Origin of the sequence: Streptomyces sp. NPDC088745 (assembly GCF_044751045.1) — a bacterium.
GTDB classification, from domain to species: domain Bacteria; phylum Actinomycetota; class Actinomycetes; order Streptomycetales; family Streptomycetaceae; genus Streptomyces; species Streptomyces cremeus.
In genome coordinates this window covers 1-94,716 of record NZ_JBIVLB010000024.1, presented here as the reverse complement: position 1 = coordinate 94,716, position 94,716 = coordinate 1, and the positions used below count along the sequence as shown (strand labels likewise).

The 94,716-nt window shown below is 72.8% G+C and carries 87 protein-coding genes and 1 pseudogene; 37 read left to right on the top strand and 51 right to left on the bottom strand.

The features are described from left to right. Window positions 1-617 precede the first annotated feature (617 nt). Complete coding sequence (gene trpS, locus ACIP93_RS36395) at window positions 618-1,625, top strand: tryptophan--tRNA ligase (protein WP_401766462.1); 1,008 nt, start codon at window positions 618-620, stop codon at window positions 1,623-1,625. A gap of 53 nt (window positions 1,626-1,678) precedes the next feature. Here the strand turns inward: trpS and proC are convergent, their stop codons facing one another. From proC to ACIP93_RS36380, 3 genes and pseudogenes are all read right to left on the bottom strand, one after another. Next, window positions 1,679-2,530 (bottom strand): pyrroline-5-carboxylate reductase, encoded by an 852-nt coding sequence (gene proC / locus ACIP93_RS36390; RefSeq protein ID WP_401766459.1) that lies wholly within the window; start codon window positions 2,528-2,530, stop codon window positions 1,679-1,681. Between the two features lie 322 nt (window positions 2,531-2,852). Further along, window positions 2,853-3,641: pseudogene (locus ACIP93_RS36385) on the bottom strand (class I SAM-dependent methyltransferase); the annotation flags it as partial. Window positions 3,642-3,681: 40 nt separating this feature from the next. Continuing rightward, window positions 3,682-4,200, bottom strand: coding sequence for a hypothetical protein (locus ACIP93_RS36380; RefSeq protein ID WP_401766457.1), 519 nt, complete (start codon window positions 4,198-4,200; stop codon window positions 3,682-3,684). A gap of 185 nt (window positions 4,201-4,385) precedes the next feature. Here ACIP93_RS36380 and ACIP93_RS36375 point away from each other — a divergent pair, with 185 nt between their 5' ends. After that, window positions 4,386-6,719, top strand: a complete 2,334-nt coding sequence (locus tag ACIP93_RS36375; protein ID WP_401766454.1) for a PQQ-binding-like beta-propeller repeat protein — start codon at window positions 4,386-4,388, stop codon at window positions 6,717-6,719. A gap of 108 nt (window positions 6,720-6,827) precedes the next feature. Here the strand turns inward: ACIP93_RS36375 and ilvD are convergent, their stop codons facing one another. The 3 genes from ilvD to ACIP93_RS36360 all read right to left on the bottom strand — a co-directional run bounded on the left by ilvD (window position 6,828) and on the right by ACIP93_RS36360 (window position 11,122). Beyond that, window positions 6,828-8,678, bottom strand: a complete 1,851-nt coding sequence (ilvD, locus tag ACIP93_RS36370) for a dihydroxy-acid dehydratase (protein ID WP_345220162.1) — start codon at window positions 8,676-8,678, stop codon at window positions 6,828-6,830. Window positions 8,679-9,275: 597 nt separating this feature from the next. After that, window positions 9,276-10,127: a sugar phosphate isomerase/epimerase family protein gene (locus ACIP93_RS36365; RefSeq protein ID WP_401766476.1), complete on the bottom strand. Its 852-nt coding sequence runs from the start codon at window positions 10,125-10,127 to the stop codon at window positions 9,276-9,278. Window positions 10,128-10,189: 62 nt separating this feature from the next. Continuing rightward, a complete protein-coding gene (locus tag ACIP93_RS36360) occupies window positions 10,190-11,122 on the bottom strand; it encodes a Ppx/GppA phosphatase family protein (protein WP_345220163.1) in 933 nt (310 codons plus the stop codon). Between the two features lie 54 nt (window positions 11,123-11,176). On the opposite strand from ACIP93_RS36360, the gene ACIP93_RS36355 reads away from it, so the two are divergent. Beyond that, window positions 11,177-12,025, top strand: a complete 849-nt coding sequence (locus tag ACIP93_RS36355; protein ID WP_380837393.1) for a hypothetical protein — start codon at window positions 11,177-11,179, stop codon at window positions 12,023-12,025. 344 nt (window positions 12,026-12,369) lie between these two features. Here ACIP93_RS36355 and ACIP93_RS36350 read toward each other — a convergent pair whose 3' ends face one another. Then, the gene (locus ACIP93_RS36350) at window positions 12,370-14,175 is read right to left on the bottom strand and encodes a hypothetical protein (protein WP_401766450.1); all 1,806 of its coding nucleotides are present in this window, start codon (window positions 14,173-14,175) and stop codon (window positions 12,370-12,372) included. Window positions 14,176-14,407: 232 nt separating this feature from the next. On the opposite strand from ACIP93_RS36350, the gene radA reads away from it, so the two are divergent. Next, the gene (gene radA / locus ACIP93_RS36345) at window positions 14,408-15,820 is read left to right on the top strand and encodes a DNA repair protein RadA (RefSeq protein ID WP_345220165.1); all 1,413 of its coding nucleotides are present in this window, start codon (window positions 14,408-14,410) and stop codon (window positions 15,818-15,820) included. Between the two features lie 102 nt (window positions 15,821-15,922). Beyond that, on the top strand, window positions 15,923-17,062 hold the full coding sequence (gene disA, locus ACIP93_RS36340) for a DNA integrity scanning diadenylate cyclase DisA (protein ID WP_345220166.1): 1,140 nt from the start codon (window positions 15,923-15,925) through the stop codon (window positions 17,060-17,062). Window positions 17,063-17,259: 197 nt separating this feature from the next. On the opposite strand, the gene ACIP93_RS36335 is transcribed toward disA, so the two are convergent. Next, window positions 17,260-18,102, bottom strand: a complete 843-nt coding sequence (locus tag ACIP93_RS36335; protein WP_401766447.1) for a hypothetical protein — start codon at window positions 18,100-18,102, stop codon at window positions 17,260-17,262. 184 nt (window positions 18,103-18,286) lie between these two features. On the opposite strand from ACIP93_RS36335, the gene ACIP93_RS36330 reads away from it, so the two are divergent. The 6 genes from ACIP93_RS36330 (at window position 18,287) to cseC (ending at window position 23,687) form a co-directional block, all read left to right on the top strand. After that, window positions 18,287-18,913 carry a phosphatase PAP2 family protein gene (locus ACIP93_RS36330; protein ID WP_345220168.1) on the top strand — a complete coding sequence of 209 codons (627 nt, stop codon included), beginning with the start codon at window positions 18,287-18,289 and terminating at the stop codon, window positions 18,911-18,913. A gap of 78 nt (window positions 18,914-18,991) precedes the next feature. Then, window positions 18,992-19,975, top strand: coding sequence for an A/G-specific adenine glycosylase (locus ACIP93_RS36325; protein ID WP_401766444.1), 984 nt, complete (start codon window positions 18,992-18,994; stop codon window positions 19,973-19,975). A gap of 166 nt (window positions 19,976-20,141) precedes the next feature. Continuing rightward, entirely contained in the window at window positions 20,142-20,711 is a 570-nt protein-coding gene (locus tag ACIP93_RS36320; RefSeq protein ID WP_345220170.1) for a SigE family RNA polymerase sigma factor, read from the top strand. A gap of 122 nt (window positions 20,712-20,833) precedes the next feature. Further along, window positions 20,834-21,556: a hypothetical protein gene (locus ACIP93_RS36315; RefSeq protein WP_380837425.1), complete on the top strand. Its 723-nt coding sequence runs from the start codon at window positions 20,834-20,836 to the stop codon at window positions 21,554-21,556. Window positions 21,557-21,651: 95 nt separating this feature from the next. After that, window positions 21,652-22,359, top strand: coding sequence for a two-component system response regulator CseB (gene cseB / locus ACIP93_RS36310; protein ID WP_345220172.1), 708 nt, complete (start codon window positions 21,652-21,654; stop codon window positions 22,357-22,359). 23 nt (window positions 22,360-22,382) lie between these two features. Next, entirely contained in the window at window positions 22,383-23,687 is a 1,305-nt protein-coding gene (cseC, locus tag ACIP93_RS36305) for a two-component system sensor histidine kinase CseC (RefSeq protein WP_345220173.1), read from the top strand. Window positions 23,688-23,795: 108 nt separating this feature from the next. Here the strand turns inward: cseC and ACIP93_RS36300 are convergent, their stop codons facing one another. After that, complete coding sequence (locus ACIP93_RS36300) at window positions 23,796-25,394, bottom strand: MDR family MFS transporter (protein ID WP_401766440.1); 1,599 nt, start codon at window positions 25,392-25,394, stop codon at window positions 23,796-23,798. A gap of 125 nt (window positions 25,395-25,519) precedes the next feature. Here ACIP93_RS36300 and ACIP93_RS36295 point away from each other — a divergent pair, with 125 nt between their 5' ends. Further along, window positions 25,520-26,104 (top strand): helix-turn-helix domain-containing protein, encoded by a 585-nt coding sequence (locus ACIP93_RS36295; RefSeq protein ID WP_345220175.1) that lies wholly within the window; start codon window positions 25,520-25,522, stop codon window positions 26,102-26,104. 69 nt (window positions 26,105-26,173) lie between these two features. Here ACIP93_RS36295 and ACIP93_RS36290 read toward each other — a convergent pair whose 3' ends face one another. Then, window positions 26,174-26,794, bottom strand: a complete 621-nt coding sequence (locus ACIP93_RS36290) for a M23 family metallopeptidase (RefSeq protein ID WP_401766437.1) — start codon at window positions 26,792-26,794, stop codon at window positions 26,174-26,176. Window positions 26,795-27,348: 554 nt separating this feature from the next. Here ACIP93_RS36290 and ACIP93_RS36285 point away from each other — a divergent pair. Further along, window positions 27,349-27,648 (top strand): hypothetical protein, encoded by a 300-nt coding sequence (locus tag ACIP93_RS36285; protein ID WP_401766435.1) that lies wholly within the window; start codon window positions 27,349-27,351, stop codon window positions 27,646-27,648. Next, entirely contained in the window at window positions 27,645-27,890 is a 246-nt protein-coding gene (locus tag ACIP93_RS36280; protein ID WP_345220178.1) for a hypothetical protein, read from the top strand. Before ACIP93_RS36285 ends, ACIP93_RS36280 begins: the two co-directional genes overlap by 4 nt. Window positions 27,891-28,062: 172 nt before the next feature. On the opposite strand, the gene ACIP93_RS36275 is transcribed toward ACIP93_RS36280, so the two are convergent. After that, the gene (locus ACIP93_RS36275; RefSeq protein WP_345220179.1) at window positions 28,063-30,588 is read right to left on the bottom strand and encodes an ATP-dependent Clp protease ATP-binding subunit; all 2,526 of its coding nucleotides are present in this window, start codon (window positions 30,586-30,588) and stop codon (window positions 28,063-28,065) included. A 430-nt stretch (window positions 30,589-31,018) separates the two neighbouring features. Here ACIP93_RS36275 and ACIP93_RS36270 point away from each other — a divergent pair, with 430 nt between their 5' ends. Then, a complete protein-coding gene (locus ACIP93_RS36270) occupies window positions 31,019-31,669 on the top strand; it encodes an SCO3374 family protein (RefSeq protein WP_401766430.1) in 651 nt (216 codons plus the stop codon). On the opposite strand, the gene ACIP93_RS36265 is transcribed toward ACIP93_RS36270, so the two are convergent. From ACIP93_RS36265 to ACIP93_RS36220, 10 genes are all read right to left on the bottom strand, one after another. Continuing rightward, window positions 31,648-31,980 carry an Lsr2 family protein gene (locus ACIP93_RS36265; protein WP_345220181.1) on the bottom strand — a complete coding sequence of 111 codons (333 nt, stop codon included), beginning with the start codon at window positions 31,978-31,980 and terminating at the stop codon, window positions 31,648-31,650. The two genes, ACIP93_RS36270 and ACIP93_RS36265, sit on opposite strands and share 22 nt — an antisense overlap. 145 nt (window positions 31,981-32,125) lie before the next feature. Beyond that, entirely contained in the window at window positions 32,126-32,725 is a 600-nt protein-coding gene (locus tag ACIP93_RS36260) for an amino-acid N-acetyltransferase (RefSeq protein WP_345220182.1), read from the bottom strand. A gap of 9 nt (window positions 32,726-32,734) precedes the next feature. Continuing rightward, a complete protein-coding gene (locus ACIP93_RS36255) occupies window positions 32,735-33,205 on the bottom strand; it encodes a BlaI/MecI/CopY family transcriptional regulator (RefSeq protein ID WP_345220183.1) in 471 nt (156 codons plus the stop codon). Between the two features lie 137 nt (window positions 33,206-33,342). Continuing rightward, window positions 33,343-33,537, bottom strand: coding sequence for a hypothetical protein (locus ACIP93_RS36250; RefSeq protein ID WP_345220184.1), 195 nt, complete (start codon window positions 33,535-33,537; stop codon window positions 33,343-33,345). Window positions 33,538-33,550: 13 nt separating this feature from the next. Continuing rightward, window positions 33,551-34,135: a hypothetical protein gene (locus ACIP93_RS36245; RefSeq protein ID WP_401766473.1), complete on the bottom strand. Its 585-nt coding sequence runs from the start codon at window positions 34,133-34,135 to the stop codon at window positions 33,551-33,553. A gap of 275 nt (window positions 34,136-34,410) precedes the next feature. Beyond that, window positions 34,411-35,211 carry a type III pantothenate kinase gene (locus ACIP93_RS36240; protein ID WP_345220185.1) on the bottom strand — a complete coding sequence of 267 codons (801 nt, stop codon included), beginning with the start codon at window positions 35,209-35,211 and terminating at the stop codon, window positions 34,411-34,413. Between the two features lie 3 nt (window positions 35,212-35,214). Further along, a complete protein-coding gene (nadC, locus tag ACIP93_RS36235) occupies window positions 35,215-36,237 on the bottom strand; it encodes a carboxylating nicotinate-nucleotide diphosphorylase (protein WP_401766425.1) in 1,023 nt (340 codons plus the stop codon). Then, window positions 36,234-37,934 (bottom strand): L-aspartate oxidase, encoded by a 1,701-nt coding sequence (locus ACIP93_RS36230; protein ID WP_401766422.1) that lies wholly within the window; start codon window positions 37,932-37,934, stop codon window positions 36,234-36,236. Before ACIP93_RS36230 ends, nadC begins: the two co-directional genes overlap by 4 nt. Then, entirely contained in the window at window positions 37,931-38,908 is a 978-nt protein-coding gene (gene panC, locus ACIP93_RS36225; protein WP_401766420.1) for a pantoate--beta-alanine ligase, read from the bottom strand. Before panC ends, ACIP93_RS36230 begins: the two co-directional genes overlap by 4 nt. Continuing rightward, window positions 38,905-39,825, bottom strand: a complete 921-nt coding sequence (locus tag ACIP93_RS36220) for a DUF2520 domain-containing protein (protein WP_345220189.1) — start codon at window positions 39,823-39,825, stop codon at window positions 38,905-38,907. Before ACIP93_RS36220 ends, panC begins: the two co-directional genes overlap by 4 nt. A 157-nt stretch (window positions 39,826-39,982) precedes the next feature. Here ACIP93_RS36220 and ACIP93_RS36215 point away from each other — a divergent pair, with 157 nt between their 5' ends. Beyond that, on the top strand, window positions 39,983-41,137 hold the full coding sequence (locus ACIP93_RS36215) for a threonine aldolase family protein (RefSeq protein WP_401766417.1): 1,155 nt from the start codon (window positions 39,983-39,985) through the stop codon (window positions 41,135-41,137). On the opposite strand, the gene ACIP93_RS36210 is transcribed toward ACIP93_RS36215, so the two are convergent. Further along, a complete protein-coding gene (locus tag ACIP93_RS36210; protein ID WP_401766416.1) occupies window positions 41,134-41,481 on the bottom strand; it encodes a hypothetical protein in 348 nt (115 codons plus the stop codon). The genes ACIP93_RS36215 and ACIP93_RS36210 overlap by 4 nt on opposite strands. Before the next feature lie 132 nt (window positions 41,482-41,613). Here ACIP93_RS36210 and ACIP93_RS36205 point away from each other — a divergent pair, with 132 nt between their 5' ends. Continuing rightward, window positions 41,614-42,732: a DUF5937 family protein gene (locus ACIP93_RS36205; protein WP_345220192.1), complete on the top strand. Its 1,119-nt coding sequence runs from the start codon at window positions 41,614-41,616 to the stop codon at window positions 42,730-42,732. A 15-nt stretch (window positions 42,733-42,747) separates the two neighbouring features. On the opposite strand, the gene ACIP93_RS36200 is transcribed toward ACIP93_RS36205, so the two are convergent. Together ACIP93_RS36200 and ACIP93_RS36195 are read right to left on the bottom strand one after the other, a co-directional pair. Continuing rightward, window positions 42,748-43,428, bottom strand: coding sequence for a response regulator transcription factor (locus ACIP93_RS36200; RefSeq protein WP_345220193.1), 681 nt, complete (start codon window positions 43,426-43,428; stop codon window positions 42,748-42,750). Between the two features lie 23 nt (window positions 43,429-43,451). Next, on the bottom strand, window positions 43,452-44,645 hold the full coding sequence (locus ACIP93_RS36195) for a sensor histidine kinase (protein ID WP_345220194.1): 1,194 nt from the start codon (window positions 44,643-44,645) through the stop codon (window positions 43,452-43,454). Window positions 44,646-44,814: 169 nt separating this feature from the next. On the opposite strand from ACIP93_RS36195, the gene ACIP93_RS36190 reads away from it, so the two are divergent. Further along, on the top strand, window positions 44,815-45,909 hold the full coding sequence (locus ACIP93_RS36190; protein WP_401766470.1) for an SAM-dependent methyltransferase: 1,095 nt from the start codon (window positions 44,815-44,817) through the stop codon (window positions 45,907-45,909). A 43-nt stretch (window positions 45,910-45,952) separates the two neighbouring features. Further along, window positions 45,953-47,113, top strand: coding sequence for an NADH-quinone oxidoreductase subunit D (locus tag ACIP93_RS36185; protein ID WP_401766412.1), 1,161 nt, complete (start codon window positions 45,953-45,955; stop codon window positions 47,111-47,113). An 18-nt stretch (window positions 47,114-47,131) separates the two neighbouring features. On the opposite strand, the gene ACIP93_RS36180 is transcribed toward ACIP93_RS36185, so the two are convergent. The 4 genes from ACIP93_RS36180 to ACIP93_RS36165 all read right to left on the bottom strand — a co-directional run bounded on the left by ACIP93_RS36180 (window position 47,132) and on the right by ACIP93_RS36165 (window position 50,881). Beyond that, window positions 47,132-48,277, bottom strand: coding sequence for a hypothetical protein (locus ACIP93_RS36180; RefSeq protein WP_401766411.1), 1,146 nt, complete (start codon window positions 48,275-48,277; stop codon window positions 47,132-47,134). A gap of 107 nt (window positions 48,278-48,384) precedes the next feature. Further along, window positions 48,385-49,371, bottom strand: a complete 987-nt coding sequence (locus tag ACIP93_RS36175) for an ABC transporter substrate-binding protein (protein WP_401766408.1) — start codon at window positions 49,369-49,371, stop codon at window positions 48,385-48,387. A gap of 103 nt (window positions 49,372-49,474) precedes the next feature. Continuing rightward, complete coding sequence (locus ACIP93_RS36170) at window positions 49,475-50,143, bottom strand: ABC transporter permease (protein WP_401766406.1); 669 nt, start codon at window positions 50,141-50,143, stop codon at window positions 49,475-49,477. A gap of 6 nt (window positions 50,144-50,149) precedes the next feature. Then, entirely contained in the window at window positions 50,150-50,881 is a 732-nt protein-coding gene (locus tag ACIP93_RS36165; protein ID WP_345220200.1) for an ABC transporter permease, read from the bottom strand. A 176-nt stretch (window positions 50,882-51,057) separates the two neighbouring features. On the opposite strand from ACIP93_RS36165, the gene ACIP93_RS36160 reads away from it, so the two are divergent. After that, on the top strand, window positions 51,058-52,215 hold the full coding sequence (locus tag ACIP93_RS36160; RefSeq protein WP_401766403.1) for an ABC transporter ATP-binding protein: 1,158 nt from the start codon (window positions 51,058-51,060) through the stop codon (window positions 52,213-52,215). Window positions 52,216-52,229: 14 nt separating this feature from the next. Here ACIP93_RS36160 and ACIP93_RS36155 read toward each other — a convergent pair whose 3' ends face one another. Continuing rightward, window positions 52,230-53,345, bottom strand: a complete 1,116-nt coding sequence (locus ACIP93_RS36155) for an alpha/beta hydrolase (RefSeq protein WP_401766400.1) — start codon at window positions 53,343-53,345, stop codon at window positions 52,230-52,232. Between the two features lie 148 nt (window positions 53,346-53,493). Between ACIP93_RS36155 and ACIP93_RS36150 the strand changes: the two genes are divergently transcribed. Next, window positions 53,494-55,341 (top strand): phosphatidylglycerol lysyltransferase domain-containing protein, encoded by a 1,848-nt coding sequence (locus ACIP93_RS36150; RefSeq protein ID WP_401766397.1) that lies wholly within the window; start codon window positions 53,494-53,496, stop codon window positions 55,339-55,341. Between the two features lie 161 nt (window positions 55,342-55,502). Here the strand turns inward: ACIP93_RS36150 and ACIP93_RS36145 are convergent, their stop codons facing one another. Continuing rightward, window positions 55,503-56,429 (bottom strand): NADP-dependent oxidoreductase, encoded by a 927-nt coding sequence (locus ACIP93_RS36145; protein ID WP_401766395.1) that lies wholly within the window; start codon window positions 56,427-56,429, stop codon window positions 55,503-55,505. Between the two features lie 125 nt (window positions 56,430-56,554). Between ACIP93_RS36145 and ACIP93_RS36140 the strand changes: the two genes are divergently transcribed. The 6 genes from ACIP93_RS36140 (at window position 56,555) to ACIP93_RS36115 (ending at window position 60,195) form a co-directional block, all read left to right on the top strand. After that, entirely contained in the window at window positions 56,555-57,040 is a 486-nt protein-coding gene (locus ACIP93_RS36140) for a MarR family winged helix-turn-helix transcriptional regulator (protein ID WP_401766393.1), read from the top strand. A gap of 16 nt (window positions 57,041-57,056) precedes the next feature. After that, window positions 57,057-58,010 carry a dihydropteroate synthase gene (folP, locus tag ACIP93_RS36135; protein WP_345220206.1) on the top strand — a complete coding sequence of 318 codons (954 nt, stop codon included), beginning with the start codon at window positions 57,057-57,059 and terminating at the stop codon, window positions 58,008-58,010. Continuing rightward, a complete protein-coding gene (locus tag ACIP93_RS36130) occupies window positions 58,007-58,450 on the top strand; it encodes a nuclear transport factor 2 family protein (protein ID WP_345220207.1) in 444 nt (147 codons plus the stop codon). The genes folP and ACIP93_RS36130 overlap by 4 nt, the downstream gene beginning before the upstream one ends. A 213-nt stretch (window positions 58,451-58,663) precedes the next feature. Continuing rightward, entirely contained in the window at window positions 58,664-59,023 is a 360-nt protein-coding gene (gene folB / locus ACIP93_RS36125; RefSeq protein WP_380837403.1) for a dihydroneopterin aldolase, read from the top strand. Next, window positions 59,020-59,619, top strand: coding sequence for a 2-amino-4-hydroxy-6-hydroxymethyldihydropteridine diphosphokinase (gene folK, locus ACIP93_RS36120; protein ID WP_401766389.1), 600 nt, complete (start codon window positions 59,020-59,022; stop codon window positions 59,617-59,619). The genes folB and folK overlap by 4 nt, the downstream gene beginning before the upstream one ends. Before the next feature lie 87 nt (window positions 59,620-59,706). Further along, a complete protein-coding gene (locus ACIP93_RS36115; protein WP_401766386.1) occupies window positions 59,707-60,195 on the top strand; it encodes a DUF3180 domain-containing protein in 489 nt (162 codons plus the stop codon). Between the two features lie 21 nt (window positions 60,196-60,216). On the opposite strand, the gene ACIP93_RS36110 is transcribed toward ACIP93_RS36115, so the two are convergent. From ACIP93_RS36110 to dacB, 7 genes are all read right to left on the bottom strand, one after another. Then, window positions 60,217-61,080, bottom strand: coding sequence for a hypothetical protein (locus tag ACIP93_RS36110; RefSeq protein WP_401766383.1), 864 nt, complete (start codon window positions 61,078-61,080; stop codon window positions 60,217-60,219). A 188-nt stretch (window positions 61,081-61,268) separates the two neighbouring features. Then, the gene (folE, locus tag ACIP93_RS36105; protein WP_345226284.1) at window positions 61,269-61,874 is read right to left on the bottom strand and encodes a GTP cyclohydrolase I FolE; all 606 of its coding nucleotides are present in this window, start codon (window positions 61,872-61,874) and stop codon (window positions 61,269-61,271) included. Between the two features lie 119 nt (window positions 61,875-61,993). Beyond that, the gene (ftsH, locus tag ACIP93_RS36100) at window positions 61,994-64,027 is read right to left on the bottom strand and encodes an ATP-dependent zinc metalloprotease FtsH (protein ID WP_345220212.1); all 2,034 of its coding nucleotides are present in this window, start codon (window positions 64,025-64,027) and stop codon (window positions 61,994-61,996) included. Window positions 64,028-64,235: 208 nt separating this feature from the next. Beyond that, entirely contained in the window at window positions 64,236-64,796 is a 561-nt protein-coding gene (gene hpt, locus ACIP93_RS36095; protein WP_189826931.1) for a hypoxanthine phosphoribosyltransferase, read from the bottom strand. A gap of 29 nt (window positions 64,797-64,825) precedes the next feature. Continuing rightward, window positions 64,826-65,845 carry a tRNA lysidine(34) synthetase TilS gene (gene tilS / locus ACIP93_RS36090; RefSeq protein ID WP_345220213.1) on the bottom strand — a complete coding sequence of 340 codons (1,020 nt, stop codon included), beginning with the start codon at window positions 65,843-65,845 and terminating at the stop codon, window positions 64,826-64,828. A gap of 187 nt (window positions 65,846-66,032) precedes the next feature. Next, window positions 66,033-67,172 carry a zinc-dependent metalloprotease gene (locus ACIP93_RS36085; protein WP_345220214.1) on the bottom strand — a complete coding sequence of 380 codons (1,140 nt, stop codon included), beginning with the start codon at window positions 67,170-67,172 and terminating at the stop codon, window positions 66,033-66,035. Between the two features lie 87 nt (window positions 67,173-67,259). After that, on the bottom strand, window positions 67,260-68,666 hold the full coding sequence (dacB, locus tag ACIP93_RS36080) for a D-alanyl-D-alanine carboxypeptidase/D-alanyl-D-alanine-endopeptidase (RefSeq protein ID WP_401766378.1): 1,407 nt from the start codon (window positions 68,664-68,666) through the stop codon (window positions 67,260-67,262). A 180-nt stretch (window positions 68,667-68,846) separates the two neighbouring features. Between dacB and ACIP93_RS36075 the strand changes: the two genes are divergently transcribed. Continuing rightward, the gene (locus ACIP93_RS36075) at window positions 68,847-69,341 is read left to right on the top strand and encodes an inorganic diphosphatase (protein WP_185034151.1); all 495 of its coding nucleotides are present in this window, start codon (window positions 68,847-68,849) and stop codon (window positions 69,339-69,341) included. 308 nt (window positions 69,342-69,649) lie between these two features. Then, on the top strand, window positions 69,650-71,584 hold the full coding sequence (locus ACIP93_RS36070; protein WP_401766465.1) for a threonine/serine exporter ThrE family protein: 1,935 nt from the start codon (window positions 69,650-69,652) through the stop codon (window positions 71,582-71,584). A gap of 68 nt (window positions 71,585-71,652) precedes the next feature. Here ACIP93_RS36070 and ACIP93_RS36065 read toward each other — a convergent pair whose 3' ends face one another. The 5 genes from ACIP93_RS36065 to ACIP93_RS36045 all read right to left on the bottom strand — a co-directional run bounded on the left by ACIP93_RS36065 (window position 71,653) and on the right by ACIP93_RS36045 (window position 76,808). Further along, the gene (locus ACIP93_RS36065) at window positions 71,653-72,609 is read right to left on the bottom strand and encodes a VTT domain-containing protein (RefSeq protein WP_401766375.1); all 957 of its coding nucleotides are present in this window, start codon (window positions 72,607-72,609) and stop codon (window positions 71,653-71,655) included. Window positions 72,610-72,796: 187 nt separating this feature from the next. Next, window positions 72,797-73,555: a MerR family transcriptional regulator gene (locus tag ACIP93_RS36060; protein ID WP_345220217.1), complete on the bottom strand. Its 759-nt coding sequence runs from the start codon at window positions 73,553-73,555 to the stop codon at window positions 72,797-72,799. Between the two features lie 131 nt (window positions 73,556-73,686). Then, the gene (locus ACIP93_RS36055; RefSeq protein ID WP_345220219.1) at window positions 73,687-74,211 is read right to left on the bottom strand and encodes a DinB family protein; all 525 of its coding nucleotides are present in this window, start codon (window positions 74,209-74,211) and stop codon (window positions 73,687-73,689) included. A gap of 121 nt (window positions 74,212-74,332) precedes the next feature. Continuing rightward, entirely contained in the window at window positions 74,333-75,790 is a 1,458-nt protein-coding gene (locus tag ACIP93_RS36050; protein WP_345220221.1) for an aldehyde dehydrogenase family protein, read from the bottom strand. Window positions 75,791-75,944: 154 nt separating this feature from the next. Beyond that, entirely contained in the window at window positions 75,945-76,808 is an 864-nt protein-coding gene (locus tag ACIP93_RS36045; protein ID WP_345220224.1) for a helix-turn-helix transcriptional regulator, read from the bottom strand. 351 nt (window positions 76,809-77,159) lie between these two features. Between ACIP93_RS36045 and ACIP93_RS36040 the strand changes: the two genes are divergently transcribed. Further along, on the top strand, window positions 77,160-77,651 hold the full coding sequence (locus tag ACIP93_RS36040) for an ATP-binding protein (protein WP_345220227.1): 492 nt from the start codon (window positions 77,160-77,162) through the stop codon (window positions 77,649-77,651). A gap of 127 nt (window positions 77,652-77,778) precedes the next feature. Here ACIP93_RS36040 and ACIP93_RS36035 read toward each other — a convergent pair whose 3' ends face one another. Beyond that, the gene (locus ACIP93_RS36035) at window positions 77,779-78,018 is read right to left on the bottom strand and encodes a DUF397 domain-containing protein (protein ID WP_189826919.1); all 240 of its coding nucleotides are present in this window, start codon (window positions 78,016-78,018) and stop codon (window positions 77,779-77,781) included. A gap of 248 nt (window positions 78,019-78,266) precedes the next feature. Between ACIP93_RS36035 and ACIP93_RS36030 the strand changes: the two genes are divergently transcribed. Further along, the gene (locus ACIP93_RS36030; RefSeq protein ID WP_401766371.1) at window positions 78,267-78,803 is read left to right on the top strand and encodes a hypothetical protein; all 537 of its coding nucleotides are present in this window, start codon (window positions 78,267-78,269) and stop codon (window positions 78,801-78,803) included. Window positions 78,804-78,821: 18 nt separating this feature from the next. Here the strand turns inward: ACIP93_RS36030 and ACIP93_RS36025 are convergent, their stop codons facing one another. The 5 genes from ACIP93_RS36025 to ACIP93_RS36005 all read right to left on the bottom strand — a co-directional run bounded on the left by ACIP93_RS36025 (window position 78,822) and on the right by ACIP93_RS36005 (window position 84,919). After that, window positions 78,822-81,038 (bottom strand): FUSC family protein, encoded by a 2,217-nt coding sequence (locus ACIP93_RS36025; RefSeq protein ID WP_401766368.1) that lies wholly within the window; start codon window positions 81,036-81,038, stop codon window positions 78,822-78,824. A 191-nt stretch (window positions 81,039-81,229) separates the two neighbouring features. Then, entirely contained in the window at window positions 81,230-82,429 is a 1,200-nt protein-coding gene (locus ACIP93_RS36020) for an ABC transporter permease (protein WP_401766365.1), read from the bottom strand. Beyond that, window positions 82,426-83,208 carry an ABC transporter ATP-binding protein gene (locus ACIP93_RS36015; RefSeq protein WP_401766362.1) on the bottom strand — a complete coding sequence of 261 codons (783 nt, stop codon included), beginning with the start codon at window positions 83,206-83,208 and terminating at the stop codon, window positions 82,426-82,428. Before ACIP93_RS36015 ends, ACIP93_RS36020 begins: the two co-directional genes overlap by 4 nt. After that, window positions 83,205-84,278, bottom strand: coding sequence for a peptidoglycan-binding protein (locus tag ACIP93_RS36010; RefSeq protein WP_345220239.1), 1,074 nt, complete (start codon window positions 84,276-84,278; stop codon window positions 83,205-83,207). The genes ACIP93_RS36015 and ACIP93_RS36010 overlap by 4 nt, the downstream gene beginning before the upstream one ends. After that, window positions 84,278-84,919, bottom strand: a complete 642-nt coding sequence (locus tag ACIP93_RS36005) for a hypothetical protein (protein ID WP_401766358.1) — start codon at window positions 84,917-84,919, stop codon at window positions 84,278-84,280. The genes ACIP93_RS36010 and ACIP93_RS36005 overlap by 1 nt, the downstream gene beginning before the upstream one ends. A gap of 133 nt (window positions 84,920-85,052) precedes the next feature. Between ACIP93_RS36005 and ACIP93_RS36000 the strand changes: the two genes are divergently transcribed. From ACIP93_RS36000 to ACIP93_RS35990, 3 genes are read left to right on the top strand one after another with little or no spacing between them, the layout of a single operon-like run. Continuing rightward, complete coding sequence (locus ACIP93_RS36000; RefSeq protein WP_345226291.1) at window positions 85,053-85,745, top strand: response regulator transcription factor; 693 nt, start codon at window positions 85,053-85,055, stop codon at window positions 85,743-85,745. After that, entirely contained in the window at window positions 85,742-87,262 is a 1,521-nt protein-coding gene (locus ACIP93_RS35995; RefSeq protein ID WP_401766356.1) for an ATP-binding protein, read from the top strand. Before ACIP93_RS36000 ends, ACIP93_RS35995 begins: the two co-directional genes overlap by 4 nt. Then, complete coding sequence (locus tag ACIP93_RS35990) at window positions 87,259-87,819, top strand: hypothetical protein (protein WP_401766353.1); 561 nt, start codon at window positions 87,259-87,261, stop codon at window positions 87,817-87,819. Before ACIP93_RS35995 ends, ACIP93_RS35990 begins: the two co-directional genes overlap by 4 nt. 45 nt (window positions 87,820-87,864) lie before the next feature. Here ACIP93_RS35990 and ACIP93_RS35985 read toward each other — a convergent pair whose 3' ends face one another. Then, entirely contained in the window at window positions 87,865-89,091 is a 1,227-nt protein-coding gene (locus tag ACIP93_RS35985; protein ID WP_401766350.1) for a DUF2786 domain-containing protein, read from the bottom strand. Between the two features lie 620 nt (window positions 89,092-89,711). Between ACIP93_RS35985 and ACIP93_RS35980 the strand changes: the two genes are divergently transcribed. Continuing rightward, window positions 89,712-91,409 carry a bifunctional 3'-5' exonuclease/DNA polymerase gene (locus tag ACIP93_RS35980; RefSeq protein WP_401766347.1) on the top strand — a complete coding sequence of 566 codons (1,698 nt, stop codon included), beginning with the start codon at window positions 89,712-89,714 and terminating at the stop codon, window positions 91,407-91,409. Between the two features lie 106 nt (window positions 91,410-91,515). On the opposite strand, the gene ACIP93_RS35975 is transcribed toward ACIP93_RS35980, so the two are convergent. Both ACIP93_RS35975 and ACIP93_RS35970 read right to left on the bottom strand, forming a co-directional pair. After that, window positions 91,516-92,868, bottom strand: a complete 1,353-nt coding sequence (locus ACIP93_RS35975) for a hypothetical protein (RefSeq protein ID WP_401766344.1) — start codon at window positions 92,866-92,868, stop codon at window positions 91,516-91,518. 73 nt (window positions 92,869-92,941) lie between these two features. After that, window positions 92,942-93,454 (bottom strand): SigE family RNA polymerase sigma factor, encoded by a 513-nt coding sequence (locus ACIP93_RS35970; protein WP_345220247.1) that lies wholly within the window; start codon window positions 93,452-93,454, stop codon window positions 92,942-92,944. A gap of 107 nt (window positions 93,455-93,561) precedes the next feature. On the opposite strand from ACIP93_RS35970, the gene ACIP93_RS35965 reads away from it, so the two are divergent. Both ACIP93_RS35965 and ACIP93_RS35960 read left to right on the top strand, forming a co-directional pair. Then, window positions 93,562-93,879 (top strand): DUF6479 family protein, encoded by a 318-nt coding sequence (locus ACIP93_RS35965; RefSeq protein ID WP_401766341.1) that lies wholly within the window; start codon window positions 93,562-93,564, stop codon window positions 93,877-93,879. A 114-nt stretch (window positions 93,880-93,993) separates the two neighbouring features. Next, window positions 93,994-94,485 (top strand): Dps family protein, encoded by a 492-nt coding sequence (locus ACIP93_RS35960; protein WP_401766338.1) that lies wholly within the window; start codon window positions 93,994-93,996, stop codon window positions 94,483-94,485. The last annotated feature ends 231 nt before the right edge of the window (window positions 94,486-94,716 follow it).

Below are 94,716 nucleotides of genomic sequence, written 5' to 3'. Positions count from 1 at the left end.
CTTTCCTCCGGACGTTTTCGTTCGGTGTTTCTGTTGTTCTTGCGTCTCCGACTCTATCAGACTGTTTCCAGTGCCGATTTCCTCGGTTTCCGCTCACCGCTTTCCAGGTTCTTCGCTTTCGCGTTTTCCCTTTCCGGCGGCTCCGACTCTATCAGATCCTTTCGGGCCTGATTCCCAGTCAGTGGGGGGTTGTCTTTGCGGCTGTTGGGCCGTTTCGACGAGTGAGACATTAGCGGATTCCTGGGCCCCGATGCCAATCGGGGGCGCTCTTTCGAACGCGGATTCCTCATTTCGCAAAAAGAGCACACGAAGACGATGCGACGTCGAGTCGCCTGCTTGAGTGGTTGGTGCGGAATGACTGTCCGGGGACCGGCCGGGGCCAGGTCTCACAGTCGGACAGCTCGGAGTACATTACGTAGCGGTTAATCGCGTGTCAACCCCGGGGGCTGGGGCTACGGTGTTCGGCATGACGACGCGTACGTGCACCTGCTGGTGGGCCGCCTGACGGCGGCCCCGCACACGTATGCACCCACGGCCGCCGCTTCGGCGGCCGTTCGCGTTTCCCCCTCCGGGAGGCAGGCCGCCAGCGGTGGTCTCGACCAGGAGGATGAGGACGGATGACGCGGATCTTCAGTGGGATCAAGCCGACCGGGCACATGACGCTCGGGAACTACCTCGGGGCCGTGCGCCAGTGGGCGGCGGTGGACCAGTACCGGGGCGAGGCGCTGTTCTCGGTGGTGGACCTGCACGCGCTGACCGTGGAGCACGATCCGGCGCGGGTGCTGCGGCTCAGCCGGGAGATCGCGGCCCTGTTGCTGGCGGTCGGACTGGACCCCGCCGTGTGCACGGTGTTCGTGCAGAGCCAGGTGGATGAGCACGCCCGGTTGTCGTACGTACTGGAATGCACGGCGTCCGACGGGGAGATGCGGCGGATGATCCAGTACCGGGAGAAGAGTGCGCAGGCGCAGGCCGCGGGGGACGGGGTGCGGCTGTCGTTGCTGACGTACCCCGTGCTGATGGCGGCGGACATCCTGGCATACGGGGCGGACGAGGTGCCGGTCGGGGACGACCAGACGCAGCACGTGGAGCTGACGCGGGACCTGGCGGTCCGGTTCAACCAGCGGTACGGGGAGACCTTCGTGGTGCCGCGGGCGACGAAGCCGGTGGTCGCGGCCAGAGTCATGGACCTTCAGGAGCCGACGTCGAAGATGGGGAAGACGACGGCGGGGACCGGTGGGGTCGTGTTCGTGCTGGACGAGCCCGGTGTCGTACGGAAGAAGGTCATGCGGGCGGTGACGGACAGCGGCAGCGGGGGTGTCGAGTACGACAGGGAGAAGCGGCCCGGGGTGGCGAATCTGCTGGATCTGCTGGCGGCGTGCGCGGGTGGGGAGCCGGAGGAGCTGGCCGGTGCGTACGCGTCGTACGGGGCGCTCAAGAAGGACGTGGCGGAGGCGGTGGTGGAGATGCTGAGGCCGGTGCGGGAGCGGTATGCGGAGCTGGCGGCGGATGCGGAACATGTGGAGGGGGTGTTGCGGGAGGGCGCGGAGCGGGCGCGGGCGATGGCCCGGCCCACCGTTGATGCGGCGTACCGGGCCATTGGGTTGCTGCCCGCGGTCGGGGGGTGACGGACCGCGGGCCGTGGGGCCGTAGGCGGTGGGCTGGTCGCCCTTGATCCGGGTCAACCCGTGCCGGAGGCGAGTTCGCGGCTGCGGTTGCGGGCGGCTTCCAGGGCGGAAATGAGGGCGGCCCGTACGCCGTGGTTCTCGAGCTCGCGGATGGCGTTGATGGTGGTGCCGGCCGGGGACGTGACCGCTTCGCGGAGCTTGACCGGGTGTTCGCCGCTGTCGCGGAGCATGACCGCTGCTCCTATGGCGGCCTGCACGATCAGGTCGTGGGCCTGGGCGCGGGGCAGGCCCAGGAGGATTCCGGCGTCGGTCATCGCCTCGACGAGGAAGTAGAAGTAGGCCGGGCCCGAGCCGGAGAGAGCGGTGGCGGCGTCCTGCTGGGACTCCGGGACGCGGAGGGTCTTGCCGACGCCGCCGAAGATCTCCTCGGCGTGGGCCAGGTCGGCGGGGGTGGCGTGGCTGCCGGCCGAGATGACGGACATGGCCTCGTCGACGAGGGCCGGGGTGTTCGTCATGACGCGGACGACGGGGGTGTGAGGGGCGAGGCGTTCCTCGAAGAAGGAGGTGGGGATGCCGGCGGCGCCGCTGATGATCAGGGGGCTGGTGCCGACGTCGGAGTTGGTGGGGAGGTGGGGGGTGAGCTCTTCGAGGAGCTTGGCCATGTCCTGGGGCTTGACCGTGAGGATCAGGGTGTCGGCGCGCTTGGCGGCTTCGGCGTTGGTGACGGATTCGACGCCGTAGCGGGTGCGGAGCTCCTCGGCGCGGTCGGCGCGGCGGGCGGTGACGAGGAGGTCGGCGGGGCGGCGGCCGCCGCGGATCATGCCGCTGAGGAGGGCTTCGCCGATTTTGCCGGTGCCGAGGACGGCGATGGTCTTGGGGGTGGGGGGGGCTTGGTGGTCGGTCATTTTCGGTCACCCTCCGGGCGGTGGGGCTGGGGTACGGGGACATCCTTGCATCGGGGGTGGTGGGGGGAGGTGGGCGTCCGGAGGGTGGGCTTCGGGGGCCGTGGGGGGGCTCTCGGCCTGGGCGGGTACGCGCGGCCGGTGCAGGCGCTTGGACAGGGGCGGCACCCGGTGGGCCGGGAGCGGGAAGGGCCGCCCCCTTGCCCGCCGTCGCCCAAGGGGGCGAGGGGAAGAGGTGGGGTGGCCCGGTGGGAAAGGGGGCGGGAGGCCCGGTGGGGTCAGGGGGTGAGGGCGAGGTGGAGTTCGGTGGTGGAGGGCTCGGGAAGGTGGGGGTGGAGAAGGTCGCGAGGAGGTGGGCTCGTTCTTCGGCGAGGAAGCAGGCGGTGGCTTCCTCGGGCTGGATGAGGAAGGCCGAGTGGGTGGCGAGGTTGGCCAGGTGGTCGTCAACGGAGACGTGACGGGTCCAGGCAATCTCGCGGGTGGCGAAGCGCAGGCCATGTGGGTGGTGTCCTACGCGGTTCTTCATGTCGCCGTGGGCGCCCATGGTTCCGGTGGCGGGGGTTCGGCCGTCCGCGAAGAACGCGCGGAGGCGGGCGTCCTGAGCGGCGACCCAGTCGACGGTGTCGTCGAGGACGTTCCACCAGGTGGCGAGCGCGCCGCCGGGGCGCAGGGCGCGTTGGGCCTCCGGTGCGGAGCGGGCGGCGTCGGTCCAGTGCCGGGCCTGGGCGTACGTGATGAAGTCGGTGGAGGGCGTGGCGAGGGGGAGCTGGTTGCCGTTGCCCCGGACGAGCGGGACGTCGGGGAGCCGGCGGCGGAATTCGGCGGCCGTTCCGGCACCGGGTTCCACGGCGGTCACGCGGGCGCCCCGGGCGTGCAGGAGGCTCGTTCCGATTCCCGTGCCCGCGCCGATGTCTGCCACGTCCGCGCCCGCGAGGGGGCGGTCCGCGAGTTCCTCGACGGCGTCGAGGAGGGCGGGTGGATAGGAGGGGCGGTGGGCGGCGCAGGCGGAGGCGACGGCGTTGAAGGAGTGGGCGCGGGCGGTGAAGTGGGCGGGGTGGGCCGGGGTGAGGGGGGCGGGGGCTTCGGGGGGCGGGTCCTTGGGTGAGGTGGCCATGGGGTCGTGCTCGGGGGGGGGGTGGGGTTGTCGGGGGGTGTCAGGTGCGTTTCGGCTTCTTCTTGCGGGCGGCGGGGTTGCCCGTGCGGGTTCCGCGGCGGCGTTCGTACCGGGCCAGGGCCGTTTCGTACTCCTGGCGGTGGAGCTTCTCGCCCGGGGCCTCGGTGAGGGAGCGGAAGAAGTACGCGAGGAGCGAGCCGACGAAGCCGATGGTCTTCAGGCTGCGGAGGGACTGGTCGCGGGCCGGGTCGGCGGGGCGGGAGGTGAAGCTCTCCCAGGTCTTGCGGAAGGCGATCGCGCTGCAGATCGCGAACATCACGATGACCAGGGTGTCGACGATGCCGCCGACGTCGGCGATCTGGAGGCCCTGGTAGGCGAAGCGGAGGAGGAGGCAGCCGGCGACCGCTGCCGCGAGAGAGCCAACGGAGGCTCCGACGCGGCGGAGGGCGTAGCCGTCGGTGTGGTGGAGCCAGGTGGTGCCGAAGAGGCGGAGGGGTTCGGGGCGGGGGCCGGGGTCCGGGGCGGGGGTGGGCCGGGAGGGGTGGGGGTTTTCGGTCACGGGGGCGATTATCCCCGGGCGGAGGCGTCGGGGCGGGGGTGTGCGGGCAGGGCGGGGTGGGGGTGGGGTGGGTGCTGACGGGGCGGCGGGGGGTGGTGTGGGGGCGGGAAGTGGGGGTGGGAGGGCGAGGGGGGTGTGGCTAGGGTGGGGGGTCCGGGTGCGGTGAGGGGCAAGGGAGTTGGGGTGTGTCGCTGGCGGCGGACGATCCCCAGGTCGTCGGGGAGTACCGGATTCTGGGGCGGCTGGGCACCGGGGGGATGGGGACCGTTTTCCTGGCGCGGTCGGCCTCCGGGCGCGAGGTCGCCGTGAAGGTGATTCACGAGCAGTACTCCGCCGATCCGGACTTCCGGGCCCGTTTCAAGCGGGAGATCGCCGCCGCGCGGCAGGTCAGCGGGGCGTTCACCGCCTCCGTTGTGGACGCGGACGCCGATGCCGCACGGCCGTGGATGGCCACGCAGTACGTTCCCGGGCCCACGCTGGCGCAGTTGCTGGAGGAGCAGGGGCCGCTGGGGGACGCCGAGCTGCGGCTGCTCGCGCTCGGGCTGGTGGAGGCCTTGCGGGACATCCACCGGGTGGGGGTCGTCCACCGGGATCTCAAGCCCGCGAACGTACTGATGGCGGCGGACGGGCCCCGCGTGATCGACTTCGGGGTGTCGCGGGCCGTGGGGAACGCGCCGCTGACCGTCACCGGGAACGTGATGGGGACGCCGCCGTTCATGTCGCCCGAGCAGTTGAACAGCCCTCGGAGCGTCGGGCCCGCATCGGACGTCTTCTCGCTGGCGACGCTGCTCGTGTACGCGGCGGCGGGGCGCGGGCCGTTCGACTCCGACAGTCCGTTCATGACCGCGTACGCCGTCGTGCACGAGCCGCCCGTGCTGGACGGCGTGCGGGAGCCGCTGCGCGGGATTCTGGAGTACTGCCTGGTCAAGGAGCCGGACGAGCGGCCGGACCTGGCGGAGCTGGCCGGGTTGTTACGGAAGTGGCGGCCGGCCGGGAGCGAATCGGGGGACGGCGGAGGTGCTGCCGCGGCCGATGACCCGGACACGATGGTCGTACGCCGCCGGGGCGAGGCCCACTCCCCCGCGCCCCCGCGTGCGCGGCGCGTTCGGGTCGCCGCCCTCGCCGGACTGCTGCTCGCCGCGGGGGCGGGGGGACTCCTCCTCCTGCTGCCCGACGCGAAGGACGCGCGGGGAGCGGGGGGCGCGGAGGGCGGGGTGGCCGTGCAGTCCTCGTCCGGGGCGCGGGCGCCGCTGAGGTCCGGCGAGCGGCTTCCCACCGGGTGGCGCTCCTGGCAGGCCGTGCTGCCGCCCGCCACCGTCGGGACGACCGGTCCCGTCGAGGCCGTCCGGTGCACCGCGGACGGCGCCGTGGCCGTGCACTGCGGGGGCGGTTCGGTGCGTACCGTACGGCTGGACGCGGCGACCGGCACGGTGCTGTGGCGGGCCCCGCAGCCGCCGACCGCTTCGGGGACCCGGGGGGCCGGGGACTCCTCGCCGTCCCAACTGGCGGGCGGAAAAGCCGTGTTCGTGGTGGAGACGCTGTCGGACGCGGCGCACCGGCTGGTCGCGCTCGACTCCCGGGACGGCCGCCGCCTGTGGCACCGGCCGGTCGGCCGTCCGGCGGCCGTGCGGGAGCCCGCCGTGCTCGGCGGCCTGGTCGCGGCGCCCTCCGCCGATCTGCGCGCCGTCGTCGCCCGCGACACCGCGACCGGCGACGCCCGCTGGACCTCGCCGAATCCGGCGGGGCTGGCGTGTGTTCCGTACGAGATCGAAGGGGTGCTGTACGGGACCTGCTCGGACCCCGGCAAGGAGGACGGGCCGCGGACGTATGTGCGGTACGCGAGCGGGAGCGGCGGCCGGACCACCGTCACCGAGCAGGCGGCCGACCGCGACCGGCTCGGGCTGAGCGGGGGCCGGTGGGTCTTCGCGAAGTGGGCGCGGGCGGAGGACGCCGGCCGGCACGCACATCACGAGGGCGGTTACTCCGGTCTCGTCCTGGTCGATCCCACGGGCGCGCGGGCCCCGCGCACGGTCCGGCTCTCCGGTACGCCGCAGGGGCGGCCGGTGCTGCGGGGCGACACGGTGTACTTCGTGCACCACTGGGGGCAGGTCTCGGCGTACGACGCGCGCAGCGGGCGGGCCCGCTGGGCGCGGGACACCGGGGTGCGCGGGCTCGGCGTGCCGGAGACGGACGCGGAGGGTGCGACGCTGTACGTGCCCAGCCTGAGCGGGCGGGTGCTGGCGCTCAACTCCCGTACCGGAGTGGAGAGATGGCGGTCGGGGCATCGCGGGTCGCCGCCGGCCGCGTACCACGACACGGGCGTGCTGCGGGTGGGCGGCGCGCTCGTCGTCACGGGGGCGGGCGGCGCGGTCTTCTCGCTGGACCCGCACGATCCGGAGCTGCGGCCGGGCGGGGACGAACCGCCGGGCGGGGGCGGGCCGCCGGGCGGGGGCGGGCCGCCGGGCGGGGGTGGGCCCGGGGGCGGGCCGCCGGGCGGGCCGCCGCCGCCTCGGCACTAGGCGGTGGGGCCTCGCCGTGGGAGCGGGGGCCGGTGGCACGGCACGTGTGCGACGGACCGTCCGACGGCGGTGGTGGGGGCAGGAGGTCCCGCCCCCACCGGCCGGGGGTCAGGCGAGTTTGCTCACGTCGCGGACCGCACCCTTATCGGCGCTGGTGGCCATGGCGGCGTAGGCGCGCAGGGCCTGGGAGACCTTGCGTTCGCGGTTCTTCGGGGCGTAGACGCCGCCGAGGGCCTCGTCGCGTTCGGCCAGCTCCTGGTCGGAGAGGAGCAGTTCGATGGTGCGGTTGGGGATGTCGATGCGGATGCGGTCGCCGTCCCGGACCAGGGCGATCGCGCCGCCCGAGGCGGCTTCCGGGGAGGCGTGGCCGATGGAGAGGCCCGAGGTGCCGCCGGAGAAACGGCCGTCGGTGATCAGCGCGCAGGCCTTTCCGAGGCCCGTGCCCTTGAGGTACGAGGTCGGGTAGAGCATCTCCTGCATGCCCGGACCGCCCTTGGGGCCCTCGTAACGGATGACGACCACGTCGCCCGCCCGGACCTGTTTCAGGAGGATCTTCTCGACGGCTTCCTCCTGCGACTCGCAGACGACGGCCGGGCCCTCGAAGGTCCAGATCGACTCGTCGACGCCGGCGGTCTTCACGACGCAGCCGTCGGGGGCCAGGTTGCCGCGGAGGACGGCCAGGCCGCCGTCCTTGGAGTAGGCGTGCGCGACGGAGCGGATGCAGCCCTCGGCGGCGTCCGTGTCCAGGGTGTCCCAGCGCTCGGACTGCGAGAAGGCGGTCGCGGAGCGGACGCAGCCGGGGGCGGCGTGCCACAGCTCGACGGCCTCGGGGGCGGGCGAGCCGCCGCGCACGTCCCAGTTCTTGAGCCACTCGGCGAGGGAGGCGGAGTGGACGGAGGTGACGTCCTCGTTGAGGAGTCCGCCGCGGTGGAGTTCGCCGAGGATGGCGGGGATGCCGCCCGCGCGGTGGACGTCCTCCATGTAGTACGTGCGGTCCTTGGCGACGTTGGGGGCGACCTTGGCCAGGCACGGGACGCGGCGCGAGATCTCGTCCATCTCCCGCAGCCCGAAGTCGAGTTCGGCCTCCTGGGCGGCGGCGAGGAGGTGCAGGATGGTGTTGGTGGAGCCGCCCATGGCGATGTCGAGGGCCATGGCGTTCTCGAACGCGGCACGGGAGGCGATGGCGCGCGGGAGGACGGACGCGTCGTCCTGCTCGTAGTGGCGCTTGGTGATCTCGACGATGGTGCGGCCGGCGTTCTCGTAGAGGGCGCGGCGGGCCGTGTGGGTGGCGAGGGTGGAGCCGTTGCCGGGGAGGGCGAGGCCGATGGCCTCGGCGAGGCAGTTCATGGAGTTGGCGGTGAACATGCCGGAGCAGGAGCCGCAGGTGGGGCACGCGTTCTCTTCGATACGGAGCATGTCCGCGTCGGAGATCTTGTCGTTGACGGCGTCCGACATGGCGTCGACCAGGTCGAGCGTGCGGACGGTGCCGTCGACGAGGGTGGCGCGGCCGGACTCCATGGGGCCGCCGGAGACGAAGATCGTGGGGATGTTGAGGCGGAGTGCCGCGTTCAGCATGCCGGGGGTGATCTTGTCGCAGTTGGAGATGCAGATCAGGGCGTCGGCGCAGTGGGCCTCGACCATGTACTCCACGCTGTCCGCGATGAGGTCGCGGGAGGGCAGGGAGTAGAGCATTCCGCCGTGGCCCATGGCGATGCCGTCGTCCACGGCGATGGTGTTGAACTCGCGGGGGACGGCGCCGGCGGCGTGGATCGCCTCGGAGACGATGCGGCCGACGGGGGCGAGGTGGGTGTGGCCGGGGACGAACTCGGTGAAGGAGTTGGCGACCGCGATGATCGGCTTGCCGATGTCCTCGCTCGCTACACCGGAGGCGCGCATGAGCGCGCGGGCGCCTGCCATGTTGCGGCCGTGGGTGACGGTGCGGGACCTCAGCTCGGGCATCGGGGTTCACTTCCCAGGGATTCGTCGTCGTCGGTACATGTACGGTACGGCTGGCGTCGAGCGTACGCCTAGGTTCCGGGATGTGGACGGGGGGTCCGGATGGCGGGACGGGTGTGCGGGGGCTGCGCGCCCGGGTCCTCCGGTACGGCTCCGACCGGGGGGTGCCCCGTCGGGGGTGCGGGGAACTGAGCGGCCAGCCACGACGCGCGTGCGCATCTCCCACCGGGCGGTGCGCCCCGTTCAGGGGCGCGGGGAACTGCGCGACCGGCCACAACGGATTTGCACGGAACCGTGCACGGCTGCGCGGCGAGCGCTTTAGGTGGAGGGGCGGGTCCGGGGCCTCTCCTGCCCGAGCGGACGAGGCTGGGTGTCCCGGTGCCGGGGCTCAGCTCTCGGCCTCGGCGGAGGAGCGTGCCCGGCGCAGGCGCTTGTGCGGGGGCGGCACCCGGGTGGGCCGGGAGCGGGAGGGGCCGCCCCCTTGCCCGCCCGTTCCGCCCCCTTGGGGCGGCCCCGTCGCCCAAGGGGGCTGGGGTGGCAGGGCGGCTGCGAAGCCCCAGGAGGAGATGCCTTTCGGTGTCTCGGGGGCGGGTTGTTCGCCTAAGTGCTCCGGGGCGGGCGGGAGGAGGCCAGGTGGAGGCGGGTGAAGGCAAGGGCCTCGGCCAGGTCGGCCTCGCGTTCCGTGGAGGACATCGCCCGCCGCGTGTTGACCTCGACGACGACGTGCCCGTCGAAGCCGGTCGCGGCCAGCCGCTCCAGCAGTTCCGCGCAGGGCTGGGTGCCGCGGCCCGGGACCAGGTGCTCGTCCTTGGCGGAGCCCTTGCCGTCGGCGAGGTGGACGTGGCCGAGCCGGTCGCCCATGCGGTCGATCATGGCCATCGCGTCGGTGCGGGCGGTCGCCGTGTGCGAGAGGTCGACGGTGAAGTGCCGGTAGTCGTCCTTCGTCACGTCCCACTCCGGGGCGTACGCCAGCATCTCGCGGTCCTTGTACCGCCACGGGTACATGTTCTCGACGGCGAAGCGCACGTCCGTCTCGTCGGCCATCCGCCAGATCCCGGTGACGAAGTCCCGGGCGTACGAGCGCTGCCAGCGGAAGGGCGGGTGGACGACGACCGTCGACGCGCCGAGCTTCTCGGCGGCCGACTGGGCCCGCCGGAGCTTGACCCACGGGTCCGTCGACCACACCCGCTGCGTGATCAGCAGGCACGGCGCGTGCACCGCGAGGACCGGCACGCCGTGGTGGTCGGAGAGTCTGCGCAGCGCTTCGACGTCCTGGCTGACGGGGTCCGTCCACACCATGACCTCGACGCCGTCGTAGCCGAGGCGCGCGGCGATCTCGAAGGCCGTCGCGGTCGACTCCGGGTAGACGGAGGCGGTGGACAGCGCGACCTTCGCATCCGGGATGCGTACGGCCGGTACCGCCGGAACCGCCGGTGCCGCTGGTTTCGCCACTTCTGCCACGAAGGACAGCGTACGGTCCCCTCTCCCGGCGGGGACGGCGAGGGGCCGACCCGTCAGGACGAGGGGAGGTGGTCCAGCCGCCGCAGGATGACTCCCTCGCGCAGCGCCCACGGACATATCTCCAGCACCGGCACCTCGAACAGATCCATCGCACCCTCCGCGACCAGCGCGCCGGCCAGGAGCTGGGGGGCGCGGTCGGCGGAGACGCCGGGCAGGTGGGAACGCTGCTCGACGGTCATGGCGGCCAGTTTCGGCACCCACTCCTCCAGCGAACTGCGGCTCAGTTCGCGCTGGATGTACAGACCCTCCGCCGACCGGGCCGCCCCGCCGATCCTGGCGAGCTGGCGGAAGGTCTTGGAGGTCGCCACGACGTGGTCCGGCGGCCCGAAGCGGGCGAACTCCCCGACCGTGCGGGCGATCTCCGCACGCACCTGCCGGCGCAGCGCCCGTACGTCCTGGGCGTCCGGCGGGTCGCCGGGCAGGTGCGCCGCGGTGAGCCGGCCGGCGCCCAGCGGCAGGCTGACGGCGGCGTCGGGGTCCTCGTCGATGCCGTACGCGATCTCCAGCGAGCCGCCCCCGATGTCGAGCAGCAGCAGCTTGCCCGCGGACCACCCGAACCACCGGCGGGCCGCGAGGAAGGTGAGCCGGGCCTCGTCCTCGCCGGACAGCACCTTCAGGTCGGCGCCCGTCTCCTCCCGCACCCGGGCGAGGACGTGGTCGGCGTTGGACGCCTCCCGCACGGCGGAGGTGGCGAAGGCGATGACGTCCTCGCACCCCTTGTCCTCGGCGGTCTGCATGGCCTGCCGCACGGTGCCGACCAGCCGGTCGATGCCCGCGGGGGCCACCGCCCCGCCCTCGTCGAGCAGTTCCGCGAGGCGCAGCTCCTCCTTGTAGGAGTGCGCGGGAAGGGGGCGGGCGCCACGATGGGCGTCCACCACGAGCAGGTGCGCCGTGTTCGAACCGACGTCGAGGACTCCGAGTCTCATGCACGGAACGCTACTGCTGCACGGCGCGCGGGTTCCTGCGCCTACCCTTGCCCCGTGCCAAAGACGAAAAAGGCGAAGCCGGGAAAAGCCGCGGAACTGCCGGAAACGGGCGTGACGGGGGCCGTGGTGAGTGACGAGCAGGGGCTGGACTTCGCCCGCGCGTGGGTGGAGTTCCCGGACCCGGAGGACGAGGAGCAGGTCTTCCGCTGCGACCTGACCTGGCTGACGTCGAAGTGGACGTGCATCTTCGGCAGCGGCTGCCAGGGCATCAAGCTGGGGCGCGCCGACGACGGCTGCTGCACGCTCGGGGCGCACTTCTCGGACGAGGACGACGAGCGGCGGGTCGCGGGGCACGTGGCCCGGCTGACTCCGGACATCTGGCAGTTCCACGACGTCGCGCGGACCTCGAAGGCCGTGAAGGGGCCGAACGGCGGCTGGGTCCAGGCGGACGAGGACGGCGACCGTCAGACGCGCCGCTGGGAGGGTTCGTGCATCTTCCAGAACCGTCCCGGTTTCGCGGGCGGGGCGGGCTGCTCGCTCCACATCCTGGCGCTGCGGGAGGGCCGGGAGCCGCTCGAGACCAAGCCGGACGTGTGCTGGCAGTTGCCGGTGCGCCGGACGTACGACTGGGTCGAGCGGCCGGACGACACGAAGATCCTGATGGTCACGATCGGTGAGTACGACCGGCGGGGATGGGGCCCGGGAGGCCACGACCTGCACTGGTGGTGCACGTCGGCCACCTCGGCGCACGGGGCGGGCGATCCGGTGTACGTCTCCTACCGGCCGGAGCTGACGGAGCTGATGGGGGCGGGCGGCTACGCGAAGCTGGCGGAGCTGTGCGAGGCCCGTCTGGCCTCCCAGCTCCCCCTGGTGGCCCCGCACCCGGCGGACCCGGGGGTGTAGGTCCCCCTCCGGGGGCCGTCCCCTTGCTGTCCCCCGCCCTCGGTGGGCCGGGTGCGGGGGCCGGGGACGGCTGCCCGAAGGGCACGCCATCAGGTCAGGGGCGCGGGGAACTGCGCGACCGGCCACGACGCACCCGCACGGGACGGGGACCACCACGGCTCACCCGCACGGGACGGAGACCCCGGCCCGCCCGCACGGGACGGAGACCCCGGCCCGCCCGCACGGGACGGAGACCCCGGCCCACCCGCGCGGCACTCGTCCCACCCGCGCGGCACTCGGCACGCGGCACGCCGCGCTCGGGCTCGGCGACCGGCGCCCGCCACCCGGCCCGCGGCCGACCGCCCCTACCCCGGCTCCCCCGTCGCAGACGGCTCCGGCTCCGGCGCCGACGGCGAAGGACTCGGCTCCTCCGTCGGCCCCGGCGACGAAGGCTCCACGGGCGGCGTGCTCGGCGGCCGGGTCGGCGGCGCCGTCGGCGGCGGCGTGCTCGGCGGATGCGTGGGCGGCGACGTGGTCGGCCCGGTGGGCGGCGACGACGGCCCCCCGCTCGGCCCGCCGGCCCCGGGCGCGGGCCCGGGAGCGGGCTCCGTCGCCCCGGCCCCCCGGCCGCTCACCGACACCACCGCACCGCACGGCGATACCCCCACCCGTGCCGTCCACGCCTTCCGCGGTTCCTTCTCCCGGTCCACGGTCACGTACACCGTCACCGACTCCCCCGGGGCCAGCGTCCCCGAGCTCCGGCTCAGCCGCAGCCAGGGCGCGTCGGCCCAGATCGACCAGGTCACCGGCGCGGCCCCGGAAGCGCTCAGCCGCACCACCGTCGCCCCGCCGGACGCCTCCGCCGTCACCACGAGCCGTCCCGCGCCGGGCGCTCCCGCCCGGCCCGGCGTGAGGACCCGCACCGCGACGTCCCGCAGTCCGCTGCCCGTCGAGAAGGTGGGATCGGGGCCGCCCCGGGTGTTCCCGGTCCTCTCGTACGCGCTCCCGCCGGCCCCCTCGTACGGCGAGCCGTCGGCGCCCAGCGGCCCGTCCTTCTCGCTCGCGGTGACGGCGGCGCCCCGGTGCCCCTCCCCCGTGAGGGGCGCCCGGTACGCCGCCCAGAGCGCGAGCACCGGGGCGGCCACGACGGTCGCCACCACGGTCGTCGTGACGGCGCGGGTGCGCAGGCGTTCGCGGCGCGCCGCGCGGTCCTTGGGGTCCAGCGGGAAGCCCGTGCGGTCGAAGCGCGGCGTGCCCGCGCGCGCCGGCCGGGGTGCGTGCAGCATCGCCATGTACGCCGCCGAGCGCGGCGCCTCGACCAGCGGAAGCCGTCCCGGGGACGCGCCGGTGCCCGGCCAGGGCCCGGCCGCCCCGGCCCGTTCGGCGGCCCGCCGGCACAGGGGGCACTCGTCGACGTGCCGTACGAGTTCCGCGCGCAGGGCGGTGCTGAGCAGCACCCGGTCGTCCCCGGTCAGCCGGGTCACCGTGGGGCAGGCCCCGCTCTCGACGACCAGCAGCGCCGCCCGGGTCCGTTCGACCTCGCAGGCCGCGGCGGCGAGGAGTTCGCGGGCCGCCGGGTGGTCGAGCCCCAGCACGGCCGCGACCTGCCGGGCGCCGAGTCCGTGCCGTACGGCGAGTTCCAGCGCCTCCCGCTGCTCCGGGGACGTTCCGGCGGCCTCCGGCCAGGCGAGGCGGGCCAGGTCGGCGTGCCGGGCGCGGGCCACGCTCTCCTCGACCGGGAGTTCCGGCTCCGGTACGGCGGAGGGCGGGCGGTGGGCCCCCTTGCCGCCGGGCGAGGCCTGTCTGCGCCGCTTCTCGTCGGTGAGGCGGCGCAGGCAGGCCCAGCGGGTGAGGGCGTACAGCCAGGCCCGGCGGTCCGGTTCGTCGGCGGGGCTGCGGGCGAAGCTGCGCTCGGCGAGGGCCAGCACGTCGCCGAGGACGGCGGTCGCGACGTCGTGGTCGCGCAGGACCGACAGGGCGTAGGTGAACAGCCCGTCGAGGTGGGGCTCGTAGCGGCTCGGCGGGCGCTGGGCCAGGGTGCGGGGGGCACGCCGGTGGACCCGGTGCGCGCCGGTGCTGCTTCCGGCCGCGCCCGCGCTTCCCGGGGCGCCGGCGGTGCCGGTGGGGGGTGTGCGGCGCGCGGGGTGCTGCTCCCGCCTGCTGGTCGTCATCCGGCCGACCGTAGGGGTGCTGCGGCTGCCCCCTCGCTCCCCTTGAGCCCTTTTAATCCTTACGGGTGAACAGATCACTCGAAAGAGGACAGGAATCCCTCATTCCGCCCTCTTCTGTCCCGTACCACTGGCCTATGCCATCACGCTTGGTGGCGGTTCCCCTCCGGTGTCGCCGGGCGCCCCGGCACCGGCCCGTGACCGCGTTGTCAGACCCGCTCTGTACGGTGACGCCATGGCTGCCCGTACGAAATCCGCGAAGGACCGGCCGTCCTACCGCTGCACCGAATGCGGCTGGACGGCCGTCAAGTGGCTCGGCCGCTGCCCCGAGTGCCAGGCCTGGGGGACGGTCGAGGAGTTCGGCGGCGCGCCCGCCGTCCGGACGACCGCGGCCGGCCGGGTCTCCACGGCCGCGCTCCCCATCGGCCAGGTGGACGTCCGCACCGCCACGGCCCGCTCCACCGGGGTGCCCGAGCTGGACCGGGTGCTCGGCGGCGGTCTGGTGCCCGGCGCGGTGGTCCTGGTCGCGGGCGAGCCGGGCGTCGGCAAGTCGACGCTGCTGCTGGACGTCGCCGCGAAGGCCGCCGACGACGAGCACCGCACGCTGTACGTCACGGCGGAGGAGTCGGCGAGCCAGGTCCGGCTGCGCGCGGACCGCATCAAGGCGGTCAGCGACCACCTCTACCTGGCGGCCGAGACCGACCTGGCCGCCGTCCTCGGCCACCTGGACGCGGTCAAGCCGACCCTCCTGATCCTCGACTCCGTGCAGACGGTCGCCTCCGCCGAACTGGACGGGGCACCCGGCGGCGTGGCCCAGATCCGGGAGGTGACCGCGGCCCTGATCCGGGCGTCCAAGGAACGCGGCATGGCGACCCTGCTGGTCGGCCACGTCACCAAGGACGGCAACATCGCGGGCCCGCGCCTGCTGGAGCACCTGGTCGACGTCGTCCTCTCCTTCGAGGGCGACCGGCACGCCCGGCTGCGCCTGGTCCGGGGCGTGAAGAACCGGTACGGGGCCACCGACGAGGTCGGCTGCTTCGAGCTGCACGACGAGGGCATCACGGGCCTCGCCGACCCCTCGGGCCTCTTCCTCACCCGCCGTGACGTCGCCGTCCCCGGCACCTGTCTGACCGTCACCCTGGAGGGCCGCCGCCCCCTGGTCACCGAGGTCCAGGCGCTCACGGTCGACTCGCAGATCCCCTCGCCCCGCCGCACCACCTCCGGGCTGGAGACCTCCCGCGTCTCGATGATGCTGGCCGTCCTGGAACAGCGCGGGAAGATCAGCGCCCTCGGCAAGCGCGACATCTACTGCGCCACGGTCGGCGGCGTGAAGCTCACCGAGCCCGCCTCCGACCTGGCCGTCGCCCTGGCCCTGGCCTCCGCCGCCTCCGACACCCCGCTGCCCAAGAACCTGGTCGCGATCGGCGAAGTGGGCCTGGCCGGGGAGATCCGCCGGGTCACGGGCGTCCAGCGCCGCCTCGCCGAAGCACACCGGCTGGGCTTCACGCACGCCCTGGTCCCGACCGATCCGGGCCGGGTTCCGGCGGGCATGAAGGTGACCGAGGTCGCCGACATGGGAGCCGCCCTGCTGGCCCTTCCGCGCCGGTCTCGCGCACAGGCCCCACGGAGTGAGGAGGAGCGCCGGTAGACTTTGCCCTGGTCTCGCCTGTCCACCGCGTACGCGAGGCGAAGTTGACCGCCCCTGCCGGGGGCGGCCCCGACCCGTGACCCCCGTATCCGGAGGAGTGCAGTGGCAGCCAACGACCGGGCCTCATCACCCGGAAAGTCCGGCGGAGGCTCCAGCAACTCCGGCTCTGGCAACGAGGCCCAGATCCGCGCCTCGCTGAGCGCCGTCGCCCCCGGGCAGGCCCTCCGCGACGGCCTGGAGCGCATCCTGCGCGGCAACACCGGCGGACTGATCGTCCTCGGCATGGACAAGACCGTCGAGTCGATGTGCACCGGCGGCTTCGTGCTGGACGTCGAGTTCACCGCGACCCGCCTGCGCGAGCTGTGCAAGCTCGACGGCGCGCTGATCCTCGACAAGGACATCACCAAGATCCTGCGGGCCGGCGTGCAGCTCGTGCCGGACGCCTCCATCCACACGGAGGAGACGGGCACCCGCCACCGCACGGCGGACCGCGTCTCCAAGCAGTGCCACTTCCCGGTGGTCTCCGTCTCGCAGTCGATGCGTCTGATCGCCCTGTACGTGAACGGCGAGCGCCGGGTCCTGGAGGAGTCGGCCGCGATCCTCTCCCGCGCGAACCAGGCGCTCGCCACGCTGGAGCGCTACAAGCTGCGCCTGGACGAGGTGGCCGGGACGCTCTCCGCGCTGGAGATCGAGGACCTGGTGACGGTCCGCGACGTGACGGCGGTCGCCCAGCGCCTGGAGATGGTGCGCCGGATCGCCACGGAGATCGCCGAGTACGTGGTCGAGTTGGGCACCGACGGCCGGCTGCTCTCGCTCCAGTTGGACGAGCTGATCGCGGGCGTCGAGCCAGAACGCGAGCTGGTCGTACGGGACTACGTCCCCGAGCCGACCGCGAAGCGCTCGCGGACGGTGACCGAAGCCCTGACCGAGCTCGACGCGCTCTCCCACAGCGAGCTGCTCGAACTCCCCACCGTGGCGCGCGCCCTGGGCTACAGCGGCTCCCCGGAGACGCTGGACTCGGCGGTGTCCCCGCGCGGCTACCGCCTGCTGGCGAAGGTGCCGAGGCTGCCCGGCGCGATCATCGAGCGTCTCGTCGAGCACTTCGGGGGCCTGCAGAAGCTGCTCGCCGCGAGCGTGGACGACCTCCAGGCGGTCGACGGCGTCGGCGAGGCCCGCGCCCGCTCGGTCCGCGAGGGCCTCTCGCGACTGGCGGAGTCGTCCATCCTGGAGCGGTACGTGTGACCGGTCCCGCCGACGGGTGAGGACGACGGCCCCGCCGCGGGCGGCCCGAGGGGGCCGGCGGCGGGGCGGACGGTCTTTTGCGGCCGGTCAGTCCATCCGGACCGGCCAGCCCTACTGGACCGATCAGTCCTACCGGACCGGTCAGTCCTTCTCTGGACCTGCCAGCCCTACCGGACCGATCAGTCCTACCGGACCGGTCAGTCCTTCTGGAGGGAGATGGACGCGGGGAACTTGGCTCCGGCGAGTTCCACCACGTAGGTGCCGGGCGCCACCGGGCCACCGGCGGGGACGTCGCAGCGCGCCGCGTCGCTCGGCTTGCGGTCCCAGGAGACGACCTGGCTGGCCTGCCCCTTCGGCGGAAGCTGGAAGAAGACGTTCCGGGCGCCCTTCACACAGTCCTTCGAGGACCAGACCTTCTCGCTCGCGTCGTTCTTGACGGTGACGACCGCCCCCGCGGGGCCCAGGTCCACCTTGCAGGCGGCCGACGACGTGTTCTTCGCGGTGAGCGTGAACTTCGCGGGCTCGTCCACCGGGACCTGCACCTTGACCGCGCTGAGCGTCAACTCGACCGCTTCCGAAGCGCAGTTGGGCAGCGCGGAGTTCGCCGGAACCTGCTGCCCCGGCCCTCCGGCACCGGATGCGCCCGTGCCGCCGGATCCGGACGCGGACCCCGTCCCGGCCGTGCCGGCACCGGACCCGGCGGACCCGGAACCCGATCCCGCGGACCCGGAACCCGACCCGGCGGACCCGGAGCCCGATCCCGTACTGCCGCCGTCCGTCCCCCCGTTGGCGTCCCCGGGGTCGCGGCCGCCCGGCTCGCCCGGTACGACCGGTCCCGTGGCCGAGGGTCCGGGGGTGATGGAGGCGGCGGGTGAGGGGCCCCCCGCACCCTTGCCGTTCTTGTCGTCGTCCCCTCCGCCGGAGAGCACGATCCACAGCACCAGCACCACCAGGAGCACCAGCAAGGACAGCCCGACGGCCCTCCGTCGCCAGTAAATGGAGGAGGGGAGCGGCCCGACTGGATTACGCAGAGATCCCACGGCCAGAACTCTACGAGAGAACGGGCCCCAACTCCTGCCCCACCCGCCGCTGTCGCGACAACTTTTGCCGATCATCATCCTGGCTGACGATCCCGCACCCGACTTTCGTCATGCTCCGTCACCCACAGGAGTCGACCTTCGGCGATTGTGAACGCCGCCCGTCCATTCCGTAACGTCTGGGGGCATGGAAACCAGCAGCGCGCTCTACCGCGCCATCCTCAACTTCGCGCACTCCACTCCCGGCTGGTTCCAGTTCCTCGCCGAGATATGGACGGAGCTGGGGCTGCTGGTCTTCGCCGGTCTCTTCCTCGTGGTGTGGTGGCGCGCCCGCGGCGACAGCGCGGCCTCGGTGGCGGTCGCGGTGCTGGCGCCGCTGGCGACCGGGGTGATGTACGTGGCGAGCGAGTCGCTGAAGTCGGTGATCGACGAGGACCGGCCGTGCCGGGCGGTGGCGCGGGCGGCGCGGCCGCTGGTGGAGTGCCCGCCGGTGGGCGACTGGTCGTTCCCGAGCAACCACTCGGTGATCGCGGGCGCCGCGGCGGCCGGACTGATCCTGGCCTGGCCGCGGCTGGCGGTGTTCGTCGCGCCGATGGCGCTGCTGATGGCGCTCTCCCGGGTGTTCGTCGGCGTGCACTACCCGCACGACGTGCTGGTGGGGCTGCTGTTCGGCGGGATCGGCGGGGCGGTGCTGGTGTGGGTGTGCGCGCGGCTGGGACAGGGCGCGATCATGTGGATGCGGGCGTCCGGCGTGGGCCTGCTGGTGTGGTTCGCGGGCCCCGGCGCGGGCCGCAGGTCCCGGAGCCTGACATGAGCGCGCTCGCATCGGCGGGCGGCTCCGCGTCCCGCCTCGGCCGTCCGCACACCGTTTCGTGCCAGGATCGGAGGTGCCATGACTGCGACCACTGAGTTCACGCCCCAGCCCCCGTCCGAGCCCATGTCCGCGACCTCCACCGCGGCCGGGACCACCGCCGCGGCCGTGCCCGATCAGCACGGCGGCGAGCTGCCCGTCCTGCACCCCGCCGTCAACCTCTGGTTTACGGCCCACGCCCGCGACCTGCCCTGGCGGCGCCCCGAGGCGGGCCCGTGGGGTGTGATGGTCAGCGAGTTCATGCTCCAGCAGACGCCCGTCGCCCGGGTCCTCCCGGTGTACGAGCAGTGGCTGGCCCGCTGGCCGCGCCCCGCCGACCTGGCCGCCGAGCCGTCCGGCGAGGCCGTCCGCGCCTGGGGCCGGCTCGGCTACCCGCGCCGGGCGCTGCGCCTGCACGGTGCGGCCACCGCCATAACGGAGCGGCACGGCGGCGACGTGCCGTCCGAGCACGCGCAGCTCCTGTCGCTGCCGGGCATCGGCGAGTACACGGCCGCTGCGGTGGCGTCCTTCGCGTACGGACAACGGCACGCGGTGCTCGACACGAACGTCCGCCGGGTGATCGCCCGCGCGGTGACCGGCGTGGAGTACCCGCCGAACGCGACCACCGCCGCCGAGCGCCGGCTGGCCCGTGCGCTGCTGCCCGAGGACACGGAGACGGCGGCCCGCTGGGCGGCGTCCTCGATGGAACTCGGCGCGCTGGTGTGCACGGCGAAGAACCCGGCGTGCGGGCGCTGCCCGATCTCCGCCCAGTGCGCCTGGCTGCGCGCGGGCAAGCCCCCGCACGAGGGCCCGGCGCGCAGGACGCAGACGTACGCCGGTACGGACCGCCAGGTGCGCGGGCGGCTGCTCGCCGTGTTGCGGGAGGCCGTGACTCCGGTGTCACAGAGGGAGCTCGACGCGGTGTGGCACGAGCCGGTGCAGCGGGCACGTGCCCTGGACGGGCTGGTTTCGGACGGTTTGGTGGAGCCGCTGGCGGGTGGCGTTTACCGGCTTCCGCAGAGTTAAACCTCCTGGAAGGGTTCCGTCGTTACACAACCGATGGACAGCCGTGCGTCCTCCGAGCGCTGACCCGCACAGCCCCGTGACAACCCCTCCGTACCTTCAGGGACACAGGGGAACAGCCGGAATTGACCACCGGCTGACACAACGGGACGGGACGGAGGCGGTTCGAATGGCGCACGGCGAGGTGCTCGGATTCGAGGAGTACGTACGCACGCGGCAGGAGGCCCTGCTGCGCAGCGCACGCCGCCTCGTCCCGGACCCGGTCGACGCCCAGGACCTCCTGCAGACCGCGCTGGCGCGTACGTACGGCCGCTGGGACGGCATCGAGGACAAGTCGCTGGCCGACGCCTACCTGCGCCGTGTCATGATCAACACGCGTACGGAGTGGTGGCGGGCCCGCAAGCTGGACGAGGTTCCCACCGAGCAGCTGCCCGACGCCCGCGTCGAGGACGGCACGGAGCAGCGCGCCGACCGCGCTCTGCTGATGGACGTCCTCGGAGTGCTGGCGCCGAAGCAGCGCAGCGTGGTCGTATTGCGGCACTGGGAGCAGATGAGCACCGAGGAGACCGCTGCCGCACTGGGCATGTCTGCCGGTACGGTCAAGAGCACCCTGCACCGGGCCCTCGCCCGGCTCCGTCAGGAACTGGAGAGCAGGGATCTGGACGCCAGGGCCCTGGAGCGCGATGACATGCGTGGTGGAGTGCGGGTCGAACGGGGGCAGGAGCGGTGCGCGGCCTAGGCAGGCGGAGCGATCAGCGGACGGGAGAGGGGGACGGCCGGACGGCCGCCCCCGACGACGACTGCACCACGATCGGGCACGAACCCGGGTCCTGGACCCGGGAGAAGTCCCATCGGAACGTACTGGCGGTGAGTGGAACGGCGATGGCCGGCCTCGCCGCCGTCGGCCTGTTCGGGGTCTCCTGCAGCGCGGGCGGCACCGGCACCCGCGACGAGGGCCCGGCCCGCAGCGACCCGGTCGCGGCCAAGGTCGACCCGACGCCGCTGCCCACGACCTCCGCGCCGGCCGAAGCGCCGCCCGGGCCGGCCGCCCGGAAGGACCCGGTCGAGCTGCTGAAGGACGACCCGAAGGTCAGCGCGACGGTCAAGCACGACCTGAAACCCTGCGTGAAGGACATCTACCCGGTCGACGCCTCCTACGGGAAGGTCACCGGCAACACCTCCGACGACATCATCGTGAACGTGATGACCTGCGGCGACGCCGTGGGGATCGGCAGCTACGTGTTCCGCGAGGACAACGGCCGCTACACCAACGTCTTCGTGGCGGAGGAGCCCGCGGTGTACGCGTCGATCGACCGGGGAGACCTGGTGGTGACCCGTCCGGAGTACAAGAAGGGCGACCCGGTGGCGTTCCCGTCCGGCGAGGTGGTCGTGACGTACCGCTGGATGGGGCAGAAGTTCGTCGAGCACGACAGGGTGGAGAACAGCTACAGCAAGGCCGTCGGCAACGGCGACAAGCAGGGCGAGGTGCAGAGCCCCGGCCTGGACGCGGACGAGCAGAAGAAGGACGCCACCGAGCCCGGACGGGCTGGCGGCACGGACGACACCCCGTCCCCCCGGAGCTGACCGGGTGATGTTTCACGTGGAACATCACCGCCCCCTGAGCGCATGAGCCGGGACCCGGGGCCCGGACCGAGAGAGCAGAGAGCAGAGAGCACCCCATGGCCGATACGCACGTCCTGTTCGTCGAGGACGACGATGTGATCCGTGAGGCGACCCAGTTGGCGCTGGAGCGGGACGGCTTCACCGTCACCGCGATGCCGGACGGCCTCTCCGGCCTGGAGGCGTTCCGCGCGCACCAGCCGGACATCGCGCTGCTCGACGTGATGCTGCCGGGCATGGACGGGGTGAGCCTGTGCCGTCGCATCCGTGACGAGTCGACCGTTCCGGTGATCATGCTGTCGGCGCGGGCCGACTCGATCGACGTGGTGCTGGGCCTGGAGGCCGGGGCCGACGACTACGTGACGAAGCCGTTCGACGGTTCGGTGCTGGTCGCGCGCATCCGCGCCGTACTGCGCCGCTTCGGCCACGCGTCCGGCAACGGCGCCCCCAAACCCGTGGAGGGCGGCGAGGGCGGCGAGGGCGGGGTGCTGACCTTCGGCGAGCTGGAGGTCGACACCGAGGGCATGGAGGTGCGCAAGCACGGCGAGCCCGTCGCGCTGACCCCGACCGAGATGCGGCTGCTGCTGGAGTTCTCCCACGCGCCCGGCACCGTGCTCTCCCGCGACAAGCTGCTGGAGCGGGTGTGGGACTACGGCTGGGGCGGCGACACCCGGGTGGTGGACGTTCACGTCCAGCGGCTGCGCGCGAAGATCGGCCAGGACCGGATCGAGACCGTCCGCGGCTTCGGCTACAAGTTGAAGGCCTGATCCCCTTCCGTGAAGAGCGCCGCATGAGACGTCTCGCCCTGCGCACCGGCATCCGCTGGAAGATCAGCTTCGCGATCGCCGCCGTGAGCGCGCTGATCGCCGTCCTGCTGAGCATCGTCGTGCACAACTCGGCACGCGTCTCCATGCTGGACAACGCCCGTGACCTGCAACTGGAGCGGCTGCAGTTCGCGCAGCGGCTGTACGAGTCCTCGCGCGACCCGAAGGTCGGCTCCGAGCTCAACAACCCCGGCCTGCCCGCCGAGCTGCGGGCCAAGCTCGCCCACGGGCGGCGCGCCACGCACGTCCAGGAGGACGCGAAGGGGGTGCCCGAGGTGTGGGCCGCGGTCCCCTATCCGGGGGGCGACATCCTCTCCCTGCACACCCGCTTCCCGAACAATGCGCGCGTCGTGGCGGACCTGGACCGTTCGCTGGTGGTCGCGTCGAGCGCCGTCGTCGTGGGCGGCACCGCGCTGGGCATCCTCATCGGCGGCTCCATCTCGCGCCGGCTGCGCAAGGCCGCGTCCGCGGCCACCGACGTGGCGCGGGGCCAGACGCAGGTACGGGTGCTGGACGCGATCGGCGGTGTCGTACGGGACGAGACCGACGACCTCGCGCACGCGGTGGACGCGCTCACCGACGCGCTCCAGGAGCGGGTGGAGGCGGAGCGCCGGGTCACCGCCGACATCGCGCACGAGCTGCGCACACCGGTCACCGGCCTGCTCACCGCCGCGGAACTGCTGCCCCCGTCGCGCCCCACCGAGCTGGTGCGGGACCGGGCGCAGGCCCTGCGGACGCTGGTGGAGGACGTCCTGGAGGTGGCGCGGCTGGACAGCGCCGCCGAGCGGGCGGAGCTCCAGGAGATCGCGCTGGGCGAGTTCGTCTCGCGCCGGGTGGCGTCGCTGTACCCGGACGCGGTCGTCACGGTGGTGCACGAGAGCTGGGTCAACACCGATCCGCGCCGCCTGGAGCGCATCATCGGCAATCTCCTCGGCAACGCCGCCAAGCACGGCAAGCCCCCGTTCGAGGTGACCGTCGAGGGCCGGGTGGTGCGGGTCCGCGACCACGGCAAGGGCTTCCCGGCGGACCTGCTGCGGGAGGGGCCGAGCCGTTTCCGCACCGGGTCGACCGACCGCGCGGGCCACGGACACGGGCTCGGGCTGACCATCGCGTCGGGCCAGGCAAAGGTGCTCGGGGCGCGGCTGACCTTCCGCAACGCGCAGGCGGACGGGGGCGCGATCGCGGTGCTGTGGCTGCCGGAGCACGCCCCGACGGCGACGGGCAGCTTCCCCATCGTGAATCTGGCGGACCTGCCGCCGCGGCGGCGCTGAGCCTGTTCGTACGAGTACGAGGAAGGGGCGCCCGGCACGCTGTGTGCCGGGCGCCCCTTCCTCGTCACCGGTGAGCCGGGGTCACCGGTGAGCCGGGCGGCGCACCGCCTACGCCTGGGCGGCCACCGCGTCCTTCTGCACCGCGGTGTCCGGGGCGGAGCCGTCCTTCTTCTGCGGGCCCGCGCCCTTCAGCTCGACCTCCTTGACGAAGAACGCCGCGACCAGGGCGACCACCGCGACGCCCGCGCCGAGCAGGAACGCGCCGTGCGTGCCGGTGGCGACGGCGAACTGGTACATCTCCCGCAGCGCGGCCGGGAGCTTCTCCAGGCTGGCGGCGTCCAGGGCCGCGCCCTGGGGCATGCCTCCGGTGGAGCCGCCCTGGGCGACCATCGAGTCGGTGACCCGGGCGGTGAACAGCGCGCCCATCACCGAGACGCCGAACGAGCTGCCGAGCGTACGGAAGAGGGTCGTGGACGAGGAGGCGACGCCCATGTCCTTGGGCTCGACGCTGTTCTGCGCGACCAGCATGGTGATCTGCATCAGGAAGCCCATGCCCGCGCCGAGGACCGCCATGTAGATCCCGGAGGTGAGGCGGGAGGTGCCGGTGTCCATCTGCGCGAGCAGGACCAGTCCCGCGGTGATCAGCGCGCCGCCCGCGATCGGGAACATCCTGTACTTGCCGGTGTTGGTGGTGACCCGGCCGACGAGCAGCGAGACGACCATCATCGACAGCAGCATCGGCAGCAGGAGCAGGCCGGAGTTGGTCGCCGACGCGCCCTGCACGGACTGCTGGAAGAGCGGCAGGTAGAGGACCGCGCCGAACATCACGAAGCCGACGATGAAGCCGATCACCGACATGAGGGTGAAGTTCCGGTTGCGGAAGATGTGCAGCGGAATGATCGGCTCGGCCGCCTTGGTCTCCACGTACAGGAAGCCGGCGACCGAGGCGAGGCCGAGGGCCGCCAGGCCCAGGATCTGGCCGGAGCCCCAGGCGTACTCGGTGCCGCCCCAGGTGGTGACCAGGACGATCGCGGTGATGCCGACGGTCAGCAGGGCCGCGCCGAGGTAGTCGATCTTCCCCTTGCCGGTGCGCTCCTTCTTCGGCAGGTGCAGCACGGTGGTGATCATGAAGAGGGCGAGCGCGCCGAGCGGCACGTTGATGTAGAAGGACCAGCGCCAGCCGAGGTGGTCGGTGATCGCACCGCCGGCCAGCGGGCCGCCGATCATGGCCAGCGCCATCACACCGGCCATCATGCCCTGGTACTTGCCGCGCTCACGCGGCGGAATCAGGTCGCCGATGATCGCCATGACGCCGACCATCAGTCCGCCCGCGCCCAGCCCCTGCACGGCCCGGAAGCCGATGAGCTGGCCCATGTCCTGGGCCATGCCGCTGAGTACGGAACCCAGCACGAAGACGACGATCGAGACGAGGAAGATGCCCTTGCGGCCGTAGAGGTCGCCGAGCTTGCCCCAGATCGGGGTGGAGGCCGCGGTCGTCAGCGTGTACGCGGTGACCACCCAGGACAGGTGCTCCAGGCCGCCCAGCTCGCCGACGATGGTGGGCATCGCGGTGCCGATGATCATGTTGTCGAGCATCGCGAGCAGCATCGCGATCATGAGGGCGAGGAGCACGACGCGCACGCTGCGCGGCTGCTTCCCCGCCTGCTGAGGCTTCGGTATCGCCGCGTGCGGCGCTGTGGTGGTCATGTCTCGTCCCCTGTTGATACTTACTTGCCGCCCGGCAAGTTGGCTACACTTCAGGAAGGTAGACTGTTAACTTGCCGGTCGTCAAGTAAGTTTTGACGGGTTGAACAAGCCTTGGGAGTACGCGGATGAGCAGCAGTGCCGGCGGAACGGGACGGCAGCGCCGGGGTGACACGCGCCAGCGCATCCAGGACGTGGCCCTGCGGCTGTTCGCGGAGCGGGGGTACGAGAAGACCTCGCTGCGGGAGATCGCCGAGGAGCTGGAGGTCACCAAGGCGGCGCTGTACTACCACTTCAAGACCAAGGAAGACATCCTGATCAGCCTCTTCGAGGACCTGACCCGGCCGATGGACGAGCTGATCGAGTGGGGCGAGGGCCAGCCGCGCACGCTGGCCACCAAGAAGGAGCTCCTCAACCGCTACAGCACCGCGCTGACGAACGCGGGCCCGCTCTTCCGCTTCATGCAGGAGAACCAGGGGACGGTGCGGGACCTGAGCGTCGGCGACAGCTTCAAGGCACGGATGATCAAGATGATGGCATTGATGAAGGAGCCCGAGGCGCCGCTGGTCGACCAGGTGCGGTGCATCAGCGCGCTGTTCACGATGCACGCGGGCATGTTCGCGCTGAAGGAGATCGAGGGCGACGAGGAGGACAAGCGGAAGGCCGTCCTCGAAGTCGCGGTCGACCTGGTGACACAGGCGGACGCGTCCTGAGGACGGCCTTCACGGGGGGGGTACGGCAGGCGGGGGGGCGGCCCGGGGGCGGCGGGAGCCGGACGGGGGTCAGACCTTGACGCCGACCGAGCGCAGGAAGGCGACCGGGTTGACGGCGGAGCCGTAGTTCGGGGTGGTGCGGATCTCGAAGTGCAGGTGCGGGCCGGAGGAGTTGCCGGTGTTGCCGGACAGGGCTATCTGCTGGCCCGCGCCGACCCGCTGGCCGACCTTCGCCTGGATGCGCGAGAGGTGGGCGTACTGGGAGTACGTACCGCGGGCGTGCTTGACCACGATCGCGTTGCCGTACGCGGGGCCGTCGCCGCCGCCGTTGCGGCCCGCCTTGACCACGACGCCGGCCGCGGCGGCCTTCACCTTGGTCCCGACCGGGACGGCGAAGTCCTGGCCGGAGTGCTTGTGGGACCACATCGTGCCGCCCCTGCCGAAGGTGGCGGAGAGGGCGTAGCCGCCCTGGAGCGGCCGGCCCCAGCGCTTGGCCTTCGCGGCGGCGGCCTTCTTGGGCGCGCTGCCGGCCTTCGCCGGGACGGCCTTGACGGAAGCGGCCTTGACCGGGGCGGCCTTGACCGGAGCGGCGCTCGCAGCGAAGGCGCTCCCGGATCCGGTCACGCACATCGTGCCGGCCGCGGCGACGACGACGGCCTTACGGACCCGGAGGGACACGAGCTTCGACATACGGGAGAAACCTTCGGAGACGAGTGAACCCGGCGGGTTCGCCGGGCTTGCTCCACATTGGTAACCCGACGCTCCACACCTCCCCAAACGCCCCTTCTACGACGTCGCCTCGTAGCCGGACCCCTGGGCCCGCGGTTGCTTGACGGCTTGCGGGGCCTCCGCGAGGGACTCGAAAAAACCTCGGTCGATCAGGTTTACGTCCTAGCCAGAGCGCCCGGAATCGGAGAGCCGCCCCGGTCCGGACAGGGTTCCCGCTCCCGGCGCCGACGAGCCGGCCCCGGCCCGCCCCGGAGTCGCGCCGAGGTCGCCGCCCGGTCCACTACCGGCGCTAGTAAGGCCCGTAACGCCTGTGCGCCTTGTCACGAGCGGGCCGCGTCCGCCGTTCCGTACGGACACATCCGGCGTCAATCGGGCATGCCGGACCCACTCGTACGGGCGACTCCCCCGTCTTTCGCTCGCCCGCCCGTCCGTCGTGCGCAAGTCTCAACCGCATGAGGGGTGTCGGCGTACGGTGGGGGCGGAGTGCAGTGCCGTCGGGGCGGGAGGGGCACCGGATGGACGAGGGCAGCGAACCGGACGCCGTGTGGCACACGGTGGTGAGCGGCCGGGCGGTCGACCTGCCCGCCACGCTCCCCACCATCAGAGCCGCGCTCACCCCCGCCCAGGCCGCCGACCTGGACGCCGAGATCGCCCGCACCCCGGCCCTGGACCTCCCGCTGGTCCTGGCCCGCTGGGCGCTGGCCCCGACGGAGGCCGCCGTGGAGGACGAGGCGGTCTTCGCCCGGCTGGCCTCGGGCGACTTCTCCGACTGCGTGTCCGCCGGGTCCGACGAGCCCCGGCCGGAAGCCTCATGACGCGGCTGCGCATCCAGTACGCCCCGGCCGCGGAGACGGCCCGGCACGCGATGCACCCCGACCTCCGCCGGCGCTTCGAGCACGCCATGCGCGCCCTGGCCCGCGACCCGTACGGCCAGGGCACGCGCGAGGTGAAGGGCGAGAAGGACCGCCGCCAGGGGGTCGCGGGCGGGGCGGTGGTCGTCTACTACGTGAGCGCGGCGGTGCTGGTGGTGACGGTGGTGCGGATCGTGCACGCGTAAGCCGCCCGCGGCGGGGGCGGGCCCACCGGAACGCGTCGAGGGCGGCGGTGCTCGTGGGCCCCCGGCCCGTGTTTCCGGCCGTCCCCCGCCCCTTGCACGGAGAAAGGGGCCGGCCCCGGAAACCGTCAGGTTCCCGGGGCCGGCCCCTACTCCGTCACGCTCGCGCCGAGCGCTACGCGTCCTTCGTCAGGTTCGGCCCGTTGCCGCCCGCCGCGGACTCGATCGGCGGGGCGTCCGGCAGGGCCGCCTTCTCCTCGCCGCGGAAGGTGAACTCCTTCGCGTCGCCCTCGCCCTCCGTGCCGACGACCACGATGTGGCCGGGGCGCAGCTCGCCGAAGAGGATCTTCTCCGAGAGGATGTCCTCGATCGAGCGCTGGATCGTCCGGCGCAGCGGCCGGGCGCCCATCACGGGGTCGTAGCCCTTCTTGGCGAGGAGCTGCTTCGCGTCACCGCTGAGCTCGATGCCCATGTCGCGGTCCTTGAGGCGCTCGTCCACCTTGGCGATCATCAGGTCGACGATCTGGATGATGTCTTCCTGGCTGAGCTGGTGGAAGACCACCGTGTCGTCGACACGGTTGAGGAACTCGGGGCGGAAGTGCTGCTTGAGCTCTTCGTTGACCTTGTTCTTCATCCGCTCGTACCCGGTCTTGACGTCGCCCTGGGCGGCGAAGCCCAGGTTGAAGCCCTTGGAGATGTCCCGGGTGCCGAGGTTCGTCGTCATGATGATGACGGTGTTCTTGAAGTCGACCACGCGGCCCTGGGAGTCGGTCAGGCGACCGTCCTCCAGGATCTGCAGCAGCGAGTTGAAGATGTCCGGGTGGGCCTTCTCCACCTCGTCGAAGAGGACGACGGAGAACGGCTTGCGGCGGACCTTCTCGGTGAGCTGGCCGCCCTCCTCGTACCCCACGTAGCCGGGGGGCGAGCCGAAGAGGCGCGAGACCGTGTGCTTCTCGCTGAACTCCGACATGTCGAGGGAGATCAGCGCGTCCTCGTCGCCGAAGAGGAACTCCGCGAGCGTCTTGGAGAGCTCGGTCTTACCGACGCCCGAGGGGCCGGCGAAGATGAACGAGCCACCGGGACGCTTGGGGTCCTTGAGGCCTGCACGGGTGCGGCGGATCGCCTGGGAGAGCGCCTTGATGGCGTCCTTCTGGCCGATGACGCGCTTGTGCAGCTCGTCCTCCATGCGCAGCAGACGCGAGGACTCCTCCTCGGTCAGCTTGAAGACGGGAATGCCGGTCGCGGTCGCGAGGACCTCGGCGATGAGCTCGCCGTCGACCTCGGCGACGACGTCCATGTCGCCGGCCTTCCACTCCTTCTCGCGCTTGGCCTTCGCGGCGAGGAGTTGCTTCTCCTTGTCGCGGAGCGAGGCCGCCTTCTCGAAGTCCTGGGAGTCGATGGCCGACTCCTTGTCGCGGCGGACGTTCGCGATCTTCTCGTCGAACTCGCGGAGGTCCGGCGGCGCGGTCATCCGGCGGATGCGCATGCGCGATCCGGCCTCGTCGATCAGGTCGATCGCCTTGTCCGGGAGGAAGCGGTCCGAGATGTACCGGTCGGCCAGCGTGGCCGCCTGGACGAGGGCCTCGTCCGTGATGGAGACACGGTGGTGGGCCTCGTAGCGGTCGCGCAGGCCCTTGAGGATCTCGATGGTGTGCGGCAGCGACGGCTCCGCGACCTGGATGGGCTGGAAGCGGCGCTCCAGCGCGGCGTCCTTCTCCAGGTGCTTGCGGTACTCGTCGAGCGTGGTGGCACCGATGGTCTGGAGCTCACCGCGGGCCAGCATCGGCTTCAGGATCGACGCCGCGTCGATGGCGCCCTCGGCGGCACCCGCACCCACGAGCGTGTGCAGCTCGTCGATGAACAGGATGATGTCGCCGCGGGTGCGGATCTCCTTGAGGACCTTCTTCAGCCGCTCCTCGAAGTCACCGCGGTAGCGGGAACCGGCGACGAGCGCGCCGAGGTCGAGGGTGTAGAGGTGCTTGTCCTTGAGGGTCTCGGGCACCTCGCCCTTGACGATGGCCTGCGCGAGGCCCTCGACGACGGCGGTCTTGCCGACGCCGGGCTCGCCGATGAGGACCGGGTTGTTCTTCGTGCGGCGGGACAGCACCTGCATGACCCGCTCGATCTCCTTCTCGCGCCCGATGACCGGGTCGAGCTTGGACTCACGAGCGGCCTGGGTGAGGTTCCGGCCGAACTGGTCGAGCACCAGGGACGTGGAAGGCGTGCCTTCCGCAGGGCCGCCTGCCGCGGCGGTCTCCTTGCCCGAGTATCCGGAGAGCAGCTGGATGACCTGCTGCCGCACCCGGTTGAGATCGGCGCCCAGCTTCACCAGGACCTGGGCGGCGACGCCCTCGCCCTCGCGAATCAGGCCGAGCAGGATGTGCTCGGTGCCGATGTAGTTGTGGCCGAGCTGGAGGGCCTCGCGGAGCGACAGCTCCAGGACCTTCTTCGCACGCGGGGTGAAGGGAATGTGGCCGGACGGAGCCTGCTGGCCCTGACCGATGATCTCCTCGACCTGCTGGCGAACCGCCTCAAGCGAAATGCCGAGGCTCTCCAGGGCCTTAGCGGCGACACCTTCACCCTCGTGGATCAAGCCCAGGAGGATGTGCTCGGTGCCGATGTAGTTGTGGTTGAGCATCCGGGCTTCTTCCTGAGCCAGGACGACAACCCGCCGCGCGCGGTCGGTGAACCTCTCGAACATCGTTATTCGCTCCTCAGAGCGGTCGGGCAGTTAAGGGGTCGGTCCCCTCCCTGTCCTTCCGCATGCTAGTCCCGCGGGGCGGGACAGCTCGTTCCAACTGCCGACACCCGTTCTTGCCTCCCGGCCTGAACAGCCGACTACTGCCTCAACTCGATGGTGCGAGACGATGTTCCCGCAGGCCAAGCTGTTACCCCTTTCGCCACTACGCCGATGGCGAACGGAGGACCGCTTCGCGTGCGTGTCGCCCCTCCCCACTAGGGATGTCTTACCCGCAAGTACTGACACTCCATGCGGCGCACACCGGTTCCCTCAGCTACGGGCGAACACCCTTGCGCCGTCGGATGCACCCACACGCCCCCATATCGCCCACGCTGAGCATCCGGACACGGACCCAGCGTAACCAAGTGCCGTTTCGGGAGTTGCTCCGGGCATGGCCCCCATCGTCCCCCGCCCCCGCCCGCCGCTGCCCGGCGGCGACGACGCGCGGACCCGGCCGCCCCGCCGGGCCTCCTGGGCCTCCTGGTACGAGAAGGAACTCGGCTGGGACACCGTGCACGCCCCCGGGGAACCGGTCCTGCTGCCCACCGGCCGGCACTTCGACGTACTGGAACTGCCCGCGGAAGCGGGGCACGCCGTGCTGCGCCGGATCGGTCCCACCGGGCCCGTCGCCCTGCTGGGGCGGCGGCTGCGGCTGCTGCTCGCCGCGGGGAGCGCGGACGAGGTGCCGTCACTCCTGGACTGGCTGGAGTGGGGCTCCGTCGACCTGGACCTGCGGGCGACCGGCACGGGCGGCCTGATCACCGCCCCCGCTCCACCGGGCTTCGCGCCCCTGCCGGAGGACGGGGCCGCCGTCTGGCTGCGGCCCCCCGTGCCGGGGCGCGAAGAAGCACTGCCGGCCTTCACCGGCATCGGGGGCAGTGGGGACGCCCCCGATCTCGTACGACTTCTGGCGGCCGCGGCGACGGAATGCCACCGCATCCGGTTGATCAGCGCGAAGACGGCCTCCCCGAACCGCGGAGACCTCGACGTGAATACGGGACTGCCGAAAATGCGGCAGGCTCAGCCGTTGGCCTTGTCGTAGGCTTCCTTCACCGCTGCGGGAACACGGCCACGGGCACTCACGTCGTGACCGTTCTCCTTCGCCCACTTACGGATCTCGGCCGTGTTCTGAGTGCCGCCGGAAACAGCGCGCGCCTTGCCGCGGCCGGCGCTGCGGCCACCCGTGCGACGGCCGTTCTTGGTGTACGGGTCGAGCAGCCCGCGGAGCTTCTCCGCGTTCGCGGTGGTGAGGTCGATCTCATAGGTCTTGCCGTCCAGAGCGAACGTCACCGTCTCGTTCGCCTCGACGCCGTCGAGGTCGTCAACAAGAAGGACCTGAACCTTCTGCGCCACCGGATTTCCTTTCATCGAAAATGCAGTACGCGGAAAGGAAACCGCTTTTCCGGGGAAAACACAAACCCCTGTGTGAGGTTCAGTACCGCGAGAACACGGGAAACGTGCGCGTTTCGGACATAGGACAACAGCCGATACACGCGCTTCAGAGGTGCAGAAGCATCCGACTGTTGCCCAGGGTGTTGGGCTTCACCCGTTCGAGACCGAGGAACTCCGCCACGCCCTCGTCGTGGGAACGCAGCAGCTCGCTGTAGACATCCGTGTCGACCGGGGACTCGCCGATCTCCACGAAGCCGTGCTTCGCGAAGAACCCCACTTCGAAGGTCAGGCAGAAAACCCGGCGCACTCCGATCCAGCGAGCGGTCTGGAGCAGTTTGTCCAGCACCAGATGTCCCACTCCGGCGCCCTTCAGGGCGGGATCCACGGCGAGAGTGCGCACTTCGGCGAGGTCTTCCCACATCACGTGCAGCGCGCCGCAGCCGATCACCCGGGCGTCCTCGTCGCGTTCCGCCACCCAGAACTCCTGGATGTCCTCGTAAAGCGTCACGTTCGCTTTGTCGAGCAGGATGCTCTCGCGCGCGTAGGCGTCGACAAGGGCGCGGATCGCGCGCACATCGCCGGTGCGCGCCCGGCGGACGGTGACGGCCACGGGGAAGGCCGCCGGGACGCCGGCGGGGGCGGCTTCGGAGGCTTCGGAGGCGGCTTCGGTGATGGCTTTTGCGGGCGCAATATGATCGGGGGCCATGCCCGGACGCTATCGCCCCGGCGGCTTCGCGTCGCCACCGGGGAGTTCCGTCGGCCCCCCGCCGGTTTCCGCGGCGGTTTCGGGAGCGGTATCCGGGGGTGGAGCGGAATCTTCCGAGTCGCCGCGTTGTACGACGCGCATCGCGTCCTGAAGTGCTTCGCGCTGCTCGGCGGACATCATGCCGAAGAACGCGACAAGGGCCGCGGCGGGGTTGTCACTGGTCGACCAGGCCTCGTTCATCAGTGCGGCCGAGTAGGCGGCACGCGTGGAGACCGAGGTATATCGATAGGCCCGGCCGTCCACTTCCCGGCGCACCCAGCCCTTCTGATGGAGATTGTCCATTACGGTCATCACGGTGGTGTAGGCGATGGAACGGTCCTTCTGAAGGTCTTCGAGGACTTCCCGCACGGTGACCGGACGGTTCCACTGCCACACGCGCGTCATGACGGCGTCTTCCAGCTCTCCCAATCGGCGTGGCACAGCGCCAGCCTAGTGGGAGATATACGGAATTCCCGGCTATTCCGGGCGGGGCGCAGGAAAAGAGGGGCGCGCGGTCCGGATGAGTTCCGGATCGCACGCCCCTCTTCGGTGCGCGTGTTCCCGCCGGTGTGCCGGGGTCAGGAGGCGCCGCTGTCGCGCCCGGCCGTGTCGACCGGCCTGCCGGGGGCCGCGGTGGCCGCGGCGACGGCGTCGGTGGCCCGGTCTTCCTTGGTCTTGTTGGCGCCGCCCTGCGTCTTGACGATCGTCACGACGAGACCGATGAAGAAGGCGGCCATCACCACGGGGGGCAGAAGCGCGGAGACATAGTCCATGCCTCCAGAGTAGCTAGCTCGCTTCGCGTCGTTCCCCGGGGGGCGCGGGCCGCTTGCGGGGCGGGAAGGCCTCGGCGGGGGTCGGCACCGGCCGCTCGCGGGAGGGATTGCCGGCGGGGGCCGGCCCCGCGGGGGCGGCGGGGCGCGCCGGCTTGGCGGCGGCACGGCCGCCGGGCAGGGCGGTCAGGCGGGTGCGGGGCGCGGGCGCGGCGGGCGCGGGAGGACTCGTACGGGCGAGCCTGGCCCGCACGGAACGCTCCGCGATGCCCTGGCAGCGGTCCAGGAGCGCCGCGCCGAGCGGGAGCCGACGCAGGGAGCGCAGCGCGGCGAGGTCGTCGGGCTGGGGCCGGTAGCCGGCCGCCAGGGCGTCCTGGAGGAGCTCCAGGTAACCGGTGGCGGAGGCGGGGAGGGCGGCCCGGTAGCGGGCGAGGTCGGCGAGCAGGAAGGCGCGCAGCCGTCCCGCCTCGTGGATCGCCTCGTCGACGGACTCCGCCAGACGCAGGCACTCGCGCACCTCGTCGGCGGGGAGGGGGGCGGGGTGGAGGGCGAGGGCGAGGGCGCGCCGGAGCACACGCAGTTCGTCTGCGCTGAACGCCATGCCGCCGCGGGAACCGTATGGCGTGGGCATGTGGTGACTTTAAGTGCTAAGCGGACAATTTTTGCTCAGCGGGTGATCGGTGGCGCGTTGCGGTCCGGGCCGGGCGATTCCCGTGCGCACGGGGATCGTTTCCCGTGCGCGCGGGGATCGTTTCCCGTGCGCGCGGGGACCGTGACGGGTGGCGGCCGACGGGCGCGCCCGCCCGCGCGGAGGCCGCGGCGGGCTCGCGCGCCGGGGGACGGCGCCCTCGCGCGCGCAGCCGTGCCGGGGCGTCCTCACATGCGGGCGATGTTGCGCTCGTACACCAGGCGCAGGCCGATGAGCGTCAGCCAGGGCTCGTGCTCGTCCACCGCGGTGGCCTCGCCGAGGATGATCGGGGCGAGGCCGCCGGTCGCGATGACCGTGACGTCGTCCGGGTCCTGCGGGGAGAGTTCGCGGGCCATGCGGGCGACGACTCCGTCGACCTGGCCGGCGAATCCGTACACGATGCCCGACTGCATGGCCTCGACGGTGTTCTTGCCGATGACGCTGCGCGGGCGGGCCAGCTCGATCTTGCGGAGCTGGGCGCCCTTGACGCCGAGGGCGTCCACCGAGATCTCGATGCCGGGGGCGATGACACCGCCGACGTACTCGCCCTTGGCGGAGACCGCGTCGAAGGTGGTGGCCGTACCGAAGTCGACGACGACCGCCGGGCCGCCGTACAGCTCGACGGCGGCGACGGCGTTGACGATGCGGTCCGCGCCGACCTCCTTGGGGTTGTCCATCAGGATCGGCACGCCGGTCTTGACGCCCGGCTCGACCAGGATGGCGGGGACGTCGCCGTAGTAGCGGCGGGTGACCTCGCGCAGCTCGTGCAGGACCGAGGGGACGGTCGCGCAGATGGCGATGCCCTCGATGCCGTCGCCCAGTTCGTTGCCGAGCATGGGGTGCATGCCCATCAGGCCCTGGAGCAGCACGGCCAGTTCGTCGGCGGTGCGGCGCGGGTCGGTGGAGATGCGCCAGTGCTCGACGATCTCCTCGCCGTCGAACAGGCCGAGGACGGTGTGGGTGTTGCCGACGTCGATGGTGAGGAGCATGGCTTACCGCGCCCCGTCCTGGGACGCCTCGCGCAGGTCCAGGCCGATGTCGAGGATCGGGGCGGAGTGGGTGAGCGCGCCCACGGCGAGGTAGTCGACGCCGGTGTCGGCGTACGCGCGGGCCGTGTCGAGGGTGAGGCGGCCGGAGGACTCGAGGACGGCGCGGCCCGCGACCAGGGCGACGGCCTCGGCGGTCTGCTCCGGGGTGAAGTTGTCCAGCAGGATCAGGTCGGCGCCCGCCTCCAGCACCTCGGTGACCTGCGCCAGGGTGTCGACCTCGACCTCGACGGGGACCCCCGGGAAGGCGTCCCGCACGAGCTTGAAGGCCTGGGCCACTCCCCCGGCGGCGACCACGTGGTTGTCCTTGACGAGGGCCGCGTCGGAGAGCGACATGCGGTGGTTGACGCCGCCGCCGCAGCGCACCGCGAACTTCTCCAGCGAGCGCAGCCCCGGGGTGGTCTTGCGGGTGTCGCGGACCTTGGCCCGCGTGCCCGCCAGGACGTCCGCCCAGGCGCGGGTGGCGGTGGCGACGCCGGAGAGGCGGCACAGGAGGTTCAGCGCGCTGCGTTCGGCGGTGAGGAGGTCGCGGGTGCGGGCGGTGACGGTGAGGAGCTTCTGCCCGGCCCGCACGCGGTCGCCGTCCTCGACGTGCCGCTCGACCTCGAACTCCTCGGTGCAGACGATGGAGAGCACCGTCTCGGCGACGCGCAGGCCCGCGACCGTGCCCGCCTCGCGGGCGGTGAAGTCACCGGTGGCGACGGCCTCCTCGGGGACGGTCGCCACGGTGGTCACGTCGACGCCGTGCGCGAGGTCCTCGGCGAGGGCGACGTTCGCGACGTCCTCGACCTCGACCGGGTCCAGGCCGCAGTCCAGCAGGAGCTGCGCGAGGTGGGGGTCCAGGCCGCAGTCGGACAGGTCGTACGTGCCGTCCTCCGGCACCTCCTGCGGCGCTCCGCCGGAGCAGCCGCAGGCGTCGCCGCAGCCGCCCGTCTGCGGGAGGAGCTGGGGGTTCTCGGGGGTGCTCACTGGTGCTGCTCCTTCGGACGGTCCTGCGGTACGGGCGGGAATGCGGCGGTGTCGGTGCGGCGCACCACCAGGCGGTGGTCGTCGGTCAGCCGTACGACGAGGTGGCGCTGCCACTGGGCGTCGTCGCGGTCGGCGTGGTCCTCGCGCCAGTGGCAGCCGCGGGTCTCCGCGCGCTCCCGGGCGGCGGCGACCAGCACGCGCGAGACGCACAGCAGGTTGGTGGTCTCCCAGGAGTCGACGCCGGGCTCGGCGGACTTGCCCGGTCCTGCCGCGTCGTGGCGGGCCCCGAGCTGCACGGCCTCCAGGGCGTCCGCGGCGTCGCCGAGGCTCCGGGCGGAGCGCAGGACGCCCGCGCCCCGCGACATCGTCTGCTGGATGCCGTGGCGGGCCTCGGGGGCGACGAGCGGGAGGACGGCGGCGGGCTCGGTGGGGGCGCCCGGGGCGCGGGTCCCGGCGGACGTGACGGCCTCGGCGATGCGCTCGGCGAACACCAGGCCCTCCAGGAGGGAGTTGGAGGCGAGGCGGTTCGCGCCGTGCACGCCCGTGCAGGCGACCTCGCCGCACGCGTACAGGCCCGGCACCGTGGTCCGGCCGTGCAGGTCGGTGCGGACGCCGCCGGAGGCGTAGTGCGCGGCGGGGGCGACCGGGACCGGCTCGGTCACCGGGTCGATGCCGTGGGCGCGGCAGGCGGCCAGGATGGTCGGGAAGCGGTGCTCCCACATGTCCGCGCCGAAGTGCCGCCCGTCCAGGTACATGTGGGCGGCGCCCTGCTCCCGCATGCGGCGCATGATCGCCTTGGCGACGATGTCGCGCGGGGCGAGTTCGGCGAGCTCGTGCTGTCCGAGCATGAAGCGCACGCCGTCCGCGTCGACGAGGTGCGCGCCCTCGCCGCGCACCGCTTCGGACACCAGCGGCTGCTGGCCCTCCGCGCCCTCGCCGAGGAAGAGCACCGTCGGGTGGAACTGGACGAACTCCAGGTCGGAGACCTCCGCGCCGGCGCGCAGGGCGAGCGCGACGCCGTCGCCGGTGGACACGGCGGGGTTGGTGGTGGCGGCGAAGACCTGGCCCATGCCGCCGGTGGCGAGGACGACGGCGGGGGCGTTGACCGCGCCGACGCCGTCGTGCTGGCCCTCGCCCATGACGTGCAGGGTGACACCGGCGGTGTGCCCGTCCGCGTCGACGAGGAGGTCGAGCACGAGGGCGTTCTCGACGAACTCCACGGCCCGGGCACGCACCGCGTCCACCAGGGCGCGGGAGATCTCCGCGCCGGTGGCGTCGCCGCCCGCGTGCGCGATGCGCCGGCGGTGGTGGCCGCCCTCGCGGGTGAGCTGGATGGCGCCGCTGTCGGGGTCGGTGTCGAAGTGCGCCCCGGTCTCGATCAGCCGCCGTACGGCGTCCGGGCCCTCGGTGACCAGGGTGCGCACGGCTTCCTCGTCGCAGAGGCCGGCCCCGGCGACCAGGGTGTCGTCCAGGTGCTGCTGGGGGGTGTCGCCGTCGCCGAGGGCGGCGGCGATGCCGCCCTGCGCCCAGCGGGTGGAGCCGTCGTCCAGGCGGGCCTTGGTGACGACGACGGTGCGCAGGCCGGCCGCGGTGCAGCGCAGGGCGCAGGTGAGGCCCGCGACACCGGAACCGACGACCACGACGTCGGCGTCGATGGACCAGCCGGGGGCGGGGGCGGCGAGACGTATGCCGGTCACGGGGCTGCTCCAGGGGTGTGCTGGGGGTGCTGTGCGGCGGGGGCGGCGGGGGCACCGGTGGCGTCCGGCGTGTCCGGTGCGCCGGTCGTGTCCGGTGCGCCGGTCGGTCCGGTCGCGTCCGGCGTGTCGTGCGGTACGTCGCCGAAGGTCAGCGGCAGGTTGTCGATGAGCCGGGTGGCGCCGGCCCGGGCGGCGACGGCGAGCACCGCGTCGCCCCGATGGCCGTCGCCGGCGTCGGTGAAGTCGGCGGGGTCCACCAGGGCGACGTAGTCGAGCTCCAGTCCCGGTGCCTCCTTGAGGACGCGGTGCGCCGCTTCCCGCACCGCCGCGGGAGTCCGCTCGCGCGCGCCCGCGAACAGCGCCCGCGACAGGGCGAGGGCGGCGGCGCGCTCCTCCCGCGACAGGTAGCGGTTGCGGCTGGAGCGGGCCAGGCCGTCGGCCTCGCGCACCGTGGGCACGGCGACGACCTCGACGGGGAAGTTCAGGTCGAGCACCATGCGCCGGATCAGGGCGAGCTGCTGGGCGTCCTTCTGGCCGAAGAAGGCCAGGTCGGGCGCGGTCAGGTGGAGCAGCTTGGCGACGACGGTGAGCATGCCGTCGAAGTGGCCGGGCCGGGTGGCGCCTTCGAGGCGCTCGCCCATGGGGCCCGCGGAGAGCCGCACCTGGGGGTCGCCGCCGGGGTAGACCTCGTCGACGGCGGGGGCGAACACGACGTCCGCGCCCGCCTCCCGGGCGAGCGCGAAGTCGGCGTCCGGGGTGCGCGGGTAGCGGTCCAGGTCCTCGTTCGCGCCGAACTGGAGGGGGTTGACGAAGACGGTGACGATCACCTGGCCTTCGGCTCCCGCGTGCTCCCTGGCGGTACGGATCAGGGCGGCGTGCCCGTCGTGCAGGGCGCCCATGGTCATCACGACGCAGCGGCGGCCGGTGCGGTCGAGGGCGGCCAGGCCGGTCGCCGTACGGACGAGAACGGTCATCGCAGGTCCCCCTCGGCCAGGACGCCCAGCAGGTCTTCCGCCAGTTCGGGCTTGAGCAGGCCGTGCGCGAGGGCGCGGTCGGCGGTGGTGCGGGCCATCGCCAGGTAGCCGGCGACGGTCTGCGGGGCGCGCTTGCGCAGTTCGCTCACGTGGGCCGCGACGGTGCCCGCGTCGCCGCGGGCGACCGGGCCGGTGAGGGCGCCGTCGCCGGAGCGCAGGGCGTTGTCCAGGGCCGCGCCGAGGAGCGGGCCGAGCATCCGGTCGGGGGCCTCCACGCCCGCGGTGCGCAGCAGCTCCATCGACTGGGCGACCAGGGTGACCAGGTGGTTCGCGCCGAGGGCGAGGGCTGCGTGGTAGAGCGGGCGGGCCTCTTCGGCGATCCACTCGGGGTCGCCGCCCATCTCGATGACCAGCGCCTCGGCGGCCAGCCGCAGCTCCTGGGGGGCGGTGATCCCGAAGGAGCAGCCGGCGAGGCGCTGGACGTCCACGGAGGTGCCGGTGAACGTCATCACGGGGTGCAGGGCCAGCGGGAGCGCCCCGGCGCGCAGGGCGGGCTCCAGGACCGCCGTCCCGTACCGCCCGGAGGTGTGCACCAGGAGCTGGCCCGGCCGGATCGCACCGGTGTCGGCGAGCCCCTCGACGAGGCCGGGCAGGGCGTCGTCGGGGACGGTCAGCAGGACGAGGTCGGCGCGGGCCAGCACCTCGGCGGGGGTGACCAGGGGCACCCCGGGCAGCAGGGCGGCGGCCCGGCGCACGGACGCGTCGGAGACACCGGAGGCGGCGACCGGGCGGTGCCCGGCCTGGCGCAGGGCGGCGGCGAGGGCGGAGCCGACGCGGCCCGCCCCGACGACGCCGACGGTGAGCCGGGCGGGGCGGTCGGCGGGGTCGGGGGGGCCAGGGAGGGGGGATGGGTTCACGCGGAAACGGCCTTCCGTTCCAGTCCGCAGGGGGTACCGGACGATTGCCCGTCATGCTACGCCAGCGTTTCGGGCGCTCGTCGGGGTGAGCCGTTCCCCGTCCACAGGGGGTGGAAAACCCCGGTGCCCCCCGTTCCACGTACGCGATCATCGGCGGATGAACGACGAAGCGCGGCACGCGCACACGGACCCGCAGGAGCGCAGGCGCGCGGCCTTCCGCAACGCCGGGAAGGTGCTCGCCCGGCACTCCGCGCAGCACCGGATCGGGGAGCGGCTCGCCCACCTGGCCGCCCACGCGGGCGACGTGTACGACCTGGACGCGGACGCCGATCTGTACGGCGACGGCGTCGTGGCGGAGCTGGAGCGGCGCACCGCCCGCCTCCTGGGCAAGGAGGCCGCGGTGTTCTTCCCCACCGGCACCATGGCGCAGCAGGTCGCGCTCCGGTGCTGGGCGGGACGTACCGGGAACAGCACCGTCGCCCTGCACCCCCGCGCGCACCCGGAACGGCACGAGCGCGGCGCCCTCACCGGGCTGAGCGGTCTGCGCACGGTGCATCCGACCCACGAGCCGCGGCTGCCGAACGCGGACGAGGTGCGCGGGTTCGAGGAGCCGTTCGGCACGCTGATGCTCGAACTGCCGCTGCGGGATGCCGGTTTCGTGCTTCCGTCGTGGGAGGAGCTGACGGAGGCGGTGGAGGCGGCCCGGGAGCGGGACGCCGTCGTGCACTTCGACGGGGCGCGGCTGTGGGAGTGCACCGAGCACTTCGGGCGGCCCCTCGCGGAGATCGCCGCGCTCGCCGACACCGTGTACGTGTCGTTCTACAAGTCGCTGGAAGGGATGTCCGGCGCGGTGCTCGCGGGCCCGGCGACGCTGGTCGACGAGGCGAGGACCTGGCGGCACCGCTACGGGGGCAACCTGTTCCAGCAGTACCCGGCGGCGCTGAGCGCCCTGATCGGCCTGGAGCGGACGCTGCCCCGGCTGCCGGAGTACGTGCTGCACGCGAGGGTGGTGGCGCGGGCGCTGGCGGAGGGCTTCGGGGAGGCGGGAACGCCGTGGTTCCGGGTGCATCCCCGGGTGCCGCACACGCACCAGTTCCAGGTGTGGCTGCCGTACGACGCGGACGTGCTGACGGACGCGGCGGTGCGGCAGGCGGAGGAGAGCGGGGTGGCGCTGTTCCAGCGGTGGTCCCCCGCCCCGGAGGGGCCTCCGGGGGTGGCGGTGACCGAGGTGACGGTGGCGGCGCGGGGGCTGGAGTGGAGCGCGGCGGACGTGCGGGAGGCGGTGGCCGGATTCGTCGGCCGGCTCGGCTAGTTGCAGTCGGCGGTACGGGCACGGGCGGACGGCGCGGTGGGGGCCGCTGACCCGGTCCGAAGCGTACGGGCGCCGTCCGCAGGCGTGGTCCGTACCGTACGGACGCCGTCCGCGGGCCCGGTTCGTACCGTGCGGAAGCGGTCCGCGATCCGGGTGAGGGCGGCCCGCAGGTACGCGCCGGCGGGGCGTTCGGCGACGACGGCGCGGAAGCGGAGGTCCTCGCGGACGGTGTCGCGCAGTTCGCGGACGGTCTGCCAGTCGTGCCGGCCGGGGGCGGGCGGGACCGGGGCGCCGTGCTGGGCGGCGCGGTAGGCGTCGAGGAGGTGCTGCTGGGAGGCGGTCATGACCGTCACGCTGCACCGGCCGGCGGCGCCGCGCGCAACCGATTGACGGGACCCGCCAATCGGGCCGCCTCCGATTGACGGCCGCCGTCAATCGGAGGGCCGATTGTCGGTGGGGCCGGGCACCATGGGCCCATGAGCGTCTCCGTGGACATCGCCGGACTGCCGCCCGAGCGGATCGACTTCGCGATCTCGCCGCTGGGCGAGCTGGGCATGGCGCTGCACGCCCTGTCCGAACCGGGCCACCACCCGGGACTGCACGGCTGGGCGACGGCGACCTCGTCGGCGCTCAAGCCGGACCTGGCGGACCGGCTCACCGAGGCCGACTTCCTGTGGCGCACGACGTTCTCGGACGTGTTCCTGCCGTTCGCCGGCCTCAAGGACCCGGCGGCGGCGCCGGGGACGACGCTCGCGGAGGACCTGGACCTGCTGGACCGGCTGGACGACGAGGAGTTCGTGTCGGCGGCCCTGGAGTTCACCTGCTCCAGCATGTACACGGCGGGCGGCCCCTCGCCGCTGGTGGACGCCGCCCTGCGGTCGCGCGCGCTGGACCTGGCGGCGGCCCGCGGCCCCAAGCAACTGGACTTCACCCATCGGCTGCTGACGAACCCCGGCGCGGTCAGGCTGTGGCTGCGGCGCCTCTTCGAGGACTGCGACGAGGCGTTCTTCGCCGACACCTGGCGGCGGGTGCGGGTCCAGCTCGCCTCGGACGCCCGCCACAAGCAGGACCTGCTGCGACGCCGGGGCCTGGCCGAGGCGCTGCACGCGGTCTCCCCCGCGCTGACCCTGGACGAGGACGGCCGCCGCATCCGGGCCGACAAGCTCGCCGAGGGCCACACCACGGCCGTGGACCCCGCGGTGGGGGCGGGGCTCACCGCCGTGCCGTCCACCTTCGGCTGGCCGCACCTGCTGGTGCTGCACGCCCCCGGCTGGCGGCCGGTGATCCACTACCCGGTGAGCGCCGTCGAGCTGCCGTCGCCCGCTTCCGTACCCCTGTTGCAGCAGCGGCTCGAGGCGCTGGCGCACCCGATGCGGATGCGGCTGTGCCGGTTCCTGGCGCGCACGCCGTACACGACGGGCGAGCTGGCCGACGTCCTGGGCATCACCGCGCCGGAGGTCTCCCGGCACCTGGGGGTGCTCAAGAAGGCCGGTCTGCTCACCACCCGCCGGCGCGGCCGGTACGTCCTGCACCAACTGGACACGACGGTGGTGGCCCGGCTCGGCAGCGACTTCCTGGAGGGGGTGCTGCGCTAGGACCGGCACCCGGGGCTAGGCGCCGGGCGAGCCCCCGGCCCGTACCAGGCCCGTCTCGTACGCCAGCACGACCACCTGCACGCGGTCGCGCAGCCCCAGCTTGGTCAGGATGCGGCCCACGTGGGTCTTCACGGTGGCCTCGGACAGGACCAGGCGGGCGGCGATCTCGCCGTTCGACAGGCCCTGGGCGACGAGCAGCATCACCTCGCGCTCGCGGTCGGTGAGCTTCTCGACCTCCTTGTGCTGGGGCTCCTTGCCGCTGCTCGGCAGCATCGGCGAGAACCGGTCGAGCAGCCGCCGGGTGGTGGACGGCGCGACGACCGCGTCGCCGCTGTGCACCGAGCGGATCGCGGCCAGCAGTTCGGCCGGCGGCACGTCCTTCAGCATGAAGCCGCTGGCGCCCGCCTGGAGCCCGGAGAAGGCGTACTCGTCCAGGTCGAAGGTGGTCAGGATGAGGACCCTCGGCGCGTCCTCCTGGGCACAGATCCGCCGGGTCGCCTCCACCCCGTCCAGCCGGGGCATCCGCACGTCCATCAGGACGACGTCCACGGCGGTGGTGCGCAGGACGTCCAGCGCCTCCTGGCCGTCGCCGGCCTCCGCGACGACCTCCATGTCCGGCTGGGCGGCCAGCACCATGCGGAAACCGGTGCGCAGCAGCATCTGGTCGTCGACGAGCATCACGCGGATCGGCGGCATAAAAGGGGCTCCCTCGGGGGCTGTCAGTGAGCGGGCTTGAGCGGCAGCAGGGCGCTGATCCGGAAGCCGCCGCCGGGGCGCGGTCCCGCGTCCAGCGTGCCGCCGACCATACCGACCCGCTCGCGCATGCCGATCAGGCCGTGGCCCTGGCCGTCCGCGCCGCCGTCCTCGTACAGCTCTTGCGCCGCGCCGCGGCCGTCGTCCTCGACCAGCAGGCCGAGCCCGTCGTCGAAGTAGACCAGCCGCACGCTCGCGCCCGCGTCCGGGCCGCCGTGCTTGCGGGTGTTGGTGAGGGCTTCCTGCACGATCCGGTACGCGGTCAGCTCGACGCCGCTGGGCAGCGGGCGGGCGGTGCCCTCGACGCGGAAGTCGACGGTGAGACCGGCCGTGCGCACCTGCTCGACCAGGTCCTCGATCTGCTGGACGTCGGGCTGCGGCACGTACTCGCCGCTCTCGGGGGCCTCGCCGCTGCGCAGCACGCCCAGCAGGCGGCGCATCTCGGCGAGCGCCTGGCGGCCGGTCGTGGAGATGGTCTCCAGCGCCTGCTTGGCCTGGTCGGGCGAGGCGTCCATGACGTAGGCGGCGCCGTCGGCCTGGACGATCATCACGGACACGTTGTGGGCGACGACGTCGTGCAGTTCGCGGGCGATACGGGCCCGCTCGGCGGCGACGGCGACCTTGGCCTGCGCCTCGCGCTCGCGCTCCAGCCGGCTCGCCCGCTCCTCCAACTGCGCGAAGTAGGCGCGGCGGGTGCGCAGCGAGTCGCCGAGCACCCACGCGAGGAGGAAGGGGACGGTCAGGAAGACGGCGAAGACGATGGGGGCCGTCGCGTCGTTCTTCTCCACCGGCCAGCGGAGCTGCGAGATCGTGGCGGCGCAGAGCGAGGCGCCGAGGGCGAGCCGGGACGCCCAGCGGGCCCCGTTCGCGGCGACGGTGTAGACGATGACGAGCATCGCGAAGTTGGACGGGTTGGGCTCGATGCCCAGCGCGACCTGGAGGAGTCCGGTCGCGATCGCCAGGATCAGCATCCTCTCCGGCACCCGGCGGCGCAGGGCGACCGTCAGGCACATGAGGAGGATGCAGGCCACGGCGGGGCCCACCCCCGCGTCGTTCCGGTAGCCCCCGACGGACATCGCGGACATCCCGAGGAGAATCACAGCCCAGAAGCTGTCGACGCTCGTCGGGTGTCGGCGGATGAAGTCGTAGAAGCGCTGCACATGTCCAGCGTAGGGAAACAGCGGAGGCCGATGGGTCAACCGGAGGAGCGATCCGGCGGAGCGCTCCCTACTCCCCAAGGTGGAGACTCAGGGGAGACTTGGCCGGGTGAGAGACGGTTCGACTCCCCGGGGCGGGCACGACGGCACGGCCGCCGCCGGACGGAACAGCGTGCACGGCGGACGCGGCGGCCACGGCGGCGGGCCGGGTGAGCGCGCCCGGCCAGGCGGGCCCGACGGGGGCGACCGGGCGGGCGAGGCCGGTGACGGTGACCGGGCGGGCAAGGCCGGTGACGGGGGCTGGGACGGTTGGCGGGCGGCGGCCGAGCGGGCGCTCTACGGGCCCGGTGGGTTCTATCTGCGCCCCGAGGGTCCGGCAGGTCACTTCCGTACGTCGGTGCATGCCTCGCCGCTCTTCGCGCGGGCCGTCGCGCGCCTCCTGCTGCGTACGTACGAGGACCTGGGCGGCCCGGAGCGCCTGCCCCGGATCGACCTGGTCGACATCGGCGCCGGGCGCGGCGAGCTCCTGACCGGGGTGCTGGCGGCGCTTCCCGACGGCGTCGAGGTCCGCCCGTACGGTGTCGAGAAGGCGCCCCGTCCGCCCGGTCTCGACCGCCGCGTCGAGTGGTGCGCGGAACCGCCCCGGGGGGTGCGCGGGCTGGTCTTCGCCAACGAGTGGCTGGACAACGTCCCGGTGGACGTCGCGGAGACGGACCCCTCGGGCGTCCCCCGCTACGTCGAGGTGCGCGCCGACGGCGGGGAACGCCTGGGCGCGCCGGTCGCGGGCGCGGACGCGCGGTGGCTGGAGCGGTGGTGGCCGCTGGCCGGGCTCCCCGCGGGGCACCGGGCGGAGATCGGCCGCCCCCGGGACGCGGCGTGGGCCGCGGCGGTCGGGACGCTGGCCGGCGGGCTGGCGGTCGCGGTGGACTACGCGCACACCCTCGCCGCCCGCCCCCCGTTCGGCACGCTGAGCGGATTCGCGGGAGGCCGGGAGGTACGGCCGGTCCCGGACGGCTCCTGCGACATCACGGCGCACGTGGCCCTGGACGCGTGCGCGGCGGCCCCGGCCGCGGTCGCCGCCACGGAACTGCTCACCCAGCGGGAGGCGCTGGCCCGGCTCGGCGTGTCGGGGGCCCGTCCGCCCCTGGCCCTGGCGTCGGCCGACCCGGCCGCCTACGTCCGCGCCCTCGCCGGGGCGGGCGAGGCGGCGGAGCTGACGTCCCGGGGCGGCCTGGGCGACTTCGGCTGGCTCCAGCAGCGCGTGTGACGTGCCGGGGGCGGGCGAAGCGCCAGGGGGGATACTGGCCCCCATGACACCGCAGACGCCCCCGCAGACGACCACCGTCGGCATCGGCGGCGGCGCCGAAGCCACCGACATGGTGCTCAACATCGGCCCCCAGCACCCCTCCACGCACGGCGTGCTGCGCCTCAAGCTCGTCCTGGACGGCGAACGCATCCAGCACGCCGAGCCGGTCATCGGCTACATGCACCGCGGCGCGGAGAAGCTGTTCGAGGCGCGTGACTACCGGCAGATCGTGATGCTGGCCAACCGCCACGACTGGCTCTCCGCGTTCTCCAACGAACTCGGCGTCGTCATGGCCGTGGAGCGCATGCTCGGCATGGAGGTCCCGGAGCGCGCCGTGTGGACCCGCACCCTGCTCGCCGAGCTGAACCGGGTCCTCAACCACCTGATGTTCCTGGGCTCGTACCCCCTGGAACTCGGCGGCATCACCCCGGTCTTCCACGCCTTCCGCGAGCGTGAGGAGCTCCAGCACGTGATGGAGGAGGTCTCCGGCGGGCGCATGCACTACATGTTCAACCGCGTCGGCGGCCTCAAGGAGGACCTCCCCGCGGGCTGGCTCGGCCGGGTCCGCGACGCCGTCGCCTCGGTCCGCTCGCGCATGGACGTCTACGACGACCTGGTCCTCGGCAACGAGATCTTCCGCGGCCGCACCCGGAACATCGGCGTCCTGTCCGCCGGCGCCGTCCACGCGTACGGGGTCTCCGGTCCGATCGCCCGCGCCTCCGGCGTCGACTTCGACCTGCGCCGCGACGAGCCATACCTCGCGTACGGCGAACTCCAGGACACCCTGAAGGTCGTCACCCGCACCGAGGGCGACTGCCTGGCCCGCTTCGAGTGCCTGCTGGAGCAGACCCACAACGCGCTCGACCTCGCCGACGCCTGCCTGACCCGGATGGCCGGCCTGCCGCCCGGCCCCGTCAACCAGCGCCTGCCGAAGGTCCTCAAGGCCCCCGAGGGCCACACGTACGCGTGGACCGAGAACCCGCTCGGCATCAACGGCTACTACCTGGTCTCCAAGGGCGAGAAGACCCCGTACCGGCTCAAGCTGCGCTCGGCGTCCTTCAACAACATCCAGGCGCTGGCCGAACTGCTCCCCGGCACCCTGGTCGCCGACATGGTCGCGATCCTGGGCTCGCTCTTCTTCGTCGTCGGCGACATCGACAAGTAGCGCCCGGCGTGGCGGGGCTCAGGACCCGGCGACGCTCCTGAGCCCCGCCACGTCCAACTGCTCCGTCTCGTCGTGCGCGGTGAGGTCGATGACCTCGCCCACCGCGTCCCCGTCCACGTCGCGGGCCGTACGGTGCTCGGCGAGCGCCTCCTCGCCGACGACGTCGGCCAGGTCGGCCTCCTGCACGGCGCGCTCGGCAGCGGTGCCGGCACCCTTGCCGGTGCCGAAGAAGTCGAAGCCGCCCTGCTTGCGCACGGCGGGCAGGTTCTGCGGTGCGTACGGGGCGAGGACGCCCGAGGGCCGCCGGTGCTCCCGCAGCTCCCGCGTCGGCACGGGTGCGCGGGGCGGCTGTACGGGGGCCGGTCCCTGCGGTACGGGCGGCTTCGCCGCACTCGCCGGGGCCGGAACCGGAGCCAGCGCCTCCACTCCGGTGCCCGCCCCCGTGTTCGCCGCGCCGGTCGCCCCCGTGTTCGTCCCGCTGTTCGCTCCCGGGCTCGTCTGCGTGCCGTCCGCCCCCGGGCTCGTCTGCGTGCCCTCCGCGGCCTCGGCGCCCCCCGCGGGCCGCTCCGCCGGGGCCCGGTCCGCGGCCCGCACCTCGACCGCGCGCCCGGCGCCGGACGCCAGCCTCTCCAGTGCGGCGGCGGCCCGCGCGTACGCCGCCGGGGTGGGCGCGGCGGCGCCCGCCGTCAGTTCCCTGGGGGCCGCGGACGCCGTCTCCAGCTCCAGCAGCCGGTGGCGCTCCAGCGCGGTGGCCCGCTCGGTCTCGGCGGTCGCGTACCGGCGCAGCAGCGCGGCGTGCTCGTTGCGCAGTCCGGCGAGCTCGACGCGCTTGGCACGCAGCTTGTTCTCCAGCCGGGTCCGCAGGGCGCGCGATTCCTCGAGGTCGCCCTCCAGGTCGGCGGCCCGTTCCTCGGCCTTCCAGACGTCGGCCTCGCGGGCCCGGTTCAGCTCGGCGATCCTGCGGCCGGCCGTGCGGTCCCAGCCGCGCATGAGGACGGCCCCGGTGACGGCCGCGGCGGCCGCCGCGGCGACCAGGAACCGCAGCACCAGGGGTTCCGCCACGAACCAGGCGCCGCCGGCGATCACGAGTGAGGCACCCGCGACCGTCGAAGGCGGCAGCAGTTTGTGCAGGGGTGGGGAATGGCGGTGGCGTCCACGTGGCATGGCTGGAAATTTACCGTGTGCGAGACACGGATGGGGTACCGCCCGTAAATCTGTTCCCGCCCGTTACGTTCCGAACACGTCGAACGGCACCCCTCATTCCGCTTCTGCTACTTCTTGACGAGCCCCTTGGACTCCAGATAGGCCTTCGCGACCTCGGTTTCCTTGGCCCGTTCGACGTCGACCTTTCGGTTCAGCTCGCCGAGATCGGCCGTCGTCAGGGTCTTGGTGAGCTTGTTCAGGGCCTCGGCGACGGCCGGGTCTCCCGCCTCCTTGGCGTTGAGCACGGGCAGCAGGTTGTCGGCGTTCTGGAGTTTCTTGTCGTCCTCCAGGAGGACCAGCCCGAAACTGTCGACGGTGGCGTCGGTCGTGGTGGTGAGGACGAGCTGGGCCTCCCCGTCCTTGACGGCCTGCTTGGACTGCGGGGTGCCGACGCCCTTGGGGACGAGACCCGCGACGTCGATGCCGTACGTCGACTTCAGACCCGGCGCGCAGAACGGCCGGACCGCGCACTCGTCACCGGCCGCGATCTTGACCTGGACCTTTGACTTCCCCAGGTCGGAAAGGGTCTTGAGCTTGTTCTTCGCGGCGAATTCCTTGGTCACCGCGAAGGCGTTCTGGTCGACGGCCTCCCCGGCGGGCAGGACTTTCAGCCCGAGCGGGGTGGCCAGCTTCTCCAGCGCGCCGACCGTCTTGGCGACATCCGGCGAGGCCAGCGGAGCGGCCTTGGCCTTCTCCGCGCCGTTGACCTTCGCGTTGAGGAATTCCGTGAGCGTCGCCGCGTATTCCGGTACGACGTCTATCTCGCCCTTCTCCAGCGAGGGTTCGTACAGTTCACGGTTCTTGACGACGGTCACCGACGTGTCGAATCCGGCGTCCTTCAGCACCTGTGCGTACAGCTCCGCCAGCACCTTGGACTCGGTGAACGCGGCGGCGCCCACCACCAGCGCGCCCTTCGCGCCGCCGGCCCCGGCGGAGGCCCCGCCCGCTCCCGGCTTCTTCGCCTCCAGGCTGTCGCCGCCGCCGCACGCGGCGAGCGACCCGGTCAGGGCCACCAGGCCGATTGCCGCGCCCGCGAGGCGCGAGGTCTTGGTCATGAGGATTCACCATCCGTGAGAGGCACACAGTGCGGAAACCGAAAAGGGGAAGAAGAGAAGAAGAGGGGGGAAGGAAGGGGGAAGACAGCCGTACGGGGCGCGCTCACGCCGTCTTGCGCAGCGGCGAGCAGAACCTGCCGAGCAACACCAGCGCGCCCTCCACCACCAGGGCGAGCAACGCCACCAGCACCGCCCCCGCCACGACCTGAGCGGTGTCGTAGGTGTTGAACCCGGCGGTGATGATCCGCCCGAGCCCGCCCTGCCCGACCATCGCGGCGATCGAGGCGGTGGCGACCACCTGGACGGCGGCCGAGCGCAGCCCGGTCATCACCAGGGGGAAGGCGAGGGGCAGTTCGACCCGCAGGAACACCTGGGTCCCGGACATGCCCATGCCGCGCGCGGCCTCGACCACCGCCCGGTCCACCTCCCGCGTCCCCACGTACGCGTTGGTCAGCAGCGGCGGCACCGCGAACAGCACCAGCGCGACGATCGTCGGCACATAACCGGCGGAGCGCAGCGGCGAGACCATGAACAGCGCCAGCACCGCGAACACCGGCACCGCCCGCCCGATGTTGGAGATGTTGACCGCGAGCGCGCCGCCCCTGCCGAGGTGCCCCAGCAGGAAGGCCGGCGGCAGCGCGAGCAGGCAGGCGACGCCCAGGGCGACCCCGCTCACGTACAGATGCTCCGTCAGCCGGGTCCACACCCCGCCGTCGCCGGACCAGTGGGAGGCCGTGGCCAGCCAGGTCCAGGCGTCACCCAGCACACCCATGCGCGATCAGCCCGCCTCAACAGCCGCAGAAGTCTTGCGTATTCGGTCCCGGAACGGCTCCCGCCGGGCCCTGGGCGCCCGCGTCCACGGGGTGAGCACCCGTTGCAGAGCGAGCAGCAGCAGGTCGGCGGCCAGCGCCAGCAGCACGCACAGCACGGAGGCGGCCAGCACCTGCGCCTTGAAGAACGTGGGCAGCGCGTCCTCGATGAGGTTGCCGAGCCCGCCCCGGCCGACGATGGCCCCGACCGTGGTCAGCGCCACCGTGGAGACCGTCGCGATGCGCACCCCGGCCATCAGCGCGGGCAGCGACAGCGGGAGTTCGACCTCCCAGAGCATCCGCCACGGCCCGTACCCCATGCCGCGCGCCGCCTCCCTGGCCTCTTCCGGGACGGCTTCCAGACCGGCCAGGATGTTCCGTACGAGAATCGTCAGCGAGTACAGCACCAGGCCCGTCACGACCAGCGCCGACGACAGCCCGAACAGCGGCAGCAGCAGCGAGAACATCGCCAGCGAAGGCACCGTGTAGAGGATCGTGGTCAGCCCCAGGACCGGTCCCGCGAAGCGCCTGTGCCGCCGGGCGAGGACGGCCAGCGGCAGCGCGACGGCCAGCCCGATCAGCACCGACGCCACCGTGATCCCCACGTGCTGGAGGGTCGCGTCGGTCAGCTCCTGGCTGCGGGACCGCAGGTACTCCCCGCAGATCCAGTCGTTCGTCACCAGACAGCTCTGCTCGCTCACGCGTTCCCACCTCCCCCGGATCCGGCCGCTCCACACGGCCGGGAACGTATGTTCACAGCCTGTGGAGCGAGCCTATCCCCGACCACCGACAACCGGCCCGGACCGGTTGGCCCCGCCACAGCACGGCAACACGCCCTTCACACAACACCCGCCACCAGCCGCCACAATGGGGACCCATGATCCGGTTCGAGCACGTCACCAAGCGCTACGCCGACGGAACGACCGCCGTCGACGACCTGTCCTTCGAGGTCGCCGCGGGTGAACTCGTCACGCTCGTCGGCCCGTCGGGCTGCGGCAAGACCACCACGATGAAGATGGTCAACCGCCTCATCGAGCCCACCGGGGGCCGCATACTCCTCGACGGCGAGGACATAGCCGGGGTCGACCCGGTGGAGCTGCGCCGCCGGATCGGGTACGTCATCCAGCAGGTCGGCCTCTTCCCGCACCGGACCGTCCTCGACAACACCGCCACCGTGCCGCACCTGCTCGGCGTCAAGCGCGCCGAGGCGCGCCGGCGCGCGGCCGAGCTCCTCGACCTGGTGGGCCTCGATCCCGCGGTGTACGGGTCCCGCTATCCGGAACAGCTCTCCGGCGGCCAGCGCCAGCGCGTCGGCGTCGCCCGGGCGCTGGCCGCCGACCCGCCCGTCCTGCTCATGGACGAGCCCTTCGGCGCGGTCGACCCGGTGGTGCGCGAACGCCTCCAGAACGAATTCCTGAAGCTCCAGTCGCAGGTCCGCAAGACCGTGCTGTTCGTCACGCACGACATCGAGGAGGCGGTGCGCCTCGGCGACCGGATCGCCGTCTACGGGCAGGGCTCCATCGAACAGTTCGACGCCCCGGCCGTGGTGCTCGGCGCGCCCGCCACCCCGTACGTCGCGGACTTCGTCGGCGCGGACCGCGGCCTGAAGAGGCTCTCGGTGACCCCGATCGAGGCGGGTGATTTGGAGCAGCCGCCGGTGGTGCACCTGGACGACCCGATGCGCACCGCGTCGGCGCGGCTGGCGGAGCAGGGCGCGCGCTGGGCCGTCGTCCTGGACGGGGAGGACAGCCTGCACGGCTGGATACCGGCCGGGGCCGCGGCGCAGGACGGGACGGTGCGGGAGCACGCGCGGCGGATGGAGGCGTGGCTGCCGGTGGGGGCCTCGCTCAAGCAGGCGTTCTCGACCATGCTCCAGCACGACGCCGGGTGGATCGCGGTGCTCGGCGAGGGCGGCGAGGGCCGGTTCCTCGGGGTGCTCACCCCGGCCCGGCTGCACGAGGCCCTGCGCCGGTCCATCGACGCGGACGGGCGCAGGGTCTCCCGTACGGAGGTGGACGTCGAAACCGTGGGGTGAGGGCCCCTCGGCCGTCAGGCGGTGAGCTTCTTGCTCATCCACTCGATGACGGCGGGGATCTCGCGCTTCCAGGTGTTGAAGTTGTGGCCGCCGCTGTCGAGCGTGATCGAGGAGACCTTCGTCGGCGGCTTCGCCTTGCGGATGAACTCCGCCGTCGGCTTCTTGTTGTCCTCGCCCTTCTTGCTGGTGGTCAGCAGCAGGGAGGTCTTGGGCGCCGGCAGGTTGTCGAGCGCCCAGAGCAGGTTCGCGCGCTTCTTGAGGTTCTCGTCGCCGCCGAAGAGGTCACCGGTCGTGGGGTCGTCCGCCGCCTTGTAGTACGGCGAGAGGCCCGCACCCGCGGCGAACTTGTCCGGGTGCGCCATGGCGATCTTGATGGCGCAGTAGCCGCCCGTGGAGTTCCCCATGAAGCCCCAGTTCTGCGGCTTCGTGCCCACCCGGTACGCGCTGGAGACGGCGCGCGGCAGGTCCTTGGCGAAGAAGGTCTCGGTCTGCGGGCCGCGGGGGATGTCCACGCACTCGGTGTCCCGGGGCGGTGCGACGGTGGGCCGCATCAGGACCATGATCATCGGCTGCGCCTTGCCGGCCCGGGCCTGCATCAGCGCGGTCTGGGGGTAGCGGAGCCCTTTGATCAGGTTCATCGCGATGCCCGGGTAGCCGGTGAGCACGACCGTCGCCGGGAACCGCTTCTGCTTGAACTCCGGCTGGAAGTACTCCGGCGGCAGGTAGACGAAGGCCGGGCTGACGATCTTGGAGTCGCGGCCCTCGATCCGTACTTCCTGTATCTGCCCGCCGACGGCCGGCTTGTTGCCGCCGGGCACGTCCAGGGCCTGCGTCCCGATGAGCTGGGCCTCCTTGCTGCCGCCCGCGCCCGCGTGGTCGACGACCACGCCCATCTGGTCCTCCTGGCCGAAGAGGTCCGCCCAGGAGCCGTAGAAGAGGAACGACTTGTTCGCGGCGAGCCCGATCGCGGCGAACAGTGCGAGCTGGGTCGCCAGCAGCATGCCGACCCGGCCGAGGACGGAGCGCCAGGTACGTCCCGACAGGCGCGGCCACAGCCAGATCGTGGCGGCGAAGAGCAGTACCGCCGCCACTACGGCGAGCACGAGGACTTTGGTGCTGGTGAGACCCATGTCGAGATCGTTACTTCCTGGATGAGAATTTCCTGAGAGCTGAGTGAACCCACCCCCCGCAAGCGCCGTCCTAGTGAACGCACATTGCCCGGACGGACCTTCTCCAGGTACCACGGGCACAAAACCTCTCGCGGAACCTCGGGAAGCGATGTCAATCAGAATAGATGGGGATAAGTCCGGAGCGGTTCCGGATCGGGTGCGGCGGGTCCTGCGCGGACCGCGTCCCGAGAAGGTCCCTTCGCTGGTGGGCGCCGCCGTGATGATCGTCGGCCTGCTCGACATCGCCGCCGGGGTCTTCCCCCGCTTCCGGCACAGCCGCATGCACAGTCTGGCCGAAGTGCTGCCGGGGACCTTCGGTCCGTTCGCGGCGGCCTTCTCGCTCACGGTGGGCGTGCTGCTCCTGCTGCTGGCGCACGGGCTGAAGCGGCGCAAGCGCCGGGCCTGGCGCTCGGCGGTGATCCTGCTGCCCGTCGGCGCGGTCGCCCAGTACACCTACCGGCACTCCGTGCTGGGAGTGGTGATCGCCCTCGCGCTGCTGGCGCTGCTGATCGCCCATCGGAGTGAGTTCGCCGCGCTGCCGGACCCGCGCAGCCGCTGGAAAGCCCTGACCAACTTCCTCGTGATGACGGTCGGCTCCCTCGCGCTGGGCCTGCTGATCGTCAGCTCGCACCCGCGGAAGCTGATCGGCGATCCGAGCCTGCTGGAGCGACTGGAACACGTCCTGTACGGCCTGGTGGGCTTCGAGGGCCCCCTCTCGTACGGCGGACAGGCCTCCTGGACGGTCGGCTACTCGCTCGGCGCGCTCGGCTGGATCACCGCGATCACCACGATCTACCTGGCCTTCCGCCCCGAGCACCCGGCCGCCCGCCTCACCGCGGAGGACGAGACGCAGTTGCGCGCCCTGCTCGCCAAGCACGGCGACCGCGACTCGCTGGGCCACTTCGCGCTGCGCCACGACAAGGCGGCGGTCTTCTCCCCCTCGGGCAAGGCGGCCGTCACCTACCGCGTGGTCTCCGGCGTGATGCTCGCCAGCGGCGACCCGATCGGCGACGTCGAGGCCTGGCCGGGCGCGATCGAGCGCTTCATGGAGGAGGCCAAGGCCCACTCGTGGACGCCGGCCGTGATGGGCTGCTCGGAGACGGGCGGCGAGGTCTGGACCCGCGAGACGGGCCTGGACGCCCTGGAACTCGGCGACGAGGCCATCGTCGACGTCCCGGACTTCTCCCTCACCGGCCGCGCGATGCGCAACGTGCGCCAGATGGTCAAGCGCATCGAGCGCAACGGTTACGAAACGCGGGTGCGCCGCGTGGGCGACCTGGACCCCGAGGAACTGGAGCGCATCCGCCGCGCCGCCGCCGACTGGCGCGGCACGGAGACCGAGCGCGGCTTCTCCATGGCGCTGGGCCGGGTGGGTGAGCCCGGCGACGAGGACTGCTTCATCGCGACGGCCCACAAGGCCGACGACGAGGGTGCCGAACCCGGCCCCTACGGCGATCTGAAGGCCGTCCTGCACTTCGTCCCGTGGGGCCCGGACGGCATGTCCCTGGACCTGATGCGGCGCGACCGCAGCGCGGACCCGGGCATGAACGAGCTTTTGATCGTGGCGTCCCTGACGGCCGCCCCGGACCTGGGCATCAAGAAGGTCTCCCTGAACTTCGCGATGTTCCGCTCGGCGCTGGCCCGCGGCGAGAAGCTGGGCGCGGGCCCGGTCCTGCGCGGCTGGCGGGGACTGCTGGTCTTCCTGTCCCGCTGGTTCCAGATCGAGTCCCTGTACAAGTTCAACGCCAAGTTCCGCCCGCGCTGGGAGCCCCGCTTCGTGGTCTTCCGCACCACGCGCGACCTCCCCCGCATCGGCTTCGCCGCGATGCAGGCCGAGGGCTTCGTCACGCTGGCCCTGCCCCGCATCCTGCGCCGCAGGGCGTCGGTCCGGCGCGGCCCGCAGCCGTGCGCCCACGCGTCGGCGCAGCCGGGCCGCGAGGTGGAGCGGGTCGCCTGACCCGTCGGGAGCGCCCGGCGGGGCGTGGGGCGGGGCGAGAACGGCAGGGGTGCGGGGACGGGGCGAGAACGGCAGGGGTGCGGGGCCGGGGCGAGAACGGCAGGTCCGGGGGCCGCGCCCCCGGCCCGAGCCGCGTCCGCCCCGCCCGGCCCGGAAAAGCCCTACGCCACCCGGATCGCGATCTTGCCCCGGGTGTGCCCGCCCATGCTCTCCCGGAAGGCGTCCGCCGCCTTCTCCAGCGGGTACACCGACGCCACCTCGACCTTGAGCTCGCCCCGCTCCACGAGCGCCCCGAGCTCGGTCAGGTCCGCCGTGTCCGGTCGTACGAACACGTACGAGCCGCCCAGGCCGGTCACCGCGCCGTCCGCGACGGACGCAAGCCGCCCGCCCGGGGCCAGCAGCGACGGCGAGACCTGGAGCGCGTCCCCGCCCACCAGGTCGAGCACCGCGTCCACGCCGTCGGGCGCGATCTCCCGTACGCGCCCCTCCAGGCCGTCGCCGTACGTCACCGGCTTCGCGCCGAGCGAGCGCAGGTAGTCGTGGTTGCGCTCGCTCGCGGTGCCGATGACCTCGGCCCCGAGCGCCCGCGCGATCTGCACCGCGAGCGAGCCGACCCCGCCGGCCGCCGCGTGCACCAGCACCGTCTCGCCCGCCCGCACCTCCAGGCTCTTCACGAGCGCCTGGTACGCCGTGAGCCCCGCCAGCGGCAGCCCGGCCGCCTCCTCGAAGCCCACGTTCGCCGGCTTGCGGGCCAGCGTCCGCACGGGAGCCGCCACGTACTCGGCGAAGGTGCCCCGGCCGACCAGGTCCTCGCGCACGTACCCGACGACCTCGTCGCCCGGCGCGTACTCGGTCACGGCCGCCCCGGCCTTCTCCACGACGCCCGCCACGTCCCAGCCGGGCACCACGGGGAAGACCGCGTCCAGCGCCGGGTCCAGATAGCCGCCGAGGATCTTCCAGTCGACCGGGTTGACCGAGGCCGCCTTCACCTTGACCAGCACGGAGTCCGGACCCAGCTTGGGCTCGGGCCGCTCGACGTACTCCAGGACGTCGGGGCTGCCGTAGGAGCTGTACGTAATGGCCTTCATCGAAATTCTCCAAACTCCGGTGTCGCGAACATCCAGAACCTCAATACTTGACTATCTCAAGCACTTCGTTCGACCGTAAGCCTCAATCATTGAGATGGTCAAGTTTCCCGGCGTACACTTGTCCCATGCCAGCCAACCCGCCGCACCCCGCCCCCGCATCCCAGGACGGCACCGCCGCGCCCACCAAGGCCGAGCTCGTCGACCGGCTGGCCGGGGCCTTCGGTCTCTACTACGGCGACTTCACCCTCGCCGCCGCCACCGAGGGGCTCACCCCCAGCCAGGCCAAGACCCTCAGCGTGCTGCGCTTCTCGCCTGCCCCGATGCGCGCCCTCGCCACCCTGCTGGCCTGTGACGCCTCCAACATCACCGGCATCGTGGACCGGCTGGAGAAGCGCGAGCTGGTGCGCCGCGAACCCAGCCCCACCGACCGCCGGGTGAAGAACGTCGTCCTGACCGTCGCGGGCGAAGTCACCGTCGACGCCATCCGGGCCCGGATGCACACCACCCTGGACGCGCTGGACACCCTGGACGACACGGAGCGCACCGCCCTCCACGCGCTCCTGGGGCGGGTCTTCCCGGACGGCCGGGGCGGTCCGGAGTGCACCCGCTGACGCCTACGCTGGGCGTATGAGTACGTTGCGCACGCGGTCCGCCGATGAACTGCCGGAACGGTTCCCCGAGGGCTCGCCGAAGGGGCTCCCCCCGTGGGACCGCTGCGCCGTCATGGGAGTCGTCAACGTCACGCCGGACTCCTTCTCCGACGGCGGCCGCTGGTTCGACACCGCCGCGGCCGTCAAGCGCGGCCTCGCACTGGTCGCGGAGGGCGCCGACCTGGTCGACGTGGGCGGCGAGTCCACCCGTCCCGGCGCCAGCCGCGTGGACGCGGACGAGGAGCTCAAGCGGGTCGTGCCCGTGGTGCGCGGCCTGGTCTCCGAAGGCGTCGCCGTCTCCGTCGACACCATGCGCGCCACCGTCGCCGAGCAGGCCGTGGCCGCCGGCGCGGTGCTCGTCAACGACGTCAGCGGCGGCCTCGCCGACCCCGCCATGGTCCCCGCCGTCGCCGCCACCGGCGCACCCTTCGTGGTCATGCACTGGCGCGGCTTCAGCGAGAACATGAACAGCCTCGCGGTGTACGACGACGTGGTCGCCGAAGTCCTCGCGGAACTGCGCACCCGGGTGGACGCCGTCGTCGCGGGCGGCATCGACCCGGCGCGCGTCGTCGTGGACCCCGGCCTCGGCTTCGCCAAGCGGGCCGAGCACGACCTCGCCCTCCTCGCCCACCTCGGCGACCTGCGGGCGCTCGGCCTCCCCCTCCTGGTCGCCGCCTCCCGCAAGCGCTTCCTCGGCCACGTCCTGGCCGGCGAGGGCGCCGCCCCGCCGCCCGCCCGGGAGCGCGACGCCGCCACCGCCGCCGTCTCCGCGATCGCCGCGCACGAGGGCGCCTGGGCGGTCCGGGTGCATGAGGTGCGGGCCACCGCCGACGCGGTCCGGGTCGCACGCGCCGTCGCCGGCGCGCGCCGGCCCCGTACGGCGCCTGCGGCGGCGGCCTCCACGACGACACCCGCCGCGGGCCCCCGGTGACGCCCCGGGGCACCGACGTCGAACAGGTCGAGCTGGCCAACACGGCGTTCTACGAATGTCTGGAGCGCGGCGACTTCGACGAGCTGTCCGCGCTCTGGCTGGACGACGAGATCTCCTGCGTGCACCCCGGCTGGCCGGTGCTCTCGGGACGCGGCGAAGTGCTGCGCTCGTACGCGCTGATCATGGCGCACACGGACTACATCCAGTTCTTCCTCACCGACGTGAAGGTCTCCGTGATGGGCGACACCGCCCTGGTGACCTGCACCGAGAACATCCTCAGCGGCGGCCCCGCCGACGAGGAGAGCGGCGAGCTGGGCCCGCTGGTCGGCCAGCTCGTCGTCGCCACCAACGCCTTCCGGCGCACCCCCGACGGCTGGCGGCTGTGGGCGCACCACGGCTCTCCCGTGCTGGCCGACGCCGACGGGGACGACGACGACTGAGGCTCCGCCGCCGCGCCCCGGGTCAGCGCTCTCCCTTCGATTCCTCCTCCTGAGGGACGGTGAATCCCCACAGCGTGTGGGCAGGGACACCGCAGAACCCGAGACCCGCGGGCGGGGGCTGTCAGTGCCCGCAGGTAGATTCGGTCCTCAGGTGATGTGCCGTCCGCATGCGGCACGGACCCCCGACGACTACGAACAGCAGGAGTGATTCGCGTGGATCGTGTCGCGCTGCGCGGCCTCAAGGCCCGTGGGCACCACGGCGTGTTCCCCAAGGAACGCGAAGAGGGCCAGACCTTCATTGTGGACCTCGTCCTCGGCCTGGACACCCGTCCCGCCGCGGCCGACGACGACCTGACGAAGACCGTCCACTACGGCGTGGTCGCCGAAGAGGTCGTCGAGGTCGTCCGGGGCGAGCCGGTCAACCTGATCGAGACGCTCGCCGAGCGGATCGCCCAGCAGTGCCTCAAGCACGACGGAGTCCAGGAGATCGAGGTGACGGTGCACAAGCCCGACGCCCCGATCACCGTCCCCTTCGACGACGTGACCATCACCATCACCCGGAGCCGTGTATGAAGCCCATGCAGAGCGACCCCACCGTCCAGCCGGTCCCCGCTTCGGTCACGGACCAGGTCGACGGCGCCGACATCACCCTCTCCAACCCCCACTGGGCCGTGATCGGCCTCGGCTCCAACCTCGGCAACCGCCTGGAGACCCTCCAGGGCGCGGTGGACCTCCTGGAGGACACCCCCGGCGTCCGCGTCAAGGCGGTCTCCCCGGTGTACGAGACCGAGCCGTGGGGCGTGGCGGCCGACTCCCAGCCGTCCTACTTCAACGCGGTCGCCCTGGTGCGGACGACGCTCCCGCCGGCCTCCCTCCTGGAGCGCGGGCAGGCCATCGAGGAGTCCTTCGCCCGGGTCCGCGAGGAGCGCTGGGGGCCGCGCACGATCGACGTCGACATCCTGTCGTACGCCAACGTGGTCTCCGACGACCCCGCCCTCACCCTCCCCCACCCGCGCGCCCACGAGCGCGGCTTCGTCCTCGCCCCCTGGCACGACGTGGACCCCCAGGCGCAGGTCCCGGGCCGCGGCCCGGTCGCCGACCTGCTCGCCGCCGTCTCCACCGAAGGCGTGCAGGCCCGCGCCGACCTGGAACTCCGGCTGCCCGAATAAGCGTTGACGCCGTACGACACTGGTGTCGTCACCCGTGCCCGCACGGACACCGGTGACGCCCACCGACACGACGGAAAGCGGAGCTTCGTGAAGCAACTACGGCTCGGAGTGCTGGTCGGCCTGTTCGCCGCGGCCGGGGTGCTGTCCTGGGCGGGCGCCCGCCTGTGGTCCTCGGTCGACACCCTGCCCGGCGTGCCGGTCGCGGCGCCGGTCGTGCTGGCCCTGATCGCCGCCGTACTGCTGGCGACGGCCCTCTCGATGCGCTCCCGGCTGCGCGCCCAGCGCGAGCGCCGGCCCGGCGCCAAGGGCGTCGACCCGATGATGGCCGCCCGCGCGGTGGTCTTCGGCCAGGCCAGCGCCCTGGTCGCCGCCCTCGTCGCCGGTCTGTACGGCGGCGTGGGCGTCCACCTGCTCACCGAGGCCCTCGACCTCCCCGCCCGCCGCGACCAGGCCCTCTACGCGGGCTTCTCGGTCCTGGCGGGCGCGGCGGTGGTCGCCGCCGCCTTCTTCCTGGAACGCATCCTGCGCCTCCCGGACGACGACGAAGGAGCCCCGGCGGCACCCGCCGCTCCGTGAGTGCGCCCGGCCCGCGCAGGATCACCAGGGTTCACGGCTCAGATGCCCGTTGATCAGAAACGTCGGGCAGGGGTCGAGCCGCCACCGGTAGAAGACCCACGGCTTGGTTCCGCCCGGCCGGAACCTCACTTCCCGGACCTGGAGCCACTGGCGCTCCTGCAACTCCAAGGAATGTTCTTCGGGCCGGAAGGCACGGCGCGCGCACCAGTTGTCGGTCACGACGAGCCGTGAGGCCAGCCCCGGGGGGCGCGCCGTGAATCTCGCCCCGATGATCTCCGCGAGTTCGGTCAGGAAGGGCACATTGGCGCTGACGACCAGCCGTGCGGGCCATCGCTTGATCCGGTAGCCGTCGCCGTCGACATAACCGTCCAAAAAGCCCTCGAAAGTCTCTCTGTCCCGCAGCACCACACGGGGAAATCGTTGACGCATGTGATGGGCATCGCCACCTGTGTACTGCCGGAAGAGATCAGCAAGGTACGAGGACACGACGCGGACCCGGAAGCCCGCGACATCCCTCCTCAGGTACCCCGACGGCCGTGTGCAGGGCTCCAGCCGTGCGGGCAGCCCCGTCGCCTCGGTCAGGCTCCGGGCGTACCGGGAGGCGAATGCCTCGTCATTGACCACCAGTGACACATAGTTGCTGCCGACGGTGCCATCGGCACACGTCGCCCCAACCAGGTAGCCGAGCGCACGACCCGGGCGGATCGACAGCCGGCGCCGACAGAGCTTGCGGGCGGGGGTCCAGGCGAGCACCGTGTCCGCGGCGTCTGCGGCATGCGTCCACCCGTCCGGTGTGCCCAGCAGCGTCTCGGGCGCGACGGTGAACGTCGCGTGGTCGGTGTTCACGTCCACCGCCTCACGCGCTTTGGCGGCCGCCGCCTCCATGACGGTCGTCTGTACGCTCCGGACTCCGTCGAGAGTCCACAGTCGCGTGCCCGGTACCACGTCACAGGCGCGCAGGCGCCCGGCCACCCCGTTCAGGGTCTGCTTGCTCGGAAGTCCGTACACCACCGCGGTCCACCCCTCAGCATTCCTGCGGAAGTGGACCGTATCGGCGGGCACTGACAGTCGGGCTAGCGCGCCATTATCAGGCTCATGGCCTCGGCCCGCGTGGTGGAGTCCCTGAGCTGTCCGCGCACGGCGGACGTGAGCGTCTTGGCCCCGGGCTTGCGGATCCCCCTGACCGACATGCACATGTGCTCCGCCTCGATCACGACGATCGCGCCACGTGCTTCGAGGATGCGCATCAGCGAGTCGGCGACCTGCGTCGTCAACCGCTCCTGGACCTGCGGGCGGCGCGCGAAGACCTCGACGAGGCGGGCGAGCTTGGACAACCCCGTGATCTTTCCGCTCTCCGCCGGGATGTAGCCGATGTGGGCGACTCCGTGGAAGGGAAGCAGGTGATGCTCGCACATACTGACGATTGCGATGTCCTTCACCAGGACCATCTCGTCGTGTCCGAGGTCGAAGGTGGTCGTCAGGACGTCCTCCGGCTTCTGCCGCAGTCCCGCGAGCAGTTCCCGGTACGCCCGCGCCACCCGTCCCGGCGTCGCCCGCAGGCCCTCGCGGTCGGGGTCCTCGCCGACGGCGATGAGGAGTTCGCGCACGGCGTTCTCGGCGCGCTTCTCGTCGAACTCGCCGATGGTGGCCTCGCCGTCCAGCGTCACCGGGTCGGTCATCAGTGCCTCGTTCCTGTGGTTCACCTGGGCGCGCATATGAAAATGCCGCGACCCCCAGGCTAGAACCTGGGGGTCGCGGCATCCATTCCGGGCCGGTGTGACACCGGCGACGGAACCGGCTAGCCGTTCTCCGGGCGGTCCTCCGGGACGGGCTCCGCCGCGGGGGCGTCCTTGGTCACCGAGGTGATCGAGGGCGTCGTGCCGTTGGCCGCGCCGTTGGTGAGGGCCAGCTCCTTGGGCGAGAGCACCGGCGGGCGGGTGGAGGGCGTACGGCGGGACGAGCCGGTCCACGCGGGGCGGGCCGGGCGCTTCACGATCGGCCGGAAGATCTCGGCGATCTGCTCCTTGTTCAGCGTCTCCTTCTCCAGGAGGGCCAGGACCAGGTTGTCGAGGACGTCGCGGTTCTCGACCAGGATCTCCCACGCCTCGTTGTGCGCGGTCTCGATGAGCTTCTTGACCTCTTCGTCGACGAGCGCGGCGACCTCTTCCGAGTAGTCGCGCTGGTGCGTCATGTCCCGGCCCAGGAAGGGCTCGGTGTTGTCGCCGCCGAACTTGATCGCGCCGAGACGCTCGGTCATGCCGTACTGGGTGACCATCGAGCGGGCCGTGCCGGTGGCCTTCTCGATGTCGTTCGCGGCGCCGGTGGTCGGGTCGTGGAAGACCAGTTCCTCGGCGGCGCGGCCGCCCAGCATGTACGCGAGCTGGTCGAGCATCTCGTTGCGGGTGGTCGAGTACTTGTCCTCGTCCGGGAGCACCATGGTGTAACCCAGGGCCCGGCCGCGGGACAGGATCGTGATCTTGTGGACCGGGTCCGAGTTCGGCAGCGCCGCCGCGACCAGGGCGTGTCCGCCCTCGTGGTACGCGGTGATCTTCTTTTCCTTGTCGGACATGATCCGGGTCCGCTTCTGCGGGCCCGCCACGACGCGGTCGATGGCCTCGTCGAGCATGTGGTTGTCGATGAGCTTCTGGTTGCTGCGCGCGGTGAGCAGCGCCGCTTCGTTCAGCACGTTCGACAGGTCCGCGCCCGTGAAGCCGGGCGTACGGCGGGCGACCGCGCCCAGGTCCACATCCGGGGCGACCGGCTTGCCCTTCTGGTGGACCTTGAGGATCTCCAGCCGGCCCTGCATGTCCGGGCGGTCGACCGCGATCTGCCGGTCGAAGCGGCCCGGGCGCAGCAGCGCCGGGTCGAGGATGTCCGGCCGGTTGGTGGCGGCGATCAGGATGACGCCGCCCTTCACGTCGAAGCCGTCCATCTCGACGAGCAGCTGGTTGAGCGTCTGCTCGCGCTCGTCGTGGCCGCCGCCCATGCCGGCGCCGCGGTGGCGGCCGACGGCGTCGATCTCGTCGACGAAGACGATCGCCGGGGCGTTCGCCTTGGCCTGCTCGAAGAGGTCACGGACGCGCGAGGCGCCGACACCCACGAACATCTCGACGAAGTCGGAGCCCGAGATGGAGTAGAAGGGGACCCCCGCCTCGCCCGCGACGGCGCGCGCCAGCAGGGTCTTTCCGGTGCCGGGCGGGCCGTACAGCAGGACGCCCTTGGGGATCTTGGCGCCGACGGCCTGGAACTTCGCCGGCTCCTGGAGGAACTCCTTGATCTCGTGGAGCTCCTCGACCGCCTCGTCGGACCCGGCCACGTCGGCGAAGGTCGTCTTGGGGGTGTCCTTGGTGATGAGCTTCGCCTTGGACTTCCCGAACTGCATGACCCGGGAGCCGCCGCCCTGCATCTGGTTCATCAGGAACAGGAAGACGACGACGATCAGGACGAAGGGCAGCAGGGAGAGCAGGATGCCGACGAAGGCGTTCTGCTTGGTCGGGGTGACGGTGTAGCCCTTTTCGAGCTTGCCGGCCTCGAACTTCTGGTCGAGCTTGGCGGTGAGCTTGGAGCCCTGGTCCCCGATGTAGCTCGCCTGGATCTTGGTGCTGTCGTCGACCTTCTGGCCGTCCTTCAGCTCCAGCTTGATGATCTGTTCGTCACCAGTGGTCAGTTTGACCTGACGGGCCTGGTCCTTGTCGATCGCCTGGATGACCTTGCCGGTGTCGACCGTCTTGTAGCCGCCAGACGAGCCGACGACCTGCATCAGCACGACCACGGCGAGGACGGCCAGCACGATCCACATGACCGGCCCACGGAAGTATCGCTTCACGTCCATCCATACGGGGCGAACTGCGCCCCGTCCCTCCTGCCCGTAGGTAAATGCCGCTGAATAAAAGACTGTTCTTCGGACGGTACCCCAGCATTGTCACCCGCGACCGCAGGGGACGGCTGACAAAGCTGCCTTCCCCTGCTCCAACGGCGGGAATTGCGTGAGGGTTCCCCGATATGGCCCCGAGGTGTCCGTCGGGACCGGACGGAGGGCCTCAGCCCCCGTAGACGTGCGGCGCGAGGGTGCCGACGAAGGGGAGATTGCGGTACTTCTCCGCGTAATCCAGGCCGTATCCGACGACGAACTCATTCGGAATGTCGAAACCGACCCACTTCACGTCGATCGCGACCTTCGCGGCCTCCGGCTTGCGCAGCAGCGTGCACACGTTGAGGGAGGCCGGCTCGCGCGAGCCGAGGTTCGACAGCAGCCACGACAGCGTCAGGCCGGAGTCGATGATGTCCTCGACGATCAGGACGTGCTTGCCCTTGATGTCGGTGTCCAGGTCCTTGAGGATCCGGACCACGCCGGAGGACTGGGTGCCCGCGCCGTAGGACGACACCGCCATCCAGTCCATGGTGAGCGGGGTGGACAGCGCACGCGCGAGGTCCGCCATCACCATCACGGCGCCCTTGAGGACGCCGACGATGAGCAGGTCCTTGCCCGCGTACTCCGCATCGACCTGCGCGGCCAGCTCGGCCAGCTTCGCGTCGATCTCTTCCTTGGTGATGAGCACCGACTTGAGGTCGGTGCCCATGTCGTTCGCGTCCACCCGCATCACTTTCGTAGAACTTCGGCCCTGCCGAATCAGCCCTGCCGAATGACCAGTCTGCCACCCTGCCGCTGGGCCTCGACCCGGCCGGGGAGGTTGATGACCCCCTGCCCGCGCCATCCGGTGATCAGCCGGTCCACCTCCTCGATGTGCCGGGCGAAGAGGGAGCCGGCGGGCGAGCCCACCTCGATGACCGCTTTGCGCAGGACCCTGCGGCGCACCGCGGGCGGCAGCGCGTAGAGCTTGGCGCACTCCAGGCGGCCGGTGTCGTCGCGGACGGAACGGTCCGCCTCGGCGGCCCAGTGGTCGAGGGCGTCCGCGTCGTCGCGGGAGAGCTGGGCCGTCCGGGCGAGGGCTTCGACGACGCCCTTGCCGAGGGCCTTCTCCAGGGCCGGGAGGCCTTCCTGGCGCAGCCGGGAGCGGGTGTAGGCGGGGTCGGCGTTGTGCGGGTCGTCCCAGACGGGCAGGGACTGGACCATGCAGGCCTTGCGGGCGGTCTGCCGGTCGAGCTGGAGGAAGGGGCGGCGGTAGCGCCCGGCCGCCCCCGAGACGGCCGCCATTCCGGACAGGGACCGGGTGCCGGAGCCGCGGGCGAGGCCGAGCAGGACGGTCTCGGCCTGGTCGTCGCGGGTGTGGCCGAGGAGGACCGCGGCCGCGCCGTGCCGCTGGGCGGCGCCGTCGAGGGCGGCGTAGCGGGCGTCGCGGGCGGCTGCCTCCGGGCCGCCGGCCCGTCCGACGGTCACCGAGACGGACTCGGCGGGGGCCAGGCCCAGCGCGGTCATGCGGGTGACCACCTCGTTGGCCCGGGTGCCGGAGCCCGCCTGGAGGTTGTGGTCGACGGTGACCCCGCCCGCGCGGACGCCCAGCCTGGGCGCCTCGAAGGCGAGGGCGGAGGCGAGCGCCATGGAGTCGGCGCCGCCCGAGCAGGCCACGAGCACGAGCGGCGGGGCCGCCTGCGCGTGCGGGGCGTGGTGTGCCCGGTGGTCGGTGAGTACGTCGTGGAGTACGCGGCGGACCGCCAGGCGTATCGCCGCGACCGCAGGATGGGGACCCATGTCCGGTGCCCTTCGGTGGAGTTGGGGTGCCTCGGGAGGAGGAGGCCGCTGTCACTGAGAGTGCGTAGATGGTGACAGAAACGAGCGGTTACCCGAGCATTGCACGCCTACCCAGCGCTTACGGTCCCTCGGATGGGTGATTTAGGGGGCGTTTCCCTTACCGTTCCTGCCGTCGCGCACACCGGTTTCACGCTTCTCCCTTACGGTGCACCCGCGCGACCCAGTCCGCCGGTTTGGCGATCTCGGCCTTGGTCGGGAGGGTGTTCGGGGAGGTCCAGACCCGGTTGAAGCCGTCCATGCCGACCTCCTCGACGACGGCGCGGACAAACCTTTCGCCGTCGCGGTACTGGCGCAGCTTGGCGTCCATGCCGAGCAGCCGGCGCAGCGCGAGGTCGAGCCGGGAGGCCCCCTTGGCGCGGCGCTGCTGGAACTTCTCGCGGATCTCGGCGACGGAGGGCACGACCTGCGGGCCGACGCCGTCCATGACGTAGTCCGCGTGCCCTTCGAGCAGCGACATCACGGCGGTCAGGCGTCCGAGGATCTCGCGCTGGGCCGGGCTCTGCACCAGTTCCACCAGGCTGCGGCCGCCCTCGTCCTCGTCGCCGTCCGCACGGCCGCCGGAGAAGGACTGCACGGCTTCGCGCACCCGCTCCAGGAGCGTCATCGGGTCGACGTCGGTCTCGCTCAGGAAGGCCTGGATCTCGCCCTCCAGGTGGTCGCGCAGCCAGGGGACGGCGGTGAACTGGGTGCGGTGGGTCTCCTCGTGCAGGCACACCCAGAGGCGGAAGTCGTGCGGGTCGACCTCCAGCTCGCGCTCCACGTGGACGATGTTCGGGGCGACGAGCAGCAGGCGTCCGCCGCCGTTCTCGCCGGAGGGCAGGTCGCGGGAGGCGGGCGCGAAGGTCTCGTACTGGCCGAGCACCCGCGAGGACAGGAACGACAGCAGCATCCCCACCTCGACGCCGGTCACCTTGCCGCCGACCGCGCCGAGAACGACGCCGCCGGGGCCGGAGCCGCGGCGCTCCTCCATCTTCTTCAGGAGCGGCTTGAGCAGCTCCCGGAAGCCCGCGACGTTGGCCTTCACCCAGCCGGCGCGGTCCACGACGAGGACGGGGGTGTCCTCGGGCTCGTGCCCCTCGGGGATCATCCGGGTGAAGGCGCGCACGTGTTCCTCGGAGGCCTTCGCGTGCCGTCGCAGCTCCGCGACGACGGCGCGCGCCTCCTCCCGGCTGATGTCCGGGCCGGGCCGCACGAATCGGGTCGCGGTCGCGACCGCGAGCTTCCAGTCGACCATCCCTGCAGAGGCTGCACCACCGAGGCTCGTCATGCGTCAACCGTACGTTGTCGAGTGGTGCGCCGGGAGTTGATGCGGGCGGCCGCCGAAACGGAGGCCCGGGGTCCGGCCGCCGGGGGGTTACGGGGCCTCGGTCAGCGCGGAGGCCAGGGCGTCGAGGGCCCGCTGCGCGGCGGCGGGGTCGGCGGTGCCGCCCGCGAGGAAGGCGAAGGCGACCAGGCGGCCGTCCGGGGTGACGGCGGTGCCGGCGAGGGTGTTCACCCCGGACAGCGTGCCCGTCTTGGCCCGCACCGGGCCGGGCCCGGCCGCGCCCGCGTACCGGGTGCTCAGCGTGCCGCTGAAGCCGGCGACCGGCAGGCCGGTGAGGACCGGGCGCAGCTCGGGGCGGGCGGGGTCGGCCGCCCGGGCCAGCAGGGCGGTCAGCAGCCTTGCGGACACCTTGTCGTTGCGGTCGAGGCCGCTGCCGTCGGCGAAGTGCGCCCCGGTCAGCAGGCCGTCGGCCGGGAGGTCCAGGGTGGCGAGGCGGTCGCGGACGGCCTTGCCGGCCCCCGCGAAGGACGCCTCCGCGCCGGCCGCGAGCGCGGTCTGCCGGGCGAGGGCCTCGGCGAGGTCGTTGTCGCTGTGCGTGAGGGTGCGCTCGACCAGCGCGGACAGCGGCGCGGAGAGCACCTTGGCGACGGGCTCGGCGTCCTTCGGGGCCGTGCCGGAGACCGGTTCCCCGGTCACTTCGACGCCCGCTTCGCGCAGCTCGTCGGCGAAGGCGCGGGCCGCGTCGCCCGCCGGGTCGGGCGTCCGGTCGCCGACGCCGCTGCTGGAGCCGTCGGTGCGGCCCTCGTTCACCATCAGCGGGGTGACCCGGGCGAGGTTCTCGTTGCCCCGGCCGATGGGGTGGACGTCGGGCCCCGCGTACAGGCTCGTGTCGTACGCGACGGAGACCGTCCGGGCCCCCCGGTCGCGCAGGGCGCGGGCCGTGTCCGCGGCGAGGGCGCGCAGGCCGTCCTCGGAGAGGGTGGGGTCGCCGCCGCCCTTGAGGACGGCCCTGGCGCCGTCGGGCGGGGCGAGCACCGTGGTGGCGATGCGGTGGTCGGGGCCGAGGGCGGACAGGGCGGCGACGGCCGTGGCGATCTTCACCGTGGAGGCGGGGGTCAGCACGGTCCGCTCCCCGCTGCCGTACAGCTCCCTGCCCGTGGCGGCGTCGACGACGGAGGCGGACCGCACGGACCCCAGGGCCCTGTCGGCGAGGAGCGGTTCGAGCACCCGCGCGAGCTGTCCGGACCGCCCGCCCGCGCCGGCGCCGAGCGCGCTGAGGACGCGGCCCGCGCTGGGCGCGGGGGACGGTTCGGCGGGGTCGGGGCGGGCGGGCACGTGATGTGCGCCACCCGTGCGGTCCCGGGCGGCCGCCAGGTCCCGCTCGGCCTTACGCTGACCGGAGTCCCAGGGGCCCGCCACGCTCACGGCACCGGCCGCCAGCGCCAGTCCGGCGACGGCGGAGCCCGCCGTGAGCTGCCAGGTCTTGAGCTTGGGCACTGCGGACCAGCCCCTTTCGCGATCACAGGTCTGCGTGAGGGACACTTAACCACTGCGTCTTGCGCGAGCACGGCACCCCGCGGGGCACTTCCGACCCATTCGGCCGGGGCTCCGGGGGTCGGTTTCCTCCGGGGGGACGCAGATTCCCAGAAGACTGTGTTGATCATGGAGGAGCCACCCGTGGAGTTCGACGTCACCATCGAGATTCCGAAGGGTTCGCGGAACAAGTACGAGGTGGACCACGAGACCGGCCGGATCCGCCTGGACCGTCGGCTCTTCACCTCGACCAGCTACCCCGCGGACTACGGCTTCGTCGAGAACACCCTCGGCGAGGACGGTGACCCGCTGGACGCGCTGGTCATCCTGGACGAGCCCACGTTCCCGGGCTGCGTCATCAAGTGCCGCGCCATCGGCATGTTCCGCATGACGGACGAGGCCGGCGGCGACGACAAGCTGCTGTGCGTCCCGGCGTCGGACCCGCGCGTGGAGCACCTGCGCGACATCCACCACGTGTCGGAGTTCGACCGCCTGGAGATCCAGCACTTCTTCGAGGTCTACAAGGACCTGGAGCCGGGCAAGTCGGTCGAGGGCGCGGACTGGGTCGGCCGCACCGAGGCCGAGGCCGAGATCGAGGCCTCGTACAAGCGCCTTGAGGCGCAGGGCGGAGCGCACTGAACTGCGCACCCGCGTTAGGTGAGTCCCGGGCGGCGGGCGGTTCCCTCTGGTGAGGGGGCCGCCCGTCTGCTTGTGCGGGGCCCTCTCGCAGGGGGTTCTCCGTGCGTGGCGTGCGGGGCCGGAGGGTGCAGCGGTGCGGGTGCGGGGGTAGGGGCGTCGCGGTGGGCCCGCGGCGGAACGGGCCCTGCCCTGCCCGGCGGCATCGGGTCGAACATGGACATACTGGGCAGGCGGGACAGTCGGAGCCCGGAGTGGTGAGAGCGAGGCGAGTGGTGGCGGAGGCGCAGGGCGGCAAGGGCGGACCCCGGGTGGAGCAGCCCGAAGAGGCCGAGGACCGCAAGCCGCAGTCGGACGAGGCGCGGAGCGCGTTCACGCCGCCGTCCGGTGTCGGGGCGGCCCGCGGGGCCGGTTCCGCGTCGAGGAAGTCCGCCGCGCCCAGAACCGCCCCCGCGGCGTCCGCCACGGCTCCGGCGGACGCGGTGCCGCGCGGCGCGCGCAACCCGTCCAGCACCACGTCCGGAACAGGCGCCACCCAGGCCGTTCCGGTGGTGACGCCGGACGAGGACCAGTCGGTGACCTCGGAGTTCGCGCTGCCGCAGGGCCTGAAGGCCGCTCCGCCCGCCGAGGAGGACCAGCCGACCTCGGAGTTCCAGCTTCCGCAGGGGCTGACGTCCGAGGCGCCGCCCGTGCAGGAGGGTTCCGCCTTCGGCGTGCCCCGGACGGCGGCCCAGAAGCGGACCGCGAGCGGGTTCGAGACCGCGAGGACCTACAGCGCCCGGCACTCTCCCCCGGCGTTCACGCCCGCGCACGGAATACCCGTGGTCAAGCTGACCAAGGAGGCCCCCTGGCAGGACCGGATGCGCACGCTGCTGCGGATGCCGGTGGGCGACCGCCCGGTGCCGGACAGCGTGCAGCGGCACGGGGACGACGAGGACTCCGGTCCCGCCGTCCCCCGGGTGCTCGACCTGACGCTGCGCATCGGCGAGCTGCTGCTCGCGGGCGGCGAGGGGGCCGAGGACGTCGAGGCGGCCATGTTCGCGGTGTGCCGGGCCTACGGGCTCGACCGCTGCGAGCCGAACGTCACCTTCACGCTCCTGTCCATCTCGTACCAGCCCTCCCTGATCGACGACCCGGTCACGGCGAGCCGCACGGTGCGCCGTCGCGGCACCGACTACACCCGCCTGGCGGGCGTCTACCGGCTGATCGCGGACATCACGGCCGAGGACACCGACGTCACGCTGGAGGAGGCGTACCGCCGCCTGGCGGAGATCCGGCGCAACCGGCACCCGTACCCGGGCTGGGCGCTGACCGCGGCCAGCGGACTGCTCGCGGGGTCCGCCTCCGTCCTCGTCGGCGGTGGGGTGCTGGTGTTCATCGCCGCGGCGATCGGGGCGGTCCTGGGCGACCGGCTGGCCTGGCTGTGCGCGGGGCGCGGGCTGCCGGAGTTCTACCAGTTCGTGGCGGCGGCGATGCCGCCGGCGGCGATGGGGGTGGGGCTGGCCTTCGTGCCCGAGAGCGTGGTGAGCGGAATCCTTCCCTCCGCCGTCATCACCGGTGGCCTCTTCGCGCTGCTCCCGGGGCGGGCGCTGGTGGCCGGGGTGCAGGACGGCCTGACGGGCTACTACATCACCGCCTCCGCGCGCCTGCTCGAAGTCATGTACTTCTTCATCGCGATCGTGCTGGGCGTGCTGATCGTGCTGTACGCGGGGGCCGGGCTGAACCCGAACCTGCACCCCGACGCGACGATGCACGTGCAGTCCCGCCCGGTGATCCAGACACTCGCCTCGATCGTCCTGTGCTTCGCCTTCGCGATCCTGCTCCAGCAGGAGCGGAACACGGTGATCATGGTGGCGCTGAACGGCGGGGTGGCCTGGGTCGTCTTCGGCGCGATGAACACCACGGGACACATCTCGGCGGTCGCGGCGACGGCGGTGGCGGCCGGGCTCGTCGGCCTCTTCGGCCAGCTCTTCTCGCGCTACCAGTACGCGTCGGCGCTGCCGTACGTCACCGCGGCGATCGGACCGCTGCTGCCGGGCTCGGCGACGTACTACGGCCTGCTGGGCATCGCGCAGGGCGAGCTGAACGTGGGGCTGGGCTCGCTGTCGAAGGCGGCGGCGATCGCCCTGGCCATCGCGATCGGCGTGAACCTGGGAGGCGAGATCTCCCGGCTCTTCCTGCGGATGCCGGGCGCGGGCCGCGACGGCGGCACCCGCCGCGCGGCGAAGCGCACGCGCGGCTTCTAGCTCCGGGTGCGCCGAAGGGGCGTCCGGGACCGTGCGGTCGCGGACGCCCCTTCGGCGTCGGTACGGGGTCAGCGCTTGGCGTGGCGGCCGCGCGGGGGCGGGTTGTTCGGGGGGTTCTGGGGACGCAGGATCTGCGTGGCCTGGTCCTGGTCGCCGCCGTACGGGGGCGCGTCGCCGCCGTGCGGGGCGTTGGCGCCGTGCGGGGCGTTGGCGCCGTGCGGGGCGTTGGCGCCGTAAGGGGCTTCGGTGCCGTACGAGGCGGGCCGGGCGCCCGGGTACGCCTGCGCGGACGGGGCGGCCGGGGCTCCGGTGCCGTACGGGGCAGCCGGGGCGCCCGGGTACTGCGAGGCGGCCGGGTGGTCCGGGGCGCCCTCGGCGGCGGGGGCCTGCGCCGGCGGGTTCTTCTTCGACTGGCGGCGGGCCTTCAGCACCTCGACCACGATCGGCACCACCGAGATCAGCACGATGCCGACCAGGATGACCTCGATGTTCTTGTGCACGAACTCCACGTTGCCGAGCGCCGCGCCCAGCAGCGTCACCCCGGCTCCCCACAGCACGCCGCCGATGATGTTGTACGTGATGAACACGCGGTAGTTCATCCGGCTGACGCCGACGATGATCGGCGTGAACGTCCGCACGATCGGCACGAACCGGGCCAGGATCAGCGCCTTCGGCCCGTGCTTCTCGAAGAACTCATGGGCCTTCTGTACGTTCTCCTGCTTGAAGATCTTGGAGTCCGGCCGCCGGAACAGGGCCGGGCCGACCTTCCGGCCGAAGAGGTAGCCGACCTGGTCGCCGAGGATCGCCGCCAGCACGATCAGCGTGCACAGCAGCCACAGCGGCATGTCCAGCTTGCCGGTGGTGACCAGCAGGCCCGCCGTGAAGAGCAGCGAGTCGCCGGGCAGGAAGAAACCGATCAGCAGACCCGACTCTGCGAAGACGATGGCCAGCAGGCCCCAGGGCCCGAAGGTGTTGAGCAGAAAGTCCGGGTCCAGCCAGCTCGGTCCGAGCGCAAGCGTATTCACGGGTTCCGGACTCCTGGGGGGGATGGGATGCGGGGGCTGGGCAAAAGTATCAACGCACGCGGGCACTTCCGGGTTCCCCCGGCCCCCCCGGGGTGCGCTCCGCCCTGCCCGGGAGGGCGGAGCGCCCAGGATCAGTGGACGGCGGACCCGGCGAGGGGCAGGCCCCCAGGAGCCCGCCCCCGGCGCCTCACAGGTGCCGGACCGCGTTCGCCAGCATCGCGTCGCGCAGGTAGACGGCCAGTCCGGGCCTGATCGCCTCGTAGGTGGCCGTGAACCTCGCGTCGGCGACGTACATCTCCCCGAGGTTCGTGTGCATCTCGTGTCCGCACTCGTACTGACTGCCGGAGATGAACCGGCGGTGTTCCTCGGCGACGTCCATCGCCCGCTCGTCGTCGGCCGGCACGCCGTCGGCGAGCAGGCCGGCCATCTTCCGGTGGATCGCGTCGAACTCCTCGGTGAACCGCTTCCAGTCCTCCTTGGTGTAGGCGGCGGTGCGCCGCTGCGACTCGCGCCAGGCGTCCGTGCCGCCCCAGCGGCGCTCGGCCTCCTCCGCGTACGCGTCGGGATCGAAGTCGCCGAAGACCTCGAACTTCTCCTCGGGCGTGAGATTGATGCCCATCTTCCGTGCCTCCATGGCCTTTTCGACGGCGGCGGCCATCTCCTGGAGCCTCTCGATCCGGTCCGCCAGCAACGCGTGCTGGCGCCGCAGGTGTTCCCGCGGATCGGTCGCCGGGTCGTCCAGCAGTGCCGCCACCCGGTCGAGAGGGAAGCCGAGCTCCCGGTAGAACAGGATCTGCTGCAACCGGTCGAGGTCGCCGTCGCTGTAGCGGCGGTGCCCGGCGCGGTTGCGCTCGCTCGGCGAGAGCAGTCCGATCGCGTCGTAGTGGTGCAAGGTGCGCACGGTCACGCCGGCGGTCTCGGCGACCTTCCCCACGGAATGGCTCATGACTGCCCGCTGCCCTCTCTGCGGTGGGTTTCCTTCGGTACGCCCCAGCCTGCTTCCTCACGTCGCGTGAGGTGCAAGCCCGGGGCGGCCGGGGCGCGGGCTGCGTACCGGATGCCGGGTGCCGGGTGCCGCTATTCGCCGAGCTCGTAGGAGTTCTTGCCGTCCAGGGACTCCCGGATGACGTCCGCGTGGCCCGCGTGGCGGCCCATCTCGGTGATCAGGCGCAGCAGCATCCAGCGCACCGTCACGTCCTCCTTGGGGAACCAGGGGGCGTCGGGCAGCGGGAAGGTGGCGTCGAGGTCGGCGGCGCGGGCGAACTCCTCGCCCTTGCGGGCCACCTCGGCCCACGCGGCGAGCTGGGAGGCGACCGTCTCGCCCTTCTCGGGCACCAGCCGGAAGCTCTCGCTCCAGTCGGCCTCGGCGCGGTGGGCGGACGGGATGTCGCAGCCCGCCATGGCGAGCCAGTTCTGCTCGGCCTCGGTGACGTGCTTGAGGATGCCGGACAGGGACAGCTCGCTGGCGCTGGGGGTGGTGGCGGCCTCCTCGTCGGAGAGGCCGCGCAGGGCGTTGCGGATGCCCGCGCGCTGCTCCTCCAGGAAGGCGAGGAGGGTGGAGACCTCGTCGGTGCAGTTCTCGGCGCTGACGTGCAGGACCATGGCGGGCCGCCCTTCGGGGAGTGCGCTGACGCTGTGCGGAACGTGCGGCGCGTGCGGTGTTCGCGGTACGAGGACCAGGTTAGGCAGGCTTGCGGACAGCTGCGGTCCGCGACTCCGGGGGTCAGAAGGGGAACTTCGAGCGGCCGTGCTGCACCGAGATCCACTTCTGGGTGGTGAAGACGTCCACGGTCGACTCGCCGTTCATGCGTCCGATGCCGGAGGCCTTCTCGCCGCCGAAGGCGACCAGGGGGTCGTCCTGGATGGTGGAGTCGTTGATGTGCATCATCCCGGTCTCGATCCGCTGGGCGAAGCGCACGCCGCGCTCCACGTTGCGGGTCATCACCGCGCCGCTGAGGCCGTACGGGCTGTCGTTGGCCATGCGCACGGCCTCCTCCTCGCCGTCGAAGGCCAGCAGCAGGGCGACCGGGCCGAAGATCTCCTGCTCCAGGATCGGCGAGCCCTCCGGGAGGCCGGTGAGCACCGTGGGCTCGACGAGGTTGCCGCGCGTGGCGCCCCGTACGAGAGCGGTGGCGCCCGCGGCGAGCGCCTGGTCGACCACGCCGGTGAGGGCGTCGGCGTGGAAGGTGTTGATGACGGGGCCGAGCTGGGTGGCGGGGTCGGCCGGGTCGCCGGTGCGCAGCGCGCGCACCCGGGCGACGAACTTCTCGGTGAACTCCCGCTCCACGCTCCGGTCCACCAGGATCCGGTTGGCCGCCATGCAGACCTGGCCCTGGGAGACGAAGCGGCTGAAGACGGCCGCGTCGACCGCGTAGTCGAGGTCCGCGTCGTCCAGGACGACCAGGGCGCTGTTGCCGCTGAGGGAGAGGATCGTGCGCTTGAAGTGGGCGCCGGCGACGGCGGCCACGTGGCGGCCGGTGCGGTCGGAGCCGGTGAAGGAGATGACCTTCGGGACGGGGTGCTCCAGCAGCGCGTCGCCGATCTCCGCTATGTCGGTGATCAGCACGTTCAGCAGTCCCGCCGGCAGCCCCGCCTCCGCGAAGAGGTGCGCGACGAGCCCGCCGCCGACCACGGGGGTGTTCTGGTTCGGCTTGACGACGACGGCGTTGCCCAGCGCCAGCGCCGGCGCCGCGGCCTTGACGCCGGTGAGGAAGGGGAAGTTGAAGGGGCTGATGACCCCGACGACGCCGACCGGGAGCCGGTGGACGCGGTTCTCCTTGCCGGGGACCGGGGAGGCGAGGATGCGCCCCTCGGGGAGGGTGGCCAGCTGGGTCGCCTCGCGCAGGAACTCCTTCGCCAGGCGCACCTCGAAGCGGGCCTTCACCAGGGTGCCGCCGACCTCCTCGGTGATGGCGGCGGCGATCTCGTCCTCGCGCTGTTCCACCAGGCGCAGCACCCGCTCGACGACGTCCCTGCGGTGGTACGCGCCCGCCCCGGCCCAGGCGCGCTGGGCGCGTTCGGCGGCCCGGTAGGCCTCGTCCACCTCGGCGACGGACGCGACGGTGATCGCGGCGAGCTTCTCCCCGTTGTACGGGTTGAAGTCGATGATGTCCCACGAGCCGCTGCCGGTCCGCCACGCGCCGTCGATGTACTGGTGGGCCAGGTCGGTGAAGAAGGACATGTGATCCCTTAGCTCTGCTTCCGCTCGCTCTGCGTCCGCTCCGCCGCGTCGCCGCTGAGTGCCGCCGCCCGGCGCGTGGTGCCACCGGTGCTGGTGTTCCCCGTCACCTTTGATGTTCCTGCGCGGGCAAAGGTTCCGTCAACGTACATCCGGATCAGAGCAGTTGGAGGAGTCCGCGCAGGACGTCCCGGGTGGCCGAGGGGCTCGGGCAGTCGCCCTGGAGGCGGTCCATGACGCGTTCGTACTGGGTGACCTCCTCGTGCTTGTCCAGGTAGAGCGCGCTGGTCAGCTGCTCCAGGTAGACGAGGTCGGAGAGGTCGGACTCGGGGAAGCGCAGCAGGGTGAAGGCGCCGCTCTCGCCCGCGTGGCCGCCGAAGTTGAACGGCATCACCTGGAGCGTGACGTTCTCCCGCTCGGAGATGTCGATGAGGTGCTGCAACTGCCCGCGCATCACGTCCCGGTCGCCGTACGGGCGGCGCAGGGCCGCTTCGTCCAGTACGGCGTGGAAGCGCGGGGAGCGCTCGGCGACCAGGACCTTCTGCCGGTCCAGGCGCAGCGCCACCCGGCGGTCCACCTCCGCGGCGGTCGCGTGCGGGATGCCGCGCGAGACGACCGCGTGGGCGTAGGCCTCGGTCTGGAGCAGGCCGTGGACGAACTGGACCTCGTACACGCGGATCAGGGACGCCGCCCCCTCCAGGCCGACGTACGTCTGGAACCAGCCGGGCAGGACGTCCCCGTAACTGTGCCACCAGCCCGCGAGGTTGGCCTCGCGGGCCAGCGCGAGCAGCGACTCGCGCTCGGCGCTGTCGCTCACGCCGTAGAGCGTGAGCAGGTCCTCTACGTCCCTGGCCTTGAAGCTCACCCGTCCCAACTCCATGCGGCTGATCTTCGATTCGGATGCGCGGATCGAGTAGCCGGCCGCCTCACGGGTGATGCCGCGCGATTCGCGCAGGCGCCTGAGCTGTGAGCCCAACAGGATGCGTCGGACCACCGATCCGCTCGACTCGCCTGCGGTCACCTCTCCGGCCCTCCCTCTCGGTCATCTGTGCGCGAGGCCCTCCCCCAAGGTCCCGAGAGGGCGAAGTCTGCCACCAAAACGCTTCAGCCTGTACGCGTTCGGTTACGGAGACGGCAGCGTCCGGAAAGTGGCCCGAGGAAGACCCGAGGAAGAAATGAGCAAGAAACGGCACTCTGTTGTCCAAGTCCGGCGCGTGCACGTGCATCTGCCCTTGCATCTGCTGTACGCATTCGGAACCATGGTCCGCGCGCACGTATGACCACCAGCGTTCGTCCCTCGCTTCCGTCTTTCGTGGACTCCGGCGTGCGGCCGCCGCTGTTCGCCGCGACCGCGATACCCGGGAGTGCCCGCATGGGGACGAATGGATCGACCATGCTCGTGCCGTTACGGCAGGGCCTTCCCCCCGTCGGCCCCGAGGACGTGTCCTCCTCGGCCTCGTGCGCGCTGCCGCCGCGGTTCGAAGCGGTGCGCGGGGCACGGAAGTTCACCCGCAGCACGCTGTGCCAGTGGGACCTGGAGAGCCGTTTCGACGACGTCGCCCTGGTCGTCTCGGAACTCGTCACCAACGCCCTGCGGCACGCCCTCCCGGCGGACACCCCGCGCGAGAACGAGCCTCCGGTGCGGCTGCACCTGATGCACTGGAACGGAAGACTGGTGTGCGCGGTGCGCGATCCCAGTCACCTGGGTCCGGCGGCGCGGGCGGGCGAGGACTTCTCCGCGGAGTCCGGGCGCGGGCTGTTCCTGGTGGACTCCTTCAGCGACAGCTGGGGCTGGCACCCGCTGGCGGGGACGCTGCACGGCAAGGTCGTGTGGGCGCTGTTCCTGCTGCGCGACGAGCGGTAGGGCGGGCTACCTCGCCGGGGGGCGGCGGCGGGGGCGCGAGGGGGACGGCCCTCGGCCCCGCTTCCGCGCGTGGCTCGGTTCCCTGTCGAGCGCGTGGCCCGGTTTCCTCTTCCTCCGACCGCGTGGCTCAGTTCCCTATGAGGTGGTCGAACTCGCCGTCCTTGATGCCCAGGAGCATGGCCTCTATCTCCGCGGGCGTGTAGACGAGCGCGGGCCCCTCGGGGTGGCGCGAATTGCGCACGGCAACGTTGCCACCGGGCAGTTTCGCGAACTCCACGCAGGTGCCCTGCGAGTTGCTGTGCCTGCTCTTCTGCCAGACCACCCCGTGAAGCTCTGTGGCCGCCATGCCGTTGTACGCGTGGTGCACAGGTCGCTCCCGGATGTGCTGATGTCAACTGCTGCCGAACTGTCAACTGACCCGGATCATAGCTTCGTTCATCTGCCGATGCATGGGCAGATGCACGTGCACGCGGGGTTGCCCCTTGACTACAGAACCGGTCGGCCTTATTGGCCTCCTTCCCGTGCGGACTCCTTCTCTAGACGCCCTGGTAGCTTGACGCGTTCCTTCCGGTGGCCGATTGGCCGCCGCACGAGCGCGCGTTGGGGGATGCCGGAGTGCACAGTCAGGTACGTACGGCCGCCGGGACGGCCGCTCTCGCAGCGGCGCTGCTGCTGACCGGTTGCAGCGGCGACAGCGGCAAGGACGACGGCCCGGACGGCCGGGGCGGTCCGCCGGGCAGCGCGCGGAGCAGCACGCCGAGCCCCGGCGCCGGTGACGGCGGCGGCGCGAGCACGCCGCCCGCGCGGGACACCGGGTCCGGGGCCGGGGCCGGTTCCGTGGACGGCGAATGGGCGGTCACCACGGGCGGCAAGATGGTCGCGCTGTCCATCCACGACGGGCTGGCGGGCATCGCGGGCGAGAACATCTGCACGGGAACGGTGTCCCGGCGGGGCGCCGTCACGCTCGACCTCTCCTGCGCCAACGGCCGGACCGACCGCGCCCGGGGCACGGTGACGCCCGGCGCCGACGGGAAGACCCTCACGGTGAAGTGGGAGGGCAGCGGTGTCACGGAGACCTTCACCAGGGCCCCGTCGAGCGCCCTGCCCTCGGGCGTCCCGACCGGGCCGCCCTCGGACCCGCCGAAGCCGTAGCCCCGGAGCGCCGCGGCCCTAGGCCGCCGTACGGGCCGTGCCTCCCTGGGGGCGCGGCCCTTCCGCGTCCAGGGCGTCGGTGAGCTCGTCCAGTGCCGCCAGGAGGAGGCCCGCCCCCTTGCGCACGAACCTGTCGTCGGCCGTGGCGTCCCCGGCGTCCCACGACTCCAGGGCCGCCCGGAAGGCCTCCCAGCGCGGGGCCCGCCGTTCGCGTACGGCACGGGCCGCCGCCTCGGTGTCGGCGCGCAGCGCCTGGGCGAGGGCGGCGGCGGCCGGCACCGGGCTGGTGTCGCGGGACGGGAGGTGGGCCTCCATCAGCATCGCCACCCGGGCGAGCTGGGCCAGCGCGTGCGGGGCGTCGTCGGCCGCCGCGCGGGACAGGCCCCGGTGGCGCACGGGCTCGTTGGCGGCCCGCTCCAGGGCGTCCTGCCAGGCGACCCGGGCCTCCCGGGTGGCCAGCAGCGCTTCCCGCACCGCGTCCCGGGGAGCGCCGGCGGGGTCGGCGTACCGCTGGAGGACGGCCGTCGCGTACCGCCCGTCGGCGACCAGCCAGCCGGCGAGCCGGGTGCGCAGGCGCGGGGTTTCCCAGGCCGGGTAGACGGCGTAGGCGAGCATGGCGAGGAGCCCGCCCGCGAGGGTGAGGACCACGCGCTCCGGGACGGTCTGGGTCCACTGGAGGCCGCCCATGCCGAGCAGGAAGACGACGTATCCGGAGACGCACACCTGCGTGACGGCGTACCCGGCGCGCAGCAGCAGGAACATCAGGAACGCGCACCCGACGGCGAGCGCGGCCGACAACCGGGTGTCCGGGTGCGTGAGTTGCAGCAGGCCCGTCGCGAGGCCGACGCCCAGCAGGGTGCCGCCGAAACGTGCGACCGCGCGGGAGTACGTCTGGGAGAAGTCGGGCCGCATCACCATGACGGCGGCCATGGGCGCCCAGTAGCCGTGCCCGAGCGGCAGGGAGGCGCCGACGGCGTACCCGATGGCGCTGACGACGGCGACGCGCACAGCGTGCCGGAACACCGGGGAGTCGCGGCGCAGTTCCGCGCGCATGGCGCGCAGGGCGACGGGGACGAGGCCGGGAACGGTGGGCCGCAGCAGGTGGTCGTGCGGGTCGGCACGGTTCTCCGGGACGCGGGCGACGCGGCGGGCGGCACTGCGCGCCAGACGGCGGGCCGTGCGGTAGGCGGTGTCGTCGGCGGAGTCCGCTTCACCGGCACCGCGGCCGGGGCGGGGGCTGTTGGTGGTGCCGCTGCCCTGGGCGGTCTCGATGACGTCCCGCAGCAGGCTGATGAGCCGGGACTCGGCACGCCTGGCGGGCCCGGTGAGCACCGCGCCCTCCTTGGGCACGGCGAGCACCGCGCGGGCGGCGGGCGACATGGCGACGGGCTCGCCGTGGCGCACCGCGCGGGCGGCGGCGTCCAGGGTGGATCCGGCGGCGGCCAGCAGCTCCCGTACCCGGGCGCGCTGCTCCCCCTCGGCGGGGACGCCGAGGGCGGGGTCGGCGAGGGAGGCGAGCACCGGCCGGATGCGTTCGGCCAGGCCCCGGGTGCCGTGCAGTTCGGCCGGGCGGCGGCGGGCCTGGCGCGGGGTGATCGCGGCGGCGCTGCGGGCGGTCATCAGGGGCTCGGGGTCGAACGGGGCGACGGGGTCGTGCCGCAGCCGGCGCGCGTAGTCGGCCTCGGCGGCGAGCGCGTCGGCGAGGGCGTCGCGCTGGGCGCCCCACCTGCGTACGGGGAAGAGCACGATGAGCACGGCCTGCACGAGTCCGCCCATCAGGATCATCGCGGCGTGTCCCGCCGCCGCGGCGACGGAGGTCGGCAGCGTCACGGTGACCAGCATGATCGCGACGTTCGAGCTGGCGATCATGCCCGCCGTGGGGCCGATCGCCCAGGCCAGCCCGGCCAGGAAGGTCCACACGGCCAGCAGGCTGATGAACAGCGCCGGATGAGCCCCGGTCAGGTATCCGACGAAGGTCGTGACGGCGAGGCTGGCGCCGGAGGCGAGCGCGAGCACGGGCCGGGTGCGCCAGGAGCGCTGGAAGGTGGCCAGGGCGGCCTGGAAGGCCCCGAAGGCGGAGCTGGCCGCGACGGCGGGCCCGAAGAAGTACAGGGCGGCCCCGACGACGAGGGCGAGCCCGGCGGCCGCCCGGACGGCGACCAGGGGGTCGAGGCGCTGCCGTTCGACGGTGAGTCCGGAGCGGGCGGTGTGCTTCAGGGCGTGGAGCCAGCTCATAATCACCGAGACTAGCTGTTCAGGGGCATTTCGCCGGGCGGTCGGGCTGCCGGGGAACCGTGCGTCCGGCTACCCGCGCTCAGGTGCGGCAACCCTCGCGGCGGGGTGGGGCCCGGGGGGCGGGGGGGCCGCTCCCGGCTCCTGCCTCCGGGCCGCTTCCGGCTCCCGCCGCCCCGGGACCCCCCGCCCGCTCACGTCGCGTTCAGGGCCACCGTCGGGTGGAGGCGGGCGGCCCGGATCGCCGGGTACAGTCCCGCGACCACGCCGATGAACAGGGTGGCGCCCAGCCCGCCCGCCAGGGACCACGGCGGGACCACGGCGCTCCACCCCTGGGCCCGCGCGAAGCCGTACGTGGCCAGCGCCCCGAGCACGGCCCCCGCGGCGCCCCCCAGCGCCGACAGCAGCAGCGACTCCGTCAGGAACTGCACCCGGATCGCCCCCCGCGTCGCGCCCAGCGACCTGCGCAGTCCGATCTCCTGACGCCTCTCCAGCACGGAGATGACCATGGTGTTGGCGACCCCGACGCCGCCCACCAGCAGCGCCACCGCCCCGAGCCCGAGCATCAGCGTCGTCAGCCCCTCGTCGGTGGCCGCCTTGGCCGCCAGCGCGTCGGAGGGCCGGGAGACCTTGACCCCGGCCTCGGCGCCGGGGCTGATGGTGCGGGCCAGGATCGCCCGTACGTCCTCCACGGAGGCGTCCGTGGACCGCTCGAAGACCGTCGTGGGGTGCCCGTCGAAGGCGAAGTACCGCTCGGCGGCCGGAAAGCCGACCAGGGCCGTCCGGTCCAGGTTGGGGACGAGTTCGACGGGCTTCAGGATGCCGACGACGACCACGCGCGTCTCGTTCATCATGATCGTCTCGCCGGGGCGCGTGACCCCGATGCGTTCGGCGGCCACCGCGCCGAGGACGGTCACCGGGAGCCGCTCGTTGGCCGGATCGAGCCAGACGCCCCGGTCGACGCCGCCGCCGAGGGTGCTCAGCAGGTCGGTGCGGGCCGCCAGGGTGGTGACGCCCGCGGTGCGCTCCTCGGGCACCACGTCGCTGCGCCGGACCTGGGCGGTGACGTGGCCGGTGGCGGTGGCCTGCTGCACGGGGCCGATGCGCCGGACCATCGCGACGGCGCTCTTGGGCAGCTTGATCTGCTTCCCGTCGGCGCTCTCGGCGGCTTCGGCGGTGAGGAGGTTGGTGCCGAGGCGGTCGAGCTGGTTCATCAGGTCGGCGCGGCTCGACTCGGACAGCCCGACGACGGCGACCATCGTCGCGATGCCGATGGCGATGCCGAGCGCGGACAGCACCACGCGCGCCCGGCGCGCGCGCAGCCCGACCGAGCCGACGCGCAGGACGTCACGGGGCGCCAGCCGGGACGGCCTGAGGTCCTTCTTCGCGTTCACCGGGGCACCGCCCGCTCGCTGGACGTGTCGGACACGATCTCCCCGTCCCTGAAGCGCACTCGGCGCGGCAGCGAGTCCGCGATCTCGTTGTCGTGCGTGATGACGCAGACCGTGGTGCCGGCCGCGTGCAGTTCGTGCAGCAGCTCCATGACGATCTCCCCGGACGCGGTGTCCAGCGCCCCGGTCGGCTCGTCGGCGAGCAGCAGCCGCGGACCGCCCACCAGGGCGCGCGCGATGGCCACGCGCTGTTTCTCGCCGCCGGACAGTTCGCTCGGGGTGTGCGAGTAGCGGTGGTCGAGGCGCACCCGGGCGAGGGCCTCACGGGCGCGCGCCCGGCGCTCGCGCGGGGAGACGCCGGCGTACAGCAGCCCGTCGGCGACGTTGTCGACCGCGTCGCGGCCCGCCGCCAGGTGGAAGTGCTGGAAGACGAAGCCGATGTGACGGGCGCGCAGGGCGGACAACTGGGCGTCGCTGAGCGCGCCGACGTCGTATCCGGCGACCTCGACGGTCCCCATGGTGGGTTTGTCGAGGGTGCCCATGATCTGGAGCATTGTGGACTTGCCGGAGCCGGAGGGACCCACGACGGCGAGCATCTCCCCCTCGTGGACGGTCAGGTCGACCCCGCGCAGGGCGTGCACACCGCCGGGATACGACTTGGTGGCGCCGCGCAGCTCCACCACCGCGGGGGGCCGCGACGCCGCCGGGCCCGGTGCCTCCCGCGAAGGCGGCTGCGGCACCGGAGAAGAGGCGGGCGGGGGCGGCGACTTCGGTGTCGTCATGACTTCGCCACTCCCACCTTCATGCCCTCGCGCAGACCGCCGCCGGTGACCTCGATCTGCCCGTCGGCGGTCATCCCCGTCTCGACCCGCACCGTCGTGGCGGTGTCGCCCCGGACCACCTGGAGCCCGTAGCCGCCGTTCTCGCCGCGCAGGGCGAGCACCGCCTCCACCGGCACCGCGAGGACGCCCTTGCGGCTCTCGCTGACGAACTTCACGCTCGCGCTCGCCCTGGAGTCCTCCCCCGCCACCGCGCCGTCGCCCCCGGTCAGCTCGACCTCGACGGTGATGCCGTCGGGCCCGGACTTCTCGCCGCCCTCGGCCGCCTCGTCCTGGACCACCGTCCCGAGCACCCTGCCGGGCGCGGTCCTCCCGCTCGGCAGGGTGACCTCCACCCGCGTTCCCCTGGCGGTGAGCGCGCCGTCGCCCTGGTCCAGCCGGGCGCGCAGGACGGGCTTGGTCGAGGCGACGGTGAGCACCGGTTTGTCGGGGCCGACCCGGTCGGCGAGCGCGGCGTCCGCGGCGACGACCTTGACCTTGCCGCGCTGGAAGACGACGTCGCCCATGCCGACCCGGCCGGTGGGCTCCCGGTTCAGGGACTTCTGCCACCGCTTGACGGCGGCCTCGGTGTCCTCGTCGTACCGGGTGTCGACGTACAGCTTCGACCCGTACCCCAGGTCGCGCAGGTTCCGCTCCAGTTGGAGCACGTCGCTGCCCCGGTCGCCGGCCTTCATCTCGCGGAACATCGGCACCGCCCCGTACAGCAGCGTGACGGGCTTGTCGTTCAGCTCGTACAGGGCCTGGCCCAGGCCGAGGGTGCGGCCCACGGGGGCGGCCACCGTGACGGTGCCCTCGACGACGGCCCTGACCGGGCGCCGCTGCGCGAAGTCGAGCCTGCCGTCGACGGTCTTGGACTGCACCAGGTCGGTGCGTACCACCGTCGCGGTCGCGCCCGGCAGCGCGGGGCGTGCCGTGGCGTCCGCACCGCCGCCGTCGCCGAGGACGAGGACCCCGGCGGTGACGGCGGCGGCGGTCAGCGCGCCGAGGGCGAGGAGGGCGGTGCGGCGCTTCATCAGACCCGCCCGTCCAGGCCGGGAAGCAGCTTCGGCGCGCAGGTCTTCGCCGCCTTCTGGTACGCCGGGGACTTCTGGTCGAGCACCGGGTCGGCGGGGTTGGGGTCGCCGCCGGGGACGGCGTTGCCGCCGGACATCTGCGGGTTGGTGAACCGGGAGACGCCGTTGTCGCGCATGCACTTGGCGTGCGCGAGCATCGACTCGTAGTCCTTCTGCTGGTCGCGCTCGGGCTCCGCCGTCATGGCCGCCTGGAGTTCCGCGATGCAGACGTTGTTCTTGCCGGCCTTGATGCCGTCGTTGCGGCCGGGCTGCGCGCCGAGCTGGTTGATCTTGTCCCACTGGAGGTACCCGTCGACCTTGGGGTCGGGGTACTCCGGGTAGCCGCCCTTGGCGCGCATGCACTGGACGAACTTCGTCTGGGCGTCGTGGAAGGCGCTCTTGCCGGCGGGCTTGGCGCTCGGGCTGTTCCCGCTGCTCGCGGCGCCCGTGCCCGGGGCGGCGGGGGCGTCGGCGATGGCGTCGTCCTGCCGGGGGGCGTCGGCGCCGCCGCAGGCGACGGAGAGGGCGAGCACGGGGGCGGCCACGAGGGCGGCCAGGCGCAGCCGGGCGGTGGCGCGGGGGTTCGTCCTGGGGAAGGTCATGCGCCCACGTTCGAAGCCCCTCGTGATGGTCCGTGCATGGGCACATGATGGGAACGTAACAATGCCCGCGCCCGGCGCAGGCGCCCGGTGCGAGGCCCTGGTCGCGGCCCTGGTGTGCGGCATGATCGGCCTCATGCCGCATGTGCTTCTGATCGAGGACGACGCCTCCGTACGGGACGGAATGGAGCTGGTGCTGCGCCGCCACGGGTACGACGTGGACACGGCCGCCACCGGCGAGGAGGCACTCGCCCTGCTGGACGGCGGGCGGGGGGCGCGGATCGAGCTGGTCGTGCTGGACCTGATGCTGCCGGGCCTGGACGGCTTCGAGGTGTGCCGCCGCATCCGCACCCGTACGACGACGCTGCCGGTCATCATGCTGACGGCGCGCGGCGACGACCAGGACGTCGTCGACGGCCTGGAGGCGGGCGCCGACGACTACGTGGTCAAGCCGGTCACCGCGCCGGTGCTGGAGGCCCGCATCCGGGCGGCGCTGCGGCGCGCGGAGCCGTCGGCGCCGGTGCCGGACGCGGCCGGCCGGGGCGGCCTGCGGATCGACCGGGCCGGGCTGGTCGTCACCAAGAACGGCGTTCCGGTCCCGCTGCCCCCCACCGAGATGCGTCTCCTGCTGGAGCTGTCGGCGTCGCCCGGCCGGGTGTTCAGCCGGGAGCAGTTGCTGGAGTCGGTGTGGGACCACACCTTCCTGGGCGACTCCCGGATCGTGGACGCGGCGGTGGGCAGGCTGCGCGCCAAGCTGGAGGACGTACCGGCGAAGCCCCGGTACGTGCAGACGGTGCGCGGCTTCGGCTACCGGTTCGGACCGCTGTGACGCGGACGCCCGGCGCGCCCCCTCCCGGGAGGGGCGCCTCCCCGCGCGCCCCCGGGCGACGGCTGCGGCTCGTCGGCGGCTTGCGCGCCCGGCTGGTGGTGGCCTTCGTGCTGGTCGCCCTCGTCAGCGCGGTCACCGCCACCGCGCTCGCCTACCGGGAGTCGCGCACCGCCGTCCTCCAGCGCGCCCAGGACTCCTTCCAGAAGGACTTCGTCGCCCGGGTCGGCTCCGTCGCCCCCAACGTCGACCTGCCGCCCGACGTGCGGACCCTCGCCGCCCTCGCCACCCGCGTCTCGGACGGGCTGAGCGGCGCGCCGCTCGTCGTCGCCCGCCACCAGGACCTGAAGGCGACCTCCGACTCGCTGGCCGACGACTCCCGGATCACCGCGGGGCTGCGGGCCGCCGTCGCCACGCGGGAGCGCGTCAGCTTCCAGCGGGTCGTGCACGAGGGCGAACCGTACCTGGTGGTGGGCACCCCGGTGACGTACGAGAACGGTCAGACGTCCGGTCTGGAGGTCTACGCCGTCGCCTCCCTGCGCGCCGAGCAGGACGACACGACCGGCGTCCTGGACGCCGTGCGCGGCGGCATCCTGCCGGTGGTGCTGCTGGCCGCCCTGCTGGCGCTGCTGGCGGCGCGCACGGTGCTGCGCCCGGTACGGGAGCTGGGCCGGGCCACCCGCAGGCTCGCCGAGGGCGACCTCGACAGCCGGATCGCGGTGCGCGGCAGCGACGAACTGGCCGACCTGGCGCGCGACTTCAACCACACCGCCGACGAACTGAGCGCCTCCGTCGGCGAACTGCGCGAGCAGGAGGCGCGGGCCCGGCGCTTCGTCGCGGACGTCAGCCACGAGCTGCGCACCCCGCTGGCCGCGATGACGATGGTCGCCACCGTCCTGGACGAGGACGCCGACCGGCTCCCGCCGGACGCCGCGCACGCGGCCCGCACGGTGAGCGGGGAGACGGCGCGGCTGGCCCGTCTGGTGGACGACCTGATGGAGATGTCCCGCTTCGACTCGGGGGCCGCCGCGCTGAACGCCTCCGAGATCGACGTCGGCGAGACCGTCCGGGCCTCGCTCGCCCTGCGCGGCTGGACGGACGCGGTACGGCTCGAACCCGGGCAGGCGGTACGGACGGTGGCCGACCGGCGCCGGGTCGACGTGATCGTCGCCAACCTGGTCGGCAACGCCCTGCGGCACGGCGCTCCCCCGGTGACGGTCGCGGTGGGGACGGAGCGGGACGGGGTGACGGTGACCGTCACGGACTCCGGTCCCGGGCTGCCGGCCCCGGTGCTGGCCCAGGTCTTCGAGCGCTTCTACAAGGCGGACGCCTCCCGCACCCGCACCCGGGACGACGGCGGCAGCGGTCTGGGCACCGCGATCGCCCTGGAGAACGCGCGCCTGCACGGCGGCACCGTCGAGGCGGCCAACCGGACGGACGGGACCACCGGCGCGGTGTTCACGCTGCGCCTGCCGCACCGCCGCCACCCACCGCACCCGGAAGAGGAGGCCGCGCGATGACCGGCACCCGTGCCCGTGCCCGTGCCCGTGCCCACGTCCGTGCCCGCGTCCGTGCCCGCGTCCGCCTGCCCGCCGTCGTCGCTGTCGCGTGCGCCCTCCTGCTCGGCGCCTGTGGCGTGCAGCCGACCGGTGTCATAGCGGGCGGCGAACCGGCGACCGGGCTGACGAAGGGCCTGCGGCTGTACTTCGTGTCGAAGGCGGGGCGGCTGGAAGGCGTTTCGCGGCCGGACGCCCAGCCCCTCAGGGAACTGCCGGCCGCGTTGAAGCTCCTCGCGCTGGGCCCCGACGAGGCGGAGCGCAAACGGGGCCTCACCTCACCGCTGGGCATGCCGCCGTCCTACGACGTGACCGGCTCCGGCGCGCGGGTCGTCCTGCGCAGCCCGAAGACCTTCTTCGCGGACGGGCTCAACGAGCTGGCCACCGGACAGCTGGTGTGCACCCTGGCGCGTGCCCAGTCGCTGCTGGCCAAGGGGGTGCGCCCGGACGACGTACAGGTGACGTTCGAGGGCCGCGAGACGGTCGGACCGTACCGCTGCGGCTCCTACCTGGAACGCTGACCGCTGACGCCGACCGCTGACCGCGCACTCCGGGACCCGCCGCGCTCAGGACCGGATGCGTCCGCGCCGCGGCGTCTGCCGGCCCGGAACGGCGGCGCGGTCCGCGGCGGCCGTCCCGTGCTCCCAGCCCGCGAGGTCGTTGACTCCGCGCACCCGGGTGGCGGTGGTGCGCGGGAACATCTGCTCCGCGCGGTCCGTCACGGCGACGTCCCGGGCCGCCAGCACCGGCAGCAGCGCGCCGCCGCGGTCGGCCTCCTCCACCGCGTGCTCGGTGGCCTCTGCGAGACGGGTGCCGAGCCTGCTGGCGTAGGCGGTCAGGAACGACTGCCGGAAGGACTTGGTGCGCTTCCTGCCGCCGGCCCGCTGCGCCGCCTCCGCACGGGTCATCGCGGCCGTCCCCTGCACCAGCAGCGAGGTGTACAGCAGTTCCACCGCCTCCAGGTCGGCCTCGAAGCCGACCACCGTGGAGAAGCCGAACGCGCTGTTCCACACCGCCCGGCACCGGTTGGCCGTCGCCACGGCGTCCAGCAGGATCGCCTTCGCCGTCTCGTACGGCGCGTCCACCCCGATCCGGCAGGCGCCGGGCCCGGCCGCGGAGTCCCCCCGCGCGGCCAGAACGGCCTCGTCGACGCTGTGCCGGGCCATCAGCTCCTGCGCCTTGGCGGTGAGCGCCTCGGCCTCCTCCGGGTAGTCGGTGGCCTCCGCCTTGGCGAGGAGCGCCCGGATGCGGGTGAGCATGCGCGGCTCGCCGGGCGACGCCTGCGCCTGTCGCACGCGGGCCCCCGCGCCGGGCGCGGGCCCGACGGGTTCGATCGGGGGCAGCCGGATCAGCAGCCGCAGCAGCTCCAGCGCGGCCGTCGCCAGCGAGAACCGGTCGGTTCTCTCCCGCCGGGCCAAGGCGTCCCCGTACGCGTCGTCCCGCTTCCACCAGACGCCGTCCGCGCGGACCCCCAGCTCATCGAGCTGCGCCCGCCAGCGCGGCGGAACCGGCTCCTCGGGGTTCCCGCGCCGCTCGGCGGCGACCAGGTCCGCCAGCAGCCGCAGATGCACCTCGTCGAGATCACGCCGTACGAGACGGGCGACGTCGGCGGGCTGCCACCCCCGGTCCCACGCCCGCCGTACGAACTCCTGCCCCCGGCGCAGCACTTCGCGCCCGGCGTCCGCCCAGGGGGCGGCGGCCAGCAGCGAGGCGCCGAGGTCGAGATCGTCGTCGCCGGTGCCGTACAGGGCGGAGAACGCCCGCTCCGCCCCGGGGAAGGCCTCTTCGGTCAACGTCGTCTCTCCTCGGTCGGGCTCACCCCCCTGGTATACCTCGCCCGCCCCCGGAGCCACCGCCCGGCCACCTCCTGCCCCCGCCCTCTCGGGCATCGCGCTCCGCCTCCGCCCCCTTGGGGTTCGCCCTCGCTTCCTTGGGCGACGGGGCCGCCCCGGGGGGGCGAGGGGGGCACCCCCTGCTTGAGCGAAGCCGAGAGCTTGGGGGAGGGCGGGCAAGGGGGCGGCCCCTCCCGCTCCCGGCCCACCCGGGTGCCACCCCTGCCCCTGCCACTGCCCCAGCGCCTGCGCCTGGTGCGGGTCGCCCGTACCGCCGCCGGAACGGACCACCCCGAGGGACCGCGCCGCCTGGTCCGCGACGGTGATCACCCGGTCGACCCTGCCGCCGCGCGGTCTCGGCCGCGACCGGCAGCATTCCGTACCCCGCCGCGTCGTGGACGGCGTCCCCCCTGTGGAGCGACCTCGCGCACCCCCAGCGGGTCCAGTACGCGCCGCGCGGTCTCGGCCACGACCGGCAGCGCGGCGGCCTGTTCCCGGCCGAGCCCGACGGACCTGCGCCCGACCTGCGCGAACGCGATGCTTCGGCCGGATTGTCAGACCCGGCTGCCACACTCGCACCCATGAACGACCGGTGGGCCGTCGCCCCGACAGAGGGAGGCGGGGCACTGCTCGCCCCGCTCACCCGGGACGGCCGCCCCGCCGCCGGGACGCGCCACGAGAGCGACCTCGTCGAGGCGGTCCGCTCCCGCCCCGAGGTCGGTCGCTGGGTGTGGCGGAACACCGCCGAGATCTACCCGCGTCTGCTCGCCGCCGGGGTGCGGGTGGAGCGTTGTTACGACATCGAGGACGCCGAGCTCCTCCTGCTGGGCCACGCGGGCCGCTGGGGCGAGCCGCGGGCCGCCGCCGCGGCGCACGCCCGGCTGCACCGCCGCCCGGTGCCGCCCGACCCGCCGGCCCGCACGGCCGATCCCGGCTCGCAGTCCTCCCTCTTCGAGCCGCAGCCCGTGCCCGTGCCCTTCGACGCCCTCCTGGAGGTCTACGCCGACCAGCAGCGAAGACACGAGGAGGCGGAGCACCCCGGCCGGATGAGCCTGCTCACCGCCTCCGAGTCCGCCGGGATGCTCGTCGCCGCCGAGCTCAACCGCTGCGGCCTGCCCTGGCGGGCCGACGTCCACCGGGCCCTGCTGGACGACCTCCTCGGCGAGCGGTACGCGGGCGGCGGCGACCCGCGCCGGATGGCGGAGCTGGCGGACGAGGTGTCGCGGGCCTTCGGCCGCCGGGTGCGGCCCGAGCTGCCCGCCGACGTGATCAAGGCGTTCGCGCAGGCCGGCGTCAAGGTGAGGTCCACCAGGCGCTGGGAGCTGGAGTCCGTCGACCATCCGGCGGTGGAACCCCTGATCGCGTACAAGAAGCTCTACCGGATCATGACCGCGCACGGCTGGGGCTGGCTCCAGGACTGGGTGCGCGACGGGCGCTTCCACCCGGAGTACCTGCCCGGCGGCACGGTCACCGGGCGCTGGGTGACCAACGGCGGCGGCGCCCTCCAGATCCCCAAGGTGATCCGCCGCGCGGTGGTCGCCGACCCGGGATGGCGGCTGGTGGTGGCCGACGCCGACCAGATGGAGCCGCGCGTGCTGGCCGCGATCTCCCGCGACCCCGGCCTGATGGACGTGGCGGGCCAGAGCGGCGACCTCTACAAGGCGGTCTCCGACCGGGCCTTCTCCGGCGACCGCGCGGCGGCGAAGCTCGCGGTGCTGGGCGCGATCTACGGACAGACCTCGGGCGACGGCCTGAAGAACCTGGCCGCGATGCGCCGGCGCTTCCCGCGCGCCGTCGCGTACGTGGACGACGCCGCCCGCGCGGGCGAGGAGGGCCGTCTCGTACGGACCTGGCTCGGCCGGACCTGCCCCCCTGCGGCGGGCGCGGACGACGACGCCGGCGAGGCGGGCCTGCCTCAGGAGCCCTCCCCGGAACCGCAGTCCGGCGAGGGCGAGTTCGCCCCGGGGTACGCCTCCCGGAACAACCGGGCCCGGGGCCGCTTCACCCGCAACTTCGTCGTCCAGGGCAGCGCCGCGGACTGGGCACTGCTGGTGCTCGCGGCCCTGCGGCGCTCGCTGCACGAGGCCGGGATGCGGGCCCAGTTGGTCTTCTTCCAGCACGACGAGGTGATGGTGCACTGCCCCGCCGACGAGACGGCGGCGGTCGCGGAGGCGATCCGCGCGGCCGGTGACCTGGCCGGACGGATCGCCTTCGGGGAGACGCCGGTGCGGTTCCCGTTCACGGTGGCGGAGGTGGAGTGCTATGCGGACGCCAAGTGAGTTCGTACGGGAGCCGCTCGTACGGGAACTATTTCCGGTGCGGGAATTACTTCCATGGGAAGCACGCGCACGGGGACTGTTTCCGCAGGAAGCACGCGCACGGGAACTACTTCCACCAGGTGGGGCTGAGCGCGATCGCCTTGAGCTGCTCGGCCGTGAGGGCCGGCTGCTCGCGGGTGGCGGCGGAGTGCTGGGTGTCGGCGTTGAAGGCGGAGAGCACGACGCGCCGCCCGTCCGGCTTCACCGCGTCGACGGTGAGCTGGACGATCCCCGCGACGCCCTTCTCACTGCCGCTGCGGGTCACGGTGACCACGGTGCCGTCCTTCTCGGTCGGTGTCTTGCCGCCGAGCAGGTCGTCCATGCCGACCTGGGCGTTCACCTCGACGAGGCTGCCGCCCCCGCCGTCGTCGACGACCACACTGGCGAACCCGGCCTGGCCGGACCTGTCACCGAGCCTCAGTCCCTTGGGCAGCAGGGCGGCCAGGGTGCTGTGCATCTTCTCCTCGCCCGGCTCCCCCGGGATGCCGACGTCTCCTTCGGGTTTCGCCGCGGGCAGGGCGCCGGTCACGGAGCGCCAGGCGCCGTCCGTCGTCAGCCTCCGCAACTGGGCCGGGTCCAGCGGCGGGTCGACGCGGCTGACCGGCTCGCCCTTCTCGGCGGGCGCGTTGTACTCGCTCACGTCGACGACCAGCCCGTCCGGGGTGACCAGGACGGCCCGCCACTCCTTGGTCTTGCCGGTGTTGTACACGTACCTCTGCAACAGCATGAAGTCCGAACCGTCGGAGAGCTTCTCGCTCCTGCACGAGTCGAAGCGCACGTAGGCCCTGGCCGGGCAGGTGACCATCTCACGGGTCGAATGGCCGCCGGGGTCGGCCCGGGTGATGCCGAGCCGGACGGCCCCCTTGCCCCGGCCGTCGTCGTGGAGCGCGGAGACCATCGGACTGTTCGGGGGCCCCGGCGCCGATTCCGTTCCCCGGGCCGCCTCGTCCGTTCCCCGGGCCTCGACGTCGGTCAGTTCGCCGCGCGGCATCAGGCGCTTGAAGGTGTCGGTCATCCAGGCGCGAGTGATGTGGCGCGTGTCGCCGACCGCGGTGTCCGCCTTGCCGTTGCCGTGGCCGTCGCCTTCGCTGTCGCCCTTGCCCGAGCCCTCGGCCCTTCCGGTCTCGTTCCCGCCGTCCCGCCCGGCGTCGCTCGCGCCCGAGGTCCGCTCCACCGAGGGCACGGGTGCCGCCACGTCCCCCCGGCCGCCGGTACCGCCCAGCAGACCGCCCGCCCACGCCCCTCCCACCCCCACCAGGGCCAGGGCGGCCACGCTGCCGGTGACCGCGCCGGCCCGACGGCGGCGCAGGGTGCGCCGGCCCCTGGCCAGGCCCGTGTCGGCGAGCCGTTGCTGGTCGGCGGAGAAGCTGTCGCCGGTGCGCCGCAGCGCCCGGCCGAGTTCGTCCTCGAAAGGTGGCATGGCAAACCCCCGTCATGGGTGTCGTGTCGTCCTGGAAATGCCGTGCGGCGGGCAGTCGGGGAGCGGCCCCCCGTCACCCGGAGGCGAACGCGACCAGGGTGCCGCCCAGTTGCTCGCGCAGCTTGGCCAGCGCCCGCACGGACCGGGTCCGCACCGCCGCCGAGCTCACGTTCATGGCGTCGGCGGTCTCCTCAATGCTGCGGTCCTCCCAGTACCGCAGCACGATCACCGCGCGGTCCTTCGGCGCGAGCCGCCCCAACGCCTGGAGGAGGGTCATCCGCAGCTCCGGATCACCGCCCGGGGCGCCCGCGCCGTCCGGAACATCCCCCACCGGACGCTCGGCGGCCGAGCGCCTCCTCTGCTGGCTGAGGAAGGTCCGTACGAGAACGGTCTGGGCGTACGCCGCGGGATTGTCGATCCGCGAGATCCGGCCCCACAGGGCGTACATCCGCCCCAGCGTCTCCTGGGTCAGGTCCTCCGCGAGGTGGGTGTCCCCGCTGGTCAACAGACATGCCGACCGGTAGAGGTGCCCGCTCCTGACGGTCGCGAACTCCAAGTACTCCGCGTCGCGCCCCGTCCCCCGCATGCGAACTCCGCCCCCTCGTCCCGCGCCCGCCCACACCTTCCTGACGCGATGGACCCTGCGGAATGTTTCACCCGCATTCGCGGCGACGGGTGGGGTACGCGGGACGCATGTACGCACACAGCACCGAAAGCATCCAAACAGAGCTCGCCGGCACCGGGCTCGCGGTGTCCCGCGACCTGATGGTGGGCATCGCCCCGTTCGTGATCGGGCTGGTGATCGTGGGCGTGCTCATAGGTGCCGTGGTGCTGGGTATCCGCGTCAAGAAGCGCGAGCCCGCCACACCGCGTCCGGAGGAACAGCCGCGCGCCCCCGAGCGGGACCATCCGCCGGGCGTGGTGCACGAGCACCCGGAGTCGCACGAGCTCCCGCAGGACGGCGTCCGCCGCACCGCGCACCACCTGGGCGGCCCGGGCCCGAACGCCTGACCGCCCGCGCCCGCGCCCGCGCCTACGAGCCGGACACCGCGGAACACGACCACCACGACCACCACGAGCAACCCGGACAACCAGAACAACCCGAACCACAGGAGGACCCCGGCCATGGCCACCCCCACCCACACCACTCCCGTGATCACGAGCACGCTCCCCGAGACCTCCCGCCAGATCACCGGCATCGCGCTTGAAGGCGCGCTGGTCGATCTGCTGGACCTCTCCCTGCTGGCCAAGCAGGCGCACTGGACGATCGTCGGCCCGCGCTTCCGGTCGCTGCACCTCCAGCTCGACGAGATCGTCACCATGGCACGCTCCTACGCGGACACCGTCGCCGAGCGCGCCTCCGCCATCGGCATCGCCCCCGACGGCCGGGCGGGCACCGTCGCCGCGAGCAGCAAGCTGCCGCAGCAGGAGGCCGGCTGGACAGCCGACGACGACGTGGTGTCGCTGCTGGTCGAGGCGCTGGGCGGCATCATCGAGCGCATGCGGGAGCGCATCGCCGCGACCGACAAGCCGGACCCGGTGACGCAGGACCTCTTCATCGCCCTGACGGCGGAGCTGGAGAAGCAGCACTGGATGTTCCAGGCGGAGAACCGCTGAGCCACCGGCGCAGGACACACCACGGGGGCAGGACCCCTGCCGGGGGAGCCCGGCGGCACAGGGGCGGGGGGGGGGGGGGGGGGGGGGGGGGGGGGGCCCCCCCCCCGGCGGGGGGGGGGGGGGGCGGGGGGGGGCGGGGGGGGGGACGCCTGCCCGGCGCAGGGGGTTCCGCTGTGCCCACCCGTTCCGCCCCGCGGAACGCCCGCCCGCAACGGCGAGCGGGGCGCCTGC

What these genes read in the sequence shown, in the direction of transcription:
- trpS (WP_401766462.1), top strand. Translation starts at nt 618, where the DNA reads ATGACGCGGATCTTCAGTGGGATCAAGCCGACCGGGCACATGACGCTC.
- proC (WP_401766459.1), bottom strand. Translation starts at nt 2,530, where the DNA reads ATGACCGACCACCAAGCCCCCCCCACCCCCAAGACCATCGCCGTCCTC.
- ilvD (WP_345220162.1), bottom strand. Translation starts at nt 8,678, where the DNA reads ATGCCCGAGCTGAGGTCCCGCACCGTCACCCACGGCCGCAACATGGCA.
- ACIP93_RS36360 (WP_345220163.1), bottom strand. Translation starts at nt 11,122, where the DNA reads ATGAGACTCGGAGTCCTCGACGTCGGTTCGAACACGGCGCACCTGCTC.
- ACIP93_RS36350 (WP_401766450.1), bottom strand. Translation starts at nt 14,175, where the DNA reads ATGACGACCAGCAGGCGGGAGCAGCACCCCGCGCGCCGCACACCCCCC.
- radA (WP_345220165.1), top strand. Translation starts at nt 14,408, where the DNA reads ATGGCTGCCCGTACGAAATCCGCGAAGGACCGGCCGTCCTACCGCTGC.
- ACIP93_RS36330 (WP_345220168.1), top strand. Translation starts at nt 18,287, where the DNA reads ATGGAAACCAGCAGCGCGCTCTACCGCGCCATCCTCAACTTCGCGCAC.
- ACIP93_RS36325 (WP_401766444.1), top strand. Translation starts at nt 18,992, where the DNA reads ATGACTGCGACCACTGAGTTCACGCCCCAGCCCCCGTCCGAGCCCATG.
- ACIP93_RS36320 (WP_345220170.1), top strand. Translation starts at nt 20,142, where the DNA reads ATGGCGCACGGCGAGGTGCTCGGATTCGAGGAGTACGTACGCACGCGG.
- cseB (WP_345220172.1), top strand. Translation starts at nt 21,652, where the DNA reads ATGGCCGATACGCACGTCCTGTTCGTCGAGGACGACGATGTGATCCGT.
- cseC (WP_345220173.1), top strand. Translation starts at nt 22,383, where the DNA reads ATGAGACGTCTCGCCCTGCGCACCGGCATCCGCTGGAAGATCAGCTTC.
- ACIP93_RS36300 (WP_401766440.1), bottom strand. Translation starts at nt 25,394, where the DNA reads ATGACCACCACAGCGCCGCACGCGGCGATACCGAAGCCTCAGCAGGCG.
- ACIP93_RS36295 (WP_345220175.1), top strand. Translation starts at nt 25,520, where the DNA reads ATGAGCAGCAGTGCCGGCGGAACGGGACGGCAGCGCCGGGGTGACACG.
- ACIP93_RS36290 (WP_401766437.1), bottom strand. Translation starts at nt 26,794, where the DNA reads ATGTCGAAGCTCGTGTCCCTCCGGGTCCGTAAGGCCGTCGTCGTCGCC.
- ACIP93_RS36285 (WP_401766435.1), top strand. Translation starts at nt 27,349, where the DNA reads ATGGACGAGGGCAGCGAACCGGACGCCGTGTGGCACACGGTGGTGAGC.
- ACIP93_RS36280 (WP_345220178.1), top strand. Translation starts at nt 27,645, where the DNA reads ATGACGCGGCTGCGCATCCAGTACGCCCCGGCCGCGGAGACGGCCCGG.
- ACIP93_RS36275 (WP_345220179.1), bottom strand. Translation starts at nt 30,588, where the DNA reads ATGTTCGAGAGGTTCACCGACCGCGCGCGGCGGGTTGTCGTCCTGGCT.
- ACIP93_RS36270 (WP_401766430.1), top strand. Translation starts at nt 31,019, where the DNA reads ATGGCCCCCATCGTCCCCCGCCCCCGCCCGCCGCTGCCCGGCGGCGAC.
- ACIP93_RS36260 (WP_345220182.1), bottom strand. Translation starts at nt 32,725, where the DNA reads ATGGCCCCCGATCATATTGCGCCCGCAAAAGCCATCACCGAAGCCGCC.
- ACIP93_RS36250 (WP_345220184.1), bottom strand. Translation starts at nt 33,537, where the DNA reads ATGGACTATGTCTCCGCGCTTCTGCCCCCCGTGGTGATGGCCGCCTTC.
- ACIP93_RS36245 (WP_401766473.1), bottom strand. Translation starts at nt 34,135, where the DNA reads ATGGCGTTCAGCGCAGACGAACTGCGTGTGCTCCGGCGCGCCCTCGCC.
- ACIP93_RS36240 (WP_345220185.1), bottom strand. Translation starts at nt 35,211, where the DNA reads ATGCTCCTCACCATCGACGTCGGCAACACCCACACCGTCCTCGGCCTG.
- panC (WP_401766420.1), bottom strand. Translation starts at nt 38,908, where the DNA reads ATGACCGTTCTCGTCCGTACGGCGACCGGCCTGGCCGCCCTCGACCGC.
- ACIP93_RS36215 (WP_401766417.1), top strand. Translation starts at nt 39,983, where the DNA reads ATGAACGACGAAGCGCGGCACGCGCACACGGACCCGCAGGAGCGCAGG.
- ACIP93_RS36210 (WP_401766416.1), bottom strand. Translation starts at nt 41,481, where the DNA reads ATGACCGCCTCCCAGCAGCACCTCCTCGACGCCTACCGCGCCGCCCAG.
- ACIP93_RS36205 (WP_345220192.1), top strand. Translation starts at nt 41,614, where the DNA reads ATGAGCGTCTCCGTGGACATCGCCGGACTGCCGCCCGAGCGGATCGAC.
- ACIP93_RS36200 (WP_345220193.1), bottom strand. Translation starts at nt 43,428, where the DNA reads ATGCCGCCGATCCGCGTGATGCTCGTCGACGACCAGATGCTGCTGCGC.
- ACIP93_RS36185 (WP_401766412.1), top strand. Translation starts at nt 45,953, where the DNA reads ATGACACCGCAGACGCCCCCGCAGACGACCACCGTCGGCATCGGCGGC.
- ACIP93_RS36180 (WP_401766411.1), bottom strand. Translation starts at nt 48,277, where the DNA reads ATGCCACGTGGACGCCACCGCCATTCCCCACCCCTGCACAAACTGCTG.
- ACIP93_RS36175 (WP_401766408.1), bottom strand. Translation starts at nt 49,371, where the DNA reads ATGACCAAGACCTCGCGCCTCGCGGGCGCGGCAATCGGCCTGGTGGCC.
- ACIP93_RS36170 (WP_401766406.1), bottom strand. Translation starts at nt 50,143, where the DNA reads ATGGGTGTGCTGGGTGACGCCTGGACCTGGCTGGCCACGGCCTCCCAC.
- ACIP93_RS36160 (WP_401766403.1), top strand. Translation starts at nt 51,058, where the DNA reads ATGATCCGGTTCGAGCACGTCACCAAGCGCTACGCCGACGGAACGACC.
- ACIP93_RS36155 (WP_401766400.1), bottom strand. Translation starts at nt 53,345, where the DNA reads ATGGGTCTCACCAGCACCAAAGTCCTCGTGCTCGCCGTAGTGGCGGCG.
- ACIP93_RS36150 (WP_401766397.1), top strand. Translation starts at nt 53,494, where the DNA reads ATGTCAATCAGAATAGATGGGGATAAGTCCGGAGCGGTTCCGGATCGG.
- ACIP93_RS36145 (WP_401766395.1), bottom strand. Translation starts at nt 56,429, where the DNA reads ATGAAGGCCATTACGTACAGCTCCTACGGCAGCCCCGACGTCCTGGAG.
- ACIP93_RS36140 (WP_401766393.1), top strand. Translation starts at nt 56,555, where the DNA reads ATGCCAGCCAACCCGCCGCACCCCGCCCCCGCATCCCAGGACGGCACC.
- folP (WP_345220206.1), top strand. Translation starts at nt 57,057, where the DNA reads ATGAGTACGTTGCGCACGCGGTCCGCCGATGAACTGCCGGAACGGTTC.
- folK (WP_401766389.1), top strand. Translation starts at nt 59,020, where the DNA reads ATGAAGCCCATGCAGAGCGACCCCACCGTCCAGCCGGTCCCCGCTTCG.
- ACIP93_RS36110 (WP_401766383.1), bottom strand. Translation starts at nt 61,080, where the DNA reads ATGGAGGCGGCGGCCGCCAAAGCGCGTGAGGCGGTGGACGTGAACACC.
- folE (WP_345226284.1), bottom strand. Translation starts at nt 61,874, where the DNA reads ATGACCGACCCGGTGACGCTGGACGGCGAGGCCACCATCGGCGAGTTC.
- ftsH (WP_345220212.1), bottom strand. Translation starts at nt 64,027, where the DNA reads ATGGACGTGAAGCGATACTTCCGTGGGCCGGTCATGTGGATCGTGCTG.
- hpt (WP_189826931.1), bottom strand. Translation starts at nt 64,796, where the DNA reads ATGCGGGTGGACGCGAACGACATGGGCACCGACCTCAAGTCGGTGCTC.
- tilS (WP_345220213.1), bottom strand. Translation starts at nt 65,845, where the DNA reads ATGGGTCCCCATCCTGCGGTCGCGGCGATACGCCTGGCGGTCCGCCGC.
- ACIP93_RS36085 (WP_345220214.1), bottom strand. Translation starts at nt 67,172, where the DNA reads ATGACGAGCCTCGGTGGTGCAGCCTCTGCAGGGATGGTCGACTGGAAG.
- ACIP93_RS36060 (WP_345220217.1), bottom strand. Translation starts at nt 73,555, where the DNA reads ATGAGCCATTCCGTGGGGAAGGTCGCCGAGACCGCCGGCGTGACCGTG.
- ACIP93_RS36055 (WP_345220219.1), bottom strand. Translation starts at nt 74,211, where the DNA reads ATGGTCCTGCACGTCAGCGCCGAGAACTGCACCGACGAGGTCTCCACC.
- ACIP93_RS36050 (WP_345220221.1), bottom strand. Translation starts at nt 75,790, where the DNA reads ATGTCCTTCTTCACCGACCTGGCCCACCAGTACATCGACGGCGCGTGG.
- ACIP93_RS36040 (WP_345220227.1), top strand. Translation starts at nt 77,160, where the DNA reads ATGGGGACGAATGGATCGACCATGCTCGTGCCGTTACGGCAGGGCCTT.
- ACIP93_RS36025 (WP_401766368.1), bottom strand. Translation starts at nt 81,038, where the DNA reads ATGAGCTGGCTCCACGCCCTGAAGCACACCGCCCGCTCCGGACTCACC.
- ACIP93_RS36015 (WP_401766362.1), bottom strand. Translation starts at nt 83,208, where the DNA reads ATGACGACACCGAAGTCGCCGCCCCCGCCCGCCTCTTCTCCGGTGCCG.
- ACIP93_RS36010 (WP_345220239.1), bottom strand. Translation starts at nt 84,278, where the DNA reads ATGAAGCGCCGCACCGCCCTCCTCGCCCTCGGCGCGCTGACCGCCGCC.
- ACIP93_RS36005 (WP_401766358.1), bottom strand. Translation starts at nt 84,919, where the DNA reads ATGACCTTCCCCAGGACGAACCCCCGCGCCACCGCCCGGCTGCGCCTG.
- ACIP93_RS36000 (WP_345226291.1), top strand. Translation starts at nt 85,053, where the DNA reads ATGCCGCATGTGCTTCTGATCGAGGACGACGCCTCCGTACGGGACGGA.
- ACIP93_RS35990 (WP_401766353.1), top strand. Translation starts at nt 87,259, where the DNA reads ATGACCGGCACCCGTGCCCGTGCCCGTGCCCGTGCCCACGTCCGTGCC.
- ACIP93_RS35980 (WP_401766347.1), top strand. Translation starts at nt 89,712, where the DNA reads ATGAACGACCGGTGGGCCGTCGCCCCGACAGAGGGAGGCGGGGCACTG.
- ACIP93_RS35975 (WP_401766344.1), bottom strand. Translation starts at nt 92,868, where the DNA reads ATGCCACCTTTCGAGGACGAACTCGGCCGGGCGCTGCGGCGCACCGGC.
- ACIP93_RS35970 (WP_345220247.1), bottom strand. Translation starts at nt 93,454, where the DNA reads ATGCGGGGGACGGGGCGCGACGCGGAGTACTTGGAGTTCGCGACCGTC.
- ACIP93_RS35965 (WP_401766341.1), top strand. Translation starts at nt 93,562, where the DNA reads ATGTACGCACACAGCACCGAAAGCATCCAAACAGAGCTCGCCGGCACC.
- ACIP93_RS35960 (WP_401766338.1), top strand. Translation starts at nt 93,994, where the DNA reads ATGGCCACCCCCACCCACACCACTCCCGTGATCACGAGCACGCTCCCC.